This window comes from Nocardioides renjunii (assembly GCF_034661175.1).
In the GTDB taxonomy this organism is placed as follows: Bacteria; Actinomycetota; Actinomycetes; order Propionibacteriales; family Nocardioidaceae; genus Nocardioides; species Nocardioides renjunii.
In genome coordinates, this window is sequence record NZ_CP141058.1 from 3436182 (window position 1) to 3551524 (window position 115343).

General features: G+C 73.0%; 100 protein-coding genes and 2 tRNA genes (2 of these 102 cut by a window edge). 39 read left to right on the forward strand and 63 right to left on the reverse strand.

The genetic code is table 11. The annotated features are described in order from the left end of the window. Both SHK17_RS16475 and SHK17_RS16480 read right to left on the reverse strand, forming a co-directional pair. On the reverse strand, positions 1-26 hold the beginning of the coding sequence (locus SHK17_RS16475; protein ID WP_172266017.1) for a carbohydrate ABC transporter permease. The gene continues 907 nt to the left of window position 1, outside the view; 26 of the gene's 933 nt are visible here — the first part of the coding sequence; it begins with the start codon at positions 24-26; its stop codon lies off the left edge, out of view. Positions 27-29: 3 nt separating this feature from the next. After that, positions 30-1358 (reverse strand): ABC transporter substrate-binding protein, encoded by a 1329-nt coding sequence (locus SHK17_RS16480; RefSeq protein WP_322920012.1) that lies wholly within the window; start codon positions 1356-1358, stop codon positions 30-32. 166 nt (positions 1359-1524) lie between these two features. Here SHK17_RS16480 and SHK17_RS16485 point away from each other — a divergent pair, with 166 nt between their 5' ends. Genes SHK17_RS16485 through SHK17_RS16495 form a run of 3 tightly spaced genes read left to right on the forward strand, consistent with a single transcriptional unit; the run spans position 1525 to position 6577 of the window. Next, the gene (locus SHK17_RS16485; protein ID WP_322920013.1) at positions 1525-3549 is read left to right on the forward strand and encodes a beta-galactosidase; all 2025 of its coding nucleotides are present in this window, start codon (positions 1525-1527) and stop codon (positions 3547-3549) included. Further along, entirely contained in the window at positions 3549-4400 is an 852-nt protein-coding gene (locus SHK17_RS16490) for a DeoR/GlpR family DNA-binding transcription regulator (RefSeq protein WP_322920014.1), read from the forward strand. Before SHK17_RS16485 ends, SHK17_RS16490 begins: the two co-directional genes overlap by 1 nt. Further along, complete coding sequence (locus SHK17_RS16495; RefSeq protein ID WP_322920015.1) at positions 4397-6577, forward strand: alpha-galactosidase; 2181 nt, start codon at positions 4397-4399, stop codon at positions 6575-6577. Before SHK17_RS16490 ends, SHK17_RS16495 begins: the two co-directional genes overlap by 4 nt. A gap of 103 nt (positions 6578-6680) precedes the next feature. Here the strand turns inward: SHK17_RS16495 and SHK17_RS16500 are convergent, their stop codons facing one another. Beyond that, the gene (locus tag SHK17_RS16500) at positions 6681-11513 is read right to left on the reverse strand and encodes a family 16 glycoside hydrolase (protein WP_322920016.1); all 4833 of its coding nucleotides are present in this window, start codon (positions 11511-11513) and stop codon (positions 6681-6683) included. Positions 11514-11648: 135 nt separating this feature from the next. Between SHK17_RS16500 and SHK17_RS16505 the strand changes: the two genes are divergently transcribed. Both SHK17_RS16505 and SHK17_RS16510 read left to right on the forward strand, forming a co-directional pair. Further along, positions 11649-13775, forward strand: a complete 2127-nt coding sequence (locus SHK17_RS16505; RefSeq protein WP_322920017.1) for an MMPL family transporter — start codon at positions 11649-11651, stop codon at positions 13773-13775. A 10-nt stretch (positions 13776-13785) separates the two neighbouring features. Beyond that, the gene (locus SHK17_RS16510; protein WP_322920018.1) at positions 13786-14430 is read left to right on the forward strand and encodes a class I SAM-dependent methyltransferase; all 645 of its coding nucleotides are present in this window, start codon (positions 13786-13788) and stop codon (positions 14428-14430) included. Here SHK17_RS16510 and SHK17_RS16515 read toward each other — a convergent pair. Continuing rightward, the gene (locus SHK17_RS16515) at positions 14427-14660 is read right to left on the reverse strand and encodes a hypothetical protein (RefSeq protein ID WP_172266038.1); all 234 of its coding nucleotides are present in this window, start codon (positions 14658-14660) and stop codon (positions 14427-14429) included. The genes SHK17_RS16510 and SHK17_RS16515 overlap by 4 nt on opposite strands. Before the next feature lie 23 nt (positions 14661-14683). Then, positions 14684-15595 (reverse strand): mycothiol conjugate amidase Mca, encoded by a 912-nt coding sequence (gene mca / locus SHK17_RS16520; RefSeq protein WP_322422998.1) that lies wholly within the window; start codon positions 15593-15595, stop codon positions 14684-14686. Positions 15596-15633: 38 nt separating this feature from the next. Between mca and SHK17_RS16525 the strand changes: the two genes are divergently transcribed. After that, a complete protein-coding gene (locus tag SHK17_RS16525) occupies positions 15634-16023 on the forward strand; it encodes a DUF4307 domain-containing protein (RefSeq protein ID WP_172266044.1) in 390 nt (129 codons plus the stop codon). Between the two features lie 267 nt (positions 16024-16290). After that, positions 16291-16782: a transcription elongation factor GreA gene (gene greA, locus SHK17_RS16530; protein ID WP_172266047.1), complete on the forward strand. Its 492-nt coding sequence runs from the start codon at positions 16291-16293 to the stop codon at positions 16780-16782. 234 nt (positions 16783-17016) lie between these two features. Here greA and ilvA read toward each other — a convergent pair whose 3' ends face one another. The 6 genes from ilvA to SHK17_RS16560 all read right to left on the reverse strand — a co-directional run bounded on the left by ilvA (position 17017) and on the right by SHK17_RS16560 (position 23365). After that, a complete protein-coding gene (ilvA, locus tag SHK17_RS16535; protein ID WP_322920019.1) occupies positions 17017-18225 on the reverse strand; it encodes a threonine ammonia-lyase in 1209 nt (402 codons plus the stop codon). Continuing rightward, positions 18222-19649, reverse strand: coding sequence for an AI-2E family transporter (locus tag SHK17_RS16540; protein ID WP_172266053.1), 1428 nt, complete (start codon positions 19647-19649; stop codon positions 18222-18224). The genes ilvA and SHK17_RS16540 overlap by 4 nt, the downstream gene beginning before the upstream one ends. 9 nt (positions 19650-19658) lie before the next feature. Beyond that, on the reverse strand, positions 19659-21077 hold the full coding sequence (locus tag SHK17_RS16545) for a glutamate mutase L (protein ID WP_322920021.1): 1419 nt from the start codon (positions 21075-21077) through the stop codon (positions 19659-19661). Continuing rightward, entirely contained in the window at positions 21074-21391 is a 318-nt protein-coding gene (locus SHK17_RS16550; protein ID WP_172266059.1) for a DUF202 domain-containing protein, read from the reverse strand. The genes SHK17_RS16545 and SHK17_RS16550 overlap by 4 nt, the downstream gene beginning before the upstream one ends. 2 nt (positions 21392-21393) lie before the next feature. After that, on the reverse strand, positions 21394-22554 hold the full coding sequence (locus SHK17_RS16555) for a cystathionine gamma-synthase (RefSeq protein WP_322920022.1): 1161 nt from the start codon (positions 22552-22554) through the stop codon (positions 21394-21396). A 115-nt stretch (positions 22555-22669) separates the two neighbouring features. Continuing rightward, a complete protein-coding gene (locus SHK17_RS16560) occupies positions 22670-23365 on the reverse strand; it encodes a hypothetical protein (RefSeq protein WP_322920023.1) in 696 nt (231 codons plus the stop codon). 232 nt (positions 23366-23597) lie between these two features. On the opposite strand from SHK17_RS16560, the gene msrA reads away from it, so the two are divergent. Then, positions 23598-24248: a peptide-methionine (S)-S-oxide reductase MsrA gene (gene msrA, locus SHK17_RS16565; RefSeq protein WP_172266064.1), complete on the forward strand. Its 651-nt coding sequence runs from the start codon at positions 23598-23600 to the stop codon at positions 24246-24248. Here msrA and SHK17_RS16570 read toward each other — a convergent pair. Beyond that, entirely contained in the window at positions 24241-24648 is a 408-nt protein-coding gene (locus tag SHK17_RS16570) for a pilus assembly protein CpaE (RefSeq protein ID WP_322920024.1), read from the reverse strand. The two genes, msrA and SHK17_RS16570, sit on opposite strands and share 8 nt — an antisense overlap. A gap of 32 nt (positions 24649-24680) precedes the next feature. Continuing rightward, the gene (locus SHK17_RS16575; protein ID WP_322920025.1) at positions 24681-26186 is read right to left on the reverse strand and encodes a phospholipase D-like domain-containing protein; all 1506 of its coding nucleotides are present in this window, start codon (positions 26184-26186) and stop codon (positions 24681-24683) included. 196 nt (positions 26187-26382) lie between these two features. Between SHK17_RS16575 and SHK17_RS16580 the strand changes: the two genes are divergently transcribed. Next, on the forward strand, positions 26383-26724 hold the full coding sequence (locus SHK17_RS16580) for a YciI family protein (protein ID WP_322920026.1): 342 nt from the start codon (positions 26383-26385) through the stop codon (positions 26722-26724). 24 nt (positions 26725-26748) lie between these two features. Here the strand turns inward: SHK17_RS16580 and SHK17_RS16585 are convergent, their stop codons facing one another. Then, on the reverse strand, positions 26749-27321 hold the full coding sequence (locus tag SHK17_RS16585; RefSeq protein ID WP_322920027.1) for a hypothetical protein: 573 nt from the start codon (positions 27319-27321) through the stop codon (positions 26749-26751). A 125-nt stretch (positions 27322-27446) separates the two neighbouring features. On the opposite strand from SHK17_RS16585, the gene SHK17_RS16590 reads away from it, so the two are divergent. After that, positions 27447-28175 (forward strand): CDP-alcohol phosphatidyltransferase family protein, encoded by a 729-nt coding sequence (locus tag SHK17_RS16590; protein WP_322920028.1) that lies wholly within the window; start codon positions 27447-27449, stop codon positions 28173-28175. 44 nt (positions 28176-28219) lie between these two features. On the opposite strand, the gene SHK17_RS16595 is transcribed toward SHK17_RS16590, so the two are convergent. After that, positions 28220-28504: a DUF1905 domain-containing protein gene (locus SHK17_RS16595; RefSeq protein WP_172266082.1), complete on the reverse strand. Its 285-nt coding sequence runs from the start codon at positions 28502-28504 to the stop codon at positions 28220-28222. 372 nt (positions 28505-28876) lie between these two features. Between SHK17_RS16595 and SHK17_RS16600 the strand changes: the two genes are divergently transcribed. The 3 genes from SHK17_RS16600 to SHK17_RS16610 all read left to right on the forward strand — a co-directional run bounded on the left by SHK17_RS16600 (position 28877) and on the right by SHK17_RS16610 (position 32095). After that, on the forward strand, positions 28877-30235 hold the full coding sequence (locus SHK17_RS16600) for an ABC1 kinase family protein (RefSeq protein WP_322920029.1): 1359 nt from the start codon (positions 28877-28879) through the stop codon (positions 30233-30235). Between the two features lie 41 nt (positions 30236-30276). Next, positions 30277-30681, forward strand: coding sequence for a nuclear transport factor 2 family protein (locus SHK17_RS16605; protein WP_322920030.1), 405 nt, complete (start codon positions 30277-30279; stop codon positions 30679-30681). A gap of 352 nt (positions 30682-31033) precedes the next feature. Continuing rightward, on the forward strand, positions 31034-32095 hold the full coding sequence (locus SHK17_RS16610) for a class I SAM-dependent methyltransferase (RefSeq protein ID WP_322920031.1): 1062 nt from the start codon (positions 31034-31036) through the stop codon (positions 32093-32095). Positions 32096-32104: 9 nt separating this feature from the next. Here SHK17_RS16610 and SHK17_RS16615 read toward each other — a convergent pair whose 3' ends face one another. The 6 genes from SHK17_RS16615 to SHK17_RS16640 all read right to left on the reverse strand — a co-directional run bounded on the left by SHK17_RS16615 (position 32105) and on the right by SHK17_RS16640 (position 37877). Next, positions 32105-34117 carry a vWA domain-containing protein gene (locus SHK17_RS16615; protein ID WP_172266094.1) on the reverse strand — a complete coding sequence of 671 codons (2013 nt, stop codon included), beginning with the start codon at positions 34115-34117 and terminating at the stop codon, positions 32105-32107. Beyond that, positions 34114-34638 (reverse strand): GNAT family N-acetyltransferase, encoded by a 525-nt coding sequence (locus SHK17_RS16620; protein ID WP_322920032.1) that lies wholly within the window; start codon positions 34636-34638, stop codon positions 34114-34116. Before SHK17_RS16620 ends, SHK17_RS16615 begins: the two co-directional genes overlap by 4 nt. Further along, positions 34631-36028 (reverse strand): MoxR family ATPase, encoded by a 1398-nt coding sequence (locus SHK17_RS16625; RefSeq protein ID WP_322920033.1) that lies wholly within the window; start codon positions 36026-36028, stop codon positions 34631-34633. The genes SHK17_RS16620 and SHK17_RS16625 overlap by 8 nt, the downstream gene beginning before the upstream one ends. Before the next feature lie 83 nt (positions 36029-36111). Next, positions 36112-36600 (reverse strand): GNAT family N-acetyltransferase, encoded by a 489-nt coding sequence (locus SHK17_RS16630; RefSeq protein ID WP_322920034.1) that lies wholly within the window; start codon positions 36598-36600, stop codon positions 36112-36114. Then, positions 36597-37121, reverse strand: coding sequence for a DinB family protein (locus tag SHK17_RS16635; protein WP_322920035.1), 525 nt, complete (start codon positions 37119-37121; stop codon positions 36597-36599). The genes SHK17_RS16630 and SHK17_RS16635 overlap by 4 nt, the downstream gene beginning before the upstream one ends. A gap of 129 nt (positions 37122-37250) precedes the next feature. Beyond that, positions 37251-37877: a hypothetical protein gene (locus tag SHK17_RS16640; protein WP_322920036.1), complete on the reverse strand. Its 627-nt coding sequence runs from the start codon at positions 37875-37877 to the stop codon at positions 37251-37253. 36 nt (positions 37878-37913) lie between these two features. On the opposite strand from SHK17_RS16640, the gene SHK17_RS16645 reads away from it, so the two are divergent. Further along, complete coding sequence (locus SHK17_RS16645; RefSeq protein WP_322920037.1) at positions 37914-38333, forward strand: YchJ family protein; 420 nt, start codon at positions 37914-37916, stop codon at positions 38331-38333. On the opposite strand, the gene SHK17_RS16650 is transcribed toward SHK17_RS16645, so the two are convergent. From SHK17_RS16650 to SHK17_RS16670, 5 genes are read right to left on the reverse strand one after another with little or no spacing between them, the layout of a single operon-like run. Continuing rightward, the gene (locus tag SHK17_RS16650; protein WP_322920038.1) at positions 38330-38962 is read right to left on the reverse strand and encodes an IMPACT family protein; all 633 of its coding nucleotides are present in this window, start codon (positions 38960-38962) and stop codon (positions 38330-38332) included. The genes SHK17_RS16645 and SHK17_RS16650 overlap by 4 nt on opposite strands. Next, positions 38959-40050 (reverse strand): YihY/virulence factor BrkB family protein, encoded by a 1092-nt coding sequence (locus SHK17_RS16655; protein WP_322423014.1) that lies wholly within the window; start codon positions 40048-40050, stop codon positions 38959-38961. The genes SHK17_RS16650 and SHK17_RS16655 overlap by 4 nt, the downstream gene beginning before the upstream one ends. Positions 40051-40086: 36 nt before the next feature. Next, positions 40087-40866, reverse strand: a complete 780-nt coding sequence (locus SHK17_RS16660) for a TSUP family transporter (RefSeq protein WP_322423015.1) — start codon at positions 40864-40866, stop codon at positions 40087-40089. Between the two features lies 1 nt (position 40867). Then, positions 40868-41320 (reverse strand): hypothetical protein, encoded by a 453-nt coding sequence (locus SHK17_RS16665; RefSeq protein ID WP_172266119.1) that lies wholly within the window; start codon positions 41318-41320, stop codon positions 40868-40870. An 11-nt stretch (positions 41321-41331) separates the two neighbouring features. Then, on the reverse strand, positions 41332-42717 hold the full coding sequence (locus SHK17_RS16670; RefSeq protein WP_172266122.1) for a cystathionine beta-synthase: 1386 nt from the start codon (positions 42715-42717) through the stop codon (positions 41332-41334). Positions 42718-42779: 62 nt separating this feature from the next. Here SHK17_RS16670 and SHK17_RS16675 point away from each other — a divergent pair, with 62 nt between their 5' ends. After that, positions 42780-43841, forward strand: a complete 1062-nt coding sequence (locus SHK17_RS16675) for an SGNH/GDSL hydrolase family protein (RefSeq protein ID WP_322920039.1) — start codon at positions 42780-42782, stop codon at positions 43839-43841. A 142-nt stretch (positions 43842-43983) separates the two neighbouring features. Here the strand turns inward: SHK17_RS16675 and SHK17_RS16680 are convergent, their stop codons facing one another. The 7 genes from SHK17_RS16680 to eno all read right to left on the reverse strand — a co-directional run bounded on the left by SHK17_RS16680 (position 43984) and on the right by eno (position 49408). Next, positions 43984-44853 (reverse strand): Bax inhibitor-1/YccA family protein, encoded by an 870-nt coding sequence (locus tag SHK17_RS16680; protein WP_322920040.1) that lies wholly within the window; start codon positions 44851-44853, stop codon positions 43984-43986. Between the two features lie 166 nt (positions 44854-45019). Then, a tRNA-Leu gene (locus tag SHK17_RS16685) sits at positions 45020-45093 on the reverse strand. A gap of 26 nt (positions 45094-45119) precedes the next feature. Further along, complete coding sequence (locus SHK17_RS16690) at positions 45120-45956, reverse strand: uracil-DNA glycosylase (protein WP_322920041.1); 837 nt, start codon at positions 45954-45956, stop codon at positions 45120-45122. Further along, positions 45953-46858 (reverse strand): Ppx/GppA phosphatase family protein, encoded by a 906-nt coding sequence (locus SHK17_RS16695; protein WP_322920042.1) that lies wholly within the window; start codon positions 46856-46858, stop codon positions 45953-45955. The genes SHK17_RS16690 and SHK17_RS16695 overlap by 4 nt, the downstream gene beginning before the upstream one ends. Positions 46859-46927: 69 nt before the next feature. Then, entirely contained in the window at positions 46928-47446 is a 519-nt protein-coding gene (locus SHK17_RS16700) for a DUF501 domain-containing protein (RefSeq protein ID WP_405030415.1), read from the reverse strand. A 20-nt stretch (positions 47447-47466) separates the two neighbouring features. After that, the gene (locus tag SHK17_RS16705; RefSeq protein ID WP_322423021.1) at positions 47467-48111 is read right to left on the reverse strand and encodes an FtsB family cell division protein; all 645 of its coding nucleotides are present in this window, start codon (positions 48109-48111) and stop codon (positions 47467-47469) included. Between the two features lie 19 nt (positions 48112-48130). Continuing rightward, a complete protein-coding gene (gene eno, locus SHK17_RS16710; RefSeq protein WP_172266140.1) occupies positions 48131-49408 on the reverse strand; it encodes a phosphopyruvate hydratase in 1278 nt (425 codons plus the stop codon). A gap of 101 nt (positions 49409-49509) precedes the next feature. Between eno and SHK17_RS16715 the strand changes: the two genes are divergently transcribed. Together SHK17_RS16715 and SHK17_RS16720 are read left to right on the forward strand one after the other, a co-directional pair. After that, positions 49510-50442 (forward strand): helix-turn-helix domain-containing protein, encoded by a 933-nt coding sequence (locus tag SHK17_RS16715; RefSeq protein ID WP_322920043.1) that lies wholly within the window; start codon positions 49510-49512, stop codon positions 50440-50442. A gap of 108 nt (positions 50443-50550) precedes the next feature. Further along, complete coding sequence (locus SHK17_RS16720; RefSeq protein ID WP_322920044.1) at positions 50551-53262, forward strand: esterase-like activity of phytase family protein; 2712 nt, start codon at positions 50551-50553, stop codon at positions 53260-53262. Between the two features lie 42 nt (positions 53263-53304). Here the strand turns inward: SHK17_RS16720 and SHK17_RS16725 are convergent, their stop codons facing one another. The 3 genes from SHK17_RS16725 to mfd are packed head-to-tail and all read right to left on the reverse strand — an operon-like array spanning position 53305 to position 58042. Further along, positions 53305-53754, reverse strand: coding sequence for a MazG nucleotide pyrophosphohydrolase domain-containing protein (locus SHK17_RS16725; protein ID WP_322423024.1), 450 nt, complete (start codon positions 53752-53754; stop codon positions 53305-53307). Between the two features lie 11 nt (positions 53755-53765). After that, on the reverse strand, positions 53766-54446 hold the full coding sequence (locus SHK17_RS16730) for a hypothetical protein (protein ID WP_322920045.1): 681 nt from the start codon (positions 54444-54446) through the stop codon (positions 53766-53768). Then, a complete protein-coding gene (gene mfd, locus SHK17_RS16735) occupies positions 54443-58042 on the reverse strand; it encodes a transcription-repair coupling factor (protein ID WP_322920047.1) in 3600 nt (1199 codons plus the stop codon). Before mfd ends, SHK17_RS16730 begins: the two co-directional genes overlap by 4 nt. Positions 58043-58278: 236 nt before the next feature. Between mfd and SHK17_RS16740 the strand changes: the two genes are divergently transcribed. The 3 genes from SHK17_RS16740 to SHK17_RS16750 all read left to right on the forward strand — a co-directional run bounded on the left by SHK17_RS16740 (position 58279) and on the right by SHK17_RS16750 (position 61397). Beyond that, the gene (locus SHK17_RS16740) at positions 58279-58974 is read left to right on the forward strand and encodes a hypothetical protein (protein WP_172266152.1); all 696 of its coding nucleotides are present in this window, start codon (positions 58279-58281) and stop codon (positions 58972-58974) included. Between the two features lie 121 nt (positions 58975-59095). After that, positions 59096-59767, forward strand: coding sequence for a hypothetical protein (locus tag SHK17_RS16745; protein ID WP_322920049.1), 672 nt, complete (start codon positions 59096-59098; stop codon positions 59765-59767). 82 nt (positions 59768-59849) lie between these two features. Next, positions 59850-61397 (forward strand): M28 family peptidase, encoded by a 1548-nt coding sequence (locus SHK17_RS16750; protein ID WP_322920051.1) that lies wholly within the window; start codon positions 59850-59852, stop codon positions 61395-61397. Between the two features lie 16 nt (positions 61398-61413). Here the strand turns inward: SHK17_RS16750 and SHK17_RS16755 are convergent, their stop codons facing one another. From SHK17_RS16755 to SHK17_RS16765, 3 genes are all read right to left on the reverse strand, one after another. Continuing rightward, positions 61414-61857 (reverse strand): VOC family protein, encoded by a 444-nt coding sequence (locus SHK17_RS16755; RefSeq protein WP_322920053.1) that lies wholly within the window; start codon positions 61855-61857, stop codon positions 61414-61416. A gap of 58 nt (positions 61858-61915) precedes the next feature. Beyond that, positions 61916-62686, reverse strand: coding sequence for a 3'(2'),5'-bisphosphate nucleotidase CysQ (locus SHK17_RS16760; RefSeq protein ID WP_172266165.1), 771 nt, complete (start codon positions 62684-62686; stop codon positions 61916-61918). Between the two features lie 66 nt (positions 62687-62752). Continuing rightward, the gene (locus SHK17_RS16765; protein ID WP_322423030.1) at positions 62753-63586 is read right to left on the reverse strand and encodes a helix-turn-helix transcriptional regulator; all 834 of its coding nucleotides are present in this window, start codon (positions 63584-63586) and stop codon (positions 62753-62755) included. A gap of 525 nt (positions 63587-64111) precedes the next feature. Here SHK17_RS16765 and SHK17_RS16770 point away from each other — a divergent pair. From SHK17_RS16770 to SHK17_RS16810, 9 genes are all read left to right on the forward strand, one after another. Next, the gene (locus SHK17_RS16770) at positions 64112-65518 is read left to right on the forward strand and encodes a sensor histidine kinase (protein WP_322920056.1); all 1407 of its coding nucleotides are present in this window, start codon (positions 64112-64114) and stop codon (positions 65516-65518) included. Beyond that, positions 65496-66179, forward strand: a complete 684-nt coding sequence (locus SHK17_RS16775) for a LuxR C-terminal-related transcriptional regulator (protein ID WP_172266174.1) — start codon at positions 65496-65498, stop codon at positions 66177-66179. The genes SHK17_RS16770 and SHK17_RS16775 overlap by 23 nt, the downstream gene beginning before the upstream one ends. Beyond that, on the forward strand, positions 66176-67993 hold the full coding sequence (asnB, locus tag SHK17_RS16780) for an asparagine synthase (glutamine-hydrolyzing) (protein ID WP_322920058.1): 1818 nt from the start codon (positions 66176-66178) through the stop codon (positions 67991-67993). The genes SHK17_RS16775 and asnB overlap by 4 nt, the downstream gene beginning before the upstream one ends. A 443-nt stretch (positions 67994-68436) precedes the next feature. Beyond that, the gene (locus SHK17_RS16785) at positions 68437-70002 is read left to right on the forward strand and encodes an exopolysaccharide biosynthesis polyprenyl glycosylphosphotransferase (protein WP_322920060.1); all 1566 of its coding nucleotides are present in this window, start codon (positions 68437-68439) and stop codon (positions 70000-70002) included. A 62-nt stretch (positions 70003-70064) separates the two neighbouring features. Beyond that, positions 70065-70841, forward strand: coding sequence for a hypothetical protein (locus SHK17_RS16790; RefSeq protein WP_322920062.1), 777 nt, complete (start codon positions 70065-70067; stop codon positions 70839-70841). Positions 70842-70846: 5 nt separating this feature from the next. Then, positions 70847-72115, forward strand: coding sequence for an MFS transporter (locus SHK17_RS16795; protein ID WP_322920064.1), 1269 nt, complete (start codon positions 70847-70849; stop codon positions 72113-72115). 25 nt (positions 72116-72140) lie between these two features. Next, the gene (locus tag SHK17_RS16800) at positions 72141-73160 is read left to right on the forward strand and encodes a hypothetical protein (protein WP_322920065.1); all 1020 of its coding nucleotides are present in this window, start codon (positions 72141-72143) and stop codon (positions 73158-73160) included. Continuing rightward, positions 73157-74230 (forward strand): endonuclease/exonuclease/phosphatase family protein, encoded by a 1074-nt coding sequence (locus SHK17_RS16805; protein ID WP_322920066.1) that lies wholly within the window; start codon positions 73157-73159, stop codon positions 74228-74230. The genes SHK17_RS16800 and SHK17_RS16805 overlap by 4 nt, the downstream gene beginning before the upstream one ends. Before the next feature lie 225 nt (positions 74231-74455). After that, complete coding sequence (locus SHK17_RS16810) at positions 74456-75874, forward strand: DUF4082 domain-containing protein (RefSeq protein ID WP_322920067.1); 1419 nt, start codon at positions 74456-74458, stop codon at positions 75872-75874. On the opposite strand, the gene SHK17_RS16815 is transcribed toward SHK17_RS16810, so the two are convergent. Beyond that, a complete protein-coding gene (locus SHK17_RS16815; protein ID WP_322423039.1) occupies positions 75871-76560 on the reverse strand; it encodes a hypothetical protein in 690 nt (229 codons plus the stop codon). The two genes, SHK17_RS16810 and SHK17_RS16815, sit on opposite strands and share 4 nt — an antisense overlap. A gap of 169 nt (positions 76561-76729) precedes the next feature. Here SHK17_RS16815 and SHK17_RS16820 point away from each other — a divergent pair, with 169 nt between their 5' ends. The 3 genes from SHK17_RS16820 (at position 76730) to SHK17_RS16830 (ending at position 79695) form a co-directional block, all read left to right on the forward strand. Continuing rightward, positions 76730-77389, forward strand: a complete 660-nt coding sequence (locus tag SHK17_RS16820) for a polysaccharide deacetylase family protein (protein ID WP_322920068.1) — start codon at positions 76730-76732, stop codon at positions 77387-77389. 88 nt (positions 77390-77477) lie between these two features. After that, positions 77478-78650, forward strand: coding sequence for a hypothetical protein (locus SHK17_RS16825; protein ID WP_322920069.1), 1173 nt, complete (start codon positions 77478-77480; stop codon positions 78648-78650). Positions 78651-78663: 13 nt separating this feature from the next. Beyond that, positions 78664-79695, forward strand: a complete 1032-nt coding sequence (locus SHK17_RS16830; RefSeq protein ID WP_172266207.1) for a glycosyltransferase family 2 protein — start codon at positions 78664-78666, stop codon at positions 79693-79695. Here the strand turns inward: SHK17_RS16830 and SHK17_RS16835 are convergent. From SHK17_RS16835 to SHK17_RS16855, 5 genes are read right to left on the reverse strand one after another with little or no spacing between them, the layout of a single operon-like run. Further along, complete coding sequence (locus SHK17_RS16835; protein ID WP_172266210.1) at positions 79650-80294, reverse strand: FeoA family protein; 645 nt, start codon at positions 80292-80294, stop codon at positions 79650-79652. The genes SHK17_RS16830 and SHK17_RS16835 overlap by 46 nt on opposite strands. A 28-nt stretch (positions 80295-80322) precedes the next feature. Further along, a complete protein-coding gene (locus SHK17_RS16840; RefSeq protein ID WP_322920070.1) occupies positions 80323-80688 on the reverse strand; it encodes an acyl carrier protein in 366 nt (121 codons plus the stop codon). Next, positions 80685-81911, reverse strand: a complete 1227-nt coding sequence (locus SHK17_RS16845) for a pyridoxal-dependent decarboxylase, exosortase A system-associated (RefSeq protein WP_322920071.1) — start codon at positions 81909-81911, stop codon at positions 80685-80687. Before SHK17_RS16845 ends, SHK17_RS16840 begins: the two co-directional genes overlap by 4 nt. Then, on the reverse strand, positions 81908-83566 hold the full coding sequence (locus SHK17_RS16850) for an acyl-CoA ligase (AMP-forming), exosortase A system-associated (protein ID WP_322920072.1): 1659 nt from the start codon (positions 83564-83566) through the stop codon (positions 81908-81910). Before SHK17_RS16850 ends, SHK17_RS16845 begins: the two co-directional genes overlap by 4 nt. Positions 83567-83626: 60 nt before the next feature. After that, entirely contained in the window at positions 83627-84496 is an 870-nt protein-coding gene (locus SHK17_RS16855; protein WP_322920073.1) for a hypothetical protein, read from the reverse strand. Between the two features lie 153 nt (positions 84497-84649). Between SHK17_RS16855 and SHK17_RS16860 the strand changes: the two genes are divergently transcribed. After that, positions 84650-85681, forward strand: coding sequence for a hypothetical protein (locus SHK17_RS16860; RefSeq protein WP_322920074.1), 1032 nt, complete (start codon positions 84650-84652; stop codon positions 85679-85681). After that, complete coding sequence (locus tag SHK17_RS16865) at positions 85678-87081, forward strand: O-antigen ligase family protein (RefSeq protein ID WP_322920075.1); 1404 nt, start codon at positions 85678-85680, stop codon at positions 87079-87081. Before SHK17_RS16860 ends, SHK17_RS16865 begins: the two co-directional genes overlap by 4 nt. 13 nt (positions 87082-87094) lie before the next feature. Here the strand turns inward: SHK17_RS16865 and SHK17_RS16870 are convergent, their stop codons facing one another. From SHK17_RS16870 to SHK17_RS16935, 14 genes are all read right to left on the reverse strand, one after another. After that, positions 87095-88192 carry a glycosyltransferase family 4 protein gene (locus SHK17_RS16870; RefSeq protein WP_322920076.1) on the reverse strand — a complete coding sequence of 366 codons (1098 nt, stop codon included), beginning with the start codon at positions 88190-88192 and terminating at the stop codon, positions 87095-87097. Further along, positions 88189-89424, reverse strand: a complete 1236-nt coding sequence (locus SHK17_RS16875; protein WP_322920077.1) for a glycosyltransferase family 4 protein — start codon at positions 89422-89424, stop codon at positions 88189-88191. Before SHK17_RS16875 ends, SHK17_RS16870 begins: the two co-directional genes overlap by 4 nt. Continuing rightward, the gene (locus tag SHK17_RS16880; protein WP_172266228.1) at positions 89421-90896 is read right to left on the reverse strand and encodes an oligosaccharide flippase family protein; all 1476 of its coding nucleotides are present in this window, start codon (positions 90894-90896) and stop codon (positions 89421-89423) included. The genes SHK17_RS16875 and SHK17_RS16880 overlap by 4 nt, the downstream gene beginning before the upstream one ends. Before the next feature lie 118 nt (positions 90897-91014). After that, positions 91015-95727, reverse strand: coding sequence for a DUF4082 domain-containing protein (locus tag SHK17_RS16885; RefSeq protein ID WP_322920079.1), 4713 nt, complete (start codon positions 95725-95727; stop codon positions 91015-91017). Positions 95728-95895: 168 nt separating this feature from the next. After that, on the reverse strand, positions 95896-96909 hold the full coding sequence (locus tag SHK17_RS16890) for a glycosyltransferase (RefSeq protein WP_172266231.1): 1014 nt from the start codon (positions 96907-96909) through the stop codon (positions 95896-95898). Further along, complete coding sequence (locus tag SHK17_RS16895; protein WP_322920080.1) at positions 96906-98027, reverse strand: DegT/DnrJ/EryC1/StrS family aminotransferase; 1122 nt, start codon at positions 98025-98027, stop codon at positions 96906-96908. Before SHK17_RS16895 ends, SHK17_RS16890 begins: the two co-directional genes overlap by 4 nt. Next, complete coding sequence (locus SHK17_RS16900) at positions 98024-98668, reverse strand: NeuD/PglB/VioB family sugar acetyltransferase (protein WP_322920081.1); 645 nt, start codon at positions 98666-98668, stop codon at positions 98024-98026. Before SHK17_RS16900 ends, SHK17_RS16895 begins: the two co-directional genes overlap by 4 nt. Beyond that, on the reverse strand, positions 98665-99861 hold the full coding sequence (locus SHK17_RS16905; protein WP_322920082.1) for a DegT/DnrJ/EryC1/StrS family aminotransferase: 1197 nt from the start codon (positions 99859-99861) through the stop codon (positions 98665-98667). The genes SHK17_RS16900 and SHK17_RS16905 overlap by 4 nt, the downstream gene beginning before the upstream one ends. After that, positions 99858-100877: a dTDP-glucose 4,6-dehydratase gene (locus tag SHK17_RS16910; RefSeq protein ID WP_172266240.1), complete on the reverse strand. Its 1020-nt coding sequence runs from the start codon at positions 100875-100877 to the stop codon at positions 99858-99860. The genes SHK17_RS16905 and SHK17_RS16910 overlap by 4 nt, the downstream gene beginning before the upstream one ends. Continuing rightward, positions 100874-102004 (reverse strand): Gfo/Idh/MocA family protein, encoded by a 1131-nt coding sequence (locus SHK17_RS16915; protein WP_172266243.1) that lies wholly within the window; start codon positions 102002-102004, stop codon positions 100874-100876. The genes SHK17_RS16910 and SHK17_RS16915 overlap by 4 nt, the downstream gene beginning before the upstream one ends. Continuing rightward, positions 102001-102630, reverse strand: a complete 630-nt coding sequence (locus tag SHK17_RS16920; RefSeq protein ID WP_172266246.1) for an acyltransferase — start codon at positions 102628-102630, stop codon at positions 102001-102003. The genes SHK17_RS16915 and SHK17_RS16920 overlap by 4 nt, the downstream gene beginning before the upstream one ends. Then, entirely contained in the window at positions 102627-103469 is an 843-nt protein-coding gene (locus SHK17_RS16925; protein WP_172266249.1) for a glycosyltransferase, read from the reverse strand. The genes SHK17_RS16920 and SHK17_RS16925 overlap by 4 nt, the downstream gene beginning before the upstream one ends. 138 nt (positions 103470-103607) lie before the next feature. Continuing rightward, entirely contained in the window at positions 103608-104198 is a 591-nt protein-coding gene (gene pth / locus SHK17_RS16930) for an aminoacyl-tRNA hydrolase (protein WP_172266252.1), read from the reverse strand. 141 nt (positions 104199-104339) lie between these two features. Then, positions 104340-105038, reverse strand: a complete 699-nt coding sequence (locus tag SHK17_RS16935) for a 50S ribosomal protein L25/general stress protein Ctc (RefSeq protein WP_322920083.1) — start codon at positions 105036-105038, stop codon at positions 104340-104342. Between the two features lie 289 nt (positions 105039-105327). Between SHK17_RS16935 and pepN the strand changes: the two genes are divergently transcribed. Beyond that, positions 105328-107736, forward strand: coding sequence for an aminopeptidase N (gene pepN / locus SHK17_RS16940; RefSeq protein ID WP_322922049.1), 2409 nt, complete (start codon positions 105328-105330; stop codon positions 107734-107736). Positions 107737-107858: 122 nt separating this feature from the next. Here pepN and SHK17_RS16945 read toward each other — a convergent pair whose 3' ends face one another. The 4 genes from SHK17_RS16945 to SHK17_RS16960 form a co-directional block, all read right to left on the reverse strand. After that, complete coding sequence (locus tag SHK17_RS16945; protein ID WP_172271184.1) at positions 107859-108830, reverse strand: ribose-phosphate diphosphokinase; 972 nt, start codon at positions 108828-108830, stop codon at positions 107859-107861. A 94-nt stretch (positions 108831-108924) separates the two neighbouring features. Beyond that, the gene (glmU, locus tag SHK17_RS16950) at positions 108925-110361 is read right to left on the reverse strand and encodes a bifunctional UDP-N-acetylglucosamine diphosphorylase/glucosamine-1-phosphate N-acetyltransferase GlmU (RefSeq protein WP_322423058.1); all 1437 of its coding nucleotides are present in this window, start codon (positions 110359-110361) and stop codon (positions 108925-108927) included. A gap of 67 nt (positions 110362-110428) precedes the next feature. Continuing rightward, complete coding sequence (locus SHK17_RS16955; RefSeq protein WP_322920084.1) at positions 110429-110812, reverse strand: hypothetical protein; 384 nt, start codon at positions 110810-110812, stop codon at positions 110429-110431. A gap of 889 nt (positions 110813-111701) precedes the next feature. Further along, a tRNA-Gln gene (locus tag SHK17_RS16960) sits at positions 111702-111780 on the reverse strand. Positions 111781-112120: 340 nt separating this feature from the next. Between SHK17_RS16960 and SHK17_RS16965 the strand changes: the two genes are divergently transcribed. The 4 genes in view from SHK17_RS16965 to SHK17_RS16980 are tightly spaced (at most 5 nt apart) and all read left to right on the forward strand, a layout consistent with a single transcriptional unit that may run on beyond the window. Further along, positions 112121-113080, forward strand: coding sequence for an ABC transporter ATP-binding protein (locus tag SHK17_RS16965; RefSeq protein WP_322423061.1), 960 nt, complete (start codon positions 112121-112123; stop codon positions 113078-113080). Further along, entirely contained in the window at positions 113073-113969 is an 897-nt protein-coding gene (locus tag SHK17_RS16970) for an ABC transporter permease (RefSeq protein WP_322920085.1), read from the forward strand. The genes SHK17_RS16965 and SHK17_RS16970 overlap by 8 nt, the downstream gene beginning before the upstream one ends. Continuing rightward, positions 113966-114877, forward strand: a complete 912-nt coding sequence (locus SHK17_RS16975; RefSeq protein WP_172266273.1) for an ABC transporter ATP-binding protein — start codon at positions 113966-113968, stop codon at positions 114875-114877. Before SHK17_RS16970 ends, SHK17_RS16975 begins: the two co-directional genes overlap by 4 nt. Positions 114878-114882: 5 nt before the next feature. Next, a protein-coding gene (locus SHK17_RS16980) for an ABC transporter permease (protein WP_322920087.1) crosses the window boundary here: on the forward strand, positions 114883-115343 show its 5' portion. 232 nt of this gene lie beyond the right edge of the window; the window shows 461 of its 693 coding nt (coding positions 1-461); its start codon is at positions 114883-114885; the stop codon falls past the right edge of the window.

The window sequence follows — 115343 nt, forward strand, 5'->3', positions numbered from 1 at the left end:
CGCGGCGCCTCGTCGATGTGGGTCATGGCTCAGCCGAAGATCGAGGCGGCCTGCTCCTGGATGCTGGCCGTGACCCCGTCGATGTCGTCCGGGTCCTTCAGGAAGGCCTGGATCGAGGGGATCATCACCGTGTTGGCGAAGTCGGCGTTGGTGTCACGGTCCATGAACTGCGCGATGTTGGCCGCGGCGCCCACGACCTCGGCCGACTTCTTCTGCAGGTCGCTGTAGGTCGAGGTGCTCGCGCCCTCGTTGGCGGCGATGAACGGCGCGTCGGCGTTGCTGTTGGCCGCGTCGGCGGCGGCGGCGCTGCCGAGCCACTTCGCCATCGCCTTGCCGGCCTCCTGGTTCTGCCCGGCCGACGCGACGCAGAAGCCGTCGATGGGGGCGTCGAGGGCGTCGGAGCCGATCGAGGAGTCGAGCTCGGGGAAGGTGAAGAAGTCGAGGTCCTCGCCGTTCTCGCCGAGCGCGTCCACGACGAACGTGCCGAGCAGGTACATCCCGCACTCGCCCTTGCCCATGGCGGTCGCGGCCTCCTGCCAGGTCCGGCCCAGCGGGTCGGCCTGGTGGTAGGGCAGCAGGGTGCGCCAGGTCTCGAAGACCTGCTTGACCTCGTCGCCGTCCCACGCCTCGTCGCCGGCCATCAGGCTCATGTGGAAGTCGAAGCCGTTGAGGCGCATGTTGAGGATGTCGAAGGTGCCCATCGCGGGCCAGCCGTCCTTGTCGCCGAAGGCGAACGGCGTGACGCCCTTGCCCTGCATGTCCTCCATCAGCGCCATGAAGTCGTCGTTGGTCTCCGGCGGCGCCCAGCCGTTCTTCTCGAAGACCGACTTCCGGTAGAAGACCGCCCACGGGTAGTACTGCACGGGGACGAAGTACTGCTTGCCGTCGGGCGCCGTCGCCGCCTGCTTGAACGAGTCGTTGAGCCCATCGATGGGCCACTGGTCGCTCAGGTCGGTGATCAGGCCGTTCTCGGCGAACTGGGCCATCCGGAAGCCGGCGAACCAGGTGAAGACGTCGTCGGGCGTGCCCTGGAGGTAGGTGTTGATGCTCTCCTGGAACGTGTTGTGGTCGACCGCGTTGAGGCTGACCTTGGTGTCGGTCTCCTTCGTGTACGCCTCGGCCATCGCGGCGAGCCGGTCGTAGGCCGGGCCGACGCCCTCGGCCTCGTTGATGCCGAACTTCACGGTGGCCCCGGAGCCGGTGGACGGACCGGCGTCGTCGCCACCGCAGGCGGCCAGCATGCTGGCGCCGCCCACGGCGAGACCGCTGAGCCCGATCCCCCGGAGGACGGAACGACGCGTCGCCGCCATCGTGGCGACGGTGGAGCGGGGAATGGCACTGGATGTGGTGCGGGACACAACGGCCTCCTGGAGACAAAACCCAACAAGGAGGCACAGCATGTGACGACCGGCACAGGCCCGTCAACCCTGCAGAGGTCACGAATCAGACCCGTTCAAACATTTCCGAACTGTTATCCACCTTCGGACGTTGACTTCGCCGTATGAGGGTCGCCACAGTGGCCGCATGCCCACATCTCTGCCCGCGCTGGCCTTCGGCGGCGACTACAACCCCGAGCAGTGGCCCGCCGCAGCCCACGAGGAGGACCGCACACTGATGGGGGAGGCCGGCGTCGACCTGGTCACGCTGGGCGTGTTCTCGTGGGCCTGGCTCCAGCCGACACCCGACACGTGGGACTTCGCGTGGCTCGACGAGCAGATGGACGGCCTGCACGCCGCCGGCATCAAGGTCGACCTGGCGACGGCGACCGCCTCGCCGCCGCCGTGGCTGACCCACCGGCACCCCGAGATGCTCCCCGTGACCCACGACGGGCGGACGCTGTTCCCCGGCGGCCGCCAGGCGTTCTGCCCGAGCTCGCCGGTCTACCGCGAGCACGCCCTCGCCCTGTGCACGGCGCTGGCCGAGCGCTACCACGACCACCCGGCGCTCGCGCTGTGGCACGTCTCCAACGAGCTCGGCTGCCACAACGCCCGCTGCTACTGCGACGTCAGCGCGGCGGCGTTCCGCACCTGGCTGCGGCGGCGCTACGGCGACGACGTGGCGCGCCTCAACGACGCGTGGGGCACGGCGTTCTGGTCCCAGCGCTACGACGACTTCGAGCAGGTGCTCCCCCCGCGGCTCGCCCCGACCCACGCCAACCCGACGCAGCAGCTGGACTTCCTGCGCTTCTCCTCCGACCAGCTCCTCGACAACTTCGTCGTCGAGCGCGACGTCCTGCACCGCATCTCCCCCGGCGTCCCGGTCACCACCAACTTCATGGTGATGCGCCAGACCATGGAGATGGACTACCTGCGCTGGGGACGCGAGCTCGACGTCGTCTCCAACGACCACTACCTCATCGCCGCCGAGGAGGGTGGCCACCGCGAGCTGGCGTTCAGCGCCGACCTCACCCGGGGCACCGCGGACGGGCGCCCCTGGCTGCTGATGGAGCACTCCACCAGCGCGGTGAACTGGCAGCCGCACAACCGCGCCAAGCGACCCGGCGAGATGATCCGCAACAGCCTCGCCCACGTCGCGCACGGCGCCGACGCCGTGCTGTTCTTCCAGTGGCGCGCGTCGCGCGCGGGGGCCGAGAAGTTCCACTCCGGCCTCCTGCCCCATGCCGGCACCGACACCCGGCAGTGGCGCGAGGTCGTCGAGCTCTCCCGCGTCCTCGACGCCGTCGAGGAGGCCGCGGGCAGCACGCCCCGCAACGAGGCCGCCGTCCTGTTCGACTACGAGGCGTGGTGGGGGTGCCAGCTCGACTCGCACCCGAGCATCGACGTCAGCTACCGCGACCGGGCCGAGGACCTCCACCGGGCGCTGTCGGCGCAGGGCGTCGGGGTCGACGTCGTCCACCCGGGCACGGACCTGTCGGGCTACCGCCTCGTCGTCGTGCCGACGCTCTACCTCGTCTCCGACGAGCACGCCGCCGCGATCGCGGCCGCAGCGGAGGCGGGGGCGACGGTGGTGGTGACCTACTTCAGCGGCATCGTCGACGAGAACGACCACGTCCGCCTCGGCGGCTACCCCGGGGCGTTCCGCGACCTGCTCGGCGTGCGTACGACCGAGCTGCTGCCGCTGCTCGCCGGCGAGACCGTGCAGGTCGACGGCCTCGGGACCCCGACGGTCACCGCTGACACCTGGGCGGAGGACCTCGAGCTGGTCGGGGCCGAGGCGGTCGCGACGCACCTCGGCGGACCGGCGTCCGGGCTGCCGGCCGTCACTCGTCGCGAGGTCGGCGAGGGCACGGCCTGGTACGTCGCCACCCGCCTCGACGCCGTCGGCACGGACCGGCTGGTCGAGCGGCTCGTCGCCGAGACGGGGATCGAGCGCCTGCCCGGAGCAGGACCGCTCGTCGAGGTGACCCGCCGCGTCGGCGAGGATGCGCAGTGGCTCTTCGTGATCAACCACGGACACGCCCAGGCCGAGGTGCCGGTGCACGGCGTCGAGCTCGTCTCCGGCGCGGACGTCACCGGCAGCCTCGTGGTGCCGGCCGGCGGGGTCGCCGTGGTGAGGGAGGACGTCACCGGGCAGGACCGGGAGGCCTGATGCTCGCGGCCCAGCGTCGCGGACGCATCCTCGCCGAGCTCAGTCGCGACGGCACCGTGCGCGTGACCGACCTCGTCGAGCTCCTCGGGGTCTCCGACATGACCGTACGGCGCGACCTCGTCGCCCTGCACCGCGACGGCCTGCTGGAGAAGGTGCACGGCGGCGCCCTGGCCGTCGCCGAGCCGTCGTCCTCGGAGCCGGGCTTCGCCGCCAAGTCGGTGCAGCGCCGCAACGAGAAGGAGGCCATCGCGGCTGCCGCAGCCGAGCTCGTGCACACCGGGATGGCCATCGCCGTGTCCGCGGGGACCACGACCCACGCCCTCACCGAGCACATCGCGCGCGTGCCCCACCTCACCGTCGTCACCAACTCGGTGTGGGTGGCCGACGTCCTGCACCGCACCGGAGACGCGACCACGTCGGTGCTCCTCACCGGCGGGCTCCGCACGCCGTCCGACGCCCTGGTCGGCCCGGTCGCGGTCTCCTCGCTGCGCAGCCTCCACGTCGACGCGTTCTTCATGGGCGTGCACGGCATGGACGTGCGCGCCGGCTTCAGCACGCCCAACCTGCTGGAGTCGGAGACCAACCGCGCCATGATCGAGCGCTCCCGCAGGCTCATCGTGCTGGCCGACTCCAGCAAGTGGGGCGTCGTCGGCCTCAGCAGCATGGCCGCCCTCTCCGAGGCGGCCGTGCTGGTCACCGACTCCGGCCTGTCCGCCCACGCCAGCGGCGCCCTCGCCGACCACGTCGGGGAGCTGGTGGTGGTGGACCCCGCCGACGGCGACGACCTCGACAGCCCCCGCCCCGGGAGCGCACGTCCCGACACCGACGACCTAGGAGCCGGACACGCATGAGCGACGACACCACCCCGACCGACCGCCCCGACCGCCCCGACCGGTCCGACCGGTCCGAGGCCCCGCTCCACCTCAGCCGCGGCGGCGTCAGCCTGGTGCTGGGCCGCGACGCCGGGGGGATACCGGTCGTCCTCCACTGGGGCGCCGCCCTGGGCGACCTCGACGACGCGGCCCTGACGGCGATCATGGCGGCGCGCCAGCCGGGCGCCGCGCGCTCGTCGTACGACCTGCCCCGCCGCACCGGGCTGGTGCCCGACGGCACGCATGGCTTCTCGGGCACCCCGGCCCTCGCCGGGCACCGGGTCGGCGGCAGCGCCCGGGCCGCCACCCCGAGCCTGGTCGACTGGGTCGTCGACGTCGCCGACGGGAGCCTCACGTGCACCTGCACCGACGACGAGGCCGGGTGGGAGGTGCAGGTCGAGCTCGGCCTCGACGACGCCGGGCTCCTGCACGCGCGCACCAGCGTCACCAACACCGCCGACGGTGACCTCCACCTGGCGTCCGTGCTGACCGCCCTGCCCGTGCCGGCCCGCGCCGGGGAGCTGCTCGACCTCACCGGCCGGTGGTGCAAGGAGCGCACCCCGCAGCGGCACCCGTGGGTCCAGGGGACGCACCGACGCGACAGCCGCCGGGGGCGCACCGGGCACGACGCGACGCTGCTCATGGTCGCCGGCACCCCCGGGTTCACCTTCGGCCGCGGCGAGGTCTGGGCGGTGCACACGGCCTGGAGCGGCAACCACACGACGTACGCCGAGCGCACCCCCGAGGGCGAGTGCCTGCTCGGCGGCGGCGAGCTGCTGAGCCCGGGCGAGGTGGTGCTCGCCCCGGGTGAGACGTACGACTCCCCCCGCCTCCTCTGCTCGTGGTCCGGCACCGGGCTCGACCCGCTGAGCCACCGCCTCCACGCCCACCTGCGGGCCGTCACGCCGCGGGCCCGCGGCGAGCGGCCGGTGATCGCCAACACCTGGGAGGCGGTCTACTTCGACCAGTCGCTCGACCGGCTCACCGAGCTGGCCGACGTGGCCGCGTCGGTCGGGGTCGAGCGCTTCGTCCTCGACGACGGCTGGTTCCTGGGGCGACGCGCCGACACCGCCGGCCTCGGCGACTGGACGGTGGACCCGACGGTGTGGCCCGAGGGACTCGGACCGCTCGTGGACCACGTCACCGGGGTCGGCATGGAGTTCGGCCTGTGGGTGGAGCCGGAGATGGTGAACCCGGACTCCGAGACGGCCCGCAACCACCCCGAGCGGGTGCTGCGCGGCCACGCCGACCCGCCGATCACGTGGCGCCACCAGCAGGTGCTCGACCTCCAGGACGACGGCGCGTTTGCGGACCTGCGCGAGGCCCTGCTGGCGCTGCTCGACGGGCTCGACATCGCCTACCTCAAGTGGGACCACAACCGCGACCTCACCGACGCCACGCACGATGGCCGCCCGGCGGTGCACGGCCAGACGCTGGCGGCCTACCGGCTGCTCGACGAGCTCCGCGCCGCGCACCCGGCGCTCGAGATCGAGTCCTGCTCGTCCGGCGGGGCACGCGTCGACGCGGAGGTGCTGGCGCGCACCGACCGCATCTGGCCCAGCGACACCATCGACCCGCTGGAGCGCCAGCACCTGCAGCGGTGGACCTCGCTGCTCGTGCCGCCGGAGCTGATGGGCTCGCACGTGGGCGGCCCGACGTCGCACACCACCGGGCGCACGCACGCGCTGCGCTACCGCGCGGCCACCGCCCTCCTCCACTGGTTCGGCATCGAGTGGGACATGACGAGCCTGGACGAGGCCGGGCTCACCGAGCTCGGGTCCTGGATCGCGCTGCACAAGCAGGTGAGGCCGCTTATCGGGACCGGCACGCTCGTCCACCCCGACCACCCCGACCCGGCGCTGATGGTCACCGGCGTCGTCGCCGCGGACCGCTCCGAGGCGTGGTACGTCGTGGCCACCGTCGGCGCGACCGACACCCAGCACCCAGCGCCCCTGCGGGTCACGGGGCTTGACCCCGGCCGCACCTACCGCCTGACCGAGGAGCTGCCGCCACCGCCCGGTGGAGCCGACCTGACCGACGCCTGGTCGGCGGACGGCGCCGAGCTGCCCGGCCGGCTCCTGCACGAGGTCGGGGTCGCGCTGCCCGTGCTCGACCCGGAGGAGGCACGGGTGCTACGCGTCGTCGCGGTCGACTGACCCTCGACGGCACCGGGCCCCGCGCGGTCGCCGGTGCGCCGAGGGCCCGGGTCCGGACAGGCAACGGCCCTCCCCCGGGGTCACCGAGGGAGGGCCGGCCGTCTCAGCGGGTCAGTCGCACCCTGACCCGGTCGGTGCTGCCGTCGTCGAACCGGACGACCAGCACGGCCTGCACCGTCGGGTCGCGGTCGAGCCTGGCGCGGGCCCGAGCGTTCAGCCGGACCACCACGGTGCCCTTCTCGCCGGCCTCGAGCTCGAAGGAGCCCGCGCCCAGCTTCTTGCCGCCGCGGGTCCGCAGCACCGCCGTCCCCTCGCAGTCCGCCGCGCCGCACCGCAGGACCAGCCGCGCCCTGCGGCCGTCGTGCGTCGCGTCCACGTTGCCGCCCTGCGCCACCGCCACGCTGGGCGCGGGCGGCGTCGGGGTGGGCGTCGGCGTGGGGGTCGGCGTCGGCGTCGGCGTGGGCGTGGGCGTCGGCGTGGGGGTCGGGGTCGGCCCGGTGGTCGGGGTGGCCCCGGCCACGGTCAGCGAGCCACTGCCCGCGCCGGCCTCGTGCGCCACGTCACCGGCGTACGACGCCGACAGCGCCACCGTCCCCGCCTCGTCGAACGGACCGACCGTGAAGCTGGCCGCGCCGTCCTGGAGGTCGACCGGGTCGAGCGCCTCGCCGTCGACCGTGAGGGTGATCTTGCCGGTGGGCGTCTCCTCGGCGAGCGAGTCCACCTCGACCTCGACGCGGGCGGTGTCACCCAGCTGGACCTCGGCGGGCGTCGGCGTCACCGTCACCGTGGCGGCGACGTCCTCCGGGTCGGCCAGCTCCTTGAGCTGCACGTCGCGGTAGTAGACGTTCTCACCCCCGCCGTGGTTCTGCAGACCGATGTGGGAGGGCCACGTGAGCCGGTTCGCGTGGGTGCCGGTGAAGTCGTTGACCAGCACGTCGTTGAGGTAGACGCGGATGCGCTTCCCCTCCACGCGGATCTCGTAGTGGTTCCACTGGTTCACCGGCTTGAGCGCCGCGTCCCGCTGGGCGTTGGCACCCTGGAACGTGTAGATGGCGCCCGTGGTGCGGTCCGGCAGGTCGGTGGCGTCGATCTGGATCTCGTAGCCCCTGTCGACCGCGACCCACGGGTCACCGGCCGGGTCGGGAGTGCCGCCGTCCTGACGGGGCGTCGTCTCCGGGTTGGGGAACCCGACGAACACGCCGCCGTTGTCGTCCTTGGTGAGCTTCCAGTCCAGCTGCAGGGAGTAGTCGCCCTCGAGCGGCTCGGAGTGCCACAGCAGGCCCAGTCCGCCGTTGGTCTTCAGCGTGCAGTCGGCCTCGCGGGTGAAGACGCCGGGGCCGGCCATCCTCCAGTCCGCCATGCTGGCCGCGGTCCCGTCGAACAGGCTCCGGTAGCCGGGGTCGGCCGGGGCGGCCTCGCAGGTGTCGGGCTCGACGACCGCGTCGACCATCCTGAACCAGTCGAACGCGCCGACCTGGCTGCCGGTGCCGTTGTAGGCGGCGACACCGACCTTGGGAGCGACCAGCCCGGTCATCGGGTAGCCCGCGCCCATGGACTGCCACGTCGCGCCCTGGTCGACCGACCAGCGGCCCTGGACCGCCGTGCCGGTCGAGACCAGCTGGAGCCGCAGGTCGTCGGGAGCGGCGCCGTCGGGCAGGTCGGCGTTGGTGTAGACCATGTCGCCGTTGATCCGGCGACCCAGCTCGAGCACCCAGTCGCCGTCCGGCGTCTCCATCGCCACGAGCTTGGCGTAGTTGGCGGCGCTGGTCCAGGCCACGAGACCACCCTGGAGGTAGTCGTCCGCGCCGGTCATGGAGAACTGGGTCTCGGCTGCCCAGGCACCCTCCGCGGGAGCCTGCTGCAGCACGATGTTCTTGGCGTCGACGGCTCCGCCGGAGAGGTCACCGCCCTGCGCGTCGATGCGCAGCTGCCCGCCGGCCAGCGTGACGCCGGTGGCCGTCTTGTTGAGGATCGTGCTCCAGCGACAGGTGTCGAGGGTGGTGCCGTCGAACTCGTCGTCGGCGCCGGGCGCCTGCCCCGGGGCACACGCCTCGCGACTGCCCAGGTCGAGGTAGTCGATGTTGACGTTGCCGTTGTCGCCGGCGTCGCGCTGGATCGTGACGACGTTGGCGCCGGCCCGCAGCTCGAGCTGGTCGGTGACCGAGCCCCAGTCCTTCCAGGTGGCGAGCGGGGGCAGCGACAGCTTCTTGACGAAGACGCCGTTGACGTGGACGGACATCACCTTGGTCTGGTCGGGCTGCGGGTTCGGCCCGTTGGCGTAGCCGAGCCTCACGTTGTGGAAGCCGGCCGCCGTCGCGGTCACGTCGAAGCTCACGGACGCGCCGTCGACCTCGAAGCCACCGACGTAGCCGGTGCCGCTGAAGCCGGCGTGCTCGGTCTGCACGCGGTTCCCGGTCCCGGTGATGGTCCCGACCTCGGCCTCGACACGACCGCCGGTCGGGTCGACGACCCGGAGGTGGTCGAGGTTGACGTTGCCGTCGTCACCGGTCTCGTAGGCGATCTCCACCGTGGTGACGCCTGCCGGCAGGGTGACGCGGACGGTGTGCGTGCCCCACGTCTTCCAGTCGCCGAGCGGCGGCAGCACGATCGTCTGCAGCACCCCGCCGACGTACAGGCTCATCTTCTTGGCCTGGTTGGGCTGGGGGTTCGGACCGTTGGCGTAGCGCAGCTGCAGGTCGTAGGCACCGGCCCGGGGAGCGACGACGTCGACGGTGGTGCCCGAGCCGATCGTCTGGATGCCGTCGACGAAGCCGGAGCCGGTGTAGCCGGCGTGCTCGGTGGCGATGCCGGCGGTGCCCGAGAGGGCACCGTCCTCGAGCTCGTAGATCCCGTCGGCCGGGGGCTCGGGGTCGGGCTCGACGTAGCCGGGATAGCTGTTGAGGGTGTACCACGCCTCAGTGCTCCACAGCGTGTCGCCCGACGCCGAGGCGAAGGGACGGGGCGAGCGCAGGTGGACGACCCGGTCGGGCTTCAGGCCGTCGACCTGGAGGGTCACCGTCCTGCCGTCCTGCGACGCGGTGGCACTGGTGACGGCGAGCGTCTCCTCGTCCAGCTTGGGCCCGCCGTACTGCGCGGTCGCGCGGTAGCGCCACTGCTTGAGCTGGTACTTCGAGGCGAGGTCCTCGAGCGTCGCGGCCGAGAGGGGCTTGGTGTACTCGATCTCGAAGCCGCCCTCGACGACGTCCATCGACAGCATGTCGAACGGCACCGCACCGGAGAGGTCGAGCCTCTGCAGGCCGTGGCGGAGCTTGCCGGTCTGGCCCCAGTTGCCCCCCGCGCCGAGGCCGCCGACGATCAGCGACCCGCCGTCGGCCTTCAGCACCCGGCTGACACCCGCCTCGAGGCCCTGCGTCATCCGGAAGAGCGCGCCCTGGTAGGCGCCGTCCACCATCTCGAGGTCGGCGCGCTGGAGGCCGCCGTAGGTGACGTCGCCGATGAACATCTGCCCGTCGTACGGGCCCTCCTCGACAACGACGGGGGTGCTCGGGGAGTTGGCGATCTCGTTCTGCGGCATCCACAGGACCGGCTTGGTGACGGGCTCGCTGTCGAAACGGCCGGGCGTCCCGCCGGGACCGGTGGTGAAGTGGTTGTAGAAGGCGCCCGGCTGGATCTGCACCAGCTTGGATGCCGGCAGCCAGCCACCCTGATTGTCGGTCACGAAGATCTCGCCGTTGGGGCCCTCACCCATGCCGTGCGGGGTGCGCAGGCCACCGGCGACGAACTCGATCTCGCCGGTCTCCCTGTCGACCGTGATGTGCGTGCCGCGGTCCTGTGAGCCCTGCGGCACGGTGGTGGCGCCGCCGAGGTTTATCGACACCGACAGGTTGAGGTGGAACTTGCCGTCGCGGTAGAGCATGCCGAAGGCGAACTCGTGGAAGTTGCCGTCGAAGGGCCAGGTCGCGACCGTCTCCTTGCCCTCGAACACGCCGTCCCCGCCGGCATCGACCAGACGGGACAGCTGGTGCTTCTCCGAGACGTAGACGTCGCCCTCCACGACCTTGATGCCCTGCGGCTCCTTGAGCCCGTCGGCGACGAGGGTGCGGGTCACACCGGCCGGGCCGGTCGCCGTCCTGACGCCCTCGAGCCGGTGGAGCTGGCCGAGGGAGACGTTGCCCTGGTCGTTGCCGTTGCCGCCCCAGGTGAGGACGAGCAGGTCGTCACCGTCCCACTCCAGGCCCGTGACCTGCGGCTCGAAGCCGTCCGGGCGCAGGTCGGTCAGCGTGTAGGCGGGGTTGACCCCGTCGAGCTGGAGTCCGTCCCCCGCGGAGTCGTCCTGGCCCTCGCACTGCTTGAAGCCGGGCGCGGTGACGCGGGTGACGCCGGCCTCGGTGCTGAGCACCGAGGTGGGCACCACGGAGAAGGTCGTCTCGCCGGGACGCATCCACTGCAGGGTGAGGCGCTCGCCGCCACCGCCCTCGAAGTAGTTGACACGCAGCTCGTGCACGGTGCCCTGGGTCAGGGTGACGCTGCCCTCCTTGGCGGTGTCCCCGTGCAGGCCGTCGTGGTCGATGACGAGCTGGTCGTCGACGAGGAGCTCGGAGCCGTCGTCGCTCGTGAGGCGGAACATGTAGGTGCCGGTGGTCTCGACACTGAGGTTGGCCAGGACCTCGACCAGGAAGTTGTCCTGCAGCCCACCGAAGTCCTCGGGCGCGTCCCAGTCGATGCTCGGCTTGAGCAGGTCGACGTTGGGCGTCTGCGCCGCCTTGAGCGTGCAGAGCTCCGAGACCGGCTGGCCGAGCTGGAAGGCACGCATGGTGACGCCCGGCTCGTCGCCGACCGGGACGGCGGACGCGGCGGGGGCGGTGGAGAGCGCGGCACCGAGGCCCGCGACGAGGACGCCAGCCACGGAGGCGGCGACCGAGCGGCGTGCCCGGACGGCACGGCGGCCGCAGGCACTGAGGGGGGACAACGACACCGGGACGACCTCCTGGGACCCCGGCCAGGGGCCGGGAACGATGTGACGTGCCTCACCCTAGGGTCAATCCGCCGCTTTGTGAACAACTTTTGTCCGTCTATCGTCAGAAGGCGCCTGGGTCACTACAGTCGCCCTGTGCTCGAGGACCTGGGACGCCTGCTGCACCGCTGGCGGCGGTGGGTCCTCGGCACCTGGACCGTGCTCGTCCTCCTCGGCGCCGTCCTCGGTGGATCGGTGTTCGACCTCGCGCAGACCCCCGACCCCCTGCGCGGGGACGCCGAGTCCGCGCTCGTGGCCGACCGCCTCGAGGCCGCCGACCCCGAGGGCGAGCTCGTCGTCGCCGTCCTCTCCGGCAGCGACGTCCTGGCCGTCGACCTCGTCGACCAGGCCAGCCGGGTGCTGTACGACCTGCGCGAGCAGCCGGGCGTGCACGAGGTGCGCGACCCCTGGACGAGCGGAGCGCAGGACCTGGTCTCCGCCGACGGGACCGGCACCGTGGTGACCGTCGAGATCGACCCCGGCCTCGACCACGACGCCGCCCTGGAGGTCGCCGATCGCGTGGCGGACCGGCTGCGCACGATCGCCGTGCCGACCGTCCTGGTCGGCGGACCGCTGCTGGCGGAGGAGGCCTTCGCCGAGCAGGCCGTCACCGACGCCGCGCGGGGCGAGGGCGTCGCCGTCCTCGTCCTCGTCGTCGTGCTCGCGCTCGCGCTGGGCGGCCTCGTGGCCGGGCTCGTCCCGGTGGCCACCGCCCTGGGCGCCGTGGCGGCCGCCCTCCTCGTGCTCGCGTCGCTGGCCCGCCTCACCCCGGTCAGCGAGTACGCCGTCAACGTGGTGACGCTCCTGGGGCTGGGCCTGGCCGTCGACTACGCGCTGCTGGTGCTGGCGCGGTTCCGTGAGGAACGGGCGCGGCAGGGACGGCGTACGGACGGCCCGGGCGCGGTCGCCGACGCGCTTGCGACGACCGTCGCGACCGCCGGCCGCGCGGTGCTCGTCTCGGGGCTGACCGTCGGGACCGCGCTGGCCGGCCTGCTCCTCCTCGGCGACCCGGTGCTGTCGCCGATGGCCGTGGGCGGGCTGGTGGCCGTGGGCGTCGCCACCGCCGCCGGGCTCACCCTCGTCCCCGCCCTGCTCGCGGTCGCACACCGGCGGGTCCCCCCACCGGCCCCCGGCCGGCCGCTCGGCGGCACCCCGAGCCCCGACGCGCTGCTCCCCCGTCTGGCCCGGACGGCCCAGCGCCGGCCGTGGCCGGTGCTGGTGGGGTGCACCGCACTCCTCCTGCTGCTCGCGGCGCCGCTGCTGTCGCTGGACCTGCGCAACTCCGACACCCGGTCACTGCCCCGCGACAGCGAGCCGCGGCTCGCCCAGCAGGTCGTCGACCGCGACCACCCGGACCTCCGCACGACCCCGCTCACGCTCCTCGCGGACGCAGCGCCGGACTCGCCGCAGGTCGCCACGCTCATGGCCGACGTCGGCGCGATGCCCGAGGTGGCCGACGTGCTGCTCCTCGACCCGATGCCCGACGGCACCAGCCAGGTGCTGGTCGAGCCCGCCGGCCCCAGCGACGGCCCGCAGGCCCAGGCCCTGGTCGACCGGCTGCGCGAGGCGGACCTCGGTGTCCCCGTGCTGGTCGGCGGGCCGGCGGCCGAGCTGGTGGACACGCGGACGGCGCTCGCCGACCGGCTGCCAATGGCGCTGCTGCTCGTGGTGCTGGCGACCGGGGCGCTGCTCGGGGGGCTGAGCAGGTCGGTGGTGATCCCGGTCAAGGCGGTGCTGCTCAACCTCCTGTCGCTCGGCGCGACGCTCGGCGTGGTCGTCACGATCTTCCAGTGGGGCTGGGGCTCCTCCCTGCTCGGCTTCGACTCGTGGGGAGCGCTCGACCTGACCACTCCCCTGCTGCTGTTCATGTTCGCCTTCGGGCTGTCGATGGACTACCACGTCTTCCTCGTCGCGCGGATCCGCGAGGCGTGGGAGGGCCCGCGGAGCCGCCGGACCTCCGGGGCGCGGGCGCACAACGACGCGGCCGTGCTCGAGGGCATCGTCGCGACCGGGCCGGTCGTCACCCTCGCCGCCGTCGCGATCGTCATCGTCTTCCTCGGCTTCGCCGCCGGCGAGCTCGTGGCGGTCAAGGAGATCGGCGTCGGCATGACGGTCGCCGTCCTGCTCGACGTGACCGTCGTCCGCGGGCTCATGCTGCCCGCTGCGATGACCCTCCTCGGCCGCTGGAACTGGTGGCTGCCCGGACGTCCGCCGCCCGCCTAGGCTGACCGGCATGGACGCCGAGGCCTGGGACGAGCGCTACGCCGCCAGCGAGCTGGTCTGGTCGCGCGAGCCCAACCGGTTGGTCGCCGCCGAGCTGGCCGACCTCCCTCCCGGGACGGCGGTCGACCTCGGCGCCGGCGAGGGCCGCAACGCCCTCTGGCTCGCCTCCCGCGGCTGGTCGGCCACGGCGGTCGACTTCTCGCAGGTCGCGCTCGACAAGGGGGCCCGGCTGGCGGACGACCTCAGTGGTGGGCAGGACGGTGGGCCCGACGGTGGGCCCGGCGTCACGTGGGTCTGCGCCGACGCGACGACCTGGCAGCCGCCGGACCCGGTCGACCTCGTCGTCATCGCCTACCTCCAGCTGCCCGCCGCCGACCGGCGACGTGCGGTGCGCGGAGCGGCGGGGATGCTGCGCCCCGGCGGGACGCTGCTGCTCGTCGCGCACGACTCGACGAACCTCGCCGAGGGCACCGGCGGGCCGCAGGACCCAGCCGTGCTGATGACGGCCGAGGACGTGCTGGCCGACCTGTCGGGGATCGACGTGGAGGTGGTGCGAGCCGAGCGCGTCGCGCGCGTGGTGCAGCCGGCCGACGAGCACGGCGGCGCCCAGCGGCGTACGGCCTGGGACTGCGTCGTGCGGGTGGTGCGGTCCTAGACCTGCTCCTCCGAGTCGGCCTTCTGCTCCGGGGTGACCGGCTCGTCGCCGTAGAGGCCGGCGTCCTTGGCCGCCTGCGCCTTGCGCAGCTGCTTGACCAGGCTGAACCCGAGGACGACCACCGCGAGGATCAGGAAGATCCAGATGGCGAAGCCGAGCGGTCCGGCCTTCACCTCCGTCTTGTCGGGGGTGGGGTCGTCCACGAGGAGGATGATCAGCAGGTCGAGCATGCCTCCAGTGTCCCACTCGCCCCCTAGGGCGCGGGGGTCGGGATCCCGGCGAACAGGTCGTCCTCCGGCAGCGTCGACTCCACCGTGGACTCGACCAGCTCGTAGTCCTCGGTCGGCCAGACGGTCTGCTGGATCTCGCGCGGGATGGCGAACCACATGCCGTCGGGGTCGATCTGCGTCGCGTGCGCCAGCAGGGCCTGGTCACGGACCCCGAACCAGTCGCCGCACGGCACGCGCGTGGTGATCCGGTCGTCCCACTCCGGCTCACGCTCCCACTTCGCGAGGCGCTCGGTGTAGGGCGACTCCAGGTCGTGGGCGAGCATCGCCTCGTGCAGGGCGTTGGTCTTCGCCCAGCTCCAGCCGTGGTGGTAGTAGAGCTTCATCGGCTGCCACGGCTCCCCCGCCTCGGGGAAGCGGTCGGGGTCGCCGGCAGCGGCATAGGCCGCGACGGAGACCTCGTGGCAGCGGACGTGGTCGGGGTGGGGGTAGCCCCCGCGCTCGTCGTACGTCGTCAGCACGTGCGGGCGGAACTCGCGGATCAGCCGCACCAGGCGCTCGGTCGCCTCCTCGAGCGGGACGAGCGCGAAGCAGCCCTCGGGCAGCGGCGGCAGCGGGTCGCCCTCGGGCCAGCCGGAGTCCACGAAGCCCAGCCAGTCCTGCCGGATGCCGAGGATGTCGCGGGCGCGGTGCATCTCCTCGCGCCGGATCTCGGTGATGTTCTCCCAGACCTCGGGGCGGTCCATCTTGGCGTTGAGCACCGAGCCGCGCTCGCCGCCGGTGCAGGTGACGACGTGGACGTCGACCCCCTCGGCGACGTACTTCGCGGTGGACGCGGCGCCCTTGCTCGACTCGTCGTCGGGGTGGGCGTGGACGTGCATGAGTCGGAGTCCGGCGCGGGGCTCGGGCGTGCGCCGGTCTGCGGAGGGCTGGGCCATGCCGCTGATTCTAGGAGGGGCGACTTAGGCTTCTGTGCGTGACCACCGACCTCGCCGAACGGTACGGCGCACCCGCGCCGTGGCGCCGCCCCGTCACCATCGGCGTCGCGGTCCTCGTCGCCGTGGTCGGGCTGACCTGGCTGGCGTGGACGGCGTGGTTCCACAGCACGCCCGCGGTCACCTCCGAGGTGATCACCTACGACGTCACCGGCGACCACGAGGTCCGCTCCCGGGTCAACGTCGAGCTCGCCGACGACGTCGAGGCGACCTGCCGGGTGCGTGCCTACTCCGAGGACCACACGACGGTCGGCGAGCTGGCCTTCACGCCCGTCGACGGCACCAACGAGGTGGTCATCCGCACCGAGCGGCGCGCCACCACGGTCGAGAAGCTCGGGTGCACCGCACCCGGCCAGCCCCGCCCCCGCTGACCACCTCGCCGACCACCTCGCCGACCACCTCGCCGACCCACGCAGGACGCCCCGCGGTACGGCGCCGCGTCCGCGGCCGTCGTACGACCTGCACTTTCGCCCCCGGCTTGCTAACCTGATCGTTCTGCCCGTCCGGGTGCGCTGGCCCAGTCCGTTGCCGCGCCGACTCCGATCGGACGGAGGACGCACCACCGACCCGATGCGGGGGCGCTGAGGCACACCCACGGCACCGCCGCATCCAGTACCACGTGAAGCAGGAGTAGACACATGACCGACCAGGGCACCATCTGGCTGACCCAGGAGGCCTACGACAAGCTGCAGGCCGAGCTCGAGGACCTCAAGGGTCCCAAGCGCCAGGAGATCATCGAGCGCATCTCCGCCGCCCGTGACGAGGGCGACCTCAAGGAGAACGGCGGCTATCACGCCGCCAAGGACGAGCAGGGCAAGCAGGAGGCCCGCATCCGCCAGCTCGAGGACATCCTCCGCAAGGCCGAGGTCGGTGAGACGCCGCCCAACGACGGCGTCGTGGAGCCCGGCATGGTCGTGACCGTCGACTTCGGCGGCGGCGACACCGAGAAGTTCCTCCTCGGCGCCCGCGAGAACCTCACCGAGGGCGACGACCTCGACGTCTACTCGCCCCAGTCCGCCATGGGCGCCGCGATCAACGGCAAGTCCAAGGGCGACGAGGTCACCTACACCGCGCCCAGCGGCAAGGACCTCACCGTCACCATCGTCGACGCGGAGCCCTACCAGCCCTGAGGTCAGCGCCCCGGCGTCACCTCGCGAGCACCACCGCAGGAGCGGTGAGTGAGGCAGCTTCTCCCGGCGGAGAACCTGCACCACTCACCGCTCCGCGGCATTTCGGACGCTCTCGGTTTCCCCGCATAGGCGGGGATCTTCGAACATCTGCAGGCGTGTACGCCTCCAGATGTTCGGGTTTCCCCGCCTATGCGGGGAAACCACAGCGGCGGTCGGCCGTCGCGGGCGGCCCGATCAGTCGTGGACGCGGTAGCCGCGCTCGCGCAGCCGGGCCATCAGGTGCTCGGCGTGCGCCTCGCCGCGCGTCTCGAGCTGGATGCGGACCTCGACCTCGTTGAGGTTGAGCGTCGGCGAGATGCGCTCGTGGGCGACCTCGAGCACGTTGGCGCCCTCGGCGCCGACCTCGGTCAGCAGGGACGCGAGCCCGCCGGGGAGGTCGGGGATGCAGACGCGGAGGTAGAGGTAGCGCCCGGCGGCGGCGAGGCCGTGCCGGATCACCTTGTTGAGCAGGAGGGGGTCGATGTTGCCCCCGGACAGCACCGCCACGGCGGGGGTCTCGAAGCCGCCCGGGTTGTCGAGCATCGCGGCCACCGCGGCCGCCCCGGCCGGCTCGACGACCTGCTTGGCGCGCTCGATCAGCGCCAGCAGCGCCTGGGACAGCGACTCCTCCGAGACGGTGATGATGTCGTCGACGTGGTCGCGCACCGCGGCGAAGGTGATGTCGCCCGGACGGCCGACCGCGATGCCGTCGGCCATCGTGGTCATCGACTCCAGCGCCACGGGCCGGCCAGCGGCGAGCGAGCCCGGGTAGGCGGCGGCCCCCTCGGCCTGCACGCCCACCACGCGTACGTCGGGGCGCAGCCCCTTGATCGCGATCGCGACGCCGGCCAGCAGTCCCCCGCCACCGGTCGGGACCAGCACGGTGCGCACGTCGGGTGACTGCTCGAGGACCTCGAGGCCGAGCGTCCCCTGGCCCGCGACGATGTCGACGTGGTCGAAGGGGTGGATCAGCACGGCGCCGGTCTCCGCGGCGAACTCCCGCGCCCGGGCGAGCGAGTCCTCGAGGTAGCGGCCGTGGAAGACGACCTCGGCGCCGTAGCCCCGGGTCGCCTTCTCCTTGGGGATCGGGGCACCCTCCGGCATGAACACCGTCGACCGGATGCCGAGCGTCGCGGCGGCGAGGGCGACACCTTGGGCGTGGTTGCCCGCCGACGCCGCGACGACGCCGTTGGCGCGCTCCTCCGCGGAGAGCCGCGACATCCGGACGTAGGCCCCGCGTGACTTGAACGAGCCGGTGCGCTGGAGGTTCTCACACTTGAGCGAGACCGGCCCGCCCACGAGCGTGGACAGCCAGCGGGACTCCTCCATGGGCGTCGTGACGGTGAGGCCCTCCAGCGCCTTGCGGGCCTCGAGCACGTCGGCGAGCGTCACCTGCTGGGTCATGGCTGGTCCTCGTGCTGGTCGGAGGGGCGGCGGTCGCGGGGGCCGGAGTCGTCGTCCGGCGCGTCCGGGCCGGCCAGCGGGCTGTCGTCGTCGGGCACCACGTCGGGTGGCAGGCCGTCGGTCGCCAGGTCGGTGTCGAGCGCGTCGTCGGGCTCGTCGTCGCCGATCGAGGTGTAGCTCGCCAGGTGCTGCGCGACGGCGTTGCCGGCGGCGGCGAGGGGTACGGCGATGAGCGCGCCCGCGATGCCCGCGACGAGCACGCCGCACCCGATCGCCACGATGACGCCGAGCGGGTGGAGCGAGACGAAGCGGCCCATGAGGAACGGCTGGAGGATGTGGCCCTCGACCTGCTGGACGAGGATGACGCCGCCGAGCATGAGCAGCGCCGTCCAGGGGCCCTGGTCCACCAGCGCCACCAGGATCGCGACGGAGCCCGCGACCGTGGCACCGATCATCGGCACGAACGCGCCGAGGAAGACCAGCACGCCGATCGCGACGACGAAGGGCACCTGCAGGAAGTAGGCGACGAGCATGATGCCGATCGCGTCGGCCATCGCCACCAGCACGGTCGCCCGCACGAACTGGGTGAGCGACACCCAGGCCACCTGGCCGGACGCGTCGATCCGCTCGCGGGCGGCGCGCGGCGCGAGCCGCACCATCCACGCCCAGATGCGCTTGCCGTCGGCGAGGAAGAAGTAGGTCGAGAACAGCACGATGAAGAAGCCCGCGACCACGTGCCCGACCGCGGTCCCGACCTCCGTGACGCGGGTGACCATGCCGTCGGTGCCGGTGCTGTCGGTGATCGCCCCCTGCACGCCCTCGATGTAGCCGTCGAGCTGGGAGTCGGAGACGCTGAGCGGGCCGTTGCGCAGCCAGTCGCGGACCTGGTCGAGGCCGGTGACGACCGAGTCGGCGAGGTCGCTGGCGCCCTGGGCGACCTGCTGGCCGACGTAGGTGAGCAGCAGCGCGACCGTCCCGATGCCGAGCAGCATCACGAGGCCGGTCGCGGCCCCGCGCGGCAGGCCGGCCCGGCGCAGCGAGCTGACCAGCGGCGAGGCCAGCGCGGCGACGAGGAGCGAGATGGCGATGGGCAGGGTGATGACGGCGAAGAAGCGCATCAGCCACAGCACGCCGAGGCCCGCCGTCGCGATGACGATGAGCCGCCACGACCACGCGGCGGCGAGGTCGAGACCCCACGGCACCTGGGCGCGGCTGAAGTTGGACGGCCCCGTCGTGAAGGCCGGCTCGACCCTGCGCTCGGCGCGCAGCTGCGCCCACTGCGACAGGATCCGCTCGGTCAGCCGGTCCTCCTCGTCGCTGCGACCGAGGGCGGCGAAGAGCCGGCGTCGGCGCGACTCCTCGTCCCCGGGGAGGTCGGACCGGTCGTCGGCCCGGTCGCTGCCGGGCGCGTGCTGCTGGCTCACCCCGCCACGCTACCCATCACCGGCCGAGCGCAGTCGGCTGACCAGGCGGTGCGCCGCGATCGGGTGCTCCTCGGCCAGGAGCCCGGCCGCCGCCAGCACGTAGTCGCGGTCGACCACCACCACCGGGTCGCGCGGCAGCTGCCACCCTCCCTCGAAGGCGTCGCCCGTCGCCGGCAGCAGCACCCGGCGTACGGCGTCGGGCCCGCCGTGGCGCAGCACGCCGCCCGAGCCCACCATCAGGTCGACCTCGCGGAGGTCCTTGCCGCTGCGCTCCACGACCCGGCCCTCGGGACTCACGACCACCTTGCTGCGGCCCGCGTGGCGCTCGAGGGCGATCCGCACGGCGGCGGCCGCGATCTCCAGGTCGGCCTCCCGCTCGGCGTCACCGTCAGCCCCGTCGTCGGGCAGCAGGTCGGGGTGCGCGCGACGGCGTACGGCGGCCGCGGACAGGTCGTCGCGACCGGCGGCCTCCACCGTCGAGATCGCCGACCACCGCATGCCGAGGTCGCCCTCCACCGTGCGGGTCACGGGCGTGGTGGCCACCACCTCGCGGGCCAGGCCGCTGTCCTCGGGGTCGAGCTCGACGACGCTGTGCACGTCGGTCGTGGCGCCGCCGACGTCGACGACGACCACGTCGCCGGCCCCGCGGTGCTGCTCGTCGAGGCCCCGGGCGAGGAGCTCGACCCCGGTCAGCACGACGTCCGGCGTCGCGCCGCGGACCAGGTCGGTGAAGGAGCGGCCGCGCGCGTCGGTGCGGCTGCTGAGGTGCTTGCCGCCGATGACGTGGCTGAGGAAGATCTCGCGGATCGCGCGGCGCGCGCTGTCGGGGGCCAGCACGCCGATCCGGGGCACGACGTTGTCGGCGAGGACGTGCGGGGTCCCCGACTCCTCGAGCGCGGCGCGGACGACGGGCTGGGACTCGACATTGCCCGCGACGACGACCGGGCCCGGCCACGGCACCCCGGCGAGGAAGGCGGCGTCACCCTCGAGCACCTCGGCGTTGCCGCCGTCGGTGCCACCGACGAGGAGCACCACGTCGGGCTCGGCGGCGCGCAGCTCGGCCAGCTTGGCCCCGTCGAGGCCGCCGGAGAGCACCAGGACGACCTTGCCGCCGCTGGAGAGCGCGACACGGCGTCCGGCCTCGGCGGTGACCAGCTCCTCGTTGCCCACGACTGCGACCCGCAGGCCACCGCCGGCGCTGGAGCAGGCGAGCACGTCGGCGTCGGCGGCCCGCGGCTCCTGCTCGACGAGGGCGGCCACGCAGGCGTCGTACCCGTCGAGGACGTCGCCGCGCCCGTCCCCGTCGGGCTGGGTCGTGGGCAGGGTCGTGGGGTGGCTCGCGGTCGCGAGCAGGTCGCCGGTGTGGACGTCGACCGCGGCGGCCTTGGTGAACGTCGACCCGAAGTCCACGCAGAGGACGACGCTCACACGACCACCGAGATGCCGGCGACGACGACGAGCGCCACGACCGCGAACGCCAGGACGTGCACCGTGCTCCCGACCGGCAGCTCACGACCGGCGCGGATCGCCCGGTCGGCCTGCCGGAAGCGGAGCCAGCCGCCACCGGCGGCGACCAGCGCCGCACCGATGAGCAGGACGCCGAGCAGGCGCTGGGCCCACGACGGGTCGAGCAGGTGGAACACCGCCAGCGCTGCGGCGACCAGGCCGACGGCGGTGCGCTGGTAGGCGAGGAAGGTCCGTTCGTTGGCCAGCGAGAAGCGGACGTCCGGACCCTCGGGCATGCTCACCCCAGCGCTCGGTCGAGGTCCGCGACCAGGTCCTCGATGCTCTCGATGCCGACGCTGAGCCGGACCAAGTCGTCGGCCACCTCGAGGTCGGTGCCCGCCACGCTGGCGTGGGTCATCCGGCCAGGGTGCTCGATGAGGGACTCGATGCCGCCGAGGGACTCGGCGAGCGTGAACACCTCGGCGCGGTCGCACACCGCGAGCGCCCGGTCGACACCGCCGGCGACGCGGAACGAGACCATCCCGCCGAAGCGCTTCATCTGGCGCGACGCGACCTCCTGGCCGGCGTGCGACGCCAGGCCGGGGTAGATGACCTCGGTGACCCGCGGGTCGCCGTCGAGGAACTCGACCACCCGCTCCGCGTTGTCGCAGTGGCGGTCCATCCGCACGCCGAGGGTCTTGAGGCCGCGGTGGGTGAGGAACGCGTCGAAGGGGCCGGACACCGCGCCCATGGCGTTCTGGTGGAACGCGATCTTGTCGGCGAGCTCGTGGTCGCGCACGACGACCGCTCCCCCGACGACGTCGCTGTGCCCACCGACGTACTTGGTCGTGGAGTGGACGACCACGTCGGCGCCGAGCGTGAGCGGCTGCTGGAGGTAGGGCGAGGCGAAGGTGTTGTCGACGACGAGCAGGGCGCCGGCGTCGTGGGCGACGCCGGCGAGCGCCTCGATGTCGCCGATGGTGAGCATCGGGTTGGTGGGGGTCTCCACCCACACGAGCCGGGTGCGGCCCGGGACGATCGCGGCGGCCATCGCCTCGGTGTCGGCCACCGGGGCCGGGGTGTGGTCGAGGCCCCAGACCTTGGCGACCTTGTCGAAGAGGCGGAACGTCCCGCCGTAGGCGTCGTCGGGGATCACGACGTGCCCGCCGGCGCCGGTGAGCGCGCGGATGATCGTGTCCTCGGCGGCGAGGCCGGAGGCGAAGGAGAACCCCCGCTCGCCGTCCTCGACGGCCGCGAGCGCGCCCTCGAGCGCCGTACGCGTCGGGTTGGCCGAGCGGCTGTACTCGTAGCCGCCGCGCAGGCCGCCCACGCCGTCCTGCTTGTAGGTGCTGCTCGCGTAGATGGGCGGGATGACCGCCCCCGTCATCTCGTCGGGCTCGTAGCCGGCGTGGATCGCACGCGTCTCGAACCCGGCCTTGTTGGCGCGTTCCTGGGTCACCCTCCGAGCGTAGACCCAGCGGTCGGTGCCCGGGACAGCGGAACGGCCGCCGCACCCCCCGATGCGGCGGACGTTCCTTCCTCTGAGCTGTAGCCCGGGGAGCTGATCTCCGCCGCTACGGTCGACCGGCGGTTCCGTCAGCGTCGGTGGACGGGCTGGTCCGGCCGGGAACGGCCAGGGCGAGGGGGCTCACGGCGAAGGTCCCGGTCGTGTAGCCGTAGGTCGCGCTCGAGGAGAACGCCCACAGCACAGCGCCGAAGGTACCCCCGACCGGCCCGGTCCCGAACGTCGCTCGGGTGAGGGTGACGGTGCCCATGTTGTTGTCGGACGCCTGGAACACGCACAGGTGACCGGCCGACGCCGTCGGAGCAGCGGGCGTCCCCCCGCACCCAGCAGGGACGACCCCACCCAGGGGAATGAAGTGGGCGGTGGGTTCGGCAGAGAGCTCCGGGTAGGTGATCTCGGTGAACGAGGCTTCTGTGTTGCTGGACGAGCTGAAGGCCCAGACACCCCGAAACACCTTCGGGTACGGCGCGTACTTCGCGTCACTCTCGGCCTTGGTGTACGACGAGCCGGTGAGCGCATAGCTGCCCTTGGGCTGGTACTTGGTGTCGGACTCGGCCTTCGTGTAGCCCGAGCCGGCGGCCTGGTACTTCGCGTCGGAGTCCGACTTGGTGTAGTACCTCTTGTTGCTCTTCTTCTTGGTGTAGTACCGCTGGTCGGCCTGCGGCTTGAGCTCCTTGTTCCAGATCTTGTTCCAGTTGGTGGCCACGGCGTTGCTGACCTCGGCGCCTGCCGGCGTGACGGCCATGAGGCCGCCCCCGACCAGGACGCCTACGAGGAGGGCGACGAGTGGCCTTCGGATCGATCGACGTGAAGACATCACAGTTCCTTTCCGACGAGTGCTGCGGATCTCTTCACCGTCCTCTCGCCACGGCACATGCACATCAGTGACAGCACCACGACTAGACCGCGTAATTTCACCTAGGCGCCGGGAGGGTCTCCCGGGACACGTCCCTTGCGCTGCGAGGGATGATGGAGCCATGTTCGGTTTCGGCAAGCCCACGACCCTGCCCACCCCCGACCAGGCGCTCCCGGGCCGCACCGAGTCGATGTGGAGCCTCGGGGAGCACCTCGTCCTGCACACCCCCGTCGTGACCGACGAGGCACCGGCGGGCCACGAGGTCGCGATCCTCGGCCTCGGCTGCTTCTGGGGTGCCGAGGAGATCTACTGGCAGGTGCCGGGCGTCTGGTCGACGTCGGTCGGCTACGCCGGCGGCAGCACGCCGAACCCGACCTACGAGGAGGTGTGCAGCGGTCGGACCGGCCACACCGAGGCGGTCCGCGTGGTCTTCGACCCCACCGTCGTCTCCTACGCCGACCTGCTGAAGACGTTCTTCGAGATCCACGACCCCACGCAGGGCATGCGCCAGGGCAACGACGTGGGCACCCAGTACCGCTCCGCGATCTACTGGACCACGCCCGAGCAGGAGCAGACCGCCCGCGAGCTGACCAAGGTCTACGGCGAGGAGCTGGCCCGCCGCGGTCTCGGGGAGATCACCACCGAGATCCGCCCGTCCAGCGAGACGCCGTACTTCTACGCCGAGGACGTGCACCAGCAGTACCTCGCGAAGAACCCGTTCGGCTACCGCTGCCACGCCAACACGGGCGTGAAGTTCCCCGCCACTACCTGAGGCCGCTCCCCAGCAGGCTCAGCACGGCGCGCCCGGCCGCGCCGTCCGCCGTGACGTCGACGTGCTCCTCGCGACGCGGGCCGGCCTCGACGAGCACGACGTGCCCGCCCGAGCGCGCGGTGAGGCTGACGAAGCGCGGGCCGAGGACGTCGAGGAGCTGGTCCAGGCGAGGCAGCCACATGGCCTCGGTCTCCTCCACGTCGTCCAGCGCCCACTCGGTCGTGCCGTTGAAGGCGAAGACGCGTCCGGCGGGCTGGTCGCGGACCTCCACCACCATGTCGCTGACGGTGAAGACCGTCTCGTCGAGGTCGCGGTCGGGCAGCCAGAACCGGTCACCGTTGGCCGGCGACCACGCGAGTCCGGCGTCGTGCAGGCGGCGTGCGAGGTCGAAGGAGATCACCTCGACAGTGTTGCTCGCGCTCGGGCGACTCCTCAGTCGGCTTCCCAGTAGGGCCCGGGCAGGTAGGGGTCGCGCTCCACGGTCGTGACCGGGCGGCGCACCGTCACCCAGATCGTGCGCACCGTCCCGTCGGGGTCTCGCACCGTCCGCGGCACCCGGAAGTTGGCGTACGTCGTCGTGTAGGCGTTGCGCGAGTTGCGCGCGTGGTCCCACTGGTAGTTGAAGTTCGCGAGGTACTTGCGCGCCACGACGCCTCCGCGCACGGTGAACCACACCTCGTCGTTGGCGGTGCTGAGGCTCGACCAGTTCACCGAGCCGGTCAGCACCATCTCGGTGTTGGGCACACCGGCGTAGGTGCCTTGGATGACGAAGTACTTCTGGTGGCTGTAGTAGTCGAGGATGAGGTCGTCGACGCCGTCGTTGTTGAGGTCGAAGTTGTCGTCGGTGTCGTAGTCCAGTCCGGTCGAGCGCAGCGGGATCCGGCCGCGGGCGGTCGGTGCGCCGAGGACGCCCTTCGTGTGGAAGCCGATCAGGCCGTAGCTCACGCGCACGTCGCAGCCCTGGACGTACTTCTTGCGGATCGCGGCGGCCAGGTAGTCACCGCGCTCGCCACGCATCGTGTGCATCGACAGGGCCAGCCGGGTCCGGGTGCGCTGACCGGTGACCGGGTCGGTGCCCCGGCACTGCACGCGGTCGAGCATGTCGATCACGAGGTCGTTCTTGGGCCCCGAGACGCGGGGGAAGGCGACCGCGGTGTGCTTGTCGACGGCGTCGTCGCACGCGCCGGTGAGCGGCGTCCCGCAGAAGCCGATCGGCTCCTGGCGGGTGTCGTAGTCCTTGCTCATGTCCTTGAAGAGCCCGACGAACTGGCGGAACAGCTCGTGGTCGCCGTCGGTGAAGTAGAGGTCGTTCCACTGGTGGACGGCGGCGTTACGGGTCATGTTGGCCGACCCCACGGCGACGACGTCGGCGGACCGGCCGGCCTCGCTGAAAAGGTAGAACTTCGAGTGCAGGTTGTTGAACTCGTTGGCCGCTCCCCGGCAGCTCTGCCGGCACTTGTAGATCCAGCTGTTGCGCCGGCGGTCCTTGCCGATCTCCGCGCGGATCACCTTCATCGCGGGGGTCTCCCAGTGGTCGTTCAGCAGGATCTGCACCTGCACCCCGCGACGGTGGGCCTTGGCGAGGGCCTGCGCCACCGGCATCCGGTCGAGGGAGTAGATCGCGATCCTGATCGACGCGCCCCTCGGCGTGTGGTTGATGGTCTGGACGACCTTCTGCTCGATGCGGAAGTGGCCGGCCGCGCGGTGCGGGTCGTTGAAGAACGGCCCGCTCGGTGCTCGCCAGCCGTTGCCGGGCTTGTGGCGCGACGCCGCAGGGCGGCCCTCGCGCGACGCCTGTCCTACGGCCTGCGCCACGGGAGCGGGCTGGACCGACCCTGCTGCGGCGTCGGCCGCGGTGGCCGCGACCGCCCCGCCGATCAGCACGCTCGTTACCAACGCCAGCACCAGCCCCACGCTGGACCTAGACGACTTCTTCACGACCCCACCACCTCTGACCTGTTGCTCGTGCTGGGCTGCTGTACCCGCCGGGCCAGCATATGAACGCAACCGCTCCCCGTCGGTCGACTGGCCCGGGACCCGGACCGATTCCTGGCCGAGGAGTGTCGATGCGGGCCCGTCCCGTCCGTCAGAGTGGTGACGGGCCGCACCGGGCGGGCCGCACCGGAGGAGTGACATGACTCAGTACGCCATCTACTTCCACCAGCAGTGGGTCGGTGACCACGACCTGGAGTGGTTCCTCAGCAGGGTCGAGCCGTCGACGGCGGTCGTCCGAGACATGGAGGAGGCCGGGGTGCTCGTCTTCGCGGGGGGACTCGTCGAGGACATGGCCGAGGCGTTCAGCGCCGACGGCACCAGCGGCACCATGGTGGTCAGCGACGGCCCCTACACCGAGACCACGGAGTACCTCGGCGGCATCACCATCATCGACGTGCCGGACATCGAGACGGCCAAGATGTGGGCCGCCCGGGTGGCCGAGGGGTGTGGCTGGCCGCAGGAGGTCCGGGTCGTCAAGTGACGACCCGGCGCCCCAGGCGGGGGCCTACTGCGCGACCCACTCGGTGAAGGTGCGCGGCTCCCCGAGCCAGTCGGTCCGGGTGGTGCTCCCGTCAGGTCGCGTGCCCGCGACGCGTACGGCGACCCGCACCTCCGCGGGCGAGCCGATCGCGTCACGGGCGATCCGGATGCGCACGTGCTCGCGGTCGTAGTCGACGCGCATCCGGTAGGAGCCCTCCACCGGCTGGCCCACGGCGCCCTGGGCGAACCCGTCGGTGGTGACCAGCTGGTAGTCCGTGCCGACGAAGAAGCCGCCGGTGAAGACGTACTCCGGCCCGGTGTCCGTGGGGTCGGTGTCGATGAACACCGAGCCGGAGGACCCGCTGCGGAACGACTCGCGCAGGTCGGTGTGCGTCGTGGTGATGACCACGTTGCGGGCACCGTGCTCGACCTCGACGGAGCGGAGGTCGACGCCGTGGCCGAGGTCCTTCGGGTCCGCTACGCCGATGCTGTCGGCACCGGCGGGAGCGAGCTGGGTCAGGGTCAGGGCGGCGGCCGCCAGGGTCGCGGCGCCCAGCCGGGCGGCGGTGCGCGCGGACGTCTTCGGTGAGGTGTTCATGTGATGTGGACGCGCCTGCGCGGCAGAAGGTTGCATCGCGCCGCCTGCGCTGTGGATCCTTGGTGTCGGTCCCTCGTCTGACATGATCCGCATGCCCAGCAGGACCCGACCGACCGAGGAGACGTGTGGCGTCGCGACGGCAGCCCCTCTGGATCGCCGCCTCGTGGCTGGTGCACGCCTACACCGCCTCGGGCCTCGTGCTGGCCTTCCTCACCGTCATCGCGGTGATGGAGGGCGACACCATCCGGGGCCTCTGGCTCTTCCTCGCCGCGATGGTCGTCGACGGCACCGACGGCATGCTCGCGCGGTGGGTGCAGGTGAAGCGCCACGTCCCGTGGTTCGACGGGGCGCTGCTCGACAACATCGTCGACTACATCACCTACGCCTTCATGCCGATGGTGCTGCTGTGGAGCGCCGGCTTCCTCGGTGAGGGTGTCTCGGCGACGGTGCTCGCCGTCATCCCGCTCCTCGCCTCGGGCTACCAGTTCTGCCGCGTCGACGCCAAGACCGACGACCACCTGTTCCTCGGCTTCCCGAGCTACTGGAACATCGCCGCGTTCTACGTCGTCGTGCTCGACCTACGGCCGGCGACGGTCGCGGTGGTGCTCCTGGTCTGCGCCGTGCTCGTGTTCGTCCCCATCGGCTACGTCTACCCCTCGCGCACCGCCACGCTGCAGACGCCGACGCTCGTGCTCACCACGCTCTGGCTGGCCAGCTATGCCGTGCTGCTGACGCAGGTGCCCGACCCGGGCGTGGTCTGGCTGACGATCTCGATCGCCTACGTCGTCTACTACGTCGTGCTCAGCCTCTACCTGACCGCCCGCCGTGGTCGTACGGCGGCCGCGACCGGCTGACCGCGCGGCCGACCGACCTGCCGACCGACCCACCGACCGGCCGACTAGCGACCGACCGAGAGGCGTACGTCGACCACGTCGCCCAGCTCGAGGCGCTCGGCGGTGCGCACCGCGACCTTGACCGGCAGGAACCACGTCTCCTCGCGGGGGAACATCGACGTGGTGAACTCGCTGTCGCCGATCCGCGCCCGCACCGGCACCACGCCCCAGTAGACGACCTCCGCCTTGACCTCGTCGACGAGGTCCGCGGCGTCGGGCGGGAGCCGCACGAAGTGGAACGGCGCCGGCCCGCGCCACTCGACCAGCTCTCCGCGGAACTCGACGTCCATGCCTCCAGCCTCCCAGAGACGGTCCCCGGCACCGACGCAAAGACCGGGCGGGCGGGAGCCTGTGGCTCCCGCCCGCCCTTCCACCGCGCCCCTGTATGCACGGTGGGTCACCCCTGGAGAGGGTCTTGCTCAGCCCTCGGCGCCCTGGCGGGTCATCCGAGTGCTGCGACTGTGGCCAGGAGGGACTCCGGGACCGTGCCGCCGGCGGCGGCCGTCGCCGACGCGGCGAGGACGCTCGCGGCGCAGGCGAGCAGGATCTTGGGTCGCACGGTGCCTCCTGGAAGGTGGGGTTCTGGCCTTCTCAACGACGCGACGCGCGACAGGTCACGCGAGGTACGAGAACTCGTTTCGTCCGCAGGGGACAATGGCCCCATGACCGAGTTGCCGCGCAAGGCCGCCGCCCGTACGGCACGACTCGCTGCGCTGCCCCTGGGCTATGCGGGGCGGCAGGCGTGGGGCCTCGGCAGGCGGCTGGGCGGCAAGCCCGCCGAGGCCGTCCTGTCCGACGTCCAGCAGCGCACGGCGGAGCAGCTCTTCCGCACGCTCGGCGAGCTCAAGGGCGGCGCGATGAAGTTCGGGCAGGTGCTCAGCGTGCTCGAGGCGGCGCTGCCCGAGGAGGTCTCGGCCCCCTACCGCGAGCACCTCACCGCGCTGCAGGACTCGGCTCCACCCATGCCCACCGCGACGGTCCGCGAGCAGCTCACCCAGCACCTCGGCGCGGACTGGCGCGAGCGCCTCGTGTGGCTCGACGGCGCCCCGACCGCGGCAGCGTCGATCGGCCAGGTCCACCGCGGACGCTGGGTCGACCACGCCACGGGCGCCGACGGCACCGAGCGCGACGTCGCGGTCAAGGTGCAGTACCCCGGTGCCGGCGAGGCGTTGATGAGCGACCTGCGGCAGATCGCCCGGGTCGCGCGCGGGGTCGCGCCGGTCTTCCCGGGGATCGACATCAAGCCGCTCGTCGCCGAGCTCCAGGCGCGGGCCGCCGACGAGCTCGACTACACGCTCGAGGCCGAGGCGCAGTCGGCGTACGCCGAGGCGTTCGCCGGCGACCCCGACATCGTGGTGCCCGGCGTGGTGGCCGTGGGCGGCGAGGTGCTCGTCACGGAGTGGATGGACTCGCCCTACTCGCTCGCCCACATCATCCGCGAGGGGACCCAGGAGGAGCGCGACCACTACGGCGAGCTGTTCGTCCGCTTCCTCTTCGAGGGGCCGCACCGCACCGGCATGCTGCACGCCGACCCGCACCCCGGCAACTTCCGCATCCTGCCCGGTCCCGACGGCGAGCCCGGCCGGCTCGGCGTCCTCGACTTCGGTGCCGTGGCCCGGCTGCCCGGCGGCACCCTGCCCGCGGCGATGGGGCGGCTGATGCGGATCGCCCTCGAGTCCGACGAGGAGTCGCTCGTCGCCGGGCTGCGCGAGGAGGGCTTCATCAAGGAGCACATCGACGTCGACCCGGCCCTCGTGCTGTCCTACCTCGCGCCCTTCGTGGAGCCCGCCGGCCACGAGCGCTTCACCTTCACCCGCGAGTGGATGCGCGAGCAGTTCGAGCGGGTCAACGACCCGCGCGCGGAGACGTTCACCCTCAACACCCGGCTCAACCTGCCGACCTCCTACCTGCTGATCCACCGCACCTGGCTCGGTGGCATCGGCCTGCTGAGCCAGCTCGGCGCGACGGCGCCGTTCCGCGGGATCCTCGAGGAGTCGCTGCCGGGATTCGCCGTCGACTGAGCCCACCGCCCGGGCGCGGGCGAGGTGGCACGATGACGCGCATGGACGCCTCCACCTCCCTCGCCCGCTGGCACGCCGTCGTCGAGAGCCGCGACCCTGCCGGGCTGCCGGGCCTGGTCGCGCAGGACGCAGTCTTCCGCAGCCCGGCGGTGCACACCCCGCAGCAGGGCCGCGACACCGTCGTCGGCTACCTCACCGCCGCCTTCACGGTGCTCGGCCCCGCGCTGACCTACGAGCGCGAGTGGCTGGGCGAGGACTCGGCCGTCCTGCAGTTCCGCACCGAGGTCGGGGGCCTCGACGTCTCCGGGGTCGACATCATCACCTGGGACGAGGACGGCCTGATCGCCGACTTCACCGTGATGGTGCGACCGGCCAAGGGGCTGCAGGCCGTGGTCGAGCAGATGGGCGCCGAGCTGCTCCGGATGCTGGAGGCGGCGGGCTCGTAGGGGTGGTCCGCGGCGCTGAGGGTGGCGGCACATCGCACGTACGAGGCAGCCGGAACGGCGACCTGCCGCCACCACCCGCGGCGCCCGCGCCAAGGTGGCGGCACACCGCACGTACGAGGCCGCCGGAACGGCAACCTGCCGCCACCAGCCGCCACCACCCGGTGCACCCGCGGCAAGGTGGCGGCACACCGCACGTACGAGGCCGCCGGAACGGCAACCTGCCGCCACCACTCGCGGCGCCCGCGCCAAGGTGGGCCGCACATCCGACGATGCCTCATCAGCAACAGCTGAGGCGGCGAGACCACCCCGTACGTGTGAGCTCCAGTCGGGCCGCACGCTGCCACACTGCAGGATGACCGACTTGTCCTCCGAGCAGCTGGCCGAGCGCCTCTTCGGCTCCCTGCTGGGCACCATCGACGTCCTGTCCGTCTACCTCGGCGACCGCCTCGGCTGGTATCGCAGCCTCGTCGACGACGGTCCGGCGTCCGCGCCGACGCTCGCCGAACGCACCGGGACCGACGCCAGGTATGCCCGCGAGTGGCTCGAGCAGCAGGCCGTCACGGGATACCTCACGGTCCAGCAGGACGGCGGACCCGACGAGCGGATGTTCTCCATCCCGCCGGCAACGGCCGAGGTGATGACCGACACCGCCAGCGTGAACCACCTGGCACCCTTCGCCCGGATGTTCGCCGCGACCGGGCCCACCCTGCCGCAGCTGGTCGAGGCCTACCGCACGGGCGGCGGCGTCTCCTGGGAGCAGCTCGGGTCCGACGCCCGCGAGTCGCAGGCCGACGGCAACCGCCCGTGGTTCGACTCACGGCTGGCTCCTGCCCTCGCGGACGTACCCCGGGTGCACGAGGCGCTGAGCAGGCCGGGTGCCTCCGTGCTGGACGTCGGGGCGGGCGGGGGGTGGTCGACGATCGCCCTGGCCCGGGCCTATCCGGATGCCGACGTGTCGGGAATCGACATCGACCGCCCGTCGGTGGAGCTGGCTCGCGCCAACGCAGCGGCTGCCGGGGTGGCCGTCGAGTTCCGCCACGGCGATGCCGCGGACCTCGCCCCGGGCAGCTACGACGTGGCGTTCGCGTTCGAGTGCGTCCACGACATGCCCGCGCCGGTCGAGGTCCTGTCCGCCGTGCGCCGGGCGCTCGCGCCGGGTGGCTGCCTGGTGGTGATGGACGAGGCGGTCGCCGAGACGTTCGCTCCCGACGGCGACGAGCTCGAGCGGCTGATGTACGGCTTCAGCCTGCTCATCTGCCTCCCCGACGGCCTGTCCCGACGGCCGAGCGCGGGGACCGGCACCGTGATGCGTCCCGCGGTGCTGAAGGCGTACGCGAGCGAGGCAGGCTTCACCGACATGGAGGTCCTGCCGATCGAGGACTTCGGGTTCTGGCGGTTCTACCTCCTGACGTGAGCAGGCGGCCTAGACCCAGAACCCCCGGCCGCCGTAGAGGTCGCCGAACTGCTCGCGGTACGACGACGCGGGGCTGCGGGACCCGAGGTAGGACCCGACCACCGCGGCGCCGAGGTCGTCGAGCTCGGGGCTCACCATCCGGCCGTCGACCCGTCGGGCCATCGAGTCGATGAACCGGGCCAGGCCGGGGTCCTCCCCCAGCCGGAAGAACGTCACCTGCGCCCCCAGCCGCGCGGCCGCGTCGAGCTCGCGGACGGAGTGGGCGATCGTCAGCGGGTGCGGCGGGTAGGAGAACCACACCTCGCCGTCGCTCTCGAGGTGGGCGGTCGGCTCGCCGTCGGTGACGACCAGCAGCACCGGCTGGGCGTTGGGGTGCTTGCGGAAGAACCGGTTGGCCAGCAGCAGCCCGTGGTGCAGGTTGGTGCCCTTGTCCCACCGGGCGTCGAGCCCGGTCAGCTCCTCGATCTCCATCACCTGCGCATGCCGGCCGAAGGCGATCAGCTGCAGGTCGTCGCCGCGGAACCGTGACCGGATGAGCTGGTGCAGCGCCAGCGCGGTGCGCTTCATCGGCACCCAGCGCCCGTCCATCGCCATCGAGAACGAGGTGTCGACCAGCAGCGCGACGGCCGCCTGGGTCCGCGCCTCGGTCTCGACGACCTCGATGTCGTCGACCTGGATGCGCACCGGCGAGCCGCCGTCGCGCAGCACCGCGTTGGTGATCGTGCGGGAGACGTCCCACGGCTCGGTGTCGCCGAACTCCCACCGGCGGCTCGCACCGGACGGCTCGCCCGCGAGTCCCGTCGTACGCGTCTCGCGGGCGCCGGAGCGCCCGCTCATCCGGTCGGCGACGTCGCGCAGGAGCGCCTTGCCGAGCTGGCGCATCGCCTTGGGCGAGAGCCGCAGCTCACCGTCGGAGCCGCGCTTGAGGTAGCCGCTGTCGCGCAGCGCCCGCTCGAGCTCCTGCAGCGTCTTGGCGGCGACGGCAGCGTCGTCGCCGACCTGCCGGGCCAGCGCCTCGAGGTCGACGTCGTCGAGGCGGGCGCCGCGGTGCGACTGCGCGAGCTGGTCGGCCAGCGCGTCGAGCTGGGCGAGGTCCTGGAAGGCGCCGGTGCCGTCGCCGAGGCCCATGCCCTGCTCCCCCTCGAAGCCCTCCGAGCCCGACCAGTCCTCGCCGGGGCGCAGCGCCTGGAGGTTGGCGTCCATGCGGGCGAGCTGCTCCATCAGCTGCGGCGAGCCGAACGCCTGCTGCGACAGCTCCATCAGCTCCTGGCGCTGCTCCTCGGTCATCGAGTTGAGCATCCGCTGGGCCGCCGCGGCGCGCTGGGCGAGCTGGTCGAGCAGCTCGTCGATGTCCTGCGGGCCCTCGGGGAAGAAGTCGCCGTGCTTGTCCATGAACTCACCGAACGCCTCGTCGACGGCGGCCCTGTCCTCGTCCGAGCCGTCGGACTGCGCGTGCTTCTCGAGCAGCTCGTTGAGGTCGCCGAGCATCTCCTGCACCGCGGCCCGGTCCTCGTCGGTGGCGCCCTCGAGGGCCTGCTTCATGCCGGCGAAGCGCTGGTCGAGCAGCTCGCGGCCGAGCAGGTCCTTGATCTGCTCGTAGGACTCGCGCGCCTCGGAGGACTGCCAGTCGTACGACGACAGCTCGCTCACCGCGGCGGGGGTCGAGGGCGGCAGGTTGTCGAGCACCATCTCGCGGAAGTCGCGGTCGCCGTCGTCCATGGTGATGTCGCGGGCCAGCTGCCCGCGCTCGGCGAGCAGCGCCTTGTCGAGGAGCTCGCGCACCTCGCGCATGGTGCCGTCGAGGTTGTTGCGCTGCAGGATCTCCTGGCGTCGCTCGGCCACCCGCCGGGCGAGCTCGTCGAGCCCGGCCTGGTCCTCGCTGCCGCGTCGCAGGTACTCACGCATCGCGTGCTCGGGCGAGTAGCCGGCCATCACGTCCTGGCCGATGGCGTCGAGGGCGTCGGCCAGGTCGACCGGAGGGGCGAGCGGGTCGCCGCCGTCGTAGCGCGTGAACCGGCTCATCGGAGGCTCTTCCTCATCCAGACGTCGTCGGGCCACCCACGGTCACCCACGCGCTCGGCCTCCTCGAAGCCGTGCGCGCGGTAGAAGGCGAAGGCCTGGTCGTTGCCGTCGACCACCTCGAGCCACAGCTCGTCGCCCTCGACCATCGCCTCGACCTCCGCGAGCAGCCGTCGCCCGATCCCGAGCCCCTGGTGGTCGGGGTGGACGTAGAGCTTCCACATCACCTCGCGGTCGCCGGTGACGTGCGGGAAGTCGCGGTGCGAGGCCGAGAGCCGTCCGAAGCTGGTCATCGCGACGACCTGCCCGTCGCGCTCGGCGAGCAGCATCCGCACCCGCGGCAGCGTGTCGGCGAAGCGCTCCGGCGTCCACCACTGGTCGAGCATCAGCTGGGCGTACGCCGCGTCGATCGGGCCGTAGGTCGGCGGCACGACGGCCTCGCCGAGGGCGCGCAGTGCCGGGATGTCCTCGACCGTGCCGGGACGGAGGACGGCGTCGGCCACCCGCTCGCGCGTCTCAGCCATAGACGGTCTCCCCGGCGTCGGTGTCCTTGCCGATCTTGCGGGCGAGGTAGAGCCCCTCCAGGGCCAGCTCGAGCGCGGCGGCGCGCTCGCCGTCGTTGGTCGCGCCCAGCCGGTCGCACACCGCGTCGTAGAGGTCGGACTCACCCAGGACGGGCAGTCCGGCCAGGAAGTCGCGGGCACCGACCCTGGCGCCGGTGCTCACCATCGCGCCCCCCTCGATCGCGTCGACCAGCAGCCGCAGGTCGATGCCCGCGAGGTGGGCCCGCACCGTCTCGGCGACGGCGGTCCGGAGCAGGTGGGTCAGCACCTCGGTCTCGCGGCCCTCCTCGCCGGTCTCGAACTCGATCTTGCCGCCGAGCACGTCGACCGCGGTCTCGAGGTCCACGACGCGGGCGACCGCCTGCTCCTCGCCCTGGGTGGTCGCGCGGTGCAGCGCGGCGGCGGCGATCGTCTCCGCGCCGGCGATGGCGAAGCGGGCGCTGACGCCCGAGCGCTGGTCGACCGACTGCGAGTCGCGCAGGTGGCGGGTGAACCGCGCCAGCACCTCGATCAGGTAGGCCGGCACCTCGGCGACGAGGTCGGCCTCCTGCTCGATGACCGCGATCTCCTGCTCCACCTCGCGCGGGTAGTGGGTGCGGATCTCGGCGCCGAAGCGGTCCTTGAGCGGGGTGATGATCCGCCCGCGGTTGGTGTAGTCCTCCGGGTTGGCGCTCGCGACGACGAGCACGTCGAGCGGCAGGCGGAGGATGTAGCCGCGGATCTGGATGTCGCGCTCCTCCATCACGTTGAGCATCGCGACCTGGATCCGCTCGGCGAGGTCGGGCAGCTCGTTGATGGCGACGATGCCGCGGTGGCTGCGCGGGATCAGCCCGAAGTGGATCGTCTCCGGGTCGCCGAGGTGGCGGCCCTCGGCGACCTTCATCGGGTCGACGTCGCCGATGAGGTCGGCGACGGAGGTGTCCGGCGTCGCCAGCTTCTCGGCGTAGCGCTCGTCGCGGTGGCGCCACGAGATGCGCAGGTCGTCGCCGTAGGTCGCGGCCGCCTGCTGCGAGGTGACGGTGATCGGCTCGTAGGGGTGCTCGCCGAGCTCGGAGCCGGAGATGACCGGCGTCCACTCGTCGAGCAGTGCGACGAGGGAGCGCAGCAGCCGGGTCTTGCCCTGCCCGCGCTCGCCGAGCAGCACGATGTCGTGGCCGGCGAGAAGCGCCCGCTCGACCTGGGGGATGACGGTCTCGGAGAAGCCGTGGAGGCCCGGCCACGGGTCCTCGCCGCGGGCCAGGCGGGCCAGCAGGTTGTCGCGGATCTCCTGGCGGAGGGTCTTGAGCTCGTGGCCGCTCGCGCGGAGCTGGCCGAGGGTGCTGGCTTCGGGGTGCTGGGTCGGTGCAGTCACGTCCTCCACGCTAGACCGGGCCCGCAACGTCGAGTGCGCTCGAAGGTGCGCCGAGGGCCTCGGGCCGCTCCGACCCGCCCACCTCAGGAGAGGTCGAGGTACATCACGTGCAGCCCGACCCGGCCGTGGCTGGCGCTGTCGAAGGCGCCGGGCACCGTGCCGACGACCACGAAGCCGAGGTCCTGCCACAGGCGGACGGCGGCGGTGTTGGTCTCGACCACGGCGTTGAACTGGATGCCGGCGAAGCCCTGCTCCCGGTGCCACTCGACGGCGTGGGCGCCCAGCGTGCGGCCGACGCCGCGACCGCGCGCGGAGGGGTCCACCATGAACGACGCGGTGCCGACGTGGGAGCCGCGGCCGGGCCGGTTGGGTCCCATCTTGGCCGTGCCGAGGATCCGTCCGTCTTTGTCGCCGACCAGCACCACGACGTGGCTGCCGTCGAACCACCACCCGCGCGCCTGCTCCGAGGTGGCGCCGAGCGGGTAGGCGTACGTCTCGCCGGCCTCGACGATCTCGCGCCAGAACGGCCAGATCGCCGGCCAGTCGGCCTCGGTCGCCGGGCGGATCCTCACAGGTCCCTCGCCCCGTCGATCGACTCCCGGACCAGGTCGGCGTGTCCGCAGTGGCGGGCGTACTCCTCGACCATGTGGACCAGGATCCAGCGCAGGCTGCACTGCTCACCGCGCCGCGAGCGCACCGCGAGGCGGTCGAGGCCTCCGTCGGCGAGGGCCTCCTCGAGCGCGGCGTCCGAGGCCGCGACCTGCTCGACGAGCATCGCGTCGAGCTCGGCCGGGCTGTCGTGGACCGCGCTGTGCCAGTCCCAGTCCTCGTCGGCGTCCCAGTCGACGTCGGCCCAGATGCCGCTCGGCTCACGGCCGTGGAGCATCACCTCGAACCACCAGTGCTCGACGAACGTGAGGTGCTTGAGCATCCCGCCCAGGGCCAGGTCGCTCCGGCCGACGGTGCGGGTGAGCTGCTCGGCGTCCAGGCCCTCGGCCTGGCGCCGCAGCGTGGCGCGGAAGTGGTCGAGGAAGCCGCGGAGCGTCGTCAGCTCGTCCGCGGCGACGGGTGGGTCGGTGCGCTGGATCGCCATGGCGGCGAACCTAGTGCGTGGACACGCGGACAGGACACCGGATTCCGGCGCCATCGCACGCTCGTGCGCGGTGGCTGCCCCGGGTTCTGTCCGCGCGTCTCCGCAACAGAGGCGACTCGGAGGGTCGCCTCAGAGGGCGGGACCCTCGCCCCGCAGCTTGTCGACCTCGGCCATCGCCTCGCGCAGCTGGCCCAGCCACTCCTCGGCGTGCTCGCCGACCAGTCGCACCGACCACGCGAGCGCGTCGGAGCGCGACCGGGCGACGCCGGCGTCCACGAGGGTGTCGAGCACCTGCCGCTCGGGCTGGCGCAGCCGGGTCATCACCGGCGCGGCGACGTGGGTGAACAGCGCCTCGGCGTCGCCGAGCCGCACACCCCACGAGACCTTGCGCTGGTAGCGCGCCTGGGCCTCGAGCGCGACCTCGATGCGCTCGGCCTTGGTCTCGGAGCGGAAGCGGCTGATGCGGCCCTCCGCCTCGGCGCCGTCCGCCCCCGCGGCCCTGTCCTCGGACAGCGTGCCCATCACCGTGATCTCCTCGCGGTCGGTGCGCACGTCGACCTCGCTGAACCAGTCGTCGGGCAGGCGCCCGCGGAACCAGTCGCCGGCGTCGACGGCCGACGGCAGGTCGGCGACCTGCCAGCCCCCGCGACGGCCGCGGCCCTCGCGCCCCTCGCCCCGCGCCTCGCCGCGTCGACCGCGGCCGCGTCCTTCGCCGCGGCTGCCGCGGCCTTCCTCGTGCTCGTCGGGTGTCATCATGTGCTGCTCCTTTTCGTTGCTTACATGATTACACGCATGCACAAGAAGCATCGGGCCACCACTTTTGCTCCTCGCATGCTCGAGCTCCAGCCACCCTGTCCGTGCGGATCGGGTGCGTCGTACGACGCGTGCTGCGGGCCGCTGCTGGCCCATGCCGCGCAGGCGACCTCGCCGGAGCAGCTGATGCGCTCGCGCTACACCGCGCACGTGCGGGGCGACGCCGACCACCTGTTCCGCACGTGGCACCCGCGCACCCGTCCCGACGACGTGGCGCCGGACCCCGCCACCACGTGGACCGGGCTGCAGGTCCTCGCCGCCGACGGTGACACCGTCGAGTTCGTCGCCACGTGGGAGGGCGGCCGGATGCACGAGGTGAGCCGCTTCGAGCAGCGGGCGGAACGCTGGGTGTACATCGACGGCGACGTGTCGCGCAGCGTGCCCGACCAGGACGGCTAGCGCGGCGGACCGTCCACCCAGCGCTCCCCCACCGGCACGGGCCGGCTCCGGCCCGCCGTCGCCGCGGCGACCACGTCGACCACCCGGTCGACCTCCTCGGACGCGGCGGCGAGCAGCAGTCGCACGCGGGCGTCGTGGGCCACGTCGAGAACCGTGACGCCGCGCGCCCGCAGCTCCCCCTCGACCCGGCCGGCGTCGGCGTGGTCGAGCTCGAGGGCGAGCTCGGTGAGCAACGAGCGACGGACCGTCCCGGCCTCGACCAGCGCCCCGCGGACGGCGTCGCCGTAGGCGCGCACCAGCCCGCCGGCGCCCAGCAGCGTGCCGCCGAACCACCGGCTCACGACCGCCGCCACGTCGCTGACGCCGGCGCCCCTGAGCACGTCGAGCATCGGCGCCCCGGCCGTGCCGGCCGGCTCGCCGTCGTCGGACGAGCGCTGGAGGGCACCGTCCGGGCCCAGGACGAGGGCGGAGCAGTGGTGGCGGGCGTCCGGGTGGGCGCGGCGCAGACCGGCGACCAGCGCACGCGCCTGGTCCTCGTCGTCGACGCGACGCAGCGTGCAGAGGAACCGCGAGCCGCGGTCCTCGACCTCGGCGGTGGCCGGTCGGGCCACGGTGACGTACGACGTCACGCAGGGGTGCCGGAGGACGGGCGGTCGGGCTGGGCAGCGGGCTCGGGGGCGCGCTCGGGGGCGCGCTCGGGGGCGGCCGGCTCTCGCTCGGCCTGCTGGAGCTGCTCGAGCTCGCGGGGGCCGGGCTCCCAGACCACCTGCACCTTCTCGAAGCCCTTGTGGCGCTGCATCCGCGCGTAGAGCGCGTAGGCCTCGCGGTCGGCGTCGGTCAGCTCGACGTTGTCCGTGAAGGGCGTGAGGAGGGCGCGGGGCCAGAGCCGCCGCGACCACACGACGTTGATCTCCATCGCGAGCACGGCCATGACGGCGCCGATCCACAGGAAGCCGATGAGGCCGAGGACGAGCCCGAACGTCTTGGTCATCGAGCTGGTGTCGACCAGCACGTTGTCGACGTAGGCCGCACCGCCGAGCTGGAGCAGCTGCCACATGACGGCCAGGGTGTAGCCGCCCGGCGCGGACCGCCAGAACGAGTGCTGGCCGGTGGCGGCGAAGCGGAAGAGCAGGGTCAGGAAGGTGCCCACGACGAGGATGGTCAGCGCGGGCAGGAACGCCTTGAGGCCCTCGGCGACCACGGCTCCGAAGAGGTCGGTGGTGCTCGCGATGGTGGACACGATCGTGACGGCGAGCAGCGAGAGGCCGGCCGTGACGAGCAGGAGGAGGGTCTTGAGCCGGGCGTAGAACGGGTTGGGGCGGCTGTTGCGCGGCACCGACCAGGCGACGTGCTGGGTGTTCTGCAACGCCTGTCCCAGGCCCATCGCGCCGTAGAGCGCGGCCAGCGCGCCGACCGCGACACCCGTGAGGGAGCCCTGCAGCCCGTCGGGACGGCCGAGCTCGTCGCCGATGATCGGGAACTGCGAGAGCGCCGAGTTGAGGATCTGCTCCTGCCACTGGGGCTCCCCGCGCAGGATCAGCCCCAGGATCGAGGTGCCCAGCAGCATCAGCGGGAAGATCGCGATGAACGCGTAGTAGGTCAGCGCCGAGGCGAGGTAGGGGCCCTGGTCGTCGAAGTACTTGTAGACCACGGCGAGCGGGAAGCCCAGCACGGGATGACGGCGCTGGAACCCGTCGACGGCACCCAAGGCTCCCACGTGGTGGAGGCTACCGGTCCGGGCCGCCGCGGGGCGTCACCACCAGCCGAGCAGCTGCCCGCCGAGGCGCACCACGAAGCCGGAGACGACGACCAGGAAGAACGCGCGGACGAACCGCGCGCCGCGCGCCATCGCCAGCCGGGCACCGGCGTAGCCACCGGTGACGTTGGCCGCGGCCATCACCAGGGCGAGGTCCCAGATGACCGCTCCCTGCGGGACGAAGACGACCAGTGCCGCGAGGTTGGTGGCCCAGTTGGCGAGCTTGGCCTTGGCGGAGGCCTCGAGGAAGCTGTAGCCCAGCAGCCCGACCAGCGCGAACACGAAGAAGGACCCGGTGCCCGGGCCGATGGCGCCGTCGTAGAAGCCGATGGTCAGGCCGGTGAGCGCCACGACGGCGACGTGCCGGCCGCCCTGGAAGCGGAGCCTGGTCAGCTCGCCGACGCTCGGCTTGAACCAGACGTAGCCGCCGACCAGGACCAGCACGACCAGGATGATCGGGTCGAAGGCGCTGCGCGGCAGCATGGATGCCACCAGCGCGCCGCCGGCCGACCCGACGAACGCCGCCAGCATCAGCGGCAGGAAGGTGCGCGGGTCGGGGCGGATGCGCCGGGCGTACGTCGCGGCGCTGATCGAGGTGCCGCAGAAGGACGCCAGCTTGTTGGTCGCCGCGATCTGGACGACGGAGGCGCCGGGCAGGCCGACCAGCAGGGCCGGCAGCTGGACGAGCCCGCCGCCGCCGACGACGGCGTCGACGAAGCCCGCGACCAGGGCCGCGAGGACCAGGAAGAGGACGACCTCGAGGGACAGGTCTCCCACGTCAGCCGGAGGTGCTGCCCGAACCGGACTCCGCGTCGCGGCTGCGGGCCAGCTCCTGCACCACGACGGCGTCGTAGTCCTCGGGCATGGTGGCCCCCAGGCCGGGGCAGAGGAGCCGCTGGGACTGGCCGTCGGTCATCGTCGGCGCCGAGCAGCTGACGGTCGCCAGCGGGTCGCCGTCGGCGGAGAAGACCATCTCGAAGATCGCCGCGCGCTCCTCCTCGGAGCGGTTGGTGATCGTCCCCGTGATCGTCGGGGTGGTCACCTCCTCGGCGCCGGCCGAGCGCTTGATGCCCTCGAGCTCCCAGCCCTCCTCGACGGCGAAGCCGTTCCACTCGAAGGCCTCGCCGACCTCCACCTCCACCGGGTCGGTGCTGGTGTCCACGTCGTCGCCGCACGCCCCGAGCGCGCCGAGGCAGGCGAGCGCGACGACGATGCTTGCCCCCCGCCCCACGAAGCCGCGCCTCACGAAGCCGCCACGAAGGTCAGGAGGTCCTGCCGGGTGAGCACCCCGATGGGCTTGCCGTCCTCGTGGACGAGCACGGCGTCGGCCTTCTCCAGCGACGCCACCGCGTCGGCCGCGGCCTCGGTCGAGCCGATCGTCGGCAGGGCGGCGGACATGTGGTCCTCGACCCGGTCGGTGAGCCGCGCCGTGCCGGCGTAGAGCGCGTCGAGGAGCGCGGACACCGACACCGACCCGGCGACCTCGGCGGCCACGATCGGCGGCTCGGCGCGGACGACCGGCATCTGGCTGACGCCGTACTCCTGGAGGATGTGCACGGCCTCGGCGATGGTCTCGCCGGGGTGGGTGTGCACGAGGTCGGGCAGCTGGCCGGACTTGCCGCGCAGCACCTCGCCGACGGTGCGGGCGTCGGCCTGCGCACCGGTCGCGAAGCCGTACTGGCCGAGCCAGTCGTCGTTGAAGACCTTGGTGAGGTAGCCGCGACCGGAGTCGGGCAGGAGGACGACGACGATCGCGTCGCTGCGCCCCTCGGCGGCGAGCTCGTGGGCGAGCTGCCGCGCGGCGAAGGCCGCCATGCCGGCCGAGCCGCCGACCAGCATCGCCTCCTCGCGCGCGAGGCGGCGGGTGAAGGCGAACGAGTCGGCGTCGGAGACCTCGATGACGCGGTCGGCGATGCCGCGGTCGTAGGTGTCGGGCCAGAAGTCCTCACCGACGCCCTCGACGAGGTAGGGGCGGCCGCTGCCGCCGGAGTAGACCGACCCGGACGGGTCCGCGCCGACGACCTCGACGCCCGGGTTCTGCTCTTTGAGGTAGCGCCCGACGCCGCTGATGGTGCCGCCGGTGCCCATGCCCGTGACGAAGTGGGTGATCCGGCCCTCGGTCTGCTCCCAGATCTCGGGACCGGTGGTCTCGTAGTGCGAGCGCGGGTTGTGGGGGTTGGAGTACTGGTCGGGCTTCCAGGCGCCCGGCTCCTTGGAGAGGCGGTCGCTCACGTTGTAGTAGGAGTCCGGGTGCTCCGGCGCGACGGCGGTCGGGCAGACCACGACCTCGGCGCCGTAGGCCTTGAGCACGTTGCGCTTGTCCTCGCTCACCTTGTCGGGGCACACGAAGATGCACTTGTAGCCCTTCTGCTGGGCCACCATGGCGAGACCGACGCCCGTGTTGCCGGAGGTCGGCTCGACGATCGTGCCGCCGGGTTGGAGCTCCCCGGAGGCCTCGGCCGCCTCGATCATGCGGCTGGCGATGCGGTCCTTCACCGACCCGCCCGGGTTGAGGTACTCGACCTTGGCGAGCACCAGCGGCCCGCCGTCGGGGAGGTCGAGGGTCCGGCCGAGGCGGACGAGCGGGGTGTTGCCGATCAGGTCCAGGAGGGAGTCCACGTACTGCATCCGTCCAATCTACCGACCTACCGCGCCGGAACTGGCAACGCCGCCTGCGTACCATCGGGGCCGTGGGGGCGACGGGAGCAGCACGCAAGCTGGCATCGGCAGCCGCTCTGGGGGGCGGTGGCCTCTCGGTGCTCGGCGCAGGTCTCTACGGAGTCCTGGTGGCCGAGGCGAAGATCGCGCGGAAGGTGATCGGCAACGCGACGGACGTCCCTCCCGACGCGACCGGCTGGTACGGCCGCGGCCGACCGGGTCCCGCGATCCGCATCGCGCTGCTCGGAGACTCCAGCGCGGCCGGCTACGGCGTGCAGCGCGTGGAGGACACCACCGGCGCCCACCTCGCCACCGGTGTCGCTGCTCAGGCCGACCGCCGGGTCCACCTGCGGTCCTTCGCCAAGGTCGGCGCGCAGTCCAGCGCGCTCGCGGGCCAGGCGGACGCCGCGATCGGCACCCACCCGGACCTCGCGGTCGTGCTCATCGGCGCCAACGACGTCACCCACTCCGTGCTGCCCTCCGCCTCGGTGCGGCACCTCGCCGAGGGCGTACGACGCCTGCGCGACGCCGGCGTCGCCGTCGTGGTCGGCACCTGTCCCGACCTCGGCACCATCCGGCCGATCCCGCCGCCGCTCAAGCAGGTGGCGCGCGAGTGGTCGCGCCGGCTGGCCGCGGCCCAGACCATCACCGTGGTCGAGAACGGCGGGCGCTCGGTGTCGCTCGGCGACATCCTCGGGCCCGAGTTCGAGGCCGCGCCGGCCCTGCTCTTCGGCCCGGACCGGTTCCACCCGTCCGCCGACGGCTACAAGCAGCTCGCGTCCGTGCTCGTGCCGTCGTGCCTGGCCGCGCTCGACCTGCTGCCCGACGACGAGTCGGTGCCCGAGCCGCTGCGCCGCGAGGGCATCCTCCCGGTCGCCGCGGCCGCGGTGCGCGCCGCGCGCACGCCCGGCACCGAGGTCGACGGCACCGAGGTCGGCGGCAGCCAGCGCGGCCTCCGCGGCCGCTGGGTCGAGCTGCGCCACCGCCGGCGCCGGCCCGCCACGCCCGCGGAGTCGCCGGACCAGCACGAGGACCACGACGAGGTCCCCGAGACCGTCGTCGGCGCGCCGGCGACCGCCCCGAGCGGTGAGTGAGGCAGGTTCCTCGGCGTCGAGAACCTGCCACACCCACCGCTGCGACGGCCGAGAGCGTGCCCGGACATGACACCGGCCCGCCCGAGCGGACTCGGGCGGGCCGGTGCGGCACGTCGGCGACGTACGCCGATCAGGTGGTAGGTCAGTCGCCACGCAGGATGGCGAGGATGCGCAGCAGGTTGGTGTAGATCCACACCAGGCTGACGGTCAGGCCGAAGGCGGCCCGCCACGACTCGCGGTCGGGGAGACCGGCGGCGACGCCGTTCTCGACGAAGTCGAAGTCGAGGATCAGCATGAAGACACCGAGCACGAGGCCGGCGATCGACATCACCAGGCCGAGGGCACCGAAGCCGAAGAGCCCGGTGGAGATGCCGAAGAAGCTCAGGACCAGCGACAGCAGGCCCAGGCCCACCATGCCGAACATGCCGGCGATGACGAACGTGCGGAACTTGTTGCCGACCTTGATGTCGAAGAACTTGTAGGCGGCGAGCGTGCCGGCGAAGGCGGCGAAGGTGCCGAGGACGGCCTGCGTCACGATGCCGTCACCGAACTGCGCGTCGAACACCTTGCTGATCGCACCGAGGGCGACACCCTCGGCGGCGGCGAACAGCATCACCAGGGCGGGGCTGATGACCCGCTTGAAGGAGTTGACCAGCGACAGCAGGAACGCGGCGCCGGCACCCAGCATCGAGAGCGTCAGGGCGCGGCCCCACGCCTCCTCGTCGATCACGTTGGTGTCGACGATGTCGCCGATCCACCACCAGGTGGCGAACGCGGTCGCGAAGACGAGCGCGATGGAGATCGCCGTCTTCTGGACCACCGAGTCCACCGTCATCCGGCCCTGGTCCACCTGGCCGGGCGTGCCGGTGCCCCACGTGGCCGGGTCGCTGGTGGTGTCGCCGTAGCCGGGGTAGGCAGCGCCCCCAGCGGCGTAGGTCTGGTTGCCGTAGGAGTTCGACGAGGCGCGGTTGAACTCCTCGGAACGGTTGAACACGGGGTTGTTGCTCTTCATGGTCTCTCCTTGGAGGCCGCCCCCGGAGGTTCCGGGGGGTCGACGCCGTCGCGGTGACGGCGCCTGTCTGCGTCACTCCACTCTAGCCGGGGTGACACCTGTTCAAACGTGCGTGGGGCCGGCGCTGTTCCCGTCACAGCAACTTCTCAGGCTGGCGCCGCACGCGTGCCCCGGCTGGGGTTCGAACCCAGACTGTGCGGTTTTTAAGACCGCTTCCTCTACCGGTTGGGATACCGGGGCCGAGACCCTGCGCAGCTGCCGCAGGGTCACACCGTCGATTCTGTCAGCGCCCGGGCCCGCTCGAAGACCTCGTCGGTCATCTCCCGGGTGAGCCTGCGGGTGTAGGTGTTGTGCGGCGAGGGGTGGTAGCAGCCGAGCAGCGTCACGTCGCCGAGCCGCAGCTCCGCGCCGTGGCCGAACCGCGGCTTCCGGGCCGGTGCCGGCGCGCCGGCCGCCACGAGCGACCGCACGGCGCCGTCCCAGCCGAAGGACCCGAGCGCCACCACCACCCGCACGGTCGGGAGGAGGGCCAGCTCGGCGGCGATCCACGGCGCGCACGTGTCGCGCTCGACGGTCGTCGGCTTGTTGTCGGGCGGGGCGCAGCGCACCGTCGCCACCATCCGCGCGTCGACCAGGCGCTGGCCGTCGCCGGCGTGCTCGCTGGTGGCCTGCACCGCCCAGCCGGTGCGGTGCAGGCTCGCGAAGAGCCAGTCGGCGCTCGGGTCGCCGGTGAAGATCCGGCCTGTCCGGTTGCCGCCGTTGGCGGCCGGGGCCAGGCCGACGACGAGCAGCGACGCCTCGGGGTCGCCCCAGCCGGGGATCGGGCGGCCCCAGTAGGGCTGGTCGGCGAACGACGCGCGCTTCTCGACCGCGACACCCTCGCGCCACCCGACGAGCCGCGGGCACGCCGAGCAGACGCTCACCCGGGCCTCCAGCTCCGCGAGCCTGGCGTCCCGCGCGAGTCGTCGTACGTCGTCGGCGTCACGAGCCACCGGGGTGTCGGGCGCTCCGGGGTCGTCGGGCCAGCCGGTGCCGGGCGCCACCGGGCTGGTGAACGCCCCGCCGACGAGGGGGTGGGGCAGCGCGACCGGGGGCACGGTCATCGCGAGATGGCCGCGGCCATGCCGTGCAGGATGTCGGCCTCGGACACGACGTGCTCGGGGACCGGGACCCGGGCCAGGATGCGGCTCCAGATGAGCGCTCCCGCGCCGATGACGTCGGCGCGCCCGGGGTGCATGTAGGGCAGCGCGCGGCGCTCCGCCACGGTCATCGCGACCAGGTCGTCGACGAAGGCCGCCGTGGCCGGGTTGCCCAGCACGGCGCGGTCGAAGGCCTCCCGGTCGTAGGCCTCCAGCCCCAGCACGCCGCAGGCGAGGGTCTTGATGGTGCCGGAGGTCCCGATCGCGGTGCGGGTGCGCTCGAGCGGGATCCCCGCGTCGTCGAGGTGGCGGTCGATGTCGGCCACGCAGGTCGCGACCTCCTCGGCCGTGGGCGGGTCGCTGTGCAGGTGCCGCTCGTGGAGCCGCACCGATCCGATGTCCATGGAGACGGCCTGCCGCTCGCCGCCCTCACCCAGCACCAGCTCGGTCGACCCACCGCCGATGTCGACGACGAGCACCGGCTCGGGCGGCATCGGGTCCTGGGCGGCGATGGCCCCGTCGAAGACCAGCGCGGCCTCCTCGTCGCCCGACAGGACCTCCGGCTCGATGCCCAGCCTGCGGCGTACGCCCTCGCGGAACACGTCGGCGTTGCCGGCGTCGCGGGTGGCGGAGGTGGCGCAGAATCGCACCCGGGCCGGGGGCACGCCGTGGCGGCGGATGATCTCGGCGAACTCGTCGACGGCCGCGAAGGTGCGCTCGAGCGCCTCCTCGGCCAGCATGCCGGTCTCGTCGACGCCCTGGCCGAGCCGGACGACGCGCGACTCGCGCAGCAGCACGGTGGGCGGTGAGCCGATGAGGATCTTGATCGAGTTCGTCCCGCAGTCGATCGCCGCGACAGTGCTCATGCGCTCATTGTGCCGAGGGCTCGGCGGGAGCGGTGAGTGAGGCAGCTTTCCTGGGGCGCGGAACCTGCGTCACTCACCGCTGTCGGGCAGATCCACGGACACGCACGGCCCCGGGGCCCACCACTCCCCCAGCGCATCGAGGACCTCGTCGCCCAGCGGGTTGACGCCGCGGCCCATGGCGAGCGACTGCCCGGCCAGCACGTGGAGGCACTTCACGCGGGTCGGCATGCCGCCGGCGGAGATGCCCTCGATCTCGGGCACGTCGAGCCCGGCCCGCTCGCCCACCTCGGCGCGCGCCTCGAGGTAGCGCTCGTGGGCGCTGCGGTAGGCGGCGGCGAGCTCCTCGTCGGTGGCCAGGCGCGCCTGCATCTCCTTCATCACGCCGGAGCCCTCGAGGGTGCCGATCCGCGAGGCTGCGCGCGGGCAGGTGAGGTAGAACGTCGTGGGGAACGGCGTGCCGTTGGGCAGCCGCGGCTCGGTGGTCACCACGTCGGGGTTGCCGCAGGGGCAGCGGTGGCCGATGGAGTCCACGCCGCGCGGGCGGCGGTCGAGCTGGGCCTGGATCGCGGCCTCGTCGGCCGGGTCGATCCGGGAAGGTCGGTCGTCGGTCACTGCTTCGTCCCGTCGACCAGGTCGGCGGGCTCCTCCTCGGGTGGTGGCGGGTTGCCGGCGAGCTCCATCGAGTCCCAGGCGGCGGTCCACCACGCCTTGGGAACGGTCTTGAGCACGTCGTCCGGGTCGTTGAGCGAGGCCTGCGCCTCGAGCGGCTTGCCGTCGGGCCCGATGACCTCGAAGCCGGACTCACCCGGCATGAGGTAGCCGAAGCGCTCGCGCGCCTGCGCCTTGACGTACGCCGGGTCGTCCCACCGCTTCTTCTCGCGCTCGAGCTCGTCGATGCTGGCCTCGCGCTCGGCGATCTGGGCCTTGAGGTCGCCGATGTGGGAGCGCTGCTGGAGGTAGGCGCGCAGCGACGAGGCGTAGGACACCGTCAGCACGGCGAGCACCAGGACGAGCACCGCCGCGCGACCGGTGAACCGCGGGCGCCGCGTGGCCCGCGCCGTCGCGGGACGTGGCACGAGGGTCGCGTCGCCGGGACGGGCGAGCGGCACCCGCTCACCGGCGTTGGGCGGGCGCGAGCCGCGGGACCCGGGGTGCGTGCCGGTGCCCTGCCGGGGTCCGCGCGGTCCGGCGCCGGGCCCGCTGCCGGGACCGGCGCCGGGCCCGCTGCGGGGACCACGACGCGGGGAGGGCATGCGCCCCAGTCTGCCTGCTTCAGCCCGTGAATCGCGGGAAGGCACCCCGCCCGGCGTAGCGAGCCGCGTCACCCAGCTCGTCCTCGATGCGGAGGAGCTGGTTGTACTTGGCGACGCGGTCCGACCGGGCCGGCGCGCCGGTCTTGATCTGGCCGCAGTTGGTGGCCACGGCGAGGTCGGCGATCGTGGTGTCCTCGGTCTCGCCGGAGCGGTGGCTCATCATGTTGCGGAACCCGGCGCGGTGGGCCAGCTCGACGGCGTCGAGGGTCTCGGTGAGCGAGCCGATCTGGTTGACCTTGACCAGCATCGCGTTGGCCTGGCCGCCGTCGATGCCGCGCTGGAGGCGCTCGACGTTGGTCACGAAGAGGTCGTCGCCGACGAGCTGCGTCCGGGTCCCGAGCTCGTCGGTGATGGCCTTCCAGCCGTCCCAGTCCTCCTCGTCGAGCGGGTCCTCGACGGAGACGATCGGGTACGACGCGACGAGGTCGGCGTAGTAGGCGACCATCTCGTCGGTCGAGGTCTTCTTGCCCTCGAAGGTGTAGCTGCCCTTGTCGTGGAACTCGGAGGCGGCCACGTCCATGGCCAGCCCGATGTCCCTGCCGAGCGTGAAGCCGGCCGCGTCCACGGCCTCGGCGATGAGGTCGAGCGCGGCGCGGTTGCTGTCGAGGTTGGGGGCGAAGCCGCCCTCGTCGCCCAGGCCGGTGGAGAGGCCCTTCTTCTTCAGCACCGACTTGAGCGCGTGGTAGACCTCCGCGCCCTGCTGGAGCGCCTCACGGAAGGTCGGGGCACCGATCGGGGCGACCATGAACTCCTGGACGTCGACGTTGGAGTCGGCGTGCGCACCGCCGTTGAGGATGTTCATCATCGGCACCGGCAGCAGGTGGGCGTTGGGGCCGCCCACGTAGCGGAAGAGCGGCAGTCCGGCGGACTCGGCGGCGGCCTTGGCCGTGGCGAGCGAGACGCCGAGGATCGCGTTGGCGCCGAGCTTCGCCTTGTTGGCGGTGCCGTCGAGGTCGAGCATCGCCTGGTCGATGAGCCGCTGGTCGTCGGCGTCGAGGCCGACGATCGCACCGGAGATCGTGTCGAGGACCGCGTCGACGGCCTTCTGCACGCCCTTGCCGAGGTAGCGCGAGCCGCCGTCACGCAGCTCCACCGCCTCGAAGGCACCGGTGGAGGCGCCGCTGGGGACGGCCGCACGGCCGAAGGCGCCGTCCTCGAGGAGCACCTCGACCTCGACGGTGGGGTTGCCGCGCGAGTCGAGGATCTCGCGGGCGCCGACTGCAGCGATGATCGACATGGAGGGGCTCCTGTGGGTGACGACGTGGGATCGGCGCCAGCCTAGCCACGTGCGCAGCCGGCGTCGCCGGGGTGTCCGCGGCCACGGCTAGCGTGCGACCGGTGCCGACCTCACCACCTCTCCTCCCGCCTCCCGCCCCACCCGGTCCCGCCGACCACTTCACCGCCTTCGTGGCGGCCCTGTCCGACCCGGGGCACGAGCGCGTGGCGCGCGCGGTCGCCGGCGAGTCCCCCTCGCGGTTGCGCGGACGGATCCTGCTGGAGCGCGCGGCCCACCTCGCGCTGACGACCGACCGCCCGCTGCACGACATCGCCGTGGAGTGCGGCTTCCCGAGCTACGAGGTGTTCGCCCGGGCGTTCCGTCGTGAGCTCGGCGCGCTGCCCGCGGCGTGGCGCGCCGAGCCCACGTCGTACGTCATCGACTCGCCCACCGAGGTCCACTTCCACCCGCCGGCCGGCCTCCGCCTGCCGGCGCGCCACCGCACGGACGGCGTCGACCTGGTCGTCGCGATGGTCGAGCAGCACGTCGGCCTGGTCGGCGAGCTCCTCGACCGGGCGCGCGACGTCCCCGACGAGGACCTCGACGAGCCCTCCACGGGTGAGGTGGTGGGCGAGGTGGGGTCGGCCGGCAGCCTGCGCAGTGCGCTCGCCCACCTGGTGTGGCAGGTCGAGGCGTGCGCCGTGGTGCTGGCCGACGACGGCGACGCCGACAGGGACCCGCGCGACGTCGCCCTCGCCCGGGGCGCGTCCGTCGCGACCCTGCGGGAGCGCCTCGACCGGGTCGGCGCCGACCTGGCGCGGGCCGTCGAGCGGCTGGCCGCGACCGGTCGCCTCGACGAGGCGCTCGTCGAGGCCTTCGCCCCGCGCCCGCGCACAACGTCCCACGCCGACCTCGTGGTGCACCTGATCACCCTGTCGGTGCCGCACCGCCGGCTGGCGGCCTCCCGGCTGCAGGCCGCCGGCGTCGCCGACCCCGACCGGGACGCGGGTCCGCACTGGCTCGCGACCGGCCCACGCGAGGCCATCTCGCGCTGACCCGTCGTTCACGCGCCCGTCACCCCCGCGCCACGCGCTGCCATGATCCTTCGCCTGAGTCTCGGACCACCGCGCGCGAAAGGCATCGCATTGCACTCACGACGACCGTTGGCGTACCTCGCCGGCGCCGCCCTGCCCCTGTCCCTCCTGGCCGTCGCCGGGACCACGCCGGGCGCCGCCTCGGGGAGCGTGACCCCCGCCGAGTCGTTCCACCGGCTCGCGACCTACCCGGTCTTCCAGAACGTGCCGGCCGGCGTCGACCCCGCCGACGAGACCGTGGCGGAGATCTCGGACGTCACCGACGACGGCCGCACCGTCGTCTACACCGATGCCGCCGGTCGTCGGATCGGGTTCCTCGACATCACCGACCCCGGCCGGCCCGTCGGCACGGGCTCGATCGACGTCACGCTCACCGGCGGCGCCGGCGACTCCCCGACGTCCGTCGCCGTGGTCGGTGACCGCGTGCTCGTCGCGGTCGACGGCACGGACGGCGACTTCGCCGACCCGTCGGGCCGCGTCGACGTCTACGACCTGGCGACCCGCACGCTCGTGCGCAGCATCGACGTGCAGGGCCAGCCCGACTCCATCGCCACCAGCCCGGACGGGACCTACGCGGTCGTCGCGATCGAGAACCAGCGCGACGAGGAGGTCACCCCCGCCGGCCAGGAGGAGGGCGACCTGCCGCAGGCGCCTGCCGGCTTCGTCCAGGTCATCGAGGTCACCGGGGCACCGGCCGCCTGGACGACCACGCGCGTCGACCTGCCGGCCGCCGAGCTCGCCGGGATGAACACCCCGGAGGACGCCGAGCCGGAGTACGGCGACGTCAACGCGGACAACCAGTACGTCCTGACCCTCCAGGAGAACAACGGCCTCGTCGTCATCGACCTGCCGTCGAAGGACATCGTCTCGGCGTTCAGCGCGGGCAACGCCCGGGTCCCCGGCGTCGACGACGACAACGACGGCGTCTTCGACTTCTCCGTCGACCTCGACCTGCCCCGCGAGCCCGACTCCGTCCAGTGGGTCGGCGACGGCCTGGTCGCGACCGCCAACGAGGGCGACTGGCTCGGGGGCACCCGCGGCTGGACGGTCTTCGACGCCGCCACCGGCGACGTGGTCTGGGACGCCGGCCGCTCCTTCGAGCAGCTCGCCGTCGAGCACGGGCTCTTCAACGACGACCGCGCCGACAACAAGGGCACCGAGCCCGAGGGCCTCGCCTTCGCCGAGGTCGGCGGGACGCCGTACGCCTTCGTGGGCTCCGAGCGCAGCAACTTCGTGGCGGTCTACGACATGACCGACCCGACCCAGCCGCGGTTCTCGCAGGTGCTGCCGACCACCAACGGGCCCGAGGGCCTGCTGCCGATCCCCTCGCGCGACCTGGTCGTGATCTCCTCCGAGACCGACGACAGCGCTGCGCTGGTGCGTGCGAGCATCGCGGTCTACCAGCTCGGTGCCGGCGCCCCGGCCTTCCCGTCGATCGTCTCCGACGCCGCTGCCGACGGCACCCACGTCGGGTGGGGCGCCCTGGGTGCGCTCTCGGCCGACCCGGGCAACCCCGGCCACCTGTGGGCGGCCAGCGACGCGGCCTACGCCACGGGCCGGATCTACCGCGTCGACGTGGACGCCGAGCCGGCCGTCATCGAGAAGGTCGTCGAGGTGAGCGACGGCGGTGCCACGCCGGCGCTCGACATCGAGGGCGTCTCCGCCCGTGAGGACGGCGGCTTCTGGCTCGCCGTGGAGGGCGCCACCGGAGCCGGCAACCGGGTCCTGCGCACCGACTCCCGCGGCCGGGTGGTGCAGACCGTCCCGCTGCCCGCGTCGGTGACCGACCACGTCCGCCAGTGGGGGCTCGAGGGCGTCACCACGACCGGCGCCGGGTCCTCCGAGGTCGTCCACGTCGTCCTCCAGCGACCGCTGTGGACCTCGACCTCCGGCGCGCTGGTGCCCCTCGAGGGCAACAGCACCCGCATCGGGCGCTACGACGTGGCGGCGGGCACCTGGTCCTGGTTCGCCTACCCGCTCTCCACGACGGCCACGACCGGCGACTGGATCGGCGTCTCGGAGGTCACCGCGGTCGACGCCGACACCCTCGCGGTCGTCGAGCGCGACAAGCTCAACGGTCCGACGGCGGCGCTCAAGCGGGTCTACACGGTCGACCTCCCGCCGGCCGGCGGCACGACGACCCCCGTCGCGCTCACCAAGGAGCTCGCGGTCGACGTCCTGCCGACGATGCAGGCGCTGAGGGGCTGGACCCAGGAGAAGCTCGAGGGCCTGACCATCGGTGCCGACGGCGAGGTCTACGCGGTGACCGACAACGACGGTCTCGACGACGCGACCGGCGAGACGCAGCTCCTGCGACTCGGCGCCGCCGCCACGGTGTTCGGACCCGAGCCCACGGTCCCGCCCACCACGCCGCCGACGACCCCGCCGACCACCACTACGCCGACCACCACTACGCCGACCACCACGCCCACCACCACGAGCACCCCGACGGCCACCCCGACGACCACCCCGACGCCCGCCCCGACCCCGACGCCCGCCCAGCAGGCCAGGGAGTCGAGGGTCACGGTCAGGGTCGAGGACCGCGCCGGCCGCTCGGTGCGCCTGGTCACGAAGGTGCGCCCGGGCACCGCGACCGGCGCCGTACGCATCGTGGTCCGGAAGGACGGCGAGACCGAGGTGCGTCGCACCGTCAGGCTGAGCGACGCCCGCAAGGTGCTCGACCTCCGGCTGCCCCGCGGACGTCACAACGTCGTGGTGACCTACCTCGGCGACGACGAGCACCTGCGCTCGCGCACGGTCGAGAGGGTCTCCCTGCGGTGAGCCGCTGACGTCGGGGGGATCGCCGGTCCGGGCCGGCGATCCTCACGACGTCGGGCGCGGGCCGGTCCCCTCGGACGACCGGGCCTGCGCCGGTGCCTCCGCCTTCGCTGCCTTGTCGGCCTTCTCTGCGGCCTTGGCCGCGTTCCACAGCACCAGCACCTCGGCAGCGTCGGTGGCCACCGCGTCGCCGAACACGTGCGGGTTGCGGCGCTCCATCTTGGCGATCACCCCGCGCGCGACGTCGTCGAGGGTGAAGTCACCGGCCTCCTCCGCGATGACGGCGTGGATCACCACCTGCAGCAGCAGGTCGCCCAGCTCGTCGCAGAGCGCCGCCGGGTCACCGGACTCGATGGCCTCGACGACCTCCTCGGCCTCCTCCCGCACGAACGGGACCAGCGAGGTGTGGGTCTGCTCGCGCTTCCAGGCGCACTCGCGCCGCAGCAGGCGCATCTGCTCGGCGAAGGCCTCCAGCGCCGAGCCGTCGGCCGACATCGGGCGTCCGATCAGCCGCAGCGGTGGGTAAGGGGCAACGACTCCGCGAACGCGGTGTCGGGCTCCGTGGCGAGACCGGCCTTGGCCGTCTCGCCGACCGCGACCGAGGTGTTGGTGTCGACGGGGGTCAGCACGCCGTCGACGCTCTCGAGGCCGTAGCGCGGGTCGATCTCGATGCCGTTGGCGTCCGGCCACCGGTTGAAGACGTCGACGCCGGCCTGCGTGACCTCCTCGGTGGTCGGGTCCTCGACCCCCTGCTCGGCCAGGACGATCTCGCCGACCTGGTCGACGATGTCGGTGGCGAGCGCGTTGGCCGACGTCAGCTCGACGTAGGTGTCCCTGGACTCCTCGGGCATCGAGGCGGCCAGGCGGCGCTGCTCCGCGACACCGTCCTGGTAGCCGGAGCCGGGCTTCAGGCCGTAGTCGTCGGCGATCGCCATCGCCTGGGCCCGCAGCGTCATCAGCTGCACGGTGCCCTGGCGCACGAAGCTCATCGGCAGCACCGTGCTCTGCGTCTCGAACTGCTCGCCGAGCGCCGTGCACATCCGCTCCGCGGCCGCGTCGACCTCGCGGACGGAGAGCTCCTCGTCGCCGACCTTGACCGCAACTCCCGGGGAGGCACTGCCGCACCCGGTCAGCAGCAGTCCTGCGAGGACCGTCGTCGCGGCCGTCATCAGGCGGGTCTTGCTCACGGGGTCACTCCTTGCGGTACGGCTGCGGGTGCGGGCGCGGCGATGATGTCGTCGATCACACCGCGCGCCCATTCAAGCAGGGCCACGCCCGTGACCGGTCGCACGGGGAACCCCGTGCCCTGCGGGCGCGGCACGAGGATCGTGCTGACCGGCGCCTTGACGACGCTGCGCGGGTGCAGGCGCTGCAGGCGTACGACGCGGGAGTCGGGGAGGTCGACCGGCGCGAACCGGACGTACTTGCCGGCCACCGTCACCTCCTTCACGCCGACCTGGCGGCAGCGGGCACGGAACCGGGCGACGACGAGCAACGACTCCACGACCTCGGGCGGGGTGCCGTAGCGGTCGACGAGCTCGGCGCGGACCTCGTCGACGTCGGCGTCCGTGCGCACCTCCGCCAGGCGCTTGTAGATCTCGAGGCGCAGCCGCTCGCTCGGGATGTAGTCGTGCGGCAGGTGGGCGTCGACGGGCAGCTCGATGCGGACCTCCTGGAGCTGGTCGTCCTCGCCCCCTCCCTTGAAGTCGGCGACAGCCTCGCCCACGAGGCGGACGTAGAGGTCGAACCCGACGTCGGCGATGTGGCCGGACTGCTCGCCGCCGAGCAGGTTGCCGGCGCCGCGGATCTCGAGGTCCTTCATCGCGATCGCCATGCCGCCGCCGAGGTCGGAGTGCTGCGCCAGCGTGGCGAGCCGCTCGTGAGCGGTCTCGGTGAGCGGCTTCTCCGAGGGGTAGAGGAAGTAGGCGTAGGCACGCTCGCGGGAGCGGCCGACGCGACCGCGCAGCTGGTGGAGCTGGGAGAGCCCGAGGGTGTCGGAGCGCTCGATGATCATCGTGTTGGCGTTGGACACGTCGAGGCCGCTCTCCACGATGGTCGTGCAGACCAGGACGTCGAAGCGCTTCTCCCAGAAGTCGAGCATGACCTGCTCGAGGGCGTGCTCGCCCATCTGCCCGTGGGCGGTGGCCACGCGCGCCTCGGGCACCAGCTCGCGGATCCGCGCGGCCGCCTTCTCGATCGACTGCACCCGGTTGTGGATGTAGAAGACCTGGCCCTCGCGCAGCAGCTCGCGGCGGACGGCGGCGACGACCTGGCGGTCCTCGTAGGCGCCGACGTAGGTGAGGACGGGGTGCCGCTCCTCCGGCGGCGTGGTGATGGTCGACATCTCCCGGATGCCGGTGACCGCCATCTCGAGGGTGCGTGGGATCGGCGTGGCGCTCATGGACAGCACGTCGACCGACGTGCGCATCCGCTTCATCTGCTCCTTGTGCTCGACACCGAAGCGCTGCTCCTCGTCGACGATGATGAGGCCGAGGTCCCTCATCTTGATGTCGGGGTTGAGCAGGCGGTGGGTGCCCACGACGACGTCGACCGACCCGTCCTCGAGCCCGGCGATGACCTCCTTGGCCTCCTTGTCGGTCTGGAACCGCGAGAGGCCCTTGATGACGACCGGGAAGCCCGACATCCGCTCGGAGAAGGTCGACATGTGCTGGGTGACGAGCAGCGTCGTCGGCACCAGCACCGCGACCTGCTTGCCGTCCTGCACCGCCTTGAACGCCGCGCGGACCGCGATCTCGGTCTTGCCGTAGCCGACGTCGCCGCAGACGAGGCGGTCCATCGGGACGACCCGGCGCATGTCGGCCTTGACCTCGTCGACGGTGGTCAGCTGGTCGACGGTCTCGGTGAAGGGGAAGGCGTCCTCGAGCTCGCGCTGCCATGGGGTGTCCGGGCCGTAGGCGTGGCCCTCGGTGGCCTGCCGGGCGGCGTAGAGCTTGATCAGCTCGGCCGCGATCTCCCGCACGGCGCGGCGCGCCTTGTTCTTGCGCTTGGTCCAGTCGCCACCGCCGAGCCGGTCGAGGCTCGGGTTCTCGCCGCCGACGTAGCGGGTGACCTGGTCGAGGGTGTCGGCCGGGACGTAGAGCATGTCGTTGGGCCCGCCGCGCTTGCTGGGGCCGTACTCCAGCACGAGGTACTCGCGGACCGCGCCGCCGATCTCGCGCTGCCGCATCTCCACGAAGCGGCCCACGCCGTGCTGCTCGTGGACGACGTAGTCGCCCGCCTTGAGCTCGAGCGGGTCGATCTGCTTCTTGCGCCGCGTCGGCATGCGGCGCATGTCGCGGGTGGAGGACTTCTGCCCGGAGAGGTCGTCGCCGGTGAGGACCGCGACACCGGCCTGGTCGTCGACGAGGCCGTGGACGAGGTGGCCGCAGGTCACCGTCACGACGTTGGGGCCGGCGGTGTCGCCCTCCTCGACGAGCCGGGCGGCGATGTCGTTCTCGCCGAGCAGCTCCACGAAGCGCTGGGCGGGGCCGTGGCCGGCGTGGACCACGACGGTCTCCACGCCGTCGCGCACCCAGCCGCGGATGTCGTCGACGGCCTGCTGCAGGTCGCCGCGGTAGGCCTCGGCCGGGTGGGAGGGCAGGGCGCGGCTCGGCACCCCGGCGTCGGCGGCCGCGGGATAGGTGGGACCGGTGGCGGCTGCGTCATCGGTGTCACCGGTGTCGATGCCGAACGGGCTCACCGACCACCAGGCGAGCCCGAGCCCGAGCGCGCGGAGCCGGACGTCGGCGATCTCGCGGTAGGAGGCGGCGCCCAGGTCGATGGGGGCGGTGCCGCCGCCGGCCGCGGCGGCCCACGACGCACTCAGGAACTCGTCGCTGGTCGCGACCAGGTCGTGGGCCCGGCCGCGCGCCCGCTCGGGGTCGAGCACCAGCACGGTGGTGTCGGTGGGCATGAGGTCGACCAGCAGCTCCATCGAGTCGACCAGGACCGGCGCGAGCGACTCCATGCCCTCCACGGCGATGCCGGCGGCCATCTTGTCGGTGAGCTCGAGCAGCTGCGGGTGGGCCTGGCCGAGCTCGGCGGCGCGGCGGCGTACGTCGTCGGTGAGCAGCAGCTCGCGGCACGGCGGCGCCCAGAGGCGCTGCACCGTCTCGAGGGTGCGCTGGTCGGCGACGGAGAACGCTCGGATCTCCTCGACGTCGTCACCCCAGAACTCCACGCGCAGCGGGTGCTCCTCGGTGGGCGGGAAGACGTCGACGATGCCGCCGCGCACCGCGAACTCGCCGCGGCGCTCGACCATGTCGACCCGCGAGTACGCCGCGTCCGCCAGGCCGCGCACGACGTCCTCGAGCGGACGGGAGTCGCCGGGCGCGAGCTCGACGGGCTCGATGTCGGCCAGCCCGGGCACCTGGGGCTGGAGCAGGCTGCGGATGGGTGCGACGACGACGCGCAGGGGGCCGTTGGCGGCATCGGTGCCGGGGTGGCGCAGCCTCCGCAGGACGGCGAGCCGGCGACCCACCGTGTCGCTGCGCGGGCTGAGCCGCTCGTGGGGCAGCGTCTCCCAGCTGGGGTAGTAGGCCACCGAGTCGGGGTCGACCAGGTCGGCGAGCTCCTCGACGAGGTCCTCGGCCTCGCGGGAGGTGGCGGTCACCGCGAGGACGGTGCGCCCACGCTCGACGAGGCCGTGCACCACGAAGGGCCTGAGGGCGCCGGGGCCGGTCAGGTCGAGGCTGGGCTGCACCGCCGCGTCGGCCAGGGCGCCCCCCAGGGTGGGAGCGGAGACGAGCCGGCGGGCGACGGCGAGGAGCGGCGTGGACGGCACAGAGGAGTTCCTTCGAGAGCACGCGAAACGACCCCAGACGCTGGGCGGGTGGGGGGACTTGAGAGTCTACGGGGGCTGTCCGACAGCGACGCGTGCGGGAGGAGGGGCCGCCCCCCGGACCGAAGATGGTCCGACGGGGGGTTTGCCCCGGGCGTCACTGGGGTAGCAACTGCCACAACGGCCGACGCCCGAGCGCCGGTCGACCACGCACTTCCATCGAGAGGAAACACGGGGACATGCGCACCACTCGTCTCATCGCCGGCACCATGACGGCCGCCCTTCTCGGCGTCACGCCGATGGCCCTGGCCACGTCTGCCGAGGCCGCCGTGACCGTCACGACGGCGACCACGCTCACCTCGGAGAAGGCCGCCTACATGTACGGCGACACGATCTTCTTCGACGCCGCGGTGACCACCACCGACCCGGCCAACCCGTACGCCCCGGGCGCGGCCACCCTCTACATCCAGCGTCCCGGGTCCACCACGTGGGAGCCCCTCGCGTCCGACGACGGCGCCTCGTACCTCTACTTCGTCGACATCGTCGCGGAGTCGAACGCCCTCTACAAGGTCGTCTACCCCGGTGGCGTCGACGGCACCGGAGACGTCTACACCCCGAGCGAGTCGGCTCCCTTCGCGATCGCGACCTCGCGCAACCTCACCATCAAGAACCCGCGTGGCACCTTCGTCAAGGGCAAGATCAAGCCCGACTACGCGAAGAAGAAGGTCGTGGTCCAGAAGAAGGTCGGCAAGAAGTGGAAGAAGTTCCGCGCGCTGAAGACCTCGAAGAAGAGCACCTTCCAGGTGACCCTGCCCGCCTCGCGCAAGCGCACCTACTGGCGCTTCGTCGTCAAGGCCAACGCCGAGTTCGCCGCCACGGTGGCCGAGGGCTCGACGATCCGCTACCGCTCCGCGGGTCGTGTCGCCATCCGGTGACCTGACGCTTGTCCGGTGACGCGGCCGGGTGCACTGTCCTTCGCCGGGCGGTGCGCCCGGCCGTTCGTCATAGGATTGCTCGAGCACCTGCCTCGTCCCCTGTCCCAGAGGATCACCGCACATGCGCACCGTTCGTCTCCTCGCCGGCGTCGTCGCCGCCTCGGCCATGGCCACGTCGGTCGTCGTCGCGGCACCCGCGCACGCCAGGGACACCTGGACCACCACGACCGTCGCCGAGCCGAGCGAGACGACCGTCGAGTTCGGCGACACCATCGACATCACGGTCGACGTCGACAGCCAGACGGGGCTCCCCCCCACCGGCGGCACGTCGACGCTGCTCGCGTTGCGGGCGGGCGCGACCGAGTGGGCACAGGTGGCGACCACCACGTCGCCGGGAGCGTCCTTCCTCGACGTCAGGCCGCGCATGAACACCACCTACAAGGTGGTCTACGCCGGCCACGTCGAGGCGGACCGGACGAAGGGTGACACCTACACGTCGAGCGAGTCGGCCACCTTCGGCGTCGACGTGTCGCGCCGGATCACCCACCCGAGCGCGGGCTTCGTCCTGAAGGGCAAGGTCACGCCCGACTACCGCAAGAAGAAGATCGTCATCGAGGTCAGCAAGAAGCAGGACGAGGGCTACAAGAAGTTCATGACCATCCGGACCGACCGGGCCGGCGCCTACAAGGTGACCCTGCCCCGTCGCAGCGGCACCTGGTACTACACCGTCATCGTCAAGGGTGACGCCCGCTACCTCGGCACCGGCTTCGCCTGGCGCACCTGGGTCTCCTGACCCGGGCCGTAAGTCCGCCGCCCGACGTCCGGGACGCGCGGCTCTTTACCGTTCGACTGGCGGACACATAGGTTCACCAGGCATGAACCAGTTCTCGGGAACAGACCAGTCCACCCTGCCCACCACCGCCCCGGCCCCAGCCCTCGGCCGGGCCCTCGGCGACGCACCCGCTGACGCCCCCGGCTCCGGCGCCCTCAGTCGCCGACGCCTCCTCGCGGGCGCCGCCGGAGGCGTCGCCCTCGTCGCCGCCGGCCAGCCCGCCTGGGCCGCCGACGCCACCCGCCCCGGCGCCCTGCGCGGCCCGGCCCTGCGCCCGCGCGACAACCAGGTCGTGCGCAAGATCCGGCCCGCGCGCGCCCTCGCCGACCTCGAGGTGCTGTCCGAGCGGATCGGCCCCCGGATCGGCGGCACCGCCTCGGAGAAGGCGGCGGCCGAGTTCGCACTGACCTCCTTCCGCAGCGCCGGCTGCAGCGACGTACGCCTCGAGCCGTTCGCCGTGGCCGACAAGTTCCTCGCCGACATCGGAGACCCCGACGGCCAGCTGCCCGACGACATCTGCTGGCAGGCCGGCGCCTCCCCCGACGCCGGCCTGGACACCACCGTCACCGGGCGGGTGCTCGACGTGAAGGCGGCCACCGCACCGGTGTGGCCGACCGACCCGGCGGCCGTCACCGGCGCGGTGCTCCTCGCGGACGACGCCCAGGACGCGTCCCCCGTCACCCGGGTCGAGCTCCGCGCCGCCTTCGTGCTCGAGGCGCAGCGGCGTGGCGCGGCGGCCGTGGTGCTGCTGCCGGCCGACCTCGAGTACCCGCGCCGGGCGTCGGCGACCTCGCCGCGGCTGGTGCCGACCACGGGCACGACCGCCCCGCCGTGGACACCCGTCGCCACGATCCCCGTGCTGGGCGTGGCGCAGGTGCAGAAGCGGCTGCTGCGCGAGGACCTCGTCGTGCGGCCGCTGCGGCTGACGATCGGGACGACCTCGCACCGCGGACTGACCAGCAACAACGTCTTCGCCGACATCCCGGGCCGCCAGGGCCGCAACGGCTCGGTCGTCTACATCTCCGGGCACTACGACTCCGTGATCGGCGCCCCCGGCGCCAACGACGACGGGTCGGGCACCGTGCTCACCCTGGAGCTCGCCCGGGTGCTGACCAGGCTGCCGAAGGCCGACGCGACCATCCGGCTGGCCCTGTGGGGGTCGGAGGAGCAGGGGCTGCTCGGCTCGCGCCACCACGTGTCCCAGCTGACGCAGGCCCAGCGCGACCGCGTCCGCGGCGTCTTCCAGAACGACATGGTCGGCACCAGCTGGAGCCCCGCGACCCGCTACTGGCTGCTGTCCTTCTCGGGCACGGGCAACGCCACGACCGACCGCATCCAGGCGGCGGCCGCGCGGCTCGGCTACGAGCCGCAGATCTCGCCGGTGACCCAGCGCGGCGCCAGCGACCACCAGTCCTTCCAGGAGGTGGGCATCGCCTCGGCGAACTTCTCCTGGCGCGGTGAGTCGACCCCGGCGCTGCTCGAGCCGCCGTACCACTCCCCCGAGGACACCATCGCCCGCAACATCAGCATGGACCGGCTCACGGTGAGCATGGAGATGATCGGCTGCGCGGCCTACGACCTGGCCAACTAGCGCGTCGGGGCCCCGCTCACGAGGCGGGCGGGGGTGGACCGGCGTCCACCTCCGCCTCCGCCTTCGCCCCCGGCGCCGCTTCTGCCTCCGAGCGCAGGATGCAGAACTGGTTGCCCTCGGGGTCGGCGAAGACGACCCAGCCGGTGCCCGGTCCCCAGGACCCGCGCTGGTCGCCGACCTCCGTGGCGCCGAGGCCGCGCACCCGCTCGACCTCCTCGTCGCGGGTGCCCGTGCGGGGACGCAGGTCGAAGTGGATGCGCTTGGCCGGCAGCTCCTCGTCGGGCACCTCGATGAAGAGGATGCTGTGCCCCGAGTCGGGGTCGAGGATCATGCACTCGTCGTGGCCGGGCTCGTTGGGGTCGTCCTCGACGTCGACGTAGCCGAGCAGGCGCTTCCACCACTCCGAGAGCTCGTAGGCGTCATGGCAGTCGACGGTCGTGTGGGAGACGAAGGAGGTCATGGCCTCCACGCTCGCGGCACCGGCTCGGTGCCGCAAGCCGATTTCGGGCGGAGCGGCGTCAGTCGGTGCCGTGGCGTCGGACGAAGTCGACGATCTGGTCGGCGAGCTCGGGACGGCACACGATGAGGTCCGGCAGCGAGGTGTCGTCGGCGTTGTAGACCAGCGGCGAGCCGTCGACGCGGCTGCAGTGCAGGCCGGCGGCCCGGGCCACCGCGACGGGCGCCGCGTTGTCCCACTGGTACTGCCCGCCGGCGTGGACGTAGGCGTCGGCGATGTCGCGGACCACGCTCATGACCTTGACGCCCGCGCTGCCCATCGGCACGAGCTCAGCGTCGAGCTCGGCGGCCAAGGCCTCGACGAAGGCCGGCGGGCGGCTGCGGGAGACGGCGATCCGGGGGCGGACCGACGTGCGGGGAGGGACGACGCTCGCGCGCCCGGTGCTGAAGGTCTCGCCCAGCGCCGGCTGCGCGACGGCGCCGGCGACCAGGTCGCCGCCCTGCCACAGCGCGACGTGCACGGCCCAGTCGTCGCGGGGCGGCTCGGAGAACTCCCGCGTGCCGTCGAGCGGGTCGATGATCCACACCCGGTCGGCACTCAGGCGCGACTTGTCGTCGGCCGCCTCCTCGGACAGCACGGCGTCGCCGGGCCGGTGCTCGGTGAGGATCCGGTCGAGCTCCGCCTGCGCGGCCGCGTCGCCGGCGTCCTTGAGCGCCTTGCCCTCCAGGCCCTCGGCCGCCGCCCCGGCGCGTACGTCGAGGAGCACGGCGCCGGCCCGTTCGGCCGCCCAGACGGCGAAGGCGTGGTCGTCGAGCGTGGTGGGGTCGATCATCGCGGGGTCCCCGCGGCGAGGGCAGCGAACCGGGGCTCGTCGTGGGCTGAGGTCATGGGCGGCAGCCTAGCGACGCGCGCGGGGTGCTCCCGTGTCGGCCGGGGCGGCACCGCTCGGGCGCCCGGGCGCTCCGTGCGAGGTCCCCTCGCCCGGGGCCTCCCGCGGACGCGGCAGCAGGTCGCCGGCGCCCACCTCGTAGACCCGGCGCAGCATGGCCACGGCCTCCAGCTGCGTCTTCGCGCCGAGCTTGGCGCGCAGGGCCTTCACGTGGCTGCGCACGGTGCCGACCGTGACGCCCATGATGCCGGCGACCTCCCGGGCACGGTGCCCCGCGGCGAGCAGCTCGAGGACGCGCAGCTGCTGCGGCGACAGGGTGCGCATGAGCGAGATGAGCTCCTGGCGCCTGTCAAGGGCCTTGGCCCAGGCGGCACGGACCGCGGTGCGTCTTTCAGGTTCCATCAAGGGATCACCGGCAGTGAGCCGCTCGACCACCTCGACCAGCTGGCTCACCGACGTGGTCCGGGTGACGATGTCGACCGCCGCACCTTCGAGCAGACCGCCCCACCACACGGCTGCGGGCGCTGCGGCCACGACGGCCACGCGCACGTCGCCGACGGCCACGAGCGCGCTGATCATTTCGACGGCGGTGAGGCTGTCGGGCTCGTCGAAGATCGCCACCACGTGGCGGGTGCCGCCACCGTCGGCCGCCGCCCTGGCCTCCTCCACGACGCTCTCCCACGCGTGGACCTCCACGGGGACGTCCGCGGAAGCGAGCGCAGCGGAGACGGCCTGCGCCACGAGCAGGTGGGGCGAGACGACCCAGGCGGTCACGACGTCGTCCGGCGTCCGCGCCGCCCGCGCGGGTCCGTCGGGTGCTGATCCACCCATCGCACCTCCCATGCGCCGAGCCTGTGACGAACCCTGACGGGTCCCGGCCCCTCCCCCGCCCGACGCCGCCGAACGTGCACCGAATTGGGGAGGCGCCGGACCCGGCGCAGCCCGCCACCGGGCCCGGTCAGTGCCCACTTGTCCTGATCTTGCCCCTTGCTGGCGCCCTGCTGAAGGGCTTCTGCACGGCTTCTGCAGAGCTGCTTGACCAAGTCTTCGGGATGCCTGCGAGAGGCGGACCAGACCGGCTTTGACCCAATTTCGGTAGGGGGCAACACTCCGGGAAGTCGCCACGCGGCGTGGGTCCGAACGGGGGTCCACGACGGGGGCGGGGACACATCGTGGCCGGCGCGCATGGGGCGCAGCCGACCACCGCACTCGGGGACGCATCACGCACATCTGCTCGGCCAAGGGGGAGGGGTTCCAGGAGTCATGCTCGAACGTCAGTGGGGGAACATCAGACAGCGGGCGGGGACGGTGACCACGGGGGTGGTCACGTTCCTGGCTCTGGTCTGGGTCGGATCGGGCAGCGCTCACATGTGGCAGCTGTCCCCGGCCGTGACGGCGATGCCGTCGCTGGGCGACGGGGTGGTCAGCGGCGTCTTCGTCGCCGGGGCCGCCTGCGCCGCCATGGTGACGTGGCGTCGCCACGCCGGTCCGGTGACCGGCTGGATCGTGGGGACCGGCGCGCTCGTCGCAGCGCAGGCACTGGTCGTCACGCTGCTCGCGCTGCAGAGCGCACCGCCGCGCGGACCGGTGAGCCTGACGCTCCTGGTCGCCGCCGCCGTCGTCGGCCTGGCGACCGTCGTCGGACCGCTGCTCGGCCTGCACCGCAAGGGCCACGTGCTCGACGAGGGGTTCACCATCGGCCTCGGCATGGGCCTGGTGGCCTCGGGACACCTGCTGCTGCAGTTCCCGATCGCCCGGCCCCCGTCGGCCCTCATGGAGATGCTGATCGGCGTGCTCGTCGCGACGCACGTCGCCGTCGTGGTGCTGGTGCTGCGCCAGGGCGCGCTCTCGCCGGCCATGTCGGCCCTCCTCGTCACGACGGCCCTCGTGGTCGTCGCCGGCCAGCTCGTCCACGCCTTCGCCGGGGCCCACGCCGGGCTCGACGCGGCCGTGACCATCGCCCGCGCCGCGACGGGCGCCGTCTGGCTCACCCTCGCGTGGGTCAGCCTCCGCCGCGGCCTGGAGCGCGACCGCCGCCGCATCAACGACTTCGAGCACGTCCTGGTCAGTGCCACCCGCGACCACAAGGAGCGGCTCCACGAGCTGCGGAGCACCGTCGCCGGCCTCGTGACGGGCTCGGAGCTGATGGACCGCTCCGACGTCCCGGCCGAGGTGCGCGAGCGCCTCTGGTGCTCGCTGCGCCGCGAGCTCGACCGGATGGAGCGACTGCTCTCCGGGCAGGACGACGCCGCCACCGACATCGACCTCGACGAGGCGCTCGGCATGATCCTGGACCTCCAGCGGCTCAAGGGCCGGCGCGTGGAGTTCCGCAGCAACGGCGACGTCGTCCGAGCCCGCTTCGACGCGCTCGCCGAGGTGGTCAACGTGCTCATGGACAACGCCGTCAAGCACGGCGGCGCCGACACCAGCCTCGTCGAGGTGGTGCGGCGCGACGAGGAGAACGTCGACATCCGGGTCACCGACTACGGCCGCGGCATCCCGCAGGACCAGCGCGCCTCCATCTTCGAGTGGGGACGGCGCGGCAGCCAGTCCGCCGGTGAGGGCATCGGCCTCCACGTGGCGCAGCGGCTGATGACCGAGGACGGCGGGTCGCTGCGGCTCGCCGAGCCGCAGGCCGTGGGCTCGTCCTTCGTGATCACGCTCCCCCGGGCCCGCCGCTCGCCCGAGGACGGTCCGTCGACGACCGGCTCGACGACCCACGCGGTGGCCGCCCTGACGATGGAGGACGGCCGTGCCTGGCGCCGCTCGGGCTGACCACCGGGTCCTGATCGTCGACGACCACGTCCTCTTCGCGGAGTCCCTGGAGCTCGCGCTCTCGCTCGAGGGCTACGACGTGCGTCGGCTGGAGCTGCCTGCCGAGGGCGGTTCGATGGCGACCCTGCGATCCCTCGCCCTGCGGGCCAACCCCCGCACCGTGCTGCTCGACCTCGACCTGGGACGCTTCGGCGACGGCGTCAACCTCATCGCGCCGCTGGCCCGGGCCAACATCAACGTCGTCGTGCTCACCGCCTCCGAGGACGAGGGACGCTGGGGTGCCTGCATGCGGATGGGGGCGCGCAAGGTGCTGCCGAAGACCGGGGCGCTGCAGCAGGCGCTCGGCACCGTGCGCCGGCTGCACCAGGGACTGCCCGTGGTGACCCGCGAGGAGCTCGAGGAGCTGCTCGGTGCGTGGGCCCGCGACCGCCAGGCCAACGACGACATCCGCCGCCGCCTCGACCTCCTCACGCCGCGCGAGCGGCAGGTGCTCGGCTCGCTCATCGAGGGACGCACCGTGCGCACGATCGCGCAGGACAGCGTCGTCTCCGAGGCGACGGTCCGCACGCAGGTCAAGTCGATCCTCGCCAAGCTGGAGATCTCCTCCCAGCTGGCAGCGGTCGGGATGGCCAACCAGGTCGGCTGGAAGCACGGCGCATGAGCGGCATCGCCGGGGTCCGCGCGTTCGCGGCGGGCGCGTCCGCGGGCGACGCGCTGCGCGAGATGTCCGAGCTGCTGCGCCACCGCGGCCCGGACGGGGCGGCCACGTGGGTCGGCCCCGACATCGGCCTGGCACACACCCGTCTCGCCGTCGTCGACGTCGAGCACTCCCGTGAGCCGATGCACTCGGTCGACGGCCGGTGGGTGCTCGTCCACGACGGGGAGATCCTCAACCACGACAGCCTGCGGGCCCACCTCGACTACCCGTTCCGCACGCGCACCGACGCCGAGGTGGTGCTGGCCGGACTCTCGCTCGAGGGGATCAGCTTCGTCGAGCGCCTGCAGGGCCAGTTCGCGATCGTGGCCCACGACCTGCGCACCGACACCACGCACCTGGTGCGCGACCGGCTCGGCATCTCGCCGCTCTACTACCGCCACGTCCCGGGCGGCATCGCCTTCGGCTCCGAGATCAAGGCGCTGCTGGCGCTCGGCCCGGCGCCCCGCGTCGACCACCGCAGCCTCGACGCCTACCTCGGCACCCGGGTCGTGCCGGCGCCCGACACCCTGTTCGACGGCGTCAAGAAGGTACGCCCCGCGCACCGGGTGTCGATCCAGCCCGGCGGGCACCTCGAGGAGACCCAGTTCTGGGCCCTGCCCGAGGCCGACCCGGAGGGCACGTGGAGCACCGGCGACGCGATCGAGGCGGTGAGCGACGGCGTCCGTGAGGCGGTCCGCTCGGCGCTGGTCGCGGACGTGCCCGTGGGGTCGTACCTCTCCGGCGGGCTCGACAGCAGCCTCGTCGTCGCCCAGGTGCAGCAGCTGCGCGGCGACGACGCGGTCCACACCTTCTCCGCCGGCTTCGGCGACGACCTCGACGAGCTGTCCACGGCCCGGCGGGTGAGCACGGTCCTCGGCACCCGGCACCACGAGGTGCAGCTGGGGGCCACCGACTTCGAGGACCTGTGGTCGACCCTCACCTGGCACCGCGACGCACCGATCTCGGACCCGGCCGACGTCACCGCCTTCGGCCTGGCCCGCGCCGCGCGCGAGCACGTGAGCGTGGTGCTGTCCGGCGACGGCGGCGACGAGGTCTTCGGCGGTCACCCGCAGCACCGGCTCGCCCGCCTCGCCGAGCGCAGCTCGGTCCTGCCGGCCCGGGTGCGCTCGGGCCTGGCGGGCCAGGTGGAGCGCCGGCTCGGTGCACCGTTCTCCGCAGGCGAGCGCGAGCGCCTGATCGGCAGCGGCCCGCCGCCCGAGCGCCGGGCGACGCCCGCGCTCGGCGTCGACCCGGTCGACCGGATGCTGCGCCACGACCTGCGGCACTGGCTGCCCGACCACCTGCTCGAGCGCGCGGACCGCATGTCGATGGCGGCGTCCGTCGAGGTGCGACCGGCGCTCCTCGACCACCGCCTCGTCGAGCTCGCCTTCCGGCTGCCGACCTCGGTGAAGGTGCGCGCCGGCACCAGCCGGTGGGTGCTGCGCGAGGTCGCCCGGCCGTTCCTGCCCGACGAGCTGATCGACCGCAAGGTGGCGCCGCGCCGGGTCCCGCTGGACGCCTGGCTGCGCAGCGGGCTGCGGGACACCGCGCGCGAGCGCCTCACCGGAGCCGACTCCTGGGTCGCGCAGACGTTCGACCGGGCGACGGTGCGCGACCTCGTCGACCGCCACGAGCGGGGCGCCGGCGAGGAGGCCCGGCTCTGGACGCTGCTGTGCCTCGAGATGTGGCACGAGCGGTTCTTCGGCGTCCCGCCGACCATGCCTCGTCCTCGCGCGGCCGCGCTCCCGAGCCCGCCCGTGGCCCCCGGCCGGGGCTGAGTCCCGGCACCACGCCGGGCACGCCCCCCGCCGGACGGGCGGTCGGCACGGTGGGGGCCGTGCCGCGCCCGCCCAGCGGCGGGTGGGTGGTGCCGCGGCGGTCGGAGTAGGGGGGACCCCGACCGCCGCTCCTGATTCGCCTCGTCTGCGGTGTCGAGGGGTGGGGGTCCCTCGCCACCCTGTGAGGTCACGAGGACCAGAGCGGGACAGGACGAGCGCGGCGAATCAGTGGTGGTGCACCTCTCCGAGCGTAGGTCCCGCACGGCATGCCGCCCATCCCACGGACTGGGTAACTCCCCGCCCGTCGAAGTGGCCCGAAAACCCAGTCCCTGCAGGGCTTTCGCTGATTTGCGGCATGCCCCGACGCTGCAGCCTTCCTAGGCTCGCACCACAGTCAGCGACGGAGTGCCATCGGGGGGCACCTCGCAAGGGGATGGGGAGCGATGACGCAGATCTCTGTGGGCATGAGCAGGGCGGACGCCGCCGTGCTGACCGCACCGGTGCCACGGCCGCGCGAGGTCGTCCAGGAGCCGGAGGCGATGGTCACCGACCTCGCCGAGGGCGGGACGATCACTGACGGCGGGGACCTCGGTCTGCTCCGCGAGCTGACCGTGGTGCGCGAGGCGCCCGGCACGGAGGCGCCTCCCGCCGAGGCTCCGGCCACCGTCGTCCCCGCCGCCACGCCCTGGTCGCGACGCCTCGCCGGCCGGCCGATGGCCGGCGTGGACGCCGCCGTCTCGCTCGCGGTCGCCTTCGGGGCAGCGGCGCTCGGCACGGTGTCCCTCGCGGCCGCCGTCGCCACGGCGCTGGCCTGGCCCCTCGTCCTGCTGGTCGTGGGCCGCTACCGCCGCCCCACGCTGGGCGAGGGCCGCCTGGCGCGTCCCGCGCTCGTGCTCGGCACGGGTGCGAAGGTCGCCGTGCTGGCGCTCGCCCTCTCGCCGTGGCTGGTGACCGTCGACGTCGTCGGCCTCGCCGGGCTCGTCGCGGTGCTCAGCGTCGCGAGCTCCGTGCCGTCGCTCGTCGCCGGGCGGCACCGTCCCCGGGTGGTGCTGGCCGGCCGGCCCCGCGACGTGCGCGAGGCCATGCTCGAGGTCCAGGCCACCGGCACCCACGAGGTGGTCGCCGCGTGCCTGACCCGCACCACCACGACACTGGGCGACCTGCCGACGTTCCTCGGCTTCGAAGAAGCCGCAGACGCGGCGCACCGCCACCAGGCGGACGCGCTCGTCGTCCTGCCCGGCGCCCGGCTCTCGTCGACCGAGATGCGCCGCCTGCACTGGTCGCTGGCCGGCACGGGCACCGAGCTCTTCGTCGGCACCGGCCTGCTCGACGTCGCGCCGCAGCGCACCCGCGTCGTCTCCACCGGAGGCATCGACGTGCTGCACGTCGCCCCCGCCGTGCTCGGCGGGCCTCGACGGGTGCTCAAGGACGTGGCCGAGCGGGCCGTCGCCCTCGTCGCCTTCGTCGCGGCGCTGCCGGTCCTCGCCGTGCTCTGCCTCGCGATCCGGCTGGAGTCCCCGGGCGCCGCGATCTTCCGCCAGCAGCGGATCGGCCGCGACGGCGTACCGTTCACGATGCTGAAGCTGCGCTCGATGGGGGTCGACGCGGAGGCCGAGCGCAGCGGGCTGGCCCTGGTCAACGAGAAGGACGCCGTCCTGTTCAAGATCCAGCTGGACCCGCGCATCACCCCGCTGGGACGGCGCCTGCGGCGCTACTCCCTCGACGAGCTGCCCCAGCTGTGGAACGTCGTCCGCGGCGACATGGCGCTCGTCGGCCCGCGCCCGGCGCTGCCGAGCGAGGTCGCCAAGTACGACGTCGACCCGCGGCGGAGGCTCGCCGTGAAGCCCGGCCTGACCGGCCTCTGGCAGGTCTCGGGCCGTTCGGACCTGACCTGGGCGGAGTCGGTGCGCCTCGACGTGAAGTACGTCGACAACTGGTCGCTGCGCCTCGACCTCTCGATCCTGGCCCGCACGGTCGGCGCCGTGCTGGGCCACCGCGGGGCCTACTGACCGCACGACCCGGACGATCCGGACGACACGCACACGGCCGTGGGGGCGGCCACACCATGGAGATGAGCACGTTGCAGGTGGGGACACGAGCACTGGCGGGCCTGGCGACGGTCCTGCTCCTGGCCGGGTGCGGGGGCGAGGGGCAGGCACCGGACGAGGCGACTGGCTCGTCGCCCGTCTCGTCGTCCGGATCACCGTCGGCCCCGCCGACGAGCCAGGCACCCGGCGACGGGCACGAGGACGGACCGGACGGCTTGTCGAGCCCCGACCCGGACGCGACCGCCGAGGCCCCCACCGGATCGGCGTCGGTGTCCCCCGACCCGTCCGCGGAGGCCGGCGAGGAGGCCGGCTCCGACGAGGAGTCGCAGGACGCGACGTCACAGGAGGACGGCTCGGCAGGTCTCGAGATGCCCGAGGAGTCCCAGCCCGAGGTCACCAGCCTGTCCGAGCTGCTCGAGGAGGTGGGCTCCGCGCCGCTCGTGGCCGAGCCGCTCCCCGCCGCAGCCAGCGCCACGGGCCGCCTGGTGACACGGTTCCCGGCCGTCCTGCGCCCGACGCGGGCCGCTCGCGTGGAGAGCAGCAGCATCTCCCCCTCCGGTGACCGGCTCCAGGTCTCGCTCGTGGCCTCGACCTCGTTGGACCCCGCGGAGGTCCTGATGTCCTACCGCACGCGCCTGGCGCGCCGCGGGCTGACGGAGCTGGCTGCACCGGCCGCGGCGGCGGGCTCGCAGGCGGTCGCCTTCCGGCGTGGGCGCAGCACCGTCACGGTCACCGCCACCCCCGAGGGCTCCCGCACGTCCTACTCGGTCCACGCGTCGCTGCGCGCCGGGGGTGCGTGAGCCGGATGTACATCTCCGTCCGCGACCGGCCCACCTCCGACACCCGGGGGGCGGGATCAGGCTCGGCTGCGCGGCCGCCGGTCGGCCGGGTCGTCATCATCCTGGGCGTCGTGTCGCTCCTGACCGACGTCTCCTCGGAGTCGGTCTCGGCGATCCTGCCGCTCTACCTCACCGCCGTCGTCGGCCTCTCACCGGTGGCGTACGGCCTCATCGACGGCCTCTACCAGGGCGTGAGCGCCCTCGTCCGGCTCGGCGGAGGCTGGCTCGCCGACGCGACGGACCGCCCCAAGTGGGTCGCGTTCCTCGGCTACGGCCTCTCCGCGGTCGCCCGCGTGTTCCTCCTCTTCGCCTCAGGCGCGGCGGGTATCGCGGCCGTCGTGACCGCGGACCGCATCGGCAAGGGGATCCGCACCGCTCCCCGCGACGCGATGATCAGCACCTCGACGCCCAGCGAGCACCTCGGACGCGCCTTCGGCGTGCACCGGATGCTCGACACGATCGGCGCCGCGCTGGGACCGCTGATCGCCTTCGGGCTGCTCGCGCTGGTGCCCGGCGGCTACTCCGTCGTCCTCGTCGTCTCGCTGGCCTTCGCGCTGGCGGGCGTCGCGCTCCTGGGACTCCTCGGGCCGGACGTGCGGTCGCGGTCCCGGGAGGCCGCGGGTGCCAGCAGGCCGTCCGCACCGCCGTTCCGCTGGCGCGACCTGGCCGACCGCCGGCTGCGCCCGTTGCTGGTGGTCGCCGGCACGCTGGGCCTGCTCACCGTCGGCGACGGCTTCATCTACCTCGCCCTGCTCGACCACGGTGGCCTCAACGTGACGTGGTTCCCCCTGTTCTACGTCGGCACCAACGTCGCCTACCTGCTGCTGGCGGTGCCGGTCGGGCGTCTCGCCGACCGCATCGGGCGGGCCCGGACCCTGGTGGTGGGCCACCTGGCGCTGGTCGGCGCCTACCTGTGCTCGGTGCTGCCCAGCTCGACGGCCGTGGCCACCGTCGGGACGCTGCTGCTGCTCGGCACGTTCTACGCCGCCACCGACGGCGTCATCGCCGCGATCGCCGGCCGGCTGGTCCCGGTGCAGGCGCGCACCAGCGGCATCGCCGCGGCGCAGACCGTGGTCGCGGTGGCTCGGATGCTCGCCTCGGCGGGGTTCGGCCTGCTGTGGTGGCTCCTCGGCCCGGCGGTCGCGATGGCCGCGGTGGCCGCGGTGCTCGCGGTCGCCGTCCTCGTCGCCGCGACCCGCGTCAGGAGCCTCGACGTCGCGGAGCTCACGCCGTGACCCTCGCGAGCCGCGTGGTCCGCGCGTGAGCGCCCGCGTCCGGGTCCTCGCCTTCGTCGCCGTCGTCGTCGTCCTGGTGGCGGCCGCGGGCGTCTACGTCCTGCGCGAGGGACGCGAGGTCCGTGCCCAGCGCGCCGCCGAGCCGGAGGCCTCGGAGGCCCCGGTCACCGAGGTGGCCGACGGACCCAGGATCGTCTTCCGGCACACCGGCATCGACCGGGAGTACGGCACCGTGGCCATCGTCCCAGTGGACGACCCGGGCGGGGCCCGCGCGTTCACCGGCGTGGCGTGCGACCGCGTCGCCGCCCGCGCCGAGGGTGCCTCGTGCCTGGTCACCGACCAGGGCGTCGTGACGTCGTACGCCGTGCGGGAGCTCGACCCGGACTGGCAGGAGGTCGCGACGGTCGACCTCCCCGGCATCCCCAGCCGCACCCGGCTCTCCCCGGACGGGTCGCTGGTCGCCACCACGGTCTTCGTCACCGGGCACTCCTACATGTCGACGGGCTTCTCCACCGCGACCGAGGTCCATGCGTTCGGCGGCGGGACGCGCTGGGGCAACCTCGAGAAGTTCCAGCTGGTCCTCGACGGCCGGCGCGTCGACCCGCTCGACCGCAACATCTGGGGCGTGACGTTCGTGGACGACCGGACCTTCTACGCCACAGTCGGGACCGGGGGGCGCACCTGGCTCGTCGAGGGCGACCTCGTCGAGCGCACCCTCACCTCGGTGTCGCCGGACGCCGAGTGCCCGTCGCTGTCGCCGGACGGCTCACGCGTCGCCTTCAAGGTCGACGTCGACCCCGGGAGCCGCACGGTGTGGCAGGTCGCCGTGCAGGACCTCGCCACCGGCGAGCGCATCCTGCTGGAGAACGGACCGCGCGGGCTCGACGACCAGGTGGAGTGGCTCGACGACGACACCCTCCTCTACGGGCTGACCCGCGCCGACGAGCCGGGCGTCACCGACGTGTGGTCGGTGGACGCCAGCGCGGACGCGGAGCCCGAGCTGCTCATCGAGCAGGCGTGGTCGCCGACCGTGGTGCGGCAGTGACGAGCGCCCGACCGGACGGACCGCGCGCGGGGGGCGCGGGCCGCGCCCTCGTCACCGCCGTCCTCGTCGTCGTGGTGCTCGCGGCGACGGCCGTCGCAGCGGCCCTCGCCGCGGCGCGGGTGCTGTCGCCCGGCGTCCGGCGCGGCATCGAGCTCGTGGCCCTCACCCCCGCCGGGCTTCCTGCCGCCGTCGTCGCGGTCGTCGGCGCCCTCCTGCTCCTGTGGCGCCGACCGGCGCTGGGCCGGCCGTTGCTGGTGCTGGCGCTGGGCCTCGGCGCCCTCTACGCCTGGTGGCTGGCCCCCCTGTTCGTCGGCGACGTGCCCGCTGCCGACCCGGCGGGCGCCCGGCTCGTCGTCATGACGCAGAACCTCGAGACCGGCGACGCGGGCGCGGTCGCCTCCCTCGTCGAGCAGCAGTCGGTGGACGTGCTCGTGGTGACCGACGCCCCGGGCGGCCAGGTCCAGGGCGTCGTGGCCGCCGGGATCGGCGACGCGCTGCCCCACTCCACGCTCGACGACGGCTCCGGCACCAGCTCCGGCACCAGCTCCGGCACCAGCTCCGGGTCGGTCGTGTGGAGCCGCCATCCGATCAGGTCCGACACCCTCGTCTCCGACGGCGGCGACTCACGGGTCGTGGTGCTCGACGTGCCCGGTCCGGACGACGTGGCCGTGGTCGCGCTGCACCCGACGCCGCCCTACCAGGACGGAGGCGCACGCTGGCGGGCCGACTGGACGCAGGTGCTCGACCACCTCCGGGAGACCTACGGCGACACCGTGACGGGACGCGTCGTCGTGGTCGGCGACCTCAACGCCACCCTCGACCACGAGCCCGTGCGGGCGCTGTCCGACATGGGCCTGCGCGACGTGGCCGAGCAGCTCAACGCGGGGCTGGCCGCCACGTGGCCGGCCAACGGCCGCCTGTCGCGGATGGGCGTGGCCGTCCCCCCGCTCTTCGCGCTCGACCACGTGCTCACCACCCGGGGCCTGGTGCCCACAGACCACCTCCTCACGGGGGCCGCGGGCAGCGACCACCGTGGGGTGGTCACCACCCTCGCACCTGCCCCACGCTGACCGTCGTCGAGCCGGCGGACCTCCCACCGTTGGGGGATAACGCTCCACCGGCTTGTGGCACGAGCGCTGCCCGTGGATGATGCCGACCGTCTTTGCCCACCCCCGGCACAAGCGCCGTACCCCCGTGCAGCGTGACAGCGAGGCCCCATGCGATTCCCCCTGCCCACGACCCGACGTCCCTCCTCCCGCACCGGACACCCACGACCTCGACGGTCGCGTCGGCTCGTGCCGCTCGCGGTGCTGGCGGCGGCTCTCGGCGCCATCACGGTGACGACCGGCCCGTCGCCTGCAGCACCCGACGCCGAGCGGCGGGCCGCCACCGAGGTGGGCCTCTTCGCGGGGGGTGCGCCTCGGGCGCAGGTCGTGGTGCGGCGCGGACCCGCCCGTGAGGTCGGCATGCGGTTCACCGCGAAGGTCGCCGGCTCCGCCGTGGGGCTGCGCTACTACAAGCCCATGCGGTGGCGCTCCGCGACGCCCCGCACCGCGACGCTGTGGACCGGGCGCGGTGAGCAGCTCGCGCGCGCCCGGGTGCGTCCGGTGACGGGCACGGGCTGGCGCAAGGTCACCTTCGACGCCCCGGTCACGCTGAGCGCCGGACGCCGCTACGTGGTGTCGGTGCACACGCGCGGCAAGGGCATCCACGCCGCCAGCTCCGGCGCCTTCCGCACGCCGAAGGCCAACGCGCACCTCCGCGCGCCCGCCGACCGCAACGGCCTGACGACCGCGGCCGGCGGCGCCGGGTTCCCCGACCGTGAGGCCGCTCGCGACACCAACTACTGGGTCGACGTCCGCTTCGTCCCGGCCGGCGACACCCAGGACCCGACCACCACCCCGACGCCGACCCCGACGACCGTGCCGACCTCCTGGCCGGGACCGGACAACACGGGCGTCCCCGCGGGCACGAACCTCACCCCCTACAACGGCCCGTGCACCATCACCTCGCCGCGCACCATCTCGGCCGTCGACGCCACCGGCTCGTGCGACGCGCTGCTCATCCACACCACAGGCGTCGTCATCGAGAAGTCGCTCGTGCCGCGCATCCAGTCGATCTACCAGGACGGCGGCAGCTCGGTGACCGTCACCGACTCCGACGTCCGCGGCGGCGACACCTCGACCGGCGCGCTCTGGGGCTACAACATCACCGCGAGGCGCGTCGACGTCACCGGCGGCCAGCACAGCTTCCACTGCAACGAGAACTGCGAGGTCACGGAGTCCTGGCTCCACGACCAGCACAACCCGGACGGCGGGAGCTACCACAACAACGCCTTCATCTCGAACGGCGGCTCCAACATGGTGATCCGCGGCAACACGCTCCACTGCACCGCGGTGCTCAACCGCACCGACGGCGGGTGCACGGCCAACGTGTCGCTGTTCGGGGACTTCGGCCCGATCGACAACGTCACGGTCGACGGCAACTTCCTGCGCGCCAACAGCTCGTCGATCTCCTACTGCGCCTACGGCGGGGCCTCGACGTCCAAGCCCTACCAGGCCACCAACGTGCGGTTCACCAACAACGTCTTCGAGCGCGGGACCAACCGCAAGTGCGGGGTGTACGGACCGATCACGTCGTTCGACCGCCGAGCAGCCGGCAACGTCTGGTCGGGCAACGTCTGGGATGCCGGAGGCGCGGTGAACCCCGCCTAGGAGGCGCCGCCGCCGACCGCCACCAGCGACTTGGTGACGCCGGCCACCCGCTCGTGGTGGACGCGCGCGCCGGGGAAGTAGGCACGCAGCTCGGCGACGCCGACGAGCTCCGTCCACTGCACCTCAGACATCGCCGCACTGCGCGACTCGGGGCGGCTGTGCGCCAGCGGCCAGCGGGCGGCCAGCCTGGCGCGCGCGGCCATCGGGAGGAACTGCAGGCCGGGGAAGAGCCAGTGCGGCTCGACCGGGAAGTAGCGGTAGGGCGTCTGCACCCAGAACCGGGGCGCCAGCGCGTGGACCTCGGCGGCGAGCGCCACCCGCTGGGCGTGCCCGCCCACGTGCTCGAGGAGCGAGTTGGAGAACACCACGTCGTACGACGTGGGCGCGCCGGCGGCGGCGAGCGCCTCCCGCGCGCGGCAGGCGTCGCCCGTCACCGGCAGCAGCGAGGCGTCGTCGGACTCCCCCGGCTCGAAGAGGTTGAGGACGGTGACGTCCTTGGGGCGCACGGGCGCGCGGCGCCAGGACTCCACGGTGCCGCCGAGGTCGAGCACCGACATCGTCGCCAGGTCGGGGAAGGACTGCTCCACCAGCTCCCAGCGACGGGCTCGCATCCGCGCGCCGAGCGAACCCGGCGCGTCCACCATCGCGTGCCGCACCCGCGCCGCGGCGCCCTCGTTGACTGCCATGCCTGGTCCCCGTTCCCCATCCCGGTGTGCCTCCCACCCGGGCACCCGCGTCAGACAGTAGGAGCCGGCCCGTGCCCGTGGAGCGCACCGTCCGACCGAATACCCCCAATTGGTGACCTGCCGACGCCGCCCGGTCCCGGCGAGGCGGCCACTCCCTACTGTTCGCCGCATGCGCGTCGTCAACGTCTGCTTCCACGGCATCGGGGCTCCCGGCCGGGTCCTCGAGCCCGGTGAGGAGACCTACTGGACCGGTCGCGACACCTTCCTCGGCATCCTCGACCGGGTCGCGGGCCGCGACGACGTACGGCTCAGCTTCGACGACGGCAACGCCTCCGACGCCGCGATCGCCCTCCCGGCGCTGCAGGAGCGCGGGCTGACGGCCACCTTCTTCGTCGTCGCGGGCCGGCTCGACCAGCCCGGCAGCCTGTCGCGCGAGGACGTCCGCCGCCTGCACGGCGCCGGGATGACGATCGGCAACCACGGCATGACGCACCGACCCTGGCGCGGCCTCGACCCGGGGCGGCAGCAGGAGGAGCTGGTCGCCGCCCGGCAGGCCCTCTCAGAGGTGACGGGCCACGCCGTCCGTGACGCCGCCTGCCCCCTCGGGCGCTACGACCGCCACGTGCTGGGAGCGCTGCGACGGCTCGGCTACCGCTCGGCGCACACCAGCGACCGGCGCTGGGCCCGGACCGAGAGCTGGATCCAGCCCCGCTACAGCATCCACGCCGGCGACACCCCGGAGTCCGTGGAGCGCGAGGTGCTGCGCCGCCCGGCCGCACCCGTGCGCGCCAAGGGGGCCGCCGTCGGGGCGGTCAAGCGCCTGCGCTGACGTCCGCCGCTGCACCGGCGTACCCCAACAGGGGGATGTCCCTGCCGGTCCGCCTCGGGGGCACGGCCCGCCGTGGTCGACTTCGCCCGTGGGACTGACGATCGCGTGCGTCTTCAACGACATCGAGGTGCGGCGGCACTGCCTCGACCGCTCGCTGGACGCCTACCGAGGGCCTGTCGAGGTGGAGTACCTGCCCGTCGACAACACCGACCACGCCTTCTCCTCGGCGGGGGCGGCGCTCAACCACGCCGTGCGCCGCGCGCACCACGACGTGGTGGTGATGGTGCACCAGGACGTCTACCTGCACGACGTCGACCGGCTCGCGGCTGCGGCCGCCGCGCTCGAGGATCCCCGCTGGGGGATCCTGGGCGCCAGCGGCGTGACGTCCGGGCGACAGTGGGCGGGCCGGCTGCGTGACCGGGTGATCCTGATCGGCGAGCCCGCCCCGACCCCCGTGGAGGTCGACACGCTCGACGAGGTGCTGGTCATGGCCCGCCGCGACGACCTGCTGGCCGAACCCCTGAGCGAGGACCCCGAGCTGGCCTGGCACGCCTACGCCGTCGAGTACGCCCTCCGCGTGCGTTCCTCGGGACGCGCGGCGGGGGCGGTCGACACCGCCATCACGCACAACAGCCTGACGACCAACCTCGCGCGGCTCGCCGAGGCGCACCGCCACGTCGCCGACCACTACCCGGCGCTCGTCCCGATCCACACCACCTGCGGCACGGTCGACGCCCGCGATCCCTCGTGGCGCCGACTGCCGATCGTGCAGCAGCACGGGTGGCGCCGCCGGTGGTTGCGCCAGTCACCGGCGGCCGCCCGCGTGCGCGCGGCCCTCGGTGTCCCGGTGGTCCTGGCCGACATCGCTCACGAGGTCGACCTGGTGGACTGGTCGTCGGAGACCCCGCTCACGCTGGTCAACCTCGACCGCGCCGGCGGCTTCGCCGGCCCGGGTGGTCGACCGCTCCTCCTCGAGCGCGCGGGACGTCCACTCGTGATGTCGGCCGTGCCCGACCTCGCCGCCCTCAGGTCGACCCTCGCCGGCCTGTCCCCCGCGGACCCCGTGCTCGTGACCGGGCTGAAGATCGCAGACCTCGCACCGCTGAGCGACCTCGTCGGCGGCGACCGCTGGCTCGCCGGGGTCCAGTGGGACGAGGTGTGGCTGCTCGGCGGTCCGGCGGCGCTCGACCCGCCCGTCGAGTGGAGCCGCCCCCAGGCCGTCCCGCTGACGGTCGGGCGCCCCCGCGTCCGCGTCGGATGAGGCGGGCCGGCGGATGACGTCCGGCGCGCCCGTCACGGTGGCCGTGGTGACCTGGAACAGCGCCGCGGTGCTGCCCGGGCTCGTGGCGTCGCTGCGCGCGGGTGCGGGCGACGTGCCCCACCACCTCGTGGTCGTGGACAACGCCTCCAGCGACGACACCGTCGCCCTGGTGCGCGCCCTGTCCCCCGAGGCGACGGTCGTGCAGACCGGTCGCAACGCCGGCTACGCCGCTGCCGTCAACGCCGCGGTCGCCGCGACACCCGAGGCGCCGGCGGTGCTGGTGCTGAACCCGGACGTCCGGCTGGCGCCCGGCTGCCTCCCGCTGCTGGTGGCGGCGCTGGACCGGCCCGGGACCGGCATCGCCGTCCCGCGCCTCGTCGACGGCGACGGGGAGCTGGTCCTGTCGATGCGACGGCGACCGACCCTGCTGCGGGCGTACGCCGACGCACTGGTCGGCGCCTCCCGTGCGGGTCGGTGGCCGGCCCTGGGCGAGGTGGTGAGCGACCCGGCCCTCTACGCCGACGACGCCCGGCCGGACTGGGCCGAGGGCTCGACCCAGCTCGTGAGCCGGGCCTGCCTGGACGCCAGCGGCGCGTGGGACGAGTCGTTCTTCCTCTATTCGGAGGAGACGGACTTCCACCTCCGGGCCGGTGACCGCGGGTTCGGCGTGCAGTACGTCGCCGCCGCCTCGGCGACGCACCTCGAGGGGGACTCCGGCACGTCGCCCCGGCTGTGGGCGCTGCTGACGGCCAACCGGCTGCGGTTCTTCGCCCGGCGCTCCTCGCGCCCCGCGGCGGCGCTCTACTGGCTCGCGCTCGTCCTGCGGGAGTCGACGCGGGCCGTGAGGGGCGACGCCATCGCCCGGGCGGCGGTGGGCGTGCTCGTCCGGCCGGCGCTGCTGCGGGCACCGCGCGGACCCGCCTGGCTGGACCGGGTGGGGGCCCGGTCGGCGGGCGCCCCGAGGAGCGCACCGCGACGGTCGGTCGTGCCTGCCCTGCGTCAGTCCGTCGACGGCTTGCGCGACCGGCGCCGCTCCAGCCAGTAGACGAGCACGACGGTCATCGCGGCGCCGCTCATCCCGGACGCCGCGGCGGACCGGAGCCGGCTCCCGCCCACCTGGTAGATCGTCGGGTCGTCCGTCGCGGCCACCGACGTGACCCGCATCCCCGGCACGATGCCGAGCTCGTCCTGCCGCTCGCGCAGCGCCGCGGCAACCCGCTGGACGGTCGCGTCGGCACGCCGGGACACCTCGTCCGGCGTCGAGGCCGCCACCTGGACGTCGAGGTGGTTGGCGGTGAGGTCGCGCCGCCACTGCGTGCCGAGGTTGGGCACCCGGACCTGCACCCCGTCGGTCAGGCCCTGCCCGACCATGTTGGTGTCCGTCGAGGCGGTCGCCATCGCCGCCTCGCCGCCGTTGACGTCGTCGACCACGACGCCGACCATCGGGTAGAGGGTGTAGCGCGGGTCCTCGAGGTAGTTGGGGAACTCAGGGTTCTTCGGCCCCAGGAGCAGGACGTTGAGCTGGGTCCAGTAGACCGGCGGCTGGTGGGTGGTGACGTAGACGAAGCCGAGGCTCAGCACCGCGCCGGCGACCATGACGTACCAGCGGCGCAGTGCCGCGCCGAGCAGGTCCCTCGTCGTCATGGTGCGCTCCTCCGGCCGTCGGTGCGGGTCAGGAGGTCCGCGACGCGACGAAGTCGGTGAGGGTGCCGATCGTCTCGAACACCTCTCCGGTGAAGTCCTCGTCGTCGATCTCGATGTCGAACCGGTCCTCGAGGGCGGCCGCGAGCTCGACCACGCCGAGCGAGTCGAGCTCCGGGAGCTCGCCGAAGAGCCCGGTCTCGCGGGCGAGCGAGCCGGCGCGGTCCTCGATGCCGAGGGTGCGCGCGAGCACCTCGACGACCCCGGCGAGGGTCGTGTCGGGCGAGGTGGTCGTGGCGAGCGTGTCGGCGGTCATGGTGGAGCTCCCTGCGTCGGTCGGGTCGGTGAGGTCGGTCGGTTCGGTGAGGTCGGTCGGGTGGGTCGGTCCGGTGGTCACAGCAGGACCTCCGCGGGCGCCGGGTGGCCGAGGAAGGCCGTCGGGCTGGCGGTGAGGCCGTAGGCGCCCGCCTGGAACACCACGACGAGGTCGCCGACGTCCGGGCGGGGCAGCTCGACGGAGTCGCCGAGCAGGTCGAGCGGGGTGCACAGGCACCCGACGACGGTCACGGGACCGGTGTCGGGGTCGCCGAGGCGGTTGCCCAGGGCCATCGGGTAGTTGCGGCGGATGACCTGGCCGAAGTTGCCGGACGCGGCGAGCTGGTGGTGCATGCCGCCGTCGACCACGGCGTAGGCCTGGCCGCGGGACTCCTTCACGTCCACCACCTGCGTCACGTAGACGCCGGCCTCGCCCACGAGGTAACGACCGAGCTCCAGCGAGACGGCCGCGTGCGGGAGGTCCTCGACCAGGCGCTCGTCGAGCAGCTCGCCGAGGCGCTGCCCGACCAGGGCGAGGTCGAGACGCTCGTCCTTCTCGAAGTAGGGGATGCCGAAGCCGCCGCCGAGGTTGACGTAGCGCACCTCGTCGCGCAGGTGCGTGGCCAGCTCGAGGACGAGGTCGACGGTGCGGGCCTGTGCCTCGACCAGGATGTCGGCGCGGAGGTTCTGCGAGCCGGCGAAGACGTGGAAGCCGAGGACGTCGACGTCGCCGGGCGACACCTCGCCGAGCAGCGAGGGCACCATCTCGGCGTCGACGCCGAACTGCTGCGGTCCGCCGCCCATCCGCATCCCCGAGCCCTTGACCGCGAACGGCGGGTTGACCCGGACGGCGGCCTGCGGGCGCACCGCGAGCTCCTTGCCGGTGCGCACCAGGCGCTGGAGCTCGGTGCGCGACTCGATCTCGACCACCGCACCGGCGGCGACCGCCCGGCGCAGCTCGGCGTCGGTCTTGCCGGGACCGGCGAAGCTGATCCGGGCCGGGTCGTGCCCGGTGTCGAGCGCGATCGCGAGCTCGCCCGCCGACGCGACGTCGAGCGAGTCGACGAGACGCGACAGGTGCTGCACCACGGCCGGCATCGGGTTGGCCTTGACGGCGTAGCCGAGCCCGACCCGGTCGGGCAGCGCCGCGCGCACCTCGGCGACCCGCGTGGTGATCGCCGCCCGGTCGTAGGCGAAGAACGGCGTGGACCCGACGCGGGCCGCGAGCCGCTCGAGCGGGATGCCCGCGACCTCCAGTGCGGCACCGTCGCGGCCGAAGGCGGCCAGGTGCTCCTCGGTCCTCATGCGTGGCTCTCCGAGCTGTCGTGGGTGTCGGCGGCGGCGCCCGTGCTCTCGAGCTGCTGGCGCAGCAGCACCCGGTCGAACTTGCCGTTGGGACCGCGCGGCAGCTCGTGGCGTACGACGACCTCGGTGGGCACCAGGTAGAGCGGCAGGGTGCGGCGCAGGATGGCGAGCAGCTCGGCGGTGTCCACGGTGTCCCCGTAGGGGCTCACGACCAGGACGACCCGGTGCCCCAGCGCGGGGTCCGGGAGGCCGAGCGCGACGGCGTCGGTCACGAGGCCGGTGTCGTAGACGACCTCCTCGATCTCGGTCGGGCTGGCGCGGTAGCCGCTGGTCTTGATCATGTCGTCGGTGCGCCCCACGAAGTAGAGGAAGCCCTCCTCGTCGGCGACCACGCGGTCACCGGACCAGACGGCCAGCTCGGGCGCACGCCAGTCGGTGGCCGGACCGGGCACGGGCCGGAACCGCTCGGCGGTCCGCTCGGCGTCGCCCCAGTAGCCCATGGCCACCAGGGGGCCACGGTGCACCAGCTCGCCCTCCTCGCCCGGCGCGCAGGGCGTGCCGTCGGGCTGCACGACCAGGATCTCCGCGTTGGGGATGGCCTTGCCGATCGAGTCCGGCCGCGCGTCGACCTGCGCGGGGTCGAGGTAGGTCGAGCGGAACGCCTCGGTGAGGCCGTACATCAGGAACGGGCTCGCCGCGGGGAAGATGTCGCGCAACCGGTCGAGGGTCGCGCGGGGCATCCGCCCGCCGGTGTTGGCGAGGTAGCGCATCGAGGCGGTGGCCTCCGGCGGCCAGTCCACCGTCACCAGCTGTAGCCACAGCGGCGGCACGCAGGTGATCCCAGTGACCCCGAAGCGGGCGCACAGCCGGGGGACGTCGCGCGGCAGCAGGTAGTTGAGCAGCACGACGTGCGCGCCCACGGCGAACGCGGTGGTGAGCTGGCTCAGGCCGGCGTCGAAGCTCAGCGGCAGCGCGGACAGGATGACGTCGTCCTCGGTGTTGGCGAGGTAGTCGCTGACGCTCTCCGCGCCCACCAGCATGTTGCGGTGGCTCAGCACGACGCCCTTGGGCCGCCCGGTGCTGCCCGAGGTGTAGAGGATGGCCGCCATGTCGAGGTCGACGGTCGACTCCGTCCGGTCGTCCGCCGCCGGCTGCGGAAAGGACGCCAGGGCGTGGACCGCGAGGTCCTGCGTCGCGAGGGCCTGCGCCGCCATGGCCTGTCCCGGCTCGGCGTCCACCAGCACCACGTGCCCGAGCGCCGCGCACTCCTTGACGGCCTCGCGCAGCCCCTCCCACCGCTGCCGGGTCGTGACGAGCACCCGCACGTCGCAGTCGGCGAGGATGTAGGAGACCTGGGCCGACCTGAGCACCGGGTTGACCGGCACGAAGACCCCGTCCGCCACCGAGGTGCCGAAGATCGCGGCGACCGTCTCCGGCCGCTTGTCGAGGAACACCGCCACCCGGTCGCCACGGGCCAGCCCGAGCGAGCCCAGCGCGGCGCCGAGGTGGGCGACGCGGTCCCACAGCTCCGCGTAGGTCAACGACGTGTCGCCGTGGCTCAGCGCCGTACGGCCGCCGCGCAGCGCGGCCTGCTCCTGCACCAGGTGGTGCAGCCTGGTCCTGCTCGTCGTGCCGGTCATCGTCCGTGCCCCCATGTCCGCCTGCTCCCCACCTGCTGGTCCGTCCCCGTGTCCCCCACTGCCGTCACCGCGTGCTCACCACGGCACGCACGTCAGCTCGCTGTAGAGGTAGTCGATCGCGCCCGCCGGCGTGTGCCGGCTGCGGAACATCCGTCGTCGGGGAGCGCGCTGCGCACGGGAGAGCCGCGGCGGCCGGCCCGCGACCCGGTGCTCGGCGAGCGTCACGAGGGTGCGGTGGCGCAGCAGGAGGTGCCGGTAGGGCGCGTGGCCGGCCCTCGCCAGCACGGCGGGGTCCGAGACGTGGAGCAGGGTGGCGAAGAGCGCGACGCCCCTGCGGCGGTCGCGCCGCGCCATGACGTAGCAGGACTCGCCGCCCACCGTCACCACGAAGTGCCAGGCGGCGCCGGCGTGCCGGTGGTCCCGGTAGACCGCGAGGTCGCGGCCGCTCAGGGTCCGCTCGATGTCCTCGGGGCGCGTCACGACGCGGACGCCGCGACGCGACGGGAGCGGCACGTTGGGCACCAGCGCGGTGGCCGTGTCGAGGAACTCGAAGCCCAGCCGTGCGTTGAGCTCGACCACGTTGCCGCTCGGCGACAGGTCGACGAAGTCGTAGCCCTTCTGCCGCAGCATCGCCCGCGCCAGGCGTACGCCGTGCGCGCGGTGCTCCTCGAGCACGCACCAGGCGGCGAGGTTGCACACCCGGCGCACCTCACCGTCGACCACGCGCTCGGAGTAGAAGGCGAGGTAGACGCCCACCACCTCGTCGCCCTGCCGGAGCAGGAAGCCGTGGTTGGGTGCGTCGACGCTCCACGTCGGCATCGCCGACCGGGCCCACCGCTCGCTGCTGAGGCGGCTGTTGAGGTGCCGGTGCAGGAAGTCGCCGACCGCCACGACGTCCTCGTCCCCGATGGGGGCGACGTCCACCCCCCTGGGTCCGTCCACCATGCGCCCACAGTAGGGAGGACCGCGCCCGCCGCCGGGCGGGCGCGGACCACATACCCCATATGCGGGACAGGGTCTTCTCACCGCCGTCGGCCGCCGTGGTGCGTGGAACCATCCCTGCTTGGGGAAGAACACGCAGACGCACAAGGGGGCAGCGTGGAGCTCAAGGTCTTCTGGCGCACGCTGCGCCGGCGCTGGTACCTCTCACTGGTGGTGCTGGCACTGACGGTCGCCGCAACGGCCTACGTCGTGCGCGACGTCGGGCCGAGCTATGAGGCGGAGGGGTCCGCGCTGGTGTTCCCACCGGCCAGCTCCATCCGGTCGGAGGGAGCCACCAAGACGGTCGGCAACCCCTACCTCGAGCTCGCCGGCGTCGCCCAGGCGCGCGACGTGGTCATCCGGACGCTCAAGTCGCGCACCGTCCAGACAGACTGGGGCGAGCAGTTCCCCGGGATGTCCTACGAGGCCACCCCCGACTTCACCAACAGCGCCCCGATCATCCTGTTCACGGTCGAGGGAGGCACCTCGACCGGTGCCGCCGCGGCCCTGGACGACCTGATGGCGCGCGTGCCGCTCATCCTGGTCGACCTCCAGGAGGGGCTCGGCCTCAGCGAGGACGGCTTCGTCACGGCCCGCAAGCTCACCCAGGACGCGCGGCCCGCGATCGTGCGCAAGAACCAGATCCGCGCCGGCCTCCTCACCGCAGCCGCGGCCGGTGGTCTCGGCCTGCTGCTGCTGGCCCTGGTCGACTCGCTGCTCGGCGTGCGCGCCCGCAGCAGGGCCCAGCAGGACGCGGCGCAGGCTGCCGAGGAGGACCCGGACGGACCGGACGGCGAGCCGGTCGAGCAGGTCACCTCGCTCAGCGTGGACGACCCGGGCGACGAGGCCGGGACCGCCGACGAGGCTGACGGTCCGGTCGAGGAGGACGCGCCCGCCGAGGAGGTGCCGATGCCGATCTACACCTATCGGATACCGCTGGCCTCCGAGATGGCGGTGAGTCCCGCCCGGTCGAGGTGGTCCCGTGCGACCCGGAGGGGCGACTCGGCCCGCGACGCCCACCGCGGCGGCAACGGCGAGACGCCGCCCAGCCTGATGGGCCTCAACGGTCCCCAGGCCAGGGAGCGCGGACCGTGGTCGGCGACCCCCGTCACGAGGCCGAGGACGAGAGCCCCCGGCAAGAACCGATGAGCGTGACAGGGACGGCGTTCGTCGGCGTCGAGGGCACCGACACCCGTCGCGGCGCCGACGCGACGACGGTCCTGACCCTCTACCTGGTGCTGCTGTGGCTGATCCCGTCGTCCATGGTCGTGCCCGCGCTGGGCAGCGCCGGCAGCCCGGCCAACCTGCTCGGCATCGCGGCCTTCTTCTGGTGGGTGTGGTTCCACGTCCGCCGCACGGAGGTGAGCGGTGTCGGGCTCCAGCCGGTGCGCGCGGCGATGCTCGGCTGGCTGCTGATCATGCTGATGGTCTACGCCAACGCCATGGCCGGACCGATCCCCAGCGACGAGATCAGCGTCGCCGACAACGGCATCCTCCGGCTGGTCGGCATGGCCGGCATCCTGCTCACGGCCAACGACGGCATCAGCTCGACGGAGCGGTTGCACGCGCTGCTGCGCCGCCTTGCCCTGGCCGCCGGGGCGGTCGCGGTCCTCGGCTTCGTCCAGTACGTCACCCACCAGCTGTGGATCGACCGGCTGTCCATCCCCGGCCTGACCCCGGGTGCGGTCGTCGAGCTGGGCGCCCGGGCCGGCTTCGCCCGGCCGAGCGGCACCTCGGCCAGCGCCATCGAGTACGGCGTCGTGCTCGCGATGGCGCTCCCGATCATGATCGCCCTGGCGAGCGGCGACCACCGCCGGCGGTGGGTCTTCCGGCTGCTGCTCGTGCCGATGGTGCTGTCCATCTACCTGTCGGTGTCCCGGTCGGCCTACCTGTGCGCGCTCGTCGGGCTCTTCGTGATGGCCCTGTCCTGGACCAACCGCCAGCGGCTGCAGGCGCTCGCCATCATGGGCGTCGCCTCCGTCGCGATGTACCTCGCCGTGCCGGGCCTGCTCGGCACGATCCTCGGCCTGTTCTCCGACGCCGACGAGGACCCGAGCGTGTCCTCGCGCACGGGCAGCTACGAGATCGCCTCGGAGTTCGTCGCCAACAGCCCGGTCATCGGCCGCGGCTTCGGGACCTTCCTGCCGAAGTACTGGATCCTCGACAACGGCTACCTCGGGCTGCTCATCGAGGGCGGCGTCGTGGGCCTCCTCGGGTTCCTCGCCGTGCTCACCGCCGGGATCCTCGCCGCTCGACGCGCCCTCGCGACGACGGACCACGACGGCCGTCTGCTGGCGCGCGCGGTCATGGCATCCATCGTGGCGGGCGCGAGCTGCCTGGCGTTCTTCGACACCTTCGCGTTCCCGCAGACCTCGGCCTGCGTCTTCCTCGTCCTGGGGATCGCCGGCGCCATGCGGCGGCTGCAGGCGGCTGAGCGCACGGCACCCGCGTCGGGGTCGACCGCCGAGTCGTCACCGGAGTCGTCACCGGAGCCGTCGCCGCAGGTGTCAGCGGAGTCGGCACCGTCGTCGCCGGCGCCTCCTCGCTGAGCGCGACCGGCCCTCAGCGAGCGGCCTTGGCCAGGACCTGGCCGAGCCCCGCCTCGAACGACTCCCACGAGAACAACGTGGCGGCGCGCTCGCGGCCGCGTGCGCCGAGCTCCTCGCGGCGTCCGGCGTCGGCGACCAGGGCGGCCACCTCGCGGGCGAAGGACTCGACGTCCTCGGGCGGGACGAGCACCCCCGCGTCGCCGAGCTGGTGGGAGACACCGCCGACGTCGAAGGCCACGACCGGCTTGCCGAGCAGCATCGCCTCCATCACGACGAGCGGGAACGGGTCGTCGCGCGAGGGCAGGGTCATGATGTCGAAGCGCGCCATGTCGGCGGCGGGATCGGCGGAGGCGCCCGCGAACTCCACCCCGGCGAGGCCGGCGGCCCCGGCGGGCGGGTCACCGCCCCCGACCCACACGAACCGCAGGCTGCCGGGCGGGGCGGAGTCGAGCAGCGACCGCGCGACCTGCAGCCACAGGTCGACGCCCTTGCGGTGCTCCACCGCTCCCAGGCAGCCCACCACCACGGCCCGCGGCGGCACGGTCGGCTGCGGCGCGGCGCCGGCGAGCCGTGTCGCGTCGGGGATCGAGAGCAGGAGGTCGAGATCCTCGGAGGCGGCGCCGAGGCCGACCAGGGCGTCGGCGACGCTGGGCGAGCAGGCGACGAGCCGGACGTCGCCGCCGGGCAGCCCGTCGATCCCGACGCGCCCCAGGAAGCCGCGCAGCACCTCGCCGGACTCGTGCACGTGGAGGACGGCGGGGTGGCGGAGCAGGGTCGCGGCGCGGACGTAGGCGGCGGACGACGTCGAGTTCACGTAGACCAGGTCGGGGCGGTGCGCCGCGACGACGGCGATCGCCGTACCGACCTCGAGCAGGGCGGCGGCACGCGACCGTACGCGGCCCGGGCGGGCCCACGCCCGTCGCAGCGTCCGCCACAGCGGTGTCACGCGGGTCGGTGCGACGGCCGCGAAGTCCTCGACGAGCGGCCCGGGTCGCTGCGAGACGATCCGCACCCGGTGGCCCTGCTCGACGAGGCCGCGGGCCACCAGGGCAGCGATGCGGGGAGCACCGGTGCGCGACGCCTCGTGGCTGACGAGCAGGACGCGGCTCACGAGGTGGCCCCGCGCAGCGCCCGGAGCGGACCGGCGCGGCGGCTGAGGCGGCCCAGCACGTCGCGTCCGGTGAGGTAGCCGAGGTCGGCCAGCCGCTGCCACCACGCGTCCTCGTGGGCGAGGCTCTCGCGGTAGATCGCCGCCAGGTGGTCGGCGCCCGCCTCCAGCCCGTGGCGTGCGCGGACGTGGTCGCGGCCCCACGCGCCGAGCCGACGACGCTCGCCCTCCTCGCGGAGCAGGTCGAGCTGGGCGAGGAGGTTCGCGACCGGATCGGCCGGTGCGACGGTGCCGTAGTAGCCGTCGGCGAGGAACTGCTCGACGGTCTCCGGGCTGAAGATCCGGCTGAAGCCGCGGTCGCCGAGGACCAGCAGGGGACGCCCGTGGGCCATCACCCGCAGTGCGGACCCGCCCATGGCCAGGCCGACGTCGGCGGCGGCGTAGGCGGGGTGCGGGTCGGCCAGCGCACCCGTGAGCACGACGGCCTCGCGTCCGAGCAGCCGGTTGACCTCCGCCGCCCGCTCCGCCACCTGCTCCATCCCGCTGCCGTCGCCCACCAGGACCAGCCGCGCGGCCGGGGCACCCGGTGCCAGCAGGGCGTCCATGGCGAGCAGGATGCCGGGGAGCTTCGGGACGCCGTGGGCCGCCTGCTCCGGGGACAGCGCGTCGATCCGGCTGACGAGCACCAGGACCAGCTCGTCCGCACCCAGTCCGTGCTCGGTGCGGAAGTGCCTGCCGGCCTCGTCGTCGGGCCGGTCGCGGGCCGGGTCCACCGGAGGCTCGAGGAGGTAGGACCGCGACCCGTGGACCGCCACGGCCTCGCGGTGCAGGCCTCCCGTGCCCACCACGAGCGAGGTGCGCGCGGTGGTGGTGAACTCGTTGTCCATCAGCCAGTTGAGCACGACCGGGACCCGGCTGCTCAGCCCGCACGCCAGCACCGCGCTGCGCCCGAGCCACGAGGCGAAGACGTGCAGCACGTCGAGGTCGTGCTCGCGGGCGATCCGCCGGAGGTGGCGGGCACGGCCGACGAGTCCCGCACCGGCCGGGATCCGGACGAGCTCGAAGCCGGACTGCTCGGCATAGGGCACCACGGACACCCGCACCTGCTCGTCGATCGCCATGACGACCACGTGGTGGCCCTGGGCGCGGAGCTCGCGGGCGAGGTCGAGGGCGTTGATGGGGCAGCCGCCGAGCGCCAGCCCCTCCAGCACGAACCCGATGCGCAGCGCGGTCACCGGTGCGCTCCCCCGGCCGGGGTGCGGCGCCGCGTCAGCGCGCCGCCGAGCCGTCGCAGCACCCGGCCGGCCTCCGGCAGGTCCTGCTCGATCATGGAGCGGGCCGCGACGAGGTAGACGCCGACGGCCACCGCTCCGCCGACGAGGAGCCCGGTGGCCGGATCCGGGATCCAGCGGTCGCAGAGCCAGGCGGCAGCGCCGGCGAGCCCGGCGGCCAGCGCGGGGCGGACCAGGGTGAGGCCGAGGGCCGCGGGCAGCCGCCCGAGACGGGACCGCATCGCCCAGAGGTAGCCCGGCAGCGACACCACGAGCACGACCACGACGTGCGCCCACGCGGCGCCGACCAGGCCGCCGACCTCGATCCCCCAGACCATGGCCGGGACCAGGGCGGCGACCCAGGCGAGCTGCACCGCGAGCAGCTGGGCGGTCGCGCCGATGGCCACGAGCAGGTTGACGTGGAGGAGGGTGAAGGCGAAGCAGGCGCCGTAGACGGCCAGCACGGCCAGCACCGGCGCCGCACCGGCCCAGGTCTCGCCGAACACCGTACGGACCAGGCTCGGCGCCATGGCCGTGGTGCAGGTGGCGACCGGCAGGGCCACGAGCGCGACCAGCCGGGTGGCCGACACCAGCGACTCGACCAGGCGCTCGGGGTCGTCGCCGACGCGGCCGAACGCGGGCAGCACCACTCCGTTGAGCACCGAGCCGAGCACGGCCGTGGACCAGTTGGCGACGGTGAAGGCGATCATGTAGACGCCGACCTGCTCGGCCGTCAGCAGGCGGCCGATCACGAGGTAGTCGGCGTTGAGCAGCGTCCAGTTGATCAGGTTGGCCAGGGCCAGCGGCAGCCCGAACCGCAGCAGCGGGACGACGTGCTCGCGTCGCCACTCGGGGCGGTAGCGGCGCCGGAGGCACGCGACGAACACCAGCCCGGTTACGACCTGGCCGACGACGCGCGACCAGGCGAACGCCATGGCTCCCTGGTCCATCAGGGCCAGCACCACGAGGACCACGTTGGCCGGGACGAACCCGGCGAGGGTCCCCAGCAGGATGCGGTCCTGGCGGAAGTCGCGGACCAGCTGGGCGCCGGGTACGGCGAAGACGCCGGTGAGGGCCAGGCAGATCGACATGACGCGGATCGGACCCTCTGCGTCGGGCATGCCGACGAGGACTGCGAGGGGGCCGGCGAACACGGCCATCGACGTGGCGAGGCCCAGGCTGACCAGGATCGAGATCGACGACACGGTCCCGGCGATCTCGTCCGGCTCGAGGGCCGAGCGGGCGACCGCCGATGCCATGCCCAGCTCCGCCAGGCTCGTGACGACCACGAAGACGGCCAGGGCGATGGCGAACACGCCGAACTCGTCCGGGGACAGGATCCTCGCGACGACGGCGGTCACGAGGATGCCGGCCACGCGCATGACGATGTTGCCGACGGCCGCCCAGACGACGCCGCGTCCGACCTCCCGGCGCACGTCCTCGCTCCCGGTGCCGGGCTCCGCTGCGCCTGGTGGCGCGGTGGTGTCCCCCACTACTGTCTCCCCCACTGTCACGGCCCGCCCCCTGGTCGGCTCGTGGATGCGTCGTCCGACGTCACTGCGACGCGCGGAACACCACGTCCACGAAGTAGTTGGTGGCCGCGTGCGACTGGTTCGGGACCACGCCGCCCGAGCCGTAGCGGTAGCGCCCGTTGTTGCCGGACGGGGCCGTCAGCGGGCCGGCCACGTGGGGCTCGGAGAAGTAGCCCGACGTCGCGGAGTAGCGCCCGTCCGGGGCGTGGTAGGACACGACGTAGGTCTCCCCCGCGACGACCTCGACCGGCGTGGTGAACGGCGCCGTCTGCCATCCGCTTGCCGTCTCGTCCGTGAAGGTCACGTGGCCGATCCGCTCGCCCTCGGCGTTCCACAGCGACCCGGTGTGGGTGCCCGTGTTGCCGGCGCCCTTGAAGAACCTCACAGCCGTCACCAACCCGTCCTGCGAGGCCGTGAACGCCGTGCCCAGCTCCACGGCGTCCGGGTCGTTGACCGCCTCCGTCGCGGGCGTCAACCCGTCGAAGAGCGAGGTGGTGCCCGCCGCGACGGTGCGCATCGTCCAGGTCTGCGTGGGCAGGACGGCCCCGTCGGTCGAGGTCACCCCCGCGAGGGTCGCGGTGTAGTCGGTGTCGGGACTCAGCGGGTCCGTCGGGGTGAACGTGATCGTCCTGCCGTCGGGCGAGAGCGCCGCGGCGCCCGGCACGTCGCCGCTGCCGTTGCTGAGCGACAGCGACCAGCCGTCGGCCACCGGCGCCGTGAGCGTGATCGACGGCCTCGCGGTGAGGGCGACGTCGGTCGCCCCGGCAGCCGGCGAGCGGGAGCCGACGGCGATGCTGGCGGCGTCGCGCTCGAAGACCACGTCCACGAAGTAGTTGGCCCCGCCCCACGAGTAGCTCGGGAACCCTCCGCCGGTGCCGTAGAGGTAGCGGCCGTTGTCGGCCTGGGGCGCAGTCAGGTCACCGGACGTCCACGGGCCGGAGAAGAAGTTCTGGGTGTAGGAGTAATGACCAGCCGGCGCGTAGTAGGACGCCACGTAGCGCGTCCCTCCCTGCACCGGCACGGGGGGCGACAGCAGGGCGGTCTGCCATCCCGAGGCGGTCTCCCCGATGAAGGTCGCCTGCGTGATGCGCTTGCCGTCGGGGCCCCACAGCGAACCGGTGTGGGTCCCGGTGTTGCCGGCTCCCTTGTAGAACCGGATCGCGGTGATGACGCCGTTCCGGCTCGGCGTCAGCGCCACCCCGAGCTCCACCGGGGCTCCGTCGGCCGCGGACTCGACCGCCGGCACCTCGTCGCTGAAGAGTGTCTGCTCGGTCAGCGAGTCGGCGCTGCGGGTCTGGAACGTCCATGACTGAGGTGCCAGGGCCGCTCCGTCCTGGGAGACCACTCCGGTCAGGCTCACCGCGATCGTCGCATCGGCGGGCAGCTGGCCGGTGGGCGTCCAGACGAGCTCCGTCCCGGACGGGCTCAGGGCCGCGGAGCCGGGCAGGGTGGACCCCGCGCTGCTGACGGTCATGGACCACCCGGTCCCGATGGGGTTCGTGAAGCCCACCTTGACCTTCGAGCCGCGCGGCACGCCGATCGCTCCCGGGGCAGGGTCCTGTCCGGTCAGCGCGATCGCCGGTGCGACCTTCTCGAACACGACGTCGACGAGGTAGCTGGTCGAGGACGAGCTGCCCGGGAAGCCGGTGTCGTAGGTGTAGGCGCCCGCCGTCGGCCCCACGCGCAGCGGCGACCTGGACAGGTCGGCCGCCGCGAAGGCGTTGGGCGTGGCGGAGTAGCGGCCCACGGTCGTGCGGTAGGACGCGACATAGGTCGTGCCCTGGCGCACCGAGATCGGCGAGGGGAACGTGAGCGTCTGCCATCCGGTCGTCGACTCGTCGGCGAACGTGCCGCTCGCCATCGGACTGCCGTCAGGCCCCCAGAGCGTGCCGGTGTGCGGCCCGGTGTTGTTGATGCCCTTGTAGAACCGCACGCCCGTCACCTGCCCGTTGGTGTCCGGCGTGAACCGCACGCCGAGGGTGACCGGGGAGCGGTCGGCGTCCTCGAGGAGCGTCGGGGTGAGCGAGTCGTCGAACAGCGTGCACGGGCACACCCCGGGCGGGTTGGGCGGCTTCACGGTCGTGAACGACCAGGTGTCGCCGGAGGCGACGGGGTTGCCGGAGGTGTCGGTGCCGGTGACCTTGGCCGTGTGCTTCACGAAGCCGGCGAGTGGGCCGGCCGGCGTGAAGGTGACGGTCCGGGTCGTGGCGTCGTAGGTCGTGGTGCCCGCGACGGCGGCGCCGTTGGCGTCCTTGAGCGTCAGGCCGGCGGAGCCCGGGGTGAGCGGCTTGGAGAACTTGGCGCTGACCGTCGTGCCGGTCGGCGTGCTCGAGGAGCCGGGCAGCGGTGACTGGTTCATCGCGAGCAGCGCGGAGCTGTCGGTGGTGGTGAAGGTGACGTCGACGAAGTAGTTGGCGTTGTTCTGGCTCGCGTCGGGGAACTGCCCCGGATTGGCGTAGAGGCCACCGGCCGGAGCGCCGTACCCGCCCTCGACCAGCAGCGCACCCGTCTCGCGCGAGCGGGCCGCGAAGCCCCACGTCTCGAGGGCGTAGTGGCCGTTGGGGGCGGTGTAGGAGGCCACGTAGGACTGCCCCGCAGCGACCGTCACGGGGGTCTGGAACTGCACGGTCTGCCAGCCGGTGGCGGACTCGTTGCCGAAGGTCGCCTGACCCAGCCGCTCGCCCGAGCTCGACCAGAGCGACCCGACGTGGGTGCCGGTGTTGCCCGCACCCTTGTAGAAGCGGACCCCGGTCACGAAGCCGTCGGCCAGCGCCACGAAGCGCACCCCCAGCTCGACGCCGGACGAGTCGTCGGCGGCGGCGACCTTGGGCGCCTCGGCACCGAAGATGCTGCACGGGCACTGGGCGTTGAACGCCCGCGTGACCACGGGCCCGATGTTGGCCGAGTCGTCCATCGCCCGGACCCGGACCGGTGTGCTGCCGAGGCCGCGCTGCAGGAAGGTGTAGGTCCAGCTCGTGGTGCCGGTGGCGGCGCTCCAGGTGTCACCCCCGTCGACGGAGACCTCGACCCCGGCCACGCGACCACCGCCCGCGTCGGTGGCCGTGCCGGTCACCGTGACGGACTGGCCGTTGGGCTGGTCGGCCCCCGCGGCGGGGCTCGTGATGGTCGCCGTCGGACCGGTCGTGTCGCTCGACTTGGTGGCGGCGACCAGGCCGCTCATCAGCGTGCTCGGCTGGACGCCCATGTCGGCGAAGAGGTTGACCTGGGCCTGCTGCATCCGCGGGTCGGCGGGCTCCTTGGCGTAGACCGAGTCGTGCTCCTCGTCCAGGCCCCACGTCCACTGCACGGAGCCGGCGCTGAACACCAGCGCACCGCTGGGCGCCTTGTAGAGCGTCAGGTTGTGCCGCGTGGTGCCGGCGGCCACCGTGTTGCCGAAGTCCTGGAGGTACTCCGGGACCTGCCCGACAGTGGTGGACAGGCGCACCAGTCCGTCGGGCCGGTGTCCGTTGTCGACGTCCTCGTTGGACTCGTAGCCGACCGTGTGCGGCGCGAGCGTCGCCGTGCCGCTGGACATCGAGGCGAGCGGCGTGTGGCGCCACAGGCGCAGCTTGCCCTCGTCGGCGCTCACCTTGACGGCGAGGTCGCTGAAGTTGACCTGGTACTGGGTGCCGATCAGGGCGTTCTCGGGCACGCCGGCCCCGCGGCTCGGGGGCGCGAACCGCGGGTCGCGGAAGGTGCCGGTCCACTCGGGGTCCGGGTCGATCTTGGCGCTGCTCCAGGTCTCCTTGTAGGAGGTGAGGGTGCGGTAGGCGGTGTTGCTGCCGTCGATCGAGGGCTGGTAGCGGGTCTTCCAGTAGCCCTCGTTGCCGGCCAGGAACTGCAGGTGCACACCGGCGTCGCGGGCGGCCTCCATGTTGGCCCGCTGGGCCTTGCTCCAGTACTCGTCGTGGCCCACCGACAAGAACACCTTGTGGTTCTTGATGAGGTGGCCGCGACGGTCGGTGTCGACGCCGGCGATGTAGGAGACGTCGTAGCCGTTGCGCTCCATGAAGCGGACCATGGCGTACTCCGCCGACATGAAGAAGTCGCGGCCGTGCTCGCGGCCCCGCGTGAGCATGGGGCGGTTGTAGCTGACCTGGTAGGCGCGCCCGTGCGAGCCGCCGCCGTAGAAGTACGCCCCGCCGTAGGTGTTGTAGGCCTGCCAGGTCGGGTCGGCGGTCTGGAAGACGACGTCGGAGGTGCTGGCGTCGTCGCGCACGATGAACGTGATGTGGCTGCCGTCGCCGGTCGCGCGCTTGAGGTGGGCGATGTAGACGCCCGAGACGGCGGTGGCCGGGACGTTCCACGAGGCGGAGACCCCCCAGTTGCCGCAGTCGTAGAGGTCGGTCTGCACGTCGGTGATGCAGCTGGGCTGCGTCTGGGGCAGGCGGGCGCTGGGGGCCACCGAGGTGATCTTGCGGGCACCTAGGCCGCCGTAGTAGCCCATGCGGTAGATGTCGATGGTGTAGGCCGACGCGGAGGTGTCGATCTTGAAGTCGATCCGCTGGCCGACGTTGACCGAGATGTCGGTCGCGAACCCCTGGATCTCCGGGTCGCCGGCGCCGTCGATGTCCCACACGTCCGGGTCGGTCCCGCGCTGCAAATTCTCGCAGGCGATCTTGTTGCCCCCGGGAGCGCAGGGGTCCGCCGCGTTGGCAGGCGCGGGCCCGCCGAGGAGTGCGGGGCCCACCAGTGCGTTGAGCGTCCCCACGAGCAGGAGGGCCGACGCGCGCATGCCCCACGAACGCACTCGAGCCGTCATCGACCTGGCCATGCCATCACACACCCCTCCACCGCGCGGCAGGTGCCGCCGTCCTGATCCTGGTCGCCCCGGCCCCGGCCTGTGCCTGCCGGCGGGCGATATCCCCACTTTTCGGTGCCCGCACCCGGCGCACGGCCGGGCTCACACCTCGGCTGCCGCCACTGCGGCGGCCGTGGCCGCGGCGACCGCCCCGCCCGAGCGGGGGCGCGGCAGCGGGACGGAGGTGATCCGCAGCTGCGGCGGGTCGCTCACCTTGGTGACCGTCCGTGCGGCGGCGGCGACGAGGTCGCGCTCCTTGAGGCTGTCGGCGTCGCGCGAGATGCACAGGTCGCGCAGCGCGAGCTCGAGCGCGATGGTGAGCTGGTGGTCGTCCACGTGCTCGCCGTGCATCGACCGGCGGGGCACCAGGATGGGGCAGCGCCCGTTCTCCAGGGCCATGAGCGCGATGCCGGTCCCGGCGTGGGCCACGACGACATCGGCCGCGCGGATCGCCGCGGCCATCTCCTCCGACGGGACCCGCGTGCGGGCATCGATGTCGAGGCCGGTGGTGTCGGTGCCGCCCGTCTGCCAGAGCACCTCGGTGCCCGCGGGGACGATGGCCACCAGCCGGTCCAGCAGGCGGCGGAAGCCGTAGCCCTCCTGGGTGCCGAGGCTGACGACCATCGAGCGCACCGGGCGGGGCTCGGTGGGCACGGTGTCGTACAGCTCCCACGGGGAGGCGAGGTACTGCCAGTGCCCGCGTGTCAGCGAGCTGGACTGGCTGAACGTGGTGATCCCGGGCACCATCGCGAGGGCGCGGCCGGACAGGGAGGGCGCATCCAGCCTGGTGGCGCTCTCGATGTAGACCGTCTCGATCCCGCGCAGGCGGGCCTGCGGCAGCACCGCGAGCGCCAGGGCCGCGCCGGTGCTCACGACCAGCGAGACGTCGTGGTCCTTGAAGAGCCGGCGGCAGGCGAGGGCGTTGCGGGCGAGGGCCGCGGTGTCGCGCGGCGGGCAGGGCATGGCCCAGTGCACGCGCTCCCCGGCGAGCAGGGACTCCGTCTGCGGCGTCCGTGGGGTGACCCACACGACGTCGTCGCCCACGCCGAGCCGAGGGCGCAGCGTGTGCAGCTGCATGAGGTGACCACCGTCGTTGGCCACGAGCAGCGTCGTCATGCGGTGTCCCCCCGGACGGCCGAGCGCAGGACCTCGACGACCCGGTCCTGCATCGCCTCGGTGAGGTGCGGGTGCATGGGCAGCGAGAGGATCTCGCCCGCGGCGGCCTCCGCCACGGGCGCCGTGCCGGGCCCGAGACCGAGGTGGGCGTAGGCGCCGGTGAGGTGCACGGGGTAGGGGTAGTGGATGCCCGCCCCGATGCCCGCCCGGGACAGCTCGGCGAGCACCCGGTCGCGCTCGGCGACCCGGACGACGTAGAGGTGCCACACGTGCTGGCCCTCCGCGCCGAGGAGCGGGCGGCGCACGCCGGGGACGTCGGCCAGCAGGGCGTCGTAGCGGGCGGCGGCGCGCACGCGCAGCTCGTTCCACTTCTCCAGCCGGTCGAGCTTGGCGCGCAGGTAGACGGCCTGCACGGTGTCGAGTCGCGAGTTCATCCCGATCACGTCGTGGACGTAGCGGGTCGAGGACCCGTGGTTGCGCAGCCGCCGTACCTCGGCGGCCATCGTCGCGTCGTCGGTGGTGACGGCGCCGGCGTCGCCGGCGGCGCCGAGGTTCTTGCCCGGGTAGAAGCTGGTGGCCGCGATCGCCCCGAGGCCACCGGCCCGGCGTCCGCCCACCCGCGCCCCCTGGGACTGGGCGGCGTCCTCGACGAGCGGCACCCCGGCCGCATCGCAGATCGCGGCGAGCCGCTCCATCGGGGCCAGCTGGCCGAAGAGGTGCACGGCCACCACGGCCTGCGTGCGCTCGGTGATGGCCGCCTCCACCCGGTCGGGGTCGAGCAGCAGCCGGTCGTCGTCGACGTCCACGGGCACCGGGACGGCCCCGATGCGCGAGACGGCCTCGGCCGTCGCGACGAACGTGTTGGCCGGCAGCAGCACCTCGCCGCCGGGTCCGACGCCGACCGCGCGCAGCGCGAGCTCCACGGCGTCGGTGCCGTTGCCGACGCCGATGCAGTGCTCGGCCCCGACGAAGTCGGCGTACTCGTGCTCGAAGTCGGCGACCGGGGGTCCGTCGACGAAGGCGGTGGCCGCGAACACCGCGGCCATGCCGGCCTCAACCTCGGCGGCGATCTCGGCGTGCTGGGAGGCGAGGTCGACGAAGGGGACGTGCGCGTTCATGCAAGGACTCCTGTCCGGATGGGGCGGGCGGGGACGCCCACCCAGGTCTGTCCTGCCGGGACGTCGGAGAGGACCACGGACCCCATCCCGACAGTGGCTCCTGCGCCGATGCGTACGCCTTGGCGCACGGAGGCGTTCATGCCGATGTAGGCGGCTTCTCCCACGTGGACGTCGCCGCCGAGGGACACCCCGGCGCAGAGGGTGGCGTAGTCCTCCACCACGTCGCCGTGGGTCAGCGTGACGTGCGGCATCAGCACCACGTGCTCGCCGACCTCGACGTCGGCGGTCAGGACGACCCCGTCGAGGGCGATCGAGCCGGTGCCGATGTGGCAGCTGCCGGGCAGCACGATCCGCGGGTGGATGATCGAGGTGTAGCGCTCCGGGGCCAGCCCGAGCATGCCCAGCCGGGTGGCGACCCGTCGCCGGTGCCCGCCGCGGCCCATGGCGAGCACGACCTCGTGGTCGACGAGTCCCGGGACCAGGTCGACGGAGCCGAGCACGGGCGTCAGGCCGTGGAGCGTGCCCCACGTGGCCGTGTTGTCGTCCACGATGCTGACGGGGCCGTCGTGGTTCATCAGGACCGCCACCGCGGTGGCCTCGCGCGCCAGCCCGCTGGCGCCGACCAGGACCAGGCCGCTCATGCTCGCCACGCCGCACCGAGCGCGTCGCAGACGCGGGTGAGCTCGGACTCGGTCATCTGGTGGAACAGCGGCAGGATCACCGTGCGGTCGGTGAGCCGATCGGTCACGGGGAGCGGGACGTGGTCGCGGTGCGCGTGGGCCGGCTGCCGGTGGGCGGCCATGATGCCCCGCCGCGCCGAGATGCCTGCTCCGGCCAGGTGCGCCATGAGCTCCTCGCGGTCCATCGGGTGGTCGTCGAGCACCTCGAGCCAGCAGGACTGGAAGTTGCTCGTGCCCCACGCCGGGTCCGCCACGAGCCGCAGGCCGGGCAGCTCGGCCACCACGTCGGCGTAGCGGGCGGCGAGCTCGCGGCGGCGGGCGACCATCGCCGGCAGCCGAGACAGCTGGACCAGCCCGACGGCCGCCTGGATGTCGGTCATCCGGAAGTTGAAGCCGATCTCGGAGTAGGACTCCGGTGGGGCCAGCACGCTCGCGTGCCGCTCGGCGGCCGAGCTGCTCATGGCGTGCTCGCGGAGCCGGCGGGCCCGCTCGGCCCAGTCGGCGCGGGAGGTGGTGAGCATCCCGCCCTCCCCCGTCGTGAGCACCTTGCGCGGGTGGAAGGACCAGGCGGCGATCTCCGCCTTTGACCCCGCCGGACGGCCGTGGGCCGTGGATCCCGCGGCGCAGGCGGCGTCCTCGATGACGGTGATGCCGAGCGGGTCGCACCAGGCCCGGATGGCGCGCAGGTCGAGCGGCATCCCGCCCTGGTCCACGGCGATCACCGCACGCGTCCGAGCGGTGACCGCCGCGGCGATCGTGGCGGGGGTGACGTTGCCGGTCGTGGGATCGACGTCGGCGAAGACCGGGACCGCGCCGACGTAGGTCGGGGCGTTGGCCGTGGCGACGAAGGAGAAGGACGGCACGACCACCTCGTCGCCGGCGCCGATCCCGGCGACCACGAGGGCGAGGTGCAGCGCAGTGGTGCAGTTGCTGACCGCGACCGCGTGCGCGGCCTGCTGACTCTCGGCGAAGGCGGCCTCGAACGCGGCCACCCGCGGTCCCTGCGCCACCCAGCCGGAGCGGATGACCTCCGCGACGGCGGCCACCTCCTCCTCGCCGAGCCACGGCTGCATGACGTGCAGCACGGGCTCGGTCCGAGGCTCCACGGGGTGCTGCACGGGGTGCTGCACGGGGTGCTGCACGGTGTCCGTCATGCCGGCACCCAGTTCCGGTCCTCGATGCGCGCGAGCATCTCCTCGGGCGACTGCGGGCGGGTGCGGAACCAGGCGACGAGCTCCTCGACGCCCTCCGCGAAGTCCACGCTCGCCCGCCAGCCGGTGAGCGAGCGCATCCGTGAGTCGTCGACGATGAGACGTCGTACGTCGCCGGGCCGTGCGTCGAGGTGCGTGGCAGCCGGACCCTCCAGCCCCACGACGCGCGCCACGAGCGTGGCGAGGTCGTTGATGCTCACCTCCGAGCCCGAGCCGAGGTTGAGGGTCTCCCCCACCGCGGCGTCGCACTCGGCGAGGGCAACCAGGCCGGCCGCGGTGTCGCGCACGTGGGTGAAGTCGCGCGACTGCTCCCCGTCGCCGAAGACCAGCGCGGGCAGGCCGCAGAGCGCGCGCACGATGCTGCGCGGGATCACCTCGCCGCTGTCGCCCTCGAAGTGGCTGCGCGGGCCGTAGGTGTTGAACGGCCGGGCGACCACGACGGGCATGCCGTAGGTGCGCCAGTGGGCCCGGGCGTAGGCCTCGCCGGCGAGCTTGCCCCCTCCGTAGACCGTCTCCGGGTGCGTCGGGTGCAGCTCGTCCATGGGGGCGTACTGGGCGGTGCCGTAGACCTCGCTCGAGCTGACGTGCACGAACCGGTCGACGTCGCGGTGCAGCGCGGACTGCAGCAGCACCAGCGACCCCTCGGCGTTGGCGCGATGGTTGCCCATCGGGTCGTGCAGGCTGTGCCGCACGCCGAGGCAGGCGAGGTGGAAGACGACGTCGACGTCCTCGAGCGCCTCGTCGGCGTCGGAGACGACGTCGCCGACCCGGACCTGGAGCCGGTCGTCCTCGACGTGGTCGTGGAGGTGCGCGAGGTTCTCCAGGGTGCCGGTGGCGAGCGAGTCGAGCACCCGCACGTGGGCGGCCCCGGTCGTGTCCAGCAGCGTCGTGACGAGCTGGCTGCCGATGAACCCGGCACCGCCCGTCACCAGGACGCGGCGTCCGTCGAGGTTGCTCATCGCACGACCTCCAGCACCGGCTCGGGAGCGGCGGACGGGGACGGCGATGGTCCGGCCGGGACCATCGCGCCGGCGTCGTACGTCGTGCCGGCCTGCGCGGCGAGCCGGTGCGAGGCCTGCTCCAGCACCTCGAGGACCCGGAGCCCGGAGCGGCCGTCGGTCAGCGCCGGGCGGCCCTCGCGGACGGCGGCGGCGAACTCGGTGACCATCGAGCCGAGCGCCTCGCGCTCGGGCAGGGCGGGCGACCAGGTGTCGCCGAGCCGGTAGGACACCGACGAGGCTGTGCGGTCGCTGCCGCCCACCGACGTCCGGGCGAGGTCGACGCCCCGGTCGTAGATGCTCAGCCGCTGCTGCGGGTTGAGGTCGTCCCAGACCAGGGTGCGGCGGGACCCGCCGATCACCATCTGGCGGATCTTGGTGGGGCTGAGCCAGTTGACGTGCACGTGCGCGAGACCGTCCTCCGGCAGCGGCAGCGTCAGGTGGCCGACGCACGCGCGGCCCGCGCCGATCGGGTCGGCGCCCGTCGCGCCGATGCCCGTCGTCGGGAGCCCGCCCGGGAGCACGAAGTCGAGGATCGCGAGGTCGTGCGGCGCGAGGTCCCACAGGACGTCGATGTCGGGCTGGACCAGCCCGAGGTTGATCCGCACCGAGTCGACGAAGTGGACCTTGCCCAGCTCGCCGGTCACCACCAGCTCGCGCATCTTCTGCACGGCCGGGGTGTAGCAGTAGGTGTGGTCGGTCATCAGGACCAGGCCCTGCGCCTCGGCCAGGTCGACCATCGCGCGGCCGCTGGCCACGCTGTCGGCCAGTGGCTTCTCGACCAGGACGTGCTTGCCGGCGCGCAGCGCCTCGAGCGCGATGCCGTGGTGCGTACGGGCCGGGGTGGCGATGGCGACCGCGTCGACGCTCGGGTCGTCGAGCACCCGCTGGACGCTGTCGGTCACCTCGATGTGGGGACCGGCGACCTTGCGGGCGCGCTCGAGGTCGAGGTCGCACACCAGCCTGACGTCCCAGTCGGCGGAGCCGCCGAAGTTGCGGACCAGGTTGGGTCCCCAGTAGCCCGCGCCGATGACGGCGACGCCGAGCCTCCCCCTGCTGCCCACCGTGCTGCTCGAGCTCCCGCTCATCGTGCCTCCTCCAGTCGTCCGTCGATCTCCACGTACACCTCTGCCGACACCGGGCAGATCCACCGGTCCCGGGTGTCCGACACCAGCGGCACTCCGCTGCGGCCGACCCAGCCGACCCGGCGCGCCGGGGCCCCCACGACGAGCGCGTGGTCGGGCACGTCGCGCGTCACGACCGCTCCCGCACCGACGCTGGCCCAGCGTCCGATGGTCACCGGTGCGATGCACACGGCGCGGGCGCCGACGGCGGCGCCCTCGCGCACGGTCACTCCGACCGCCTCCCAGTCGTCGCTGCCCTTGAGCCGGCCCTCGGGGGTCACGGCGCGCGGGTAGGTGTCGTTGGTCAGCACCACGGCGGGGCCGATGAACACGCCGTCCTCCAGCACGGCCGGCTCGTAGACCAGCGCCTGGTTCTGCACCTTGCAGCGCTCGCCGAGGCGGGCACCGGGTCCGATGTAGACACCGCGGCCGAGGACCGTGTCGGCCCCCACCTCGGCGCCGGCGCGGACGACCGACAGGTCCCACACCTGTGAGCCGGGCCCGACGCGGGCGCCGTCCTCGACGGTGGCGGTGGGGGCGACGAAGGCGCCGCCTGCCCTGCGGGGCTTCGGATGGGACAGCGTTGTCATGTGCGGGAGCTCTCGTCTCGTTGCCAGGTGGTGAAGTCCCCGGCCTTCAGCGCCCTGCGGGCGCCCAGCTGGGCGGCGGCGTGGACTGCCACGAACACCGGGAGTCGGAGGGCCAGGCCGGGCCGGCTGACGGCCAGGCCCAGGAGGGTGCGGACGCCGGTGCGCGAGGCCGGGCGGCGGACGCCGAGCCGGCCGGCCTGGGCGTTGCCGGTGGCGATGCGCACGCGGCGTCGTACGAGGTCGCGCAGGGTGCGCGGCGGGTGGACCACGGCGACCGCGCCGGGCACGACGCGACGCTCGGTCCCGCTGAAGGAGTCGGACATGCCGAGGTCGTCGCTCATCATCCGGGGCAGCGCGCTGACGCGCGCCTGCGCCTGCTCGGACAGGACGACGACGCCGCGGCCGAAGAGGCCGGACTCGACCTGGGGCAGCGCCTCCCAGACGTCGTAGTACCACCGCACCCAGCGCGAGCAGCCGGTGCGCGGCACGTCGCGCCGCGGGGCGGTGGCCAGCACCTGCTCGGCGGTGATGGGCTCGATCAGCCGCAGCGCGGCGGCGCCGGTGAGCTCGATGTCGGCGTCGAGGTGGATCCGCGGGAAGACGTCGGTCGCGGCGTTGCCGACCCGCACCGCCTCCGCCTTGGACGGCTGCTGGATCTCGATGACGCGGGCCTGCGGGTCGGCCTGTCGGGCGGCCTCGGCGGTGTGGTCGGTGCACCCGTTGCACACCACGACCACGTCCAGCTCGGCGCCGCTCGTGCCCTCCCGCAGCGCACGCAGGTTGCGCCCGATGGTGGCCGCTTCGTTGTGCGCCGGGATGATGACGCTCGCAACAGCCACCAGCAACTCCCCACGTCGAGTGCCGGACCCCACGCCGGCACAGTCAGATCTTGTGGATCCGGACGCCGGTCGAGGCCCGCACGCGGGGGCTATCGCCAGAATTGGGGAGCACGCCGTGGGGCGGCTCGACCCGTCGGGTCAGGAGTTGAAGCGCTGCTGGGTCTTCTCGAGCCCGTCGGTGATGATCGACTCGACCGCGTCGGCGGCGTCGGAGACCTGGAACGGCAGCTCCTTGCGCTCGGTCGTGGAGTAGTTGGACAGCACGAAGTCGGCCACGTCCTGGCGACCGGGCGGGCGGCCGATGCCGGCCCGCACCCGGTAGAAGTCGCCCGTGCCGAGCGAGGAGCGCATGGACTTGAGTCCGTTGTGGCCGTTGTCGCCGCCGCCGAGCTTGATCCGCAGCGTCCCGAAGGCGATGTCGAGCTCGTCGTGGATCGCGATGACGTGGTCGGGGGCGACCTTGTAGAACGTGGCGAGCGCCTTCACCGGCCCGCCGGACTCGTTCATGTAGCCGCGGCCGCGGGCCAGCACCACGCGCGGGCCGCCCAGCGAGAGCCGGCCCTCGACGACGTCGGCGCGGCCGGTCTTGTGGCTCCGGAACGGGCTCCCCATCCGGCTCGCGAGCTCGTCGGCGACGAGGTAGCCGATGTTGTGGCGGTGCCCGGCGTAGGCCGGGCCGGGGTTGCCCAGGCCGACCACCAGCCACACGCCGTCCGCTGCCTCACTCATGGGGTCATCCTTCCAGTCCTGTCCGGCGCGCCGACCGGGCACGTCGTGCCCGTCACGCGCAGCGACCGGGCGGTTCGTGCCCGTGTAGCGGCACGAACCGCCCGGTCGGCGGTCGACACGGGCACGACGTGCCCGGTCACGTCACTCGGAGTCGGAGTCGCCCGACTCGGCCGACTCGCCGGAGTCGGCCGCGATGGCCTCCTCCTGCGCCTCGGCGATCTCGGCGTCGGAGACGTCGTGCTCGATGCCGGCGTCGGCCTCGGCCTCCTCCAGCTCGGCCTCGAGGGCCTCGGCGGAGATCTGCTCGGTCACGTTGACGATGAGCAGGTCCTCGTCGGCGAGCAGCGTGGTGCCCGAGGGGAGGTTCAGGTCCTTGGCGAGGATCTGGGTGCCGGCGGCGGCGCCCTCGACGGAGACCTCGAAGAATTCGGGGATGTGGGTGGCCTCGGCCTCGACGGAGACGACGGTGTTCTCGTTGACGACCAGCGTCTCGGAGGCGGCCTCGCCCACGACGTGGATCGGGACGTCGACGGTGACCTTCTCGCCGCGGCGGACGGCGACGAAGTCGAGGTGCTCGATGACGCGGCGGATCGGGTCGATCTGGACGTCCTTGGTCAGCGCGAGCTGCTCGGAGCCGTCGACGTCGAGCGCGAGCAGCGCGTTGGCGCCACCGTGCTTGAGGGCCATCATCGTCTGGTGGCCGGGCAGGATCACGTGGACCGGCTCGTTGCCGTGGCCGTAGATGACGGCGGGGATCTTGTTCTCGCGGCGGATGCGGCGGGCGGCGCCCTTGCCGAACTCGGTGCGGGGCTCGGCGGCGATCTTCTCGGGGGCAGACATCATCTTCTCCTGGGTCGGGTCGGTGGAGGCTGTGGGGCCTGGCGCTCCGGAGACGACGAACGCCGCGCTCCGGATCGAGAGCGCGGCGCGATGGGGCGGCCGGCCCAGTCGATCACGGAGTCCCAGTCGTCCGATGGGCTCCCTCGCCGAGGCAACTCAGGAACTCTAGACCGTACGGCGGGCGCGGTCGAATCCCCGCCCCCGAGCGGCCCGGCAGCCGCACGCAGGTCGCGGGCGCGGGCCGGAGCACGTCGCTGGAGCCGGTCACTAGGGTGGCCCGGTGCCCCTGATGCTCCCCGAGGCGCGTGAGCGCGCCGACCTGCTGACCGACGTCCACACCCGGCTCCACCTCGACCTCACTTCCACCGAGGACTTCGGTGTCGAGGCGACGATCTCCTTCCGTTGCACCCGTCCGGGCGCCGACTCCTTCCTGGAGCTCAACGGCGCCTCGGACGTCACCCTGGACGGCGAGCCGGCTCCCTACGCCGACGGGCGCATCGCGCTGACCGGCTTGGGCGAGGACAACACGGTCCGCGTCACCGCGCGGATGCCCTACGTCACCGACGGCGACGGCATGACCGTCACGGTCGACCCCGCCGACGGCGAGCGCTACGTGTGCGCGCACACGTCGATGGACATCGCCCAGAAGGTCATCCCCTGCTTCGACCAGCCCGACATCAAGTCGACGTTCGCGCTGCGCGTCACGGCGCCGTCGCACTGGACCGTGCTGGCCAACGGACTGCTCGAGGGGCGCGAGCCGGGCGACACTGGCGACACCTGGACGTTCGCCACCACCCCACCCTTCTCGTCGTACCTCTTCACCCTCGTCGGCGGTCCCTGGGTGTCGGTGACGTGGGACGAGCCGTACGCCCCCGCGCCGGGCGGCACCCTGCCGTTCGGCTGGCACGCCCGCGCCTCGCAGGAGCGCGAGCTGCGCCGCGACGCCGACGAGCTGCGCCGCATCACCAGCGCCTGCTTCCAGCACTACACGACCGTCTTCGAGCCGGAGTACCCCTACGCCGACTACCAGCAGGTCTTCGCGCCGGGGCTCAACTGGGGTGCGATGGAGTTCCCCGGGTGCGTGGTCTTCCGCGACGCCTACCTCCCGCCGGGCACGCCGACCGAGCTCGAGCGGGAGTGGGTCGCCTCGACGATCGCCCACGAGATGGCGCACATGTGGTTCGGCGACCTCGTGACCATGAGGTGGTGGGAGGACTCGTGGCTCAACGAGTCGTTCGCCGACTTCATGGGCTTCGACGTCGCGGGGATCGCGGCCGGCTACACCGACGCATGGACCTCGGCCGCGATCACCCGCAAGCCGACCGGCTACCGCGCGGACCGCCGTCGCTCCACGCACCCGATCGCGGAGGACACCGAGAAGGTGGTCGACGTCGACACCGCCTTCGCCAACTTCGACATGATCACCTACGCCAAGGGCAACTCCGCCCTCGCGCAGCTCGGACACTGGCTGGGTGAGGAGGACTTCCTCGCCGGGGTCAACACGCACCTCACCACCCACGCCTTCGGCAACGCCGACCTCGCCGCCTTCCTCGACTCGCTCGACTCCGCGACCGAGCACGACGTCCGGGCCTGGGCGGCGGCATGGCTGCGCACGACCGGCTTCGACACCCTCGTCGTGACCCGTGACGGCGGCGTGCCGGTCCTCTCCCGCGAGGGCTCGCGGCCGCACCGCCTCACCGTCTCGGCGTACGACGACGCGATGCGGCTCGTCGGCTCCCGCGACGTCCAGCTGGGCGACGAGCCGGTCCGGCTCGAGGAGTTCGCCGGCCGCGTCGTGGTCCCCAACTCCGGCGACGAGACCTTCGCCGTGATCCGCCCCGACGACGAGTCGTGGGCGGCGATCACCGCCGGCCTGTCGTCGGTGGAGTCGCAGCTGACGCGGGCGATGCTCTGGTGGACCGCGATCGACCTCTGCGAGGCGCGGGTGATCCCGGTCGACGACCTGGTCGCGCTCGCCGACCGGCACCTGCGCCCCGAGACCCACCCGCTGGTCTTCGAGGGGGTCGTGCGCAACCTCCAGCTCGTCATCCGGCGCTACGACGAGCCGAGCGAGGTCGCCGCGCACCTGGCCGTGGTGGCCGACATCGCCCGCGGTGCCGTCGAGGGAGGCGACCCCGCCCTGGCTCCGGGGGCGTCACGGGTGCTCGCCCGGCTCAGTGCCGACGCGGGCTTCCTGACCGACTGGCTGGGCCGCGACGACGTCGACCAGACCGTCCGCTGGGCGGCCGTCCACCGGCTCGCCGAGCTGGGCGACGCGTCGTCCATCGACGCCGAGGCGGAGCGCGACAAGTCCGTCGCGGGCCACCATGCCGCGCTGACCGCCCGCGCGGCCGTGCCCACCGCCGAGGCGAAGGCCGAGGCGTGGGAGCGGCTGATGAGCGGCGACCTCGGCAGCCACGAGTTCGACGCCGTCGCCGCCGGGTTCTGGGGCTGGGAGCAGGCCGACCTGGTCCACCCCTACCTGTCGCGCTACATCACCGACGGCCTCGAGCTGGCCCGCCGGTCCGGTCAGGCGATGGGCGACGTCATCGGCGACGCCTTCCCCCGCCTGCCGCTCACCCCGGACGTACGCCGCGAGCTCCGCGCCGCCGTCGCCTCCGCCCTCGAGGGCGAGGTGCCCACGGTCCTGGCCCGGGCGTGGAACGACGCGCTGGACGACCTGGACCGGACGTTGTGAGGGTGGGGTCGCCTGTCTCTGGAGTCCCCGGATATCCGGTGACCGCCGTGCCTACAGGTAGAGATCTCGACCTCTGAGCACGGAACTCGGGTGCAAAGCCCGACCCGCGCCGTGCCGTACGACTACGCGTGCCCGTCGAACATCGACGTCACGGACCCGTCCTCGAACACCTCGCGGATGGCCCGAGCGATCAGCGGCGCGATGGACAGCGTCGTGAGCTTGTCGAACTGCTTGTCGGCGGGGACCGGCAGGGTGTTGGTCACCACGACCTCCATCGCGGAGGAGTTCTTCAGCCGGTCGACCGCGGGGTCGGACAGGATCGGGTGCGTCGCGGCGATGATGACGCCGGCGGCGCCCTCGGCCATGCACGCCTCGGCGGCCTTCACAATCGTCCCGCCGGTGTCGATCATGTCGTCGGTCAGGATGCAGATCTTGCCGTGCACGTCACCGACCACGCGGTTGGCGACGACCTCGTTGGCCACGTCGATGCGGCGGGTCTTGTGGATGAAGGCCAGCGGAACGCCGCCGAGGCGGGCCGACCAGCGCTCGGCGACCTTGATCCGGCCGGCGTCCGGGGAGACGACGGCCAGCTGCTGGTCGCCGTACTTCTCCTTGACGTAGTCGGTGAGGATCGGCAGCGCCATCAGGTGGTCGACGGGGCCGTCGAAGAACCCCTGGATCTGGTCGGCGTGCAGGTCGACGGTGATCAGCCGGTCGGCGCCGGCGGTCTTGAACAGGTCGGCCATCAGGCGGGCCGAGATCGGCTCGCGGCCGCGATGCTTCTTGTCCTGGCGGGCGTAGCCGTAGAACGGCATGACCACCGTGATCCGCTTGGCCGAGGCGCGCTTGAGCGCGTCGACCATGATCAGGTGCTCCATGATCCACTCGTTGATCGGCGCCGTGTGGCTCTGGATCACGAAGGCGTCGCAGCCGCGCACGGACTCCTCGTAGCGGACGTAGAGCTCGCCGTTGGCGAAGGCCCGCGCGTCCTGCGGGACGAGCCCGCACTCGAGGAGGTCGGCGACCTCGTGGGACAGGTCGGGGTAGGCCCGCCCGCTGAAGACCATGAGGTTCTTCTCCGTGGTCCGCTTCATTCCGGTCACGCGACGCGACTCCTGACTCGGGGGGCTCGTTCGGAGGTGCTGGACAGGATTCTCGCCCACCTGCCGGCCATCCCCAACCCCGGGGTCACCCCTCGGTCTTCTCCTGCCGTTCACGTGCGGTTCGGGCGGCCTCGGCCTGCGCCGTGCCGGCGCGCCGCGACTCGGTCCAGCCCTCGAGGTTGCGCTGCGCCGAGCTGCTGACGGCGAGCGCGCCGGCGGGCACGTCACGGCGTACGACGGTGCCGCCCGCGGTGCCTGCCCCGTCCCCGACCGCGACCGGCGCGACGAAGGTGTTGTTGGAGCCGGTCTTGGCGTGCCGGCCGATCACCGTGCGGTGCTTGGCGACGCCGTCGTAGTTGGCGAAGATCGTGCCGGCCCCGATGTTGGTGCCCTCGCCGATCTCGGCGTCACCGACGTACGACAGGTGCGGCACCTTGGCGCCGTCGCCGATCTGCGAGTTCTTGGTCTCCACGAACGTGCCGATCTTGCCGCCCGTGCCGAGCTGGGTGCCGGGGCGGAGGTAGGCGAACGGCCCGACCGAGGCGCCGTCGCCGACGACGGCGAGCTCGCCGTGCGTGCGTACGACGCGGGCGCCGGCGCCGATCTCGCAGTCCTTCAGCGTGGTGTCGGGACCGATCACGGCGTCCTCGCGCACGACGGTCGCGCCGAGCAGCTGGGTGCCGGGCAGGATCGTGGCGTCGGGCTCGAGCACCACGTCGGCCTCGATCCAGGTCGTCGCAGGGTCCATCACCGTGACGCCGTCCCGCATCCAGCGCGTCACGATGCGGCGGTTGAGCTCGCGGCCGAGGTCGGCGAGCTGTGCACGGTCGTTGGCGCCGGCGGTCTGCGCGACGTCCTCGATCAGGTGCGCGCCGACGGTGAGCCCGTCCTCGCGGGCGAGGCCCACGGCGTCGGTGAGGTAGTACTCGCCCTTGGCGTTGTCGTTGCTGATCCGCGCGAGCGCCGTGACGAGGAACTCGGCGTCGAAGGCGAGGATGCCCGAGCTGATCTCGTCGATCTCGCGCTGCTCCGGCGTCGCGTCCTTCTCCTCGACGATGGCCTCGACGTCACCCTCGTGGTTGCGGATGATCCGGCCGTAGCCGAACGGGTCCGGCAGCCGGCCGCTCAGGATGCTCACGGCGCGCTGCGCGGCCTCGTGCTCCGCGGCGAACGCCTTGAGCGACTCGCCCTCCAGGAGCGGGGTGTCGCCGGCGGCCACGATGACGGTGCCGGTCGTGGTGCCCGAGGCCTCCATCGCGACGCGTACGGCGTGACCGGTGCCCTCCTGCGTCTCCTGCACCGCCAGCACCGCGTCGGGCACGAGCTCGCTGATGTGGGGGCCCACCTGCTCGCGCTGGTGCCCCACGACGGCGACGACGCGGGTCGGCTCGACGGCCTGCACGGCGCGGAGCACGTGGCCGATCATGGAGCGTCCCGCGACGGGGTGCAGCACCTTCATGGTCTTCGACTTCATCCGGGTGCCGCCGCCGGCGGCGAGGACGATGACGGTGAGGTTGTCCATGGGCGCAGTCTGTCACCGGCAGCGGGCGCGCTGGCCAATCGTGTGGGTCCCGCCCACGTGCTCCCGCTCAGTCGGTCCCGCGGGCGGGATCCCCGAGGCGTCGCCTGAGGACGACCTCGAGCGCCCCCACCGAGCCAGCCATCTCGTCGAGCTCCTCGGAGCCGACGACCTCGCGCCACTCGTCACCCTCGCGCCCCAGCACCACCGGCGCACCGGTCGACGCGACCGCCCGCCGCAGCCCGTCGTCGAGCTCGTTGAGGTGCAGCAGCCGCACCGGGACGGGCAGGCTCGCCGCCATCCGGTCCCACTCCGCCTTGCGGCGCACCGTCGAGTGCGTGATGTCGCACAGGCTGCAGTGCCGGGTCCCCCGGAGGCGGCCCCAGACGTACGCCGCCTCGCCGAGCAGCCCGCCGTCCGCGTCGTACACGCCGACGAGCTCGGAGATGGCCATGCCCGCGACGCTACCGGGCGCCGCCCCGCGACGTTCCCGGGTGACCGCCGGCCGGCGCGAATACCGGTCGCGACGGTGCCGCGGTCCGGCGATCATCGGTCCATGGACGACGAGGAGTACGCCCGAGAGCTGTTCGAGATCCTCACGCGGGCGCCGGACCCCGACGTCGCGCCGTGGCAGCTGGGCGACGACTTCATCGACCGCAACGACGGCTTCGGCACCGATCTCCGAGTCACCGCCATCGACGTCGTCCCGGGGGCGTACGGCAGTCAGCTCGACGTCGCCTTCGTCCTCGACGTGCCGTACCTCGGTGACGCACCGGCCACCGGGTCTCTGTTGCTGCCGCTCGACCGCGAGTGGCGAGGGGTGTGCGGCTACGAGATGCCCGAGGACTACGCACCCATCGTCGCCATGCGTCTCATGCGCAGCATCCACAAGCACGTCGAGCCTCGTCGCGACGGACCGCGACCCCGCCGGGACCTGCCGCCGCGGGACGTGCAGTGGGACCTCCTGCTGGAGCGGCTGAACCGGGAGGGCGAGGCGGAGGAGGTCGCTCCGGGTCGGATCGTCGTACGACCGTCGTCGGGACGGACCGACCTGACCGTCATCCTCACGCCCGAGCAGTGGGAGCAGGTGCTCGACCGCCACGGCATCCCGCAGACCGGGACCTTCGACTTCTACGACGAGCTGCTCGGGTCGACGTGCCGCGACCAGCGGTTCCTGGTCTTCTGGGAGGGCGAGCTGGTGGCCTCCACCCGGGAGCAGCTCCCACCCACGACACCACCCACCACGCCCCTGCGGGGAGATCCGCCGACGGCTCGCGGAGGCGAAGGCGACCGGCGCCACGTTCGGGTGGTTCGCCTACCGCCCCGACGCCACAAAGGAAGAGCTCCCCGGGTAGGAGTCGAACCTACGTCGCTAGTCCTGATTCAAAGTCAGGCGGGCCCTGCCGGCAGACCAACCGGGGAATGTCCCGCCAAGCCTAGGGCCCGCCTCGGGCGGGGCTGCCGAGACCCGGCAGACCAACCGGGGAATGAGCGCCAGGCCTAGGGCCCGCACCGGGCGGGACTGCCGAGACCCGACGCCTTTGCTGACGTGTGACGAACCGGTCGTCGGGGCGACCGCATCGTCACACGTCCGACCTCGAGCCCGAACGCGGGACGTTGTACGGTGCGCGCCACCGTCGGCCCCGTCCGCGTGCCGACGCGCGCACGGCCGCACCCGCCGGCCGGGCCTCCGCCGAACTCGACCCGGTGTGAGGGCGATCCCTGATGCCGTACGTCGGTCCCGGCCGCTAGCGTGACGCCCGTGACGGGGGAACTCATCGGCAGGGCGCCGGTCATCACGACCGCGGGGCTCACCAAGCACTACGGGACGGTCCACGCGCTGACCGACCTGACGGTCGACGTCGGCCAGGGGGTGACCGGGCTGGTCGGCGCCAACGGCGCGGGCAAGTCGACGCTCATCAAGATCCTGCTCGGCCTGCTCGAGCCGACCGCCGGCCAGGCGAGCGTGCTCGGCCACGACATCGAGCAGTCCAGCCAGGAGATCCGCCGGCTCGTGGGCTACATGCCCGAGCACGACTGCCTGCCGCCCGACGTGAGCGCGAGCGACTTCGTCGTCCACATGGCGCGCATGTCGGGCCTCGGCGCCGCGGCTGCCCGCGAGCGCTCGGCCGACGTGCTGCGCCACGTGGGGCTCGACGAGGAGCGCTACCGGCCGATGGGCGGCTACTCCACGGGCATGAAGCAGCGCGCCAAGCTCGCGCAGGCCCTGGCCCACGACCCGCAGCTGGTCTTCCTCGACGAGCCGACCAACGGCCTCGACCCGGCGGCCCGCAACGACATGCTCCGCCTCGTGCAGCGCATCGGCAGCGAGTTCGGCATCGCGGTCCTCGTCACCTCGCACCTGCTCGGCGAGCTCGAGCAGGTCAGCGACCACGTCATCGTGCTGGACGGCGGCCACCTGCTGCGCTCGAGCGCGACCACCGACTTCCTCAAGATCACCGGCAGCCTGCTCGTCGAGGTGGTCGGCACCGAGACCGAGCGCGACCGCCTGGGCGAGGCGCTGGCCCAGCGGGGACTCACCTGCCGCCCCCGCGGCTCGATGGTGGCCGTCGACCCGCCGCCGGCGGAGCTGGCCCACGAAGGCGCCGCCCACGACCTCATCCGTGACGTCGCGGCCGAGCTCGGCCTGGGGCTGATGCGCCTCCAGCCCGACCGCGGCCACCTCGAGGACGTCTTCCTGGAAGGAGGCGCCCGTGTCTGACCTGACCGGATCCGGACCGGGTCGCACCGGTGTCATCCACGACCTCGGCTACCGCCACTACGACGGTCAGCGCGAGGGCACCGGCGCGATCGCGCGCACCCTGTTCGTCACCGGCCTGCGCCACGCCTACGGGCTCGGGCGCTCGGGCAAGTCCAAGGTGATGCCCTTCCTGCTGCTCGGCATGTCGGTGCTGCCGGCGGCGATCGTCGTCGGCGTGGTCGTCCTCACCGGCCTCGACAGCCTCCCGATCTCCTACGCCGACTACACCAACCAGACACAGCTGCTGGTCAGCCTCTTCGCCGCCGCGCAGGCGCCGGTGCTGTTCTCCCGCGACCTGCGCTACCGGTCGATCGTGCTCTACCTCGCCCGCCCGCTGGCGGCGCCGATCTTCGCGCTCATGCGCTGGTTCTCCCTCACGCTGGCCGTCCTGCTCTTCATGGCCGTCCCGACGCTCCTGCTCTTCCTCGGCGCGATGCTCGCCGGCCTCGACAAGAGCGACCAGGTCACCACACTGCTCAAGGCGCTCGTCCTCCAGGTGCTCCTGGCGATGCTGATCGCCGGCATCACCGGCCTCATCTCGTCGGTCTCGCTGCGCCGCGGCTTCGCGGTCGTCGGCTCGGTGATGGCCCTCATCGTGCTGACCGGCGTCATCAACGTCGTGCAGAACATCGCGTCCTTCGAGGACGCCGACTCCGCCTCGGTCGCGGTCGGCCTCTTCTCGCCCTGGTCCCTCTTCACCGGCCTCGCCAACGCCTGGGACGCCGGGATCGAGACCCCGGTCCCGGTCGACGGCGCGTGGGTGCCGGCGTACGCCCTGGTGGCGCTGCTGCTGGTGGCGGGCTGCCTGCTCGGGCTCGTCGCCCGCTTCCGGAAGGTGGGTTCGCGATGAGCAACCTGGTCCTCGACTCGGCCTCGCGCTGGTTCGGCAACGTCGTCGCGGTCAACGACGTCTCCCTCTCCATCGGCCCGGGCGTGACGGGCCTGCTCGGCCCCAACGGCGCCGGCAAGACGACGCTGATGGCGATGATGTCGGGCTTCCTGGCGCCCTCGGCCGGCCACGTCACCCTCGACGGGCAGCCGGTGTGGCGCAACACCGAGATCTACCGCCAGATCGGGCTGGTGCCCGAGCGCGAGCTGAGCTTCGGCTACCTCACCGGACGCCAGTTCGTCCGGGCCAACGCCGACCTGCACCGGATGCCCGACGCGGCCGCCGCGACCGAGCGGATCCTCGAGGTCGTCGACATGGTCGAGCCGGCGGGCCGGCGCCTCGACACCTACTCCAAGGGCATGCGCCAGCGCGTCAAGATCGCCGCCGCGCTCGTCCACGGGCCGTCCGTGCTGCTCCTCGACGAGCCGTTCAACGGCGTCGACCCGCGCCAGCGGATGCACCTGATGGACCTGCTGCGGCGCCTCGGCGACGAGGGCCGCACCGTGCTGTTCAGCTCGCACATCCTGGAGGAGGTCGAGCGGCTTGCCCGCCACATCGAGGTGGTCGTCTCCGGCCGCCACGCGGCGTCGGGCGACTTCGGCGCGATCCGCCGGCTGATGACCGACCGCCCGGTGCAGTACGCCCTGCAGTCCAGCGACAACCGCACCCTCGCCTCGCTCCTGATGGCGCACGAGTCGGTGCGCGCGGTGAGCCTGCGCGGTGACCATCTCGACGTCCAGGTCGACGACCTGGGCAGCTTCGCCGTCAGCCTGCCGGGCCTGGCCCGGCAGCACGACGTGACCCTGTTCGAGCTCTCCCCCAGCGACGAGTCGCTCGAGAGCGTCTTCGCCTACCTGGTGGCCCGATGATCAACGTGACCATTGCCAAGCTGGCGCTGCAGGCACTGCTCGGCCGCCGCCGCTTCTTCCTGCTGCTCGCGTTCCCGGTCCTGCTGATCGGGCTGGTCGCACTGGTGACGGCGCTCACCGACGGCGACGCGGCGTTCGAGATCCTGCCGGGCCTGGGCTACCCGCTCGTGCTGCCCCTCGTCGCGATCCTCGCGGCCTCCTCGGTGCTCGGCCCGGAGGTGGACGACGGGTCGATCACCTACCTGCTCTCCAAGCCGGTCAGCCGCTACGGCGTGGCGATCAGCAAGTGGCTCGTGGCCCTCGCCGCCACGCTGGTCGCCGGCGCGCTGCCGATCCTGGTCGCGGCCCTCATCACCGGCGACAGCACCCGGGCGGTCGCGCTCTTCGTCGGCGCCTTCGTCGCCGGGACGACCTACTCCGCGCTCTTCCTCGCCATCTCGGCCGTGACCCGGCACGCGGTCATCGC

What these genes read in the sequence shown, in the direction of transcription:
- SHK17_RS16580 (WP_322920026.1), top strand. Translation starts at nt 26,383, where the DNA reads ATGACTCAGTACGCCATCTACTTCCACCAGCAGTGGGTCGGTGACCAC.
- msrA (WP_172266064.1), top strand. Translation starts at nt 23,598, where the DNA reads ATGTTCGGTTTCGGCAAGCCCACGACCCTGCCCACCCCCGACCAGGCG.
- SHK17_RS16795 (WP_322920064.1), top strand. Translation starts at nt 70,847, where the DNA reads ATGTACATCTCCGTCCGCGACCGGCCCACCTCCGACACCCGGGGGGCG.
- SHK17_RS16485 (WP_322920013.1), top strand. Translation starts at nt 1,525, where the DNA reads ATGCCCACATCTCTGCCCGCGCTGGCCTTCGGCGGCGACTACAACCCC.
- SHK17_RS16550 (WP_172266059.1), bottom strand. Translation starts at nt 21,391, where the DNA reads ATGCCCGAGGGTCCGGACGTCCGCTTCTCGCTGGCCAACGAACGGACC.
- SHK17_RS16865 (WP_322920075.1), top strand. Translation starts at nt 85,678, where the DNA reads ATGAGCGTGACAGGGACGGCGTTCGTCGGCGTCGAGGGCACCGACACC.
- SHK17_RS16600 (WP_322920029.1), top strand. Translation starts at nt 28,877, where the DNA reads ATGACCGAGTTGCCGCGCAAGGCCGCCGCCCGTACGGCACGACTCGCT.
- SHK17_RS16935 (WP_322920083.1), bottom strand. Translation starts at nt 105,038, where the DNA reads ATGTCTGCCCCCGAGAAGATCGCCGCCGAGCCCCGCACCGAGTTCGGC.
- SHK17_RS16765 (WP_322423030.1), bottom strand. Translation starts at nt 63,586, where the DNA reads ATGGGAGGTGCGATGGGTGGATCAGCACCCGACGGACCCGCGCGGGCG.
- SHK17_RS16690 (WP_322920041.1), bottom strand. Translation starts at nt 45,956, where the DNA reads ATGACCGTGCCCCCGGTCGCGCTGCCCCACCCCCTCGTCGGCGGGGCG.
- pepN (WP_322922049.1), top strand. Translation starts at nt 105,328, where the DNA reads ATGCTCCCCGAGGCGCGTGAGCGCGCCGACCTGCTGACCGACGTCCAC.
- SHK17_RS16955 (WP_322920084.1), bottom strand. Translation starts at nt 110,812, where the DNA reads ATGGCCATCTCCGAGCTCGTCGGCGTGTACGACGCGGACGGCGGGCTG.
- SHK17_RS16490 (WP_322920014.1), top strand. Translation starts at nt 3,549, where the DNA reads ATGCTCGCGGCCCAGCGTCGCGGACGCATCCTCGCCGAGCTCAGTCGC.
- SHK17_RS16910 (WP_172266240.1), bottom strand. Translation starts at nt 100,877, where the DNA reads ATGAGCAACCTCGACGGACGCCGCGTCCTGGTGACGGGCGGTGCCGGG.
- SHK17_RS16495 (WP_322920015.1), top strand. Translation starts at nt 4,397, where the DNA reads ATGAGCGACGACACCACCCCGACCGACCGCCCCGACCGCCCCGACCGG.
- SHK17_RS16855 (WP_322920073.1), bottom strand. Translation starts at nt 84,496, where the DNA reads ATGGTGGACGGACCCAGGGGGGTGGACGTCGCCCCCATCGGGGACGAG.
- SHK17_RS16745 (WP_322920049.1), top strand. Translation starts at nt 59,096, where the DNA reads ATGCGCACCGTTCGTCTCCTCGCCGGCGTCGTCGCCGCCTCGGCCATG.
- SHK17_RS16725 (WP_322423024.1), bottom strand. Translation starts at nt 53,754, where the DNA reads ATGTCGGCCGACGGCTCGGCGCTGGAGGCCTTCGCCGAGCAGATGCGC.
- SHK17_RS16835 (WP_172266210.1), bottom strand. Translation starts at nt 80,294, where the DNA reads ATGACGACGAGGGACCTGCTCGGCGCGGCACTGCGCCGCTGGTACGTC.
- SHK17_RS16645 (WP_322920037.1), top strand. Translation starts at nt 37,914, where the DNA reads ATGCACAAGAAGCATCGGGCCACCACTTTTGCTCCTCGCATGCTCGAG.
- SHK17_RS16895 (WP_322920080.1), bottom strand. Translation starts at nt 98,027, where the DNA reads ATGAACGCGCACGTCCCCTTCGTCGACCTCGCCTCCCAGCACGCCGAG.
- SHK17_RS16885 (WP_322920079.1), bottom strand. Translation starts at nt 95,727, where the DNA reads ATGCGCGCGTCGGCCCTCCTGCTCGTGGGGACGCTCAACGCACTGGTG.
- SHK17_RS16890 (WP_172266231.1), bottom strand. Translation starts at nt 96,909, where the DNA reads ATGACGACGCTGCTCGTGGCCAACGACGGTGGTCACCTCATGCAGCTG.
- SHK17_RS16615 (WP_172266094.1), bottom strand. Translation starts at nt 34,117, where the DNA reads ATGAGCCGGTTCACGCGCTACGACGGCGGCGACCCGCTCGCCCCTCCG.
- SHK17_RS16845 (WP_322920071.1), bottom strand. Translation starts at nt 81,911, where the DNA reads ATGAGGACCGAGGAGCACCTGGCCGCCTTCGGCCGCGACGGTGCCGCA.
- SHK17_RS16920 (WP_172266246.1), bottom strand. Translation starts at nt 102,630, where the DNA reads ATGACAACGCTGTCCCATCCGAAGCCCCGCAGGGCAGGCGGCGCCTTC.
- SHK17_RS16770 (WP_322920056.1), top strand. Translation starts at nt 64,112, where the DNA reads ATGTGGCAGCTGTCCCCGGCCGTGACGGCGATGCCGTCGCTGGGCGAC.
- SHK17_RS16585 (WP_322920027.1), bottom strand. Translation starts at nt 27,321, where the DNA reads ATGAACACCTCACCGAAGACGTCCGCGCGCACCGCCGCCCGGCTGGGC.
- SHK17_RS16635 (WP_322920035.1), bottom strand. Translation starts at nt 37,121, where the DNA reads ATGGCGATCCAGCGCACCGACCCACCCGTCGCCGCGGACGAGCTGACG.
- SHK17_RS16750 (WP_322920051.1), top strand. Translation starts at nt 59,850, where the DNA reads ATGAACCAGTTCTCGGGAACAGACCAGTCCACCCTGCCCACCACCGCC.
- SHK17_RS16515 (WP_172266038.1), bottom strand. Translation starts at nt 14,660, where the DNA reads ATGCTCGACCTGCTGATCATCCTCCTCGTGGACGACCCCACCCCCGAC.
- SHK17_RS16945 (WP_172271184.1), bottom strand. Translation starts at nt 108,830, where the DNA reads ATGAAGCGGACCACGGAGAAGAACCTCATGGTCTTCAGCGGGCGGGCC.
- SHK17_RS16595 (WP_172266082.1), bottom strand. Translation starts at nt 28,504, where the DNA reads ATGGACGTCGAGTTCCGCGGAGAGCTGGTCGAGTGGCGCGGGCCGGCG.
- SHK17_RS16905 (WP_322920082.1), bottom strand. Translation starts at nt 99,861, where the DNA reads ATGACGGACACCGTGCAGCACCCCGTGCAGCACCCCGTGCAGCACCCC.
- SHK17_RS16670 (WP_172266122.1), bottom strand. Translation starts at nt 42,717, where the DNA reads ATGCAGTACGTGGACTCCCTCCTGGACCTGATCGGCAACACCCCGCTC.
- SHK17_RS16975 (WP_172266273.1), top strand. Translation starts at nt 113,966, where the DNA reads ATGAGCAACCTGGTCCTCGACTCGGCCTCGCGCTGGTTCGGCAACGTC.
- SHK17_RS16785 (WP_322920060.1), top strand. Translation starts at nt 68,437, where the DNA reads ATGACGCAGATCTCTGTGGGCATGAGCAGGGCGGACGCCGCCGTGCTG.
- SHK17_RS16560 (WP_322920023.1), bottom strand. Translation starts at nt 23,365, where the DNA reads ATGGCCGTCACGCCGGCAGGCGCCGAGGTCAGCAACGCCGTGGCCACC.
- SHK17_RS16830 (WP_172266207.1), top strand. Translation starts at nt 78,664, where the DNA reads ATGACGTCCGGCGCGCCCGTCACGGTGGCCGTGGTGACCTGGAACAGC.
- SHK17_RS16680 (WP_322920040.1), bottom strand. Translation starts at nt 44,853, where the DNA reads ATGAAGAGCAACAACCCCGTGTTCAACCGTTCCGAGGAGTTCAACCGC.
- greA (WP_172266047.1), top strand. Translation starts at nt 16,291, where the DNA reads ATGACCGACCAGGGCACCATCTGGCTGACCCAGGAGGCCTACGACAAG.
- glmU (WP_322423058.1), bottom strand. Translation starts at nt 110,361, where the DNA reads ATGGACAACCTCACCGTCATCGTCCTCGCCGCCGGCGGCGGCACCCGG.
- SHK17_RS16605 (WP_322920030.1), top strand. Translation starts at nt 30,277, where the DNA reads ATGGACGCCTCCACCTCCCTCGCCCGCTGGCACGCCGTCGTCGAGAGC.
- SHK17_RS16640 (WP_322920036.1), bottom strand. Translation starts at nt 37,877, where the DNA reads ATGATGACACCCGACGAGCACGAGGAAGGCCGCGGCAGCCGCGGCGAA.
- SHK17_RS16755 (WP_322920053.1), bottom strand. Translation starts at nt 61,857, where the DNA reads ATGACCTCCTTCGTCTCCCACACGACCGTCGACTGCCATGACGCCTAC.
- SHK17_RS16695 (WP_322920042.1), bottom strand. Translation starts at nt 46,858, where the DNA reads ATGAGCACTGTCGCGGCGATCGACTGCGGGACGAACTCGATCAAGATC.
- SHK17_RS16510 (WP_322920018.1), top strand. Translation starts at nt 13,786, where the DNA reads ATGGACGCCGAGGCCTGGGACGAGCGCTACGCCGCCAGCGAGCTGGTC.
- mca (WP_322422998.1), bottom strand. Translation starts at nt 15,595, where the DNA reads ATGGCCCAGCCCTCCGCAGACCGGCGCACGCCCGAGCCCCGCGCCGGA.
- SHK17_RS16790 (WP_322920062.1), top strand. Translation starts at nt 70,065, where the DNA reads ATGAGCACGTTGCAGGTGGGGACACGAGCACTGGCGGGCCTGGCGACG.
- ilvA (WP_322920019.1), bottom strand. Translation starts at nt 18,225, where the DNA reads ATGACCCAGCAGGTGACGCTCGCCGACGTGCTCGAGGCCCGCAAGGCG.
- SHK17_RS16705 (WP_322423021.1), bottom strand. Translation starts at nt 48,111, where the DNA reads ATGCCCTCCCCGCGTCGTGGTCCCCGCAGCGGGCCCGGCGCCGGTCCC.
- SHK17_RS16820 (WP_322920068.1), top strand. Translation starts at nt 76,730, where the DNA reads ATGCGCGTCGTCAACGTCTGCTTCCACGGCATCGGGGCTCCCGGCCGG.
- pth (WP_172266252.1), bottom strand. Translation starts at nt 104,198, where the DNA reads ATGAGTGAGGCAGCGGACGGCGTGTGGCTGGTGGTCGGCCTGGGCAAC.
- SHK17_RS16760 (WP_172266165.1), bottom strand. Translation starts at nt 62,686, where the DNA reads ATGATCGACCCCACCACGCTCGACGACCACGCCTTCGCCGTCTGGGCG.
- SHK17_RS16915 (WP_172266243.1), bottom strand. Translation starts at nt 102,004, where the DNA reads ATGAGCGGGAGCTCGAGCAGCACGGTGGGCAGCAGGGGGAGGCTCGGC.
- asnB (WP_322920058.1), top strand. Translation starts at nt 66,176, where the DNA reads ATGAGCGGCATCGCCGGGGTCCGCGCGTTCGCGGCGGGCGCGTCCGCG.
- SHK17_RS16740 (WP_172266152.1), top strand. Translation starts at nt 58,279, where the DNA reads ATGCGCACCACTCGTCTCATCGCCGGCACCATGACGGCCGCCCTTCTC.
- SHK17_RS16620 (WP_322920032.1), bottom strand. Translation starts at nt 34,638, where the DNA reads ATGGCTGAGACGCGCGAGCGGGTGGCCGACGCCGTCCTCCGTCCCGGC.
- eno (WP_172266140.1), bottom strand. Translation starts at nt 49,408, where the DNA reads ATGTCGATCATCGCTGCAGTCGGCGCCCGCGAGATCCTCGACTCGCGC.
- SHK17_RS16900 (WP_322920081.1), bottom strand. Translation starts at nt 98,668, where the DNA reads ATGAGCGGCCTGGTCCTGGTCGGCGCCAGCGGGCTGGCGCGCGAGGCC.
- SHK17_RS16610 (WP_322920031.1), top strand. Translation starts at nt 31,034, where the DNA reads ATGACCGACTTGTCCTCCGAGCAGCTGGCCGAGCGCCTCTTCGGCTCC.
- SHK17_RS16815 (WP_322423039.1), bottom strand. Translation starts at nt 76,560, where the DNA reads ATGGCAGTCAACGAGGGCGCCGCGGCGCGGGTGCGGCACGCGATGGTG.
- SHK17_RS16850 (WP_322920072.1), bottom strand. Translation starts at nt 83,566, where the DNA reads ATGGGGGCACGGACGATGACCGGCACGACGAGCAGGACCAGGCTGCAC.